Here is a 115,343-nt window from a genome sequence, read left to right on the forward strand (position 1 = left end):
CACTCTCTATAAATAAAGAGAAGAACGAATTGACTGTGCTGAAATAAACTATGTTTATTTCCGTTGGTCACTCAGTTTAATTAAGTCTAAATTTTGTTACGCTTTAAAAGCGTATGTTAGAACTTAATCTGTACGAGTGCCCACACAGATGATTGCTTAAATTTTTAAAGAACAGTGCAAACAACCTTGCGTTTGCCGCGACGCTTTGTCGCTGTTAGGGCTGCGTATGTTACGCTTTCCTATTTTTTTGTCAACACTTAATTTTGATTATTTTCTTTTTATTTTAAGAAAGTTTCAAAACTCAGTTTTACTTGACTCAACCAACTCGTGATTCGCTGCTATGCTGCGTCGTTCCCCGTGTTGGTGGAGGCGCATTATAGAGAGATTTGATTTGAGCGCAACCCCTTTTTTGAGATTTTTGTAAAAAATAGCGATTTAATTCTAAATTTAACATTAAGGCTACAAAACCGAACGTTAAACGTACGATTTTGAGCATTTGAACTCAAAAAGAGGAATTTAAGTATCGATCAATCTTTCAGGATTGCAAATTTATATGTCAGATTTTTAAAACAATATGAAATAAAAAAGGAGCCTTTTGGCTCCTTCTCCTTTATATAGTGTGTATTAGTAAAGAATACTGTATAGCTTGCGACGATATTTCCCTGCTAACTCATCACCATCAGGCAATGTCGCAATCACATCTAAAAACATCTTACGTGCATCGCCAAACGCTAAATCCTTTTGCAGTACACTAAATAAAGTTTCTAGCGCTTCTTCTTTGCGACCAACCTGATCGTATTGCACTGCTAGTTTCACTTTTGCGTCAAAGTTAGTTTCGTCTTTTACAATTTCAGCTTCTAACTGTTTTATCTCTGGCGAGTCCTTAGCTTCTTGCGCTAACTCAACTTTAGCCTTTAAGTTATTAAAGTAGGCATCTTGATCAACCATTGGAATAGTCGACAACAGCGCATCAGCATCATCTACTTTTTGTATGTTTAAGCAAATATCTGCAAGTATAAGCTTAACCTTACTGTTTTGAGCATTTATGTCATAGGCTTGTTTTGCTTTTGTATAGGCTTCAGAGTAATTACCTTGGCTCAGTAATTGTTGTGCTTGAGTAACAAGTAAATCTTCAGCATTAGGTAAGTGCTTTTCAAATGCAGCATCTAACATCTCTTGCGTTTGCGGTCCTGGCAACATATCTACAGGTGCGCCGCCTTTTAAAAGTAAAATGGCTGGAATACCCTGCAGGCCAATTTGTTGTGCAAGTTGAGATGCTAGCGCTTGCTCAACATCGCAATTTAACTTGGCTAACAGTAAGTGCTCAGCGTATTGTGCTGCTTTTGCTTCAAGCAATGGTGTCATAGTTGCGCATTCAGGCGCTTGCTGAGTATGAAAATACAGAGCAATAAGTGTTTCAGGAGCTGTTTCTGAGATAACTTGCTGAAAGCTTTCAGCTGTTAATTCAATAATATTCGACATATAAAATTAATTATTAACTTCAATTAGTTTCAATATGGAGGCAATATAACTAAAAAACAATGCTTAGAAAGAGAATAACAAATGAAATATGCATTCCTATCGGCACTGCTTATAAGTAATAGCGCACTTGCTGCCAGTCAATTTACCCCAAACACACACCAACAAAACGCCTTAAACGAATTGTATAAACACCTCCATCAAAACCCTGAACTGTCGTATCAAGAAAAAGCGACTTCTCAGCAACTTGCTAAAGAGTTAATGCAATTGGGTTTTAGCGTTACTGAAAATGTTGGTGGTTATGGCGTCGTTGGTATTTTCAAAAATGGTAACGGACCAACTGTTATGCTGCGAGCAGATACTGATGGCTTACCTATTATTGAAGAAACAAATAAAGATTACGCTTCAAAAGTAACTGTTATTGATAAAAGCGGGAATAAAGTTGGTGTGATGCATGGTTGTGGTCATGATATTCATATGACGAGTTTTATTGGTACAGCTCAACAGCTAGTAGAACACAAAGGTGATTGGCAAGGTACCTTGATGATGGTTGCGCAACCTGCTGAAGAAGTAGGTGGCGGCGCAAAAGCCATGTTAAAAGAAGGTTTGTATACTAAATTTGCTAAACCGGACTATGTTGTTGGCCTACACGTAAGTGCATCAGCACCTGCAGGTAAAGTCGCTATTGCTCCAGGTTATGCGCTAGCAAATGTTGACTCTGTCGATGTAATTATAAAAGGTCGCGGTGGCCATGGGGCTTATCCACATACGACAATTGACCCCGTGGTACTTGCCTCACGTACTGTACTGGCATTACAAACCATTGCTAGCCGAGAAATCTCACCGTTAGAACCTAGCGTGATTACTGTGGGTTCGATCCATGGTGGCTCAAAACACAATATTATCTCGAACCAAGTGAAACTACAGCTTACTTTACGTTCGTATAACCCCGACGTGCGCAATCAACAAATTGCGGCAATTAAACGTATTACTAAAGGGATTGCACTAAGCGCTGGTCTTTCAGAAAACGAACACCCTGAAGTAATAGTACACGAGTCGGAAAGTATTCCTTCTACTTATAATAACCCAGAGCTTGCGACACGTATTACCGCCAGTATTAAAAAAGCAATTGGTGAAGACAATACATTAAAAGCGGAACCAGTAATGGCCGGTGAAGATTTCGGCCTGTTTGGTCGCACCGATGAAAATGTGCCTATCACCATTTTTTGGCTTGGTGGTGTAAACCCATCAGAGTATGAAAGCGCAATTAAAAATGGCACTAAGCTACCCTCGCTTCATTCAAGTAAGTTTGCGCCAGATTACCCACTGACAATCAAAACAGGCGTAACGGCTATGAGCCAAGCCGCTGTTGATCTATTTAATAAAAACTAAAGGAACCTACTATGAAATACATCGCATTTGTTGCATCACTACTATTTAGTGTTACTTGTTTTGCTAATACGCCAGTTATTACGCAGCAGCAACTTCTTGAAAACCAAATGTCGGCTAATGCTTACACTATAATAGATGTGCGCTCAAAAGAAGAGTTTAACGATGGCCATGTAAAAGGCGCACTTAATATTCCGCATAATCAAATAGAAGAAAACATGTCGGTATTAGAAGAACTGAAAGATCAAACACTAGTTGTGTATTGTCGCTCAGGTCGTCGCGCAGGCTTATTTGAAGAAGCGTTATCAAAGAAAGGCTTTAAATTAAAGCATTTAGAAGGTGACTACCTCGCTTGGAGTGAAAAACAATTACCGTTAATTAAAAAGTAATTGCTCTGGGCTTTTTTAGCTAAGCATTAAAAACAAAAAACCAGCCACATCAGGCTGGTTTTTTATATTCATTTAGCACTTACTCTTCAATTAACAGTGCTTTAATTTCTTCTTTTGCACCAAGAATGTGCTGCTTAAGTAGCTGACAGGCATTGCTCGTGTCACCAGCACGACAATAATCAATTAACTGCTTATGCTCACCACCTGCTTTTTTAATACCACCAGCAAGTAGTAAGTGCATACGAATATAGCGGTCAGAGTTTTTATTTAAAATATTTACCACTTCTAGCGTCTGTGGGCGATCAGCGGCTTGATACAAATAGGTATGAAAACTGGTATTCAAATCTGCCCATAAGTTGGCACTGTCTTCATGGGTAAGCGCTTCATCTAACTTAGATAATAATTCTTCAGCATGATCAAAGTCTGTTGCATTCATATTTGGAATTGAGCGGGCAAGGAGATCTGCTTCTAACATTGCTCTTAATTCAAAAAGCTCATCAACATGTGCGGCATCAAGTTCAGTTACTACCGCGCCTTTATGTGCTTGGAACTTAACTAAGCCTTCAGCTTCAAGTTGTAATAGGGCTTCACGTACAGGAATACGGCTTACATCCAACTCTTCCGCAAGCGCTGCTTGGCGTAACGGTTGACCGGATTTGACTTCGCCTTTTAAGATTTTTTCACGAATTGCATCCACTACAAATTCAGTACGTGTTTTATATGCTAGCCCCATTTTATCTCTTTGTATTTTGTATAAACTTGGCAATAGTTTATACAAATTATAAAAAAAGGCCAGCAAAGCTGGCCTTTTACCTTAGAACGGGAACACACAATTATTTCATGCGAACTCTAAAAGGCATTTTGTATACATAGAGGACGCAAGAATCGTTCTATTGCTTGACTGCCGACAGATGTGCTTCTCACATCGGTTGAACTTGGGAATGGACCGCCGTGCATCATTGCATCACACACTTCCACTCCCGTTGGCATTTGGTTGTATATTAAACGGCCAACAACATAACTTAGCGACTCGGTAATATCAGCATGTTGCTGTACTAATGCTTCGCTACCATGAATTGTTGCTGTTAATTGACCTTCGAGCTCTTCAATCAATGCTACTAATTCATCATTCGATGAATACGTTACCATTAACGCTGCTGGGCCAAATACTTCTTCATGCAAGGCTTTGTTGTTTCTGAACTCAGTTGCTGTAGTGGCAAATACTTGCGTGCTACAACGAAGCTCTTCAGATTGACCACTTGCTACAAGCGTTGCATTACATGCGAAGTTATCACATCCTGATTGATACGCTTTTAAAATAGCAGGCGTTAACATAGCTTGCGGTGCAGACACTTCCACTTCTTTTGCTACAGCTTGTTTGAAGCTTTCAGCTTCTTCTTCAGCAATAAGCCACAAGCCAGGGTTGGTACAGAATTGACCTGCCCCCATATTTAGCGACGCGATAAATGTTGATGCCAGTTTATCTTCTTGACCTTTAACAAAACCTGGAAGCAGTACTTGCGGATTTGTTGAGCCAAGTTCGCCATAAAATGGAATCTGCTGCTTGCGTTGTTTAATGCTGTCTTGCAGTGCCATACCTACACCAAACGAGCCTGTAAAACCAACCGCCTGGATTTTTGGATTTTTAACCAGCTCGTGGCTTACATCATAACTTTTTGAGTGTAATAACTGATAAACACCTTTTGGCATATCGCATTTAGTAATTGCTGCCTCAATCGCGCTAACCACAATTTCGCTGGTACCCGGGTGTGCTGAGTGAGATTTATAAACCACAGGACACCCTGCCGCTAATGCCGAGGCTGTATCACCACCGGCTGCGCTGAACGCAAGTGGAAAGTTACTTGCACCAAATACCGCAACCGGACCAATCGCAATTTTTGCCATTTTTAATGTTGGACGCGGTAAAGGCTGACGCTCAGGTAATGCTGCATCTTCAGCGATAAACTCAACGTCTTTTTCTAAATTTGCTGCAAATAAACGTAGCTGACCAACAGTACGACCTAGCTCACCTTTAATACGCATTTCAGGTAAACCGGTTTCAAGAGGAGTACGTGCAACAAGTTCATCTTCTTTGCTTGCTAGTTCATCTGCAATCGCATTTAAAAACGCAGCACGCTGAGCTTTAGTGGTTTTACGATAAATCTTAAATGCAGCATCTGCCACATCACATGCTTGTGCTAGCTGATCGAGGCTACAGTTTTTAAATGCAGGCTCAAGCGGTGTATGGTCAAATGCGTTAATTGCGTTAAATGAACCTTCACCTTGTGAAGTCCATTCGTTATTAATAAAACTTAATCCTGTAAACATTTACTTTCCCCTTTAAACAAGTTGAAAACCATTAACATAGGGATCATCATCATCCACTAGTATTTGGTTGTATCCGGTAATTTTTGCCCATCCTTGAATCGATGGTTTTATGGCAGTAATGCCGCCAACTTCGGTTACTGACTCAATGGTGCCAACAAACTGACTGCCAATAATGCTTTCATGTACGAACTTTTCGCCTGGTTTTAACAAGCCTTTGGCATGCAGTTGCGCCATACGTGCCGATGTACCTGTACCACACGGGCTGCGGTCAATCGCCTTATCACCATAAAATACCGCGTTTGCGACGGTAGACCCTTCAGTTTTTGGTGCGCCGGTCCATAACACATGCGATAGCCCTGTTACTTTACTATCTTCTGGGTGAATACATTCCACTGCACGCCCTGCGATTTCGCGTACCAATGGACTGAATTTCAAAATATCCCCAGGTGACCATTTATCAATACCAGGGAAATTTTCTTGCGGCTCAACAATGGCGTAAAAGTTACCGCCATAGGCGATATCGAGTTTGATTTTGCCAAGTTCTGGCACGTCAATTTCAATATCACGATGTGCTAAGTAAGCCGCAACATTATAAATTTTGACCCAATCAACTTTGTTGTTAGTCATCTGATATTCAACATTGATCTGCCCTGCTGGCACATCAATCGTCAATTTACCCTGCTCTTTGGGTTGAATAAGACCCGCTTCCAAGCCCGCTGTAATCGTACCGATCGTGCCATGTCCGCACATAGGTAAGCAGCCAGAAGTTTCAATAAACAAAATGGACGCATCGGCATTATCTGAACATGGGGGATACAAAAACGCGCCCGACATCATGTCGTGACCACGAGGCTCAAACATCAAAGACTGGCGGATCCAGTCGAATTCGCGCATAAAGTGCATACGCTTTTCACCCATGGTATTGCCATCAAGCACAGGGTGTCCCGAGGTTACCAGTCGCACTGGATTGCCACAGGTATGGGCATCAATACAAAAATAGGTCCCTTTCTTCACTTGCTGCTCTCCTATCTATTGTTACTTCTTATAATGCGAAATAGGCGTGCACCTTGATGCACACCTTGGCTAAGGGGAAAGCCTAATTGTTATACGTCGTACGCTAAAACCATATCTGGATGTATCGTTGCGTTTTTGCATTGTGTTGTGAAAAACGGCTGCACATATTGCCAATTTAGTTTCATTTGTTTTTACTTCGAAAAGTGATACTGTACATTGTATACCGATTAAGTTAATGTATATTGTATACAATGTAAAGAACTATTTTTATCTAATGGAAAACACCTCTCACTCGGTTAATCAAAATGTCGCTGTAATTGGCGCAGGCGTAATTGGTATTGCAACCGCAATTCAGCTGCAACAATGTGGTTATCAAGTCACATTACTCGATAAACAAGGTATTAGCGAAGGCTGTTCAAAAGGTAATGCGGGGCACTTTGCGACTGAGCAAGTATTCCCACTGGCACAAGCCTCTTTATTGCCGCAACTGCCAAAAATGCTGCTCGACCCAAAAGGCGCACTGCGTATTAGCCCGAGTTATTTATTTAAAGCATTACCGTGGTTTATGCGGTTTTTAGCAAATATGCGTCCGCGTATTTTCAAGCAAAACAAAGAAGCGTTAAAAAAACTAAACTGCGCGGCAATAAACGCATGGCAGCGGCTTACCCAAGCAAGTAATAGCGAAGGACTATGCCATTTAAATGGCAGCTTACTCACCTTTGAGTCAGACTCGCGAAAAAATGCACTCACAACACTAGAACACTATAAAAATGAAGGTGTTAATGTCACCCTACTTGAACGCAATGAGCTTGATGAATTACAACCGGGCTTGCATCAAAATATAACGCATGCTTTATATTTCACTGATGTAGGGCACACTTGTAGCCCATATCAATTAAATCTCGCGCTATTTGAGCATGCAAAATCGTTAGGCGTTAGCTTTAAACAAGTTGAAGTCACATCGCTATTTACTACCGATTCAGCTGTAACAATAAATACTAACCACGATGACCTCGTGTTTGATGCACTCGTAATGTGTACCGGTGCTCACAGTAAATCACTGTGTAAACAACTTGGTTATAACGTGCCACTTGATACAGAGCGCGGTTATCATTACATGGTAAGTAGTGAGAACATGCCAACTATGCCGGTTGTTTCATTTGAGAAAAAGTTCATTTTAACCCCAATGCAAGAAGGGCTTCGCCTGGCAGGTACAGTGGAATTTGCAGGCCTAAGCAAAGCACCAACTTATCGCCGTGCGGATATGTTAAAGCAGCTTGGCGAATCTATTTGGCCAAATATGGTAGACGACCACCCCGAGCAAGATAAAAAGTGGATGGGCTTTCGCCCGACGCTACCAGACTCACTTCCTGTGATAGGTCGTGCACCTAGACACAACAATGTATTTTTTAACTTTGGCCACCAGCACCTAGGTCTAACCCTAGCGGCAATTTGTGCCGAGCTTATCGCTTGTGATGTGCAAGGAGTTAAACCATTAATTGATTTAACCCCTTATTCAATCGCTCGTTTTAATTAACAGGCAGCACCACTTTTGCTACGCAACCACGTTCAGGGTGGTTGCTAAGTGAAATCACTCCGTTATGCGCTGATACAATTTGGCGACAAAGCGCAAGGCCCGTGCCTGTGCCTTGTTTTTTGGTGGTATATAAAGGCACAAAAAGGTTATCAGGATTACTAATGCCTGCGCCTAAATCTCTGATTTCAATCACTACTTGTTGCTCATCTTGTTTAAGTGAAATATCTATCGTGTGATCTGGCGCTGCTTCATGGGCATTTTTTAATAAATTAATTAAACACTGTTCTAATTGAGCCGCATCCACGTCAACAATACAGTTGTCAGCTAACTGTAAATCACAAGGGTAACCAAGTAACTCTGTGCTACTTGAAATGATGTTAACTAAATCATGCTGATTTTTCTGTGGCTCAGGTAAGGTCGCAAGTTGACGATAACCCTGAATAAAGGATTTTAAGCGAGTTGCACGTTCGCCAATAATGGTTAAGCCACCTTGAATATCTTCTTTGTCTTCACCGTCAATCGGCAAGCTCGATGATATTTTATTTATCGTGTCGGTTAAGCTAATGATGGGTGACAGCGAATTATTAATTTCATGACTTAACACACGCACTAAATCTTTCCATGCTTTTTGCTCTTGATGGCTCAGTACTGTTTCTAAATCCGATAAAATAAACAAGCTATGCTGCTTACCTGCTTCTCTAAAATTATCTCGATACAAATGCAAGCGAGATGATGCTTGTTTATTCGCAACCATCACTAACTGATTATTTGGCGCATCAATAAGATCAACCAAATTTAAATCCGCAAGCGTATGGTTAATCAACTTAGATTCAGATTTTTCAAAAAAGCGCTCTGCCGCAGGGTTTGCCAAGGTGATCTTTTGATTTTCATCACAAGCGAAAATAATTACGCCTATTTGTTTAATCAGCTTCGCTAATAACAATTGGCTTTCTTTATATTCAAAGCGTGTGGTTGATAAGTTATCTGCAAGTCGATTAATCTGCTGAACTAAATCGCCAAGCGCCGATGACTCAGCAGCGCCCTTAGCACGCAAGGTGTAATCACCTGCATTTAACGCTTCAACTAAATTTGCTAACGACAAAAACTGCTCGTTTAATTTATCAAACAAGTAATAAAGATTTACCAACACCACTAAAATCAGTAACACACTCACCAGTGCTTGCAAATAGATGCTGAAGTCCGCCTGCCAAATCATCACCAGCGCAATAAAATTGCCCGGCAGCGCTGCCCACAACACCGAACGTTGTAACTGATTGAAAAAGTTTTTCACGATTAGATACCAAACTTATCGAGTCGACGATAAAACGCACTGCGACTTAAGCCAAGTGATTTTGCCGTATCCAATGCGTTGCCTTGGTATTCCATTAAACGCTGTTCAATCACCGCTTTTTCAATGTCATCCATGGTGCCTTGGTACTTAGTGGTTGTTTGCTCAAGAGTCTCTGAGGTTTGAGCTGCACTTGGCGTTAGCATTAAATGCTCTGGGCTGATTTCGATTACTGCAAGTAACGTCGCGCGCTCTAAGGTGTGAGATAGCTCACGCACATTGCCCGGCCAATCATATGTCATTAGTGCATCACATGCCGCAGGCGATAAACTCGGCGCTGGTTTATTAAAACGTTTGGCCGCTTTAGCAATAAAATTATTTGCCATTGGCAATATGTCGTCTTTACGCTCAGCTAAACTTGGTAAACGCACCACAAAGGTGTTTAACCGGTAAAGCAAATCTTGGCGAAACGTAGCATCTTCGACCATCGCGTCTAAATTGGCATTAGTCGCTGAAATTAAACGAATATTGGCTGTTTGGGTTTTACTTGAACCAACTTTTTCAAATTGATGCTCTTCTAATAAGCGTAGCAACTTTGCTTGTTGTGGCAGTGGAATATTACCAATTTCATCCATAAACAAGGTGCCTTTTTCGGCAAGTTCAACGCGGCCAATACGATTCTCCTTGGCATCGGTAAAGGCGCCTTTTACATGGCCAAATAATTCAGACTCAAACAAGCTTTCGCTGATTGCGCCCATATTTACCGAAACAAAACGTTCATTATTTCGGCTACTCAAATTATGAATATGCTGCGCGAGTAAGCTTTTACCGGTGCCATTTGGACCAGTGATCAGTACATTGATATCGGCTTTGGCAATTTGCGCTAGTTGTGAAAGCAGGGCTTTCATCGGTGCAGATTCAACGATCAACTCCCCATCACTTTGTGCTAGTTCGCTCTTTAAGTTTTGGTTTTCTTGGTTAAGCACTTGGTTTTGCAGCTTCTGCTCGCGCAATTTAAGCTGATTGGTGATGACTGTTAATAAGCGTTCGTTTTCCCATGGCTTTTCAACAAAATCGCCCGCGCCTGCTTTCATTACCTCAACGGCAATTTCAACACTTGCCCATCCAGTCATACACACGATTGCTAAGCTTTCATCAAGAGCTGCGAGCTGTTCGGTAAGATTAATACCTTCCTGACCAGAGGTAGTATCAGCGTGATAATTTAAATCGATTAAAGCGAGATCAATGTCGTTTTGTTTAACAAAGAAAACAGCTTCTGCTGGTGAACTTGCTGTAGTGACTTTAAACCCTTCGCTTTTTAAAAATAGGCGAAGTGCGGCAACAATACTTGGATCGTCATCAGCAATTAAAATATGAGACACAATTTATCCTTTACTGCGTTAATTCTTATTTGCTTATAAGCACACGATGGCTACTAGGGTCTGTTGAACTTTGCTGTTCTATTTTTGTTCTCTTTGAGCGTGCTTTTATCGCGGCGCTCGATGTGTGGCCTAGTAATCTAAGCGAATATCGAGCAACAATGATAAAAGTGCGCTCAAAAGAACCATTCGGCAGCGCTTGATTGTCTTTTCTACTGTGTTATCGGCTGACTCACATAGAATAACTATGCCACGCAGCCTCTGCCTTGTATAAAACCCAATCAAACTACTGCAAAAACGAACTTAAAAGGTCAACAGACCTTAGACATAAGCGGGATAGTGGTTTTAGGGTAAAAGTTAACTTTCGTTAAATCAATAAATAAAAGCCAGCGCTAGCACTGGCTTTTAAAGTTTTATCTATTCGTGCCTAAGTGCACTTGATGGTTCCATATTTAGTGCCTTTCGAACAGGTAGCACAACCGCAAGAACAATTACCAAGCTGATTAATACCGGCACACCAATATAAACAAGCAGTGAGCCTTCGGCCATACTGCCTTGCTCTAGCATTTTAACTAACAGCACACCGGCTGGAATACCTAAAATTAAGCCAGCCACTAGCTGTTTTGTCGCTTGCATTAGGTAGTGGTTATACACATTGCTGTTATCTGCACCAAGCGCTCGACGAACACCGATTTCTTGTGTTTTTTGCACAATAGAGTTAGCCATAACACCGTAAATACCACTAAATGCAATGACCATTGATGAAATAGCAAACAAGATAAAAATATTAGCAATAAAGTTCATACCCGATAAACGGCTGTCAATACCCGCTTGAATGTCAGTGATGCTGTAAGGTGCAACATCGGCATCTAACTCAACCGCAGCTTTAGTTAATAAGCTTACAGGGTTATGCATTGCAGTTGCTGTAGGCGCATTTTTAATTACCGCTTTCATATGTAAGCGAGGGAATTGCTCGTAAGCCAAAAACATCGATGCTTTATCACTATTATGATCAAATGGTTGGCCGAATATGACATTGTTAGTAACGCCAACAATAGTCACTACCGCATTATCCATTTCCATTAATTTAATACGCTTGCCAATTGGGTTTTCACCCGCTAAGTGTTTTTCAGCAAAGTTTTTAGTAACAACTGCATTTAGGCTGGTTCCTGCTGAATCTGTGTTATTGAATAAGCGCCCTTCCAACAATGTCATCTCCATTGCTGAAAAGTAGTTATTCATAACAATGTTCACGTTAGAACCTGGGTAACTTGGGTTTTTGCCGTAATCGACACCCTCAACCGAAATATTTTGGAAAATGCCCCATGTGTGCGGTAACGACTGACTAAAAGTAACACTTTCAATTGCTGGGTTTGCAGTTAGCTCTTCTTCAAGTGAACGATAGTACTGTTTTGCTCTTTCAATGTTTTCTTTTCCGTAGCGTTCACTTGGCAGTGCAATACGTGCTGCAACGCGGTTATCAATTGCAACACCATAATCAGCATCATTCATCTTGCTTACTAAATTAAGCATCGCTGCTGAAAGCATAATTAGCGCACACGATAAAGTTACTTCTAAACCAACAATTACCTTGCTAAGTAGACCTGCCGTTTTGCTTTGCGCGCCACGTGTACCATCACGCAGCACTGCGTTGATATCAGTTTTAGTTGCGCGCCATGCAGGTAAGCCACCTGTAATTAGTATGGTGCTTAATACCGTTACCACAGTAATAATTAAGCTTGCTTGCGTAAGCCCTGCTTGCCACCAAAACGGTGGTTCAATTGGCAGCGAATTTAAAAAGTAGTCAAACGTTAAATCTAACCCGTAGCCTGCAATTAATACTGCTAAACAGCCAGACAGCACACTAATAATTAAGCTCTCACACATTAATTGGCGAATAAGTACTGAGCGTGGTGCACCCAGCGCTGTGCGAATTGCACTTTCTTTATTACGCTCAATAGCACGAGATAACAACAAGTTACCAACGTTTACACACGCTAAGATTAAAATAAATAGCACCGCTAACGCCATAGCAAGTACCAGCGCATCACCGCCTTTACCAATTTTTTCCATTTGAAAGGTCCAAACAAAACCAATTTTTGTTGAGTTTAGCTCTGGATACTGGCGAGCAAATTCCGCAAAAATAGTTTCCATTTCGCGATTTGCTTGCTGTTCAGATACTCCTTCTTTTAACAAGCCGTAAACTGCTATGTAATTAGAATCTTCTCGCGCAATACCTTGGCTTTCGACTTTAAACGGCATATACATTTGTGCAAAGTCAGGAAAGCGGTAACCAGGCTCTGTTACCCCTACTACTGTATGGTTTTTGCCATCAATACGTATTTTTTGACCAACAATTGTTGGGTCAGACGCAAACATTTCACGCCATACAAAATCACCTAGCACGACTACACGCTCATTGCTGGTAGAATCTGCTTTTGTTAGTAAACGACCAAGCGCTGGTTTTGCTTCCGACACTTTAAAGAATTCTTCACTCACAAAGTGTGATGAATAACGAACAGCACGATCACTTGTTGAAACAGTTACGGTGTAAGTATCGTAAGCATCTAAAAACTCAAAGCTGGTTTGTTGATTTACAATATCAAGGTACTCTTGGTAACGCACCGACGTACCATCATACGCCACACCATTTACTACCGTCGTAATTTTGCGTAAACGTTCGCCATCTTCAAGTGGGATAGTGCCGCTTAACGTATTGAAAATAAAACTGAACATATAAATGCATAAGCTTAAACCAATCGTCATAACAAAGGTGGTTAGCGCTGCAAAACGTGGATTTTTAAGCATTCCACGCACAGCATATAAAATATCGTCTAACATGGCATTTCTCCTTATGCTACTGCAACTTGCGCTTGCGTATCGCCAACAATACGGCCATCAAATACTTCAACAATGCGCTCAGCACGTTTTGCGCCACGGGGGTCGTGAGTAACCATACAAATAGTGGTGCCCTCTGCATGTAACTTGTCCAGTAACGCCATCACTAACTCAGCATTTTTAGAGTCAAGGTTACCGGTTGGTTCATCCGCTAGAATAATTGAAGGGTTGCCAACAATGGCACGTGCTACAGCAACACGTTGCTGCTGACCACCTGAAAGTTGCGCTGGGTAATGCTTTGCTCTGTGGCTCATATCAACTTTTTCAAGCGCTGCCATTGCCATTTGCTTGCGCTCGGCTTTAGTTAAGTCTGTACGGTAAGTCAGTGGCAAAGTAACGTTTTCTTCTACCGTTAAATCACTAATCAGGTTAAACGATTGAAATACAAAACCGATTTCTTTATTACGAATATATGCGCGCTGTTTGTGATCAAGTCCAGCGACCTGATAGCCATTTAATTCAAAGCTGCCACCCGAGCACGTATCCAATAATCCTAAAATTGATAGCAAGGTTGATTTACCACAACCTGAAGGGCCTGAAATTGATACGTACTCGCCTTGTTTAATATCTAAATTAATCTCGCTTAGCGCGTGAGTTTCAACTTCATCGGTAGCAAATACTTTTTTAAGGTTTGTTAGTTTAATTAGTGTATTCATGTGATTATTCCTTCAAAATTCGTTATTAATGTGGTTTTGGATTAGTTCAGCGCAACACGTGCATGACGTGAAAATTCGCTTTGCTCAGAGATGACCACCTGATCACCCACAGCTAATCCAGTTACAATTTCAATTTCAGTGCTTGATGCTTTACCGTAGGTCACCGCTACTTTTTCAGCGTAACGGCCATTTTCAACCAGTTTAAAAGCACTTAAGGTTCGCTCAGCTTGCGAAAATGCTGGGCGACGTACAAATAAGGTGTTACTTTTTTTAGCAACTATGATGTCGCCATCAACAGAGAGATCGGGGCGTGCTTCTTGCGGTAATGGTGTTTCAAGCTCAACATCCACTTGTACCGTACCTTCAACAACTGCAGGATCGATTCGTTTAACTTTACCCATAATGGTGTTAAAGCGGGTATCAATCGCTACACTCTGGCCAAGCGCGATAGCGGATGCTTTAAGCTCTGGGATTTTTAATTCAGCAATTAAATCATCTTGCTTAGCAAATTTTGCAACATTGCTACCAAGTGATACTCGCTGACCTAATTCAAGCGGCATTGCTTGTAAAATACCTGAAACTGGCGCCACTACTTTCAGTGATGCAAGTTGAAACTCGGCACGTTCAATGGTTTTGTTTAGTTTTTCCAAACGCGCTTGCTGCGCGGTAAGGTTTGCTTTTAAGTTTTCGCCAAGCTGCATTTCACGGCGCTTATCAATCGCAAGGGTTTCTTTTAACTGTGACACAGTCAGTTTTGAGCTTTCGTAATCAAGACGAGAAACCGTTGCGTTGCCTTTTTGAATTAACTGCTCTTCTGCTTGTAAACGCATATTGGCTTTATCGTAGGCCATTTTGGTTTGTAGCAAACTTGCTTGCATATCCAGTAATTTGGTTTGTTGGCTTACTTTTAGTGCAGCTAGCTCAGCTTCAAGCGCTGTGCGTTCCCACTGTAGCTCTTCCACTTTTTGCTTTAATTCAGGGTTAGCAAGCTCCACAATTAAGTCACCTTGATTAACTGCAGCCCCTGGCTTCATAAGAATTTTTTCGACTTTACCTTCAACATTACTGGCTACCCAGCGCACATCACGCGGTGCTAACACACCATGGCCCGATACTTTAATTGTAAATTCGCCTGCTTTAACTTCTGCTGTTAGTAAGTTAGAACGCTTAGCCGTTGCGCTTGCAAAATCCACTTGCGCAAAGCCATAAACGGCGCCTGCGAAAAGCGCAGCTGCCACAGAAAATACTGCTGCTTTCTTTTTGTAAAACGGTGTTTTTTTAGTTTTGATAATGTCCATTTTAAATGCCTAATCTGTTTGCATTGGTAATAGACCTATATCAAAGAGCGTGCCAAACAATAAAAGCAAACAATAACAAGATGTTATGATAAAATCGCGATTTTGAGGTTTATATCACATCCCAATTTTGGGATGACTTTTAAAAAGCCACATCCCAAAATTGGGATGTGGCTTTTTGCTTAACTGGTTGTTTTTGCTTTGCGTTTATAACGGCGCTTAAACGGCTTTTGTTTGGGCGGGGGTAAATTACTAAATCCAGTGACGGGTGTTTTGCTAGCCAACGCAATATGACCTTGTAGCTCATTGAGTAATGGCGTCATAAAGCTGCTGTAACTGCCATGCTTTTCGGCAATTTGCGTTAATTGCGACTCCCAAAGCGCGGTCATATCGGGTTTGGTTAATTTTTCAGGTAGTACATTAATGAGGGCTTTACCGGTTTCGGTGGCTAATATGTGTTTACCTTGGCGCTGTAAAAAGCCGCGTTTAAATAGTAATTCAATAATGCCAGCGCGTGTGGCCTCAGTGCCTAGCCCGTCGTTGTCGCGCAGAATTTTTTTAATTTCAGCATCATCCACGTAACGTGCAATACCCGTCATGGCACTTAACAAAGAGGCATCATTAAAATGTTGTGGCGGCTCAGTTTGCTTTTCAACTAAGCGCCCTTGTTGACAGGTAAATAGTTGTCCTTTTGAAAGCGCAGGCAGAGTGACTTCATCTTTTAATTCGCTTTTTCCCATCAGTACTTTGAAGCCTAGTTGGCTTTCACGCTTTGCCGTCGCTTTAAACTTACCGCCAGCAATTTCAACCAATACGCTTGTATCGTGATAAATATAATCGGGGTAAAACAATGCTAAATATTGGCGGCAAATAAGGCCATAAATTTTTTCTTCTTCAAAGCCTAAACTCGCACTTTTTAGCTTTTTACTGGTGGGAATAATAGCGTGGTGCGCCTCTACTTTTTTATCATTCCAACATTTATGCTTGCGTGACGTATCGGCGTTCGCAATCAGCGCGCTAGTTTGTCCTTTGTTATTTTCCATCGCACTAAGCACTTGTGGTGCTTCAAAAAAGTGCTCATTTGGCAAATAACGATTATCGGAACGTGGATACGTAATCAGCTTGTGCTTTTCATACAAGCTTTGGCAAATATCCAGCACTTTTTTAGCGGGCATTTTAAATAGCTTTGCCGCATCGATCTGTAGTGCCGATAAATTATAAGGTAGCGGCGGTGCTTGCTTTTTGGTTTTTTCCTCAACAGATAACACCTGCCCTTGCTGGCCCGTAATGCGGCTTATAACATTTTCACAGAGGCCCTTGTGCAACACTCGGCCATCTTCATCTTGATATGGCAAGCACGCCTCGCTTGGCAGCCATTTAGCTTGAAATTGCTCACCTTGTTCTGTGATATTCTCAGCGAGTACTTCAAAAAACGGGCGACTGATAAAGTTTTCGATTTCTAAATCGCGACGTACCACTAACCCTAAAATAGGTGTTTGCACCCGACCAACCGAGAGCACTCCCGTATAGCCACCTTGCTTGCCTTTAATGGTATAAGCACGGGTTAAATTCATGCCAATTAACCAATCGGCACGAGATCGCGCGAGCGCTGACACTGACAGCGGTATAAAATCGCGATTTGATTTTAAATTAGCAAGCGCTTTTTTAACGGCGTTTAAGTTAAGATCGCTAATCAGTAAGCGCTCTGTAGTGTCTAACTTTGTTTTTGGTACTTTTGCCTCACTAATTACTTCATCGACTAGCAATTGCCCTTCACGATCAGGGTCACCTGCATGCACAAGTTGGCTGGCTTGTTTTATGAGTTTTTTAAGCAAGGTGAGTTGTTTACGAGTTTTAGCTTTGGCTTTTAATTGCCATGTGTCGGGCGCTATGGGTAAATCGCCTAAGTTCCATTTTTTATAGCGTTCATGGTATTCATCGGGTTCTGCAAGTTCGAGCAAATGACCAATGCACCAGGATACCACATCACCATTGCCCACAATAATATGGCCATCCATTTTTTTATGAGGTTTTGGCAGTGCATCGGCAATAGCACGCCCTAATGATGGTTTTTCTGCGATATAAAGTTTCAAATCAAAACAAACAACTGTATATAATTACAGTTAACTATATCGTATTATGAAGTAAATGCTAATAAAGAATTATGCAGGTTGCGATTTTACAAAGAATTTGTTTTTTAAATAAACAAAAATCGGCATCCAACAAAGTGCAACGATGGCTGTTTCAAACACAGGGTATATAAATTGATAGGGTGCCAATGAGAAGTTAAAGCTATTAAAGCCCATATCCATTGCACGAAATGCATTTAAGCAGATAATTGGAATACAAAAAAGCTGACCAAGCACTGATTGACGCCAGGAGACTTTATCTTTTAAACCTAAATAAGCAATACACCCCATCCATGTTAAATCATGGAGCAACCAAATGAAGTAGCGATAAAGGTTTTCTGAGTCCCATTCAATTAAATACGGAAAGTAAAAATTAGCGAACAAAAAAAAGAATGCTGTGGTGCCAGCAAAAATCGCTCCTTGTTTTTGCTTTAAAGCTACAAGAAGTAAAAAAGAAATAACAACAAGCAAGGTTTGATAGCTGCCTAATACAATAAGCAGCTCTTTAATAGGCATTAGCGAATGCTATTTTTTATTTTCATCATCAGTACCACCACCGTTTCCACCGGTACCTGGCATATAAGAAAATTTATCTACTGTTTTCATAATTATCTCCTTGTAGTTGTTTTGCCTTAAGGCACCTTTCAAATTACTGAAATTACTAAAAAACACAAGTACTTTTTCATGAAAAATTATTTCATGTTATGACAAAGAGGTGTTTGCCTATAAAGCAAACACCTCTTTGTTCAGTCTCTATGCAAGTAACTGTTTACTTTGAGATGCTTGCAGTACCCTCAACGTTTAGTTGCTTAGATTTATCGAGTGACCAAATACTCTCTTTTTCACCAAAGTAAGCGCGTTTTTCAAGGCGTTGATATGCTTTAAAGTAAACAAATGCCGTTATTAATGCGCATACTTCGAGCGCTATTTGCGATAATCCAGTTGCCGGCCATAAACCCAATGTGGGGATCACTAATGCAATAATCGACGTTAGCGGAACCCAAAGGCTCGCAGCATTAATATTAACGATTCAAAATATCAATCCGTAAACAACAGAAAAACAGTGTATATAAGTACAACAGCGAGCCTAAAAACACACTAATATTCTGATTTGCCATAATTCGTCTCAGTTCTTAATTAGCGTAGACCGTTAATTTACTGTAAATCAATTGGTGTCGATTCTTTTGCCTTACCCTGCATAATTGATATTTCAACCCGACGGTTGCGGCGGCGCGACTCTTCATCAACATTCGGCTCTAACGGTCTGGTATCTGCTCGGCCAATTACCACCATGCGACCTTTGTCAAACGACGGTACTTTTTGCATTTCCGTTGCTACCGCAACAGCGCGCTTAGCAGAAAGATCCCAATTATTAGTGTAAAGCTCGTTGCTCACTTGAAAATCATCTGTATGACCCGATACCGTAATTTCGCCAGGTACATCATTTAGTAATGCCGCTATTTCTTGAATAATTGGCTTAAACTGTGGCTGTAAAAATGCACTACCCGACGGAAACGAGCCATTTTCCCGAATACGGATCACAATTTGCTGACCAAGCGATTCTAATTCAATTGCGCCATCAATAATTTGTTGTTCCAGCTGCTGCGCGATTTTTTTAAGTAGCTCGTTGGTTTTTTCTTGCTGCGCTTCACTGGCGGTTTGTTTAGAGGTACTTGCCGATTCGCCACCTCGGCGATTACCGCGTTGCTCTTGTCTGCCGCCCGCACTGTCTTCTTCACCGGCTTGAAATTCAAGCATTTGCTGCGTCATCTCAACGGTTTGCTGCTGAATTGTTTCTATCGGCGTTGGGTCGGGCTTACCTGGACGAAACTCCATAGCAATAACGCTAGTACCTTTTGGAATGTCTTTAACTTCAATCTTATTTTGTACACCAAATGCAAACTTCATCGAACCTGCAATCTGCTTAAACTTCAGTACATCCATTTCTGAGAAAGCTAATAACAATACAAAGAAGCACATTAATAGCGACATTAAATCAGCAAAGGTGCCCATCCACGCCGGTAATCCGGGGGGCGGGCATTTACACTCTTCTGCTTCGTCCGACATTGTCTACCCCTCAGTATCCACTTGGCGTTTAGACTCTGCTAAATAGTTTTTCAAAATACCTTCGATCACTTTTGGATTTTGGCCATCTTGAATACCTAAAATAGCGTCTAAAATTAAGCGCTGATTGAGTTGCTCTTCATCTTTGCGGTTTTCTAATTTAGCTTGAATTGGAATGGCGATTACGTTCGCAAGGAATGCACCATAAAGTGTTGTAAGTAAAGCAACCGCCATCGCAGGGCCAATAGCTTTGGGGTCATCCATGTTCGATAACATGGCTACCAGACCAATCAAGGTACCAATCATGCCCATCGCAGGCGCAACATCACCCAGTGCTTTAAATAATCCAGCACCAGCTTCATGACGTGTTGTTGTTAAACTAATATCTTTTTGCAATGTGGCACGCACTACATCAGCGTCATGGCCATCCACTAGCATATCAATGCCTTTACGCATAAAAGGGTTAGGGATATCAGCTTCTTCTAGTGCTAAAAAGCCGCCTTTACGGGCAGCGTCAGCCAGCTCTACTGATTTTTCGATAAGTTCTTCTGGCGCTTCAATTTTAAACATAAAGGCCTTACCAGCGACTTTACCTATGCCAAAAAATTGCCCCATAGTGTAGTTAGAGAGTACAACAAATAATGAACCACAAAATACAATGAGTACTGAGGGCACATCGACAAACATACCAATATCACCACCCATGACCATTGCCATCACAATGAAACCGATTGCACCGACAATGCCTATAACCGTTGCTAAATCCACTTTGACTCCCAGTTGTAATACTTATAAACCAAGTTTGGGTTTTAAATTTGAGGCTCAATATGCTTGCGTGAAGACAAGATACCGTAACTATTATAATAATTTACTTTTATTTATCGGCAAGCGCTAGCAAAGTATTAGTAATTTATTTTGCATACATCAACTTAGCTTTTAATAAAAACAGTGACATGATAAGCCCCAGGCAGAATCACCTTAATACTGCTAGCAATAAAGTTTAGCTGCATTTATCACAAATTTATGCGCTTTAACCCAACCTTTAACAAATTAATTTAGCTCAAATAGGAGTAAAACAAAGCGTTAAAGCACATTCGTTAGGATATTTAGCAAGTTAAATTGAATTAGCGCGGCAATAACCATAAAATTAGCCAATTCTTTTTTACTTTGCGTGGCAGGTAACTTATGGCGAGCAAAAAGCCTGAAAATTTAAGCTTCGAAGAAGCCATTTCAGAACTTTCAACAATTGTAACTGAAATGGAACATGGTGATTTGCCTCTCGAAACAGCGTTAAAGCAATTTGAGCGTGGTATTGCCCTCGCCTCAGCTTCATCACAAAAGCTTGAGCAAGCACAACAAAAAGTGCAAATCTTGATGGGGCAAAATGATAATGCCCAACTTGTGGATTTTAACCAATAGGCGTTCCATTGAATTCTGTCGACTCTATAATCTCTGCGTATATACCGCGCATTGAAGAAAATTTGAGCGCGCTGACTCCAGCGTCACATCACACGGATGAAAAGCTCGTAGCCGCATGTCGCTACAGTTTATTAAATGGTGGCAAACGTTTACGACCGATTTTGGTTTACCTAACAGGTGAATTATTTAACGCCGACAACGCCGATCTAGACCGAATTGCATGCGCAATTGAGTGCGTTCATAGCTATTCGTTAGTACACGATGACCTGCCAGCGATGGATGATGATGAACTGCGCCGCGGCAGACCAACATGCCATATTGCCTACGATGAAGCGACTGCAATTTTAGTAGGTGATGCACTACAATGTTTAGCATTTGAAACCATTACTGAATCACAATTCAATGGCACTACTGTTAACAACCAGCTAAAAATCGTAAACACATTAGCAAATGCGTCTGGATTATTGGGTATGTGTGGCGGACAAGCACTTGATATTGCCGCAACCGATTCGGTAATTACCCTAACTCAACTTGAGCAAGTACATAAATTAAAAACCGGTGCACTGCTTAAATCGGCAATTAAGATGGGCGCTCTTGCCGGTAATGCCAACGAATTAGAAATTGCGGCACTAGCACGCTATGCTGAAACAATTGGCCTTGCATTCCAAGTTCAAGACGACATTCTTGATGTTGAAGGTGATACACACACCTTAGGTAAACCACAAGGGTCTGACATCGAAGCCAACAAAGCAACCTACCCTGCTTTACTAGGCATTAAAGGCGCGAAAGATAAAGCGCGAAATCTTGTGAACCAAGCAATTAACGCTTTGTCTGAAATAGATGCCGATACAGGTCGACTCAAAGCGATTGCAGAATATATAATTGCTAGAGATCACTGATCCCTAGTACGCCAAATAAGCGATAACAATAAGTTGGCGACTCATTTTTAGGATAGAATTTAAAACATCATGACATTTGATAGTAGCAAGTATCCATTATTAAGCTTAGCGAATACGCCAGAGCAACTGCGCGAAATCCCGCAGCAAAACTTGGCTGAGCTAAGCGATGAACTGAGAGAGTACTTACTTAACTCGGTATCACAAAGTAGTGGGCACCTCGCCTCAGGTCTTGGCACCGTTGAGCTGACTGTGGCGTTGCATTACGTATATAACACACCATTTGACCGATTGATTTGGGATGTTGGCCATCAGGCATATCCACATAAAATTTTAACAGGTCGCCGTGAGCAAATGCATACCATTCGCCAAAAAGATGGTTTGCACCCTTTCCCTTTCCGTGAAGAAAGTGAATACGATACCTTTAGCGTAGGCCATTCAAGTACCTCAATTTCTGCGGCACTTGGTATGGCGCTGGCGTCTGAAAAAGAAGGCCAAGACCGTAAAGTTGTTGCCGTTATTGGTGATGGTGCGATTACTGCGGGTATGGCATTTGAGGCAATGAACCACGCCGGTGACTTAAACCCCGATATGCTGGTTATTCTAAACGACAACGAAATGTCGATTTCAGAAAACGTAGGTGCGCTCAACAACCACTTTGCGCGTATTCTGTCAGGTAGCTTTTATACCAACATTCGTGAAGGCGGTAAAAAACTACTCTCAGGCATGCCACCGGTAAAAGAGCTGGCAAGTCGTATGGAAGAACACCTTAAAGGTATGGTGATCCCAGGTACGTTTTTTGAAGAGTTAGGCTTTAACTACATTGGGCCAATTGATGGCCATGATGTTGGCATGCTAACTGATACCTTACGTAATATGCGTAACTTAAAGGGCCCGCAATTACTTCACGTACGCACACAAAAAGGTAAAGGCTATAAACCAGCAGAAGCTGATCCAATTGGCTATCACGGCGTCCCAAAGTTTGACCCAAGTGAAACCAGCTTACCAAAGTCGAAACCAAGCGCACCTACTTTCTCAAAAGTATTCGGCGATTGGTTATGCGATATGGCCGCAAAAGATCCGAAACTTATGGCAATTACGCCGGCGATGCGTGAAGGTTCAGGCATGGTGCGCTTTTCAAAAGAGTTCCCAAGCCAATATTATGATGCGGCAATTGCCGAACAACACGCGGTAACCTTAGGTGCAGGCTTAGCCTGTGAAGGGCTTACCCCAGTTGTGGCGATTTACTCAAGCTTTTTACAACGTGGTTACGATCAACTTATCCACGATGTAGCTTTGCAAAATTTACCAGTAATGTTTGCCATCGATCGCGCTGGCGTGGTGGGTGCAGACGGTGAAACTCACCAAGGTGCATACGATTTAAGCTATATGCGCTGTGTTCCAAATATGGTGATCATGGCACCAAGTGATTTAGACGAATGTCGTCAAATGCTTTACACCGGCCATCTTCATCAAGGACCAAGTGCGGTACGTTACCCTCGTGGCAGCGCAGGCGACATTATGCCAAATGATGCGATGAGCGCACTTGAGATTGGTAAAGCTAAGGTTATTCGTGAAGGTAAGGACACAGCAATTTTAAGCTTTGGTACCTTGCTTGATGAAGCAAAGCAAGTGGCTGAAGCGCTTAACGCAACGTTACTTGATATGCGTTTTGTTAAGCCACTTGACGAAGCGGCAATTAAACAGCTCGCAGCTTCTCACAGCACCTTAGTTACTCTTGAAGATAACGCGCTTATGGGCGGCGCAGGCTCTGCTGTGAACGAGTTTGTAATGGCAGAAAAGTTAAACATTCCTGTACTTAACTTAGGCTTACCTGATGTGTTTATTAAACACGGTACGCAGCAAGAGATCCATCAAGAGCTTGGCCTTGACGCTGACGGTATTCAAAAGAGTATCGAAGCATACTTAGCCAAATAGCGCATCTCTTAAGAATTCAGGTTTCAGCAACTTTCTGAAATCTGAATTCTAAATCCCCACACTTAACTATTTTATATCTCAGAAATATGCAGTTTAGCTTGCTCAGAATCTAATAACGATTCTAACTGCTGAGCAACACGTTCACTGTCTTCAAATTCAAACGCATCGATATTATCTGAAAAGCTAAAGTAAGCGACACTTCCCGGCTTTTTCGCCTTTGCTTTTTGCAGTGCAATATCGGCAATTTTAATGGATGTTTCCCAGCTAATAATTTGCCCGCCAAGTAACGGTAGTGGGTAAAATGCCCAACCAACCGAGCCTGTTAGTTTTGTTTTACGGCCATCAGGCATAACAAAATTTTGTCCAGCTAGCTGATGACTAATACTGCGCGCAAACTGATGTACGGCGCTCTTTTGCATATCCCTTAGTAAAATCAAAAACTCGTCGCCACTCCAACGTACCACATAGTCGGCACCTTGTACCTGCTCTGTCAGCAAGGACGCAATTTGCTGTAAACAGTTATCGCCAGCAAACGAACCAAACACATCGTTCACGCGGCTAAACTTGTCCAAGTTCAAAATCAGCAGTGCCATACATTTACCCTGAATTTCAAGGCTTTCGCGGTTACTTTGGAAATGCTCGATGTCTTTCGGTAGTTGATCAAATAAGAAGCGACGGCTGCGAAGGCCTGTAAGCTCATCTGAGTGACTTACCAGTTTTAGCCTGTCGTTAGCTTTATTAAGTTGCTCATTCGCTGAAATAAGCGCTTGAGTACGCGTTTCAACTAAACGTTCTAGTTCTTCTTGCTTACGGCGCTCTTGATTGCGATAGAACAGAAACACAATATACAGGGCAAGAATAAACGACATCACAACGATTAAACGAAACACCACTGTTTCATCAAAGGCTTTTGGAATAATCAAGGTTTGTGAAATCGTATCGGCACTACTCCACTCTTGACCGCGTCTTTTTGCTTGTAGTTCAAAAACAAACTTCCCAGCCGGTAAGTTAGCATAGTTTGCTTCACGGCTATTATTTGCTTCACGCCAAACCCCATCAAGACCTACAAGGCGATAGCGAAAATCGATTTCAGAAGCAGTTTGGAAATTAATTGCGGTATAACCCAGTGTTAAATTTCGTTCCTCTGTTTTCAATGTAAGGGTATCGACCTCAGGTACTGAATAGGTATTTTTCTCGCCACCGTTATCGGCCGTGACCGTTTCAATAATCGGACGAATATCACTTTCACTAAACAGCCGAATATTGGTTGGAATTTCAACCAAACCAGATTTACTTGGATACCATAAGCTCGAACCAACACGGGCAATTGCACCAAGCGCATTACCCGAACAACACTGACTGGTTTTGCCATCAAGCTGTTTGTTGTAAGGCGAGATAACCTGTTCAACTTCTAACGAGTGAATACCTTCTTCAAACTGTTTAAGCGGCAAGCGATACACACCTTTGCTCGTGCTCACCCACAAATAATTCAGGACTTGATCAAAATGCAAACTTAAAATAGGTCCGTAAGGCAAGCCGTTAGATACATCTAACTGACGCCAAACGCCTTTTTCACTGCGATAAAACAAGCCATTATTTTGCGTTGCAACAAACAGCCTATTTTCAACGGGAAGAATAAAACTGATATTTGATTCAGCTAATGCGCTGCCCATGGCTAAACGCTCGATACCACGCTCACTGAAAAAATAAGCGCCGCGCGAGGTGCCTAAGTAACCTTTGCCATTTTGCTCATCGATAAAAGTAATGTATTTACTATCAAGAAACGAATTATAAACAAACGAGCGTAAACCGTTAAAGGCCAAACGATATAAACCACGATCTGTGGCTAGCCAAACGCCGCCTTGCTCTGCACTTTCGATAGCAAACACGGCTGTTGCACGCAAGGTTGCGGCATCAAGCTTAAGTAATTCTTTACCATCGTAAACAAAGGCCCCACGGTTGGTTGCGATAAATAAACGCGAGCCCTGAAAATGTAAATCATGAACGGTCAAACCACCGAGTTTTGCAGCCGCAATTTCTACGTTAAATAAACCACTTTCATCTAAATAACCAATACCGTTTTTAGTAGCTAACCATAAACGCTGATCTTCTCCATACTTCAGCGTAGTAACCGATTGATTTAAGCCTTTACTATCGCGATGACGTTTTACTTGGCTAGGACGCGCTTGCCACAATCCTTCGGTTAAACTTGCAAGCCAAATTATGTCGTCTTGCCCTCTGAAAATATCGGAAAACCAAACCGTTTGTTCAAGGTCTGATTGCTCAATCCACTGCCAAATACCACTGCTGTCGCGATACAATAATCGCCCTTTAGTCGAAACCCACAATGAACCATCTGAATCGTACATAAATTTATATACTGTGGCGTTATTGGCATAGGGTAATGAAAAAGGTCTTAACTCTTGGTCAATATCGAGAAAGTAAGCGCCAACTTCAGAGGCAATAAATAAGTCCCCTTCCAGCCACGCTAGGTCGTATAAAACCGATTGTGCTAAGCGCTGTGGCAATGAAATACGTTCGGTAATTTCAAAGCGGATTTTACCGGTAGTTTCATTCGCTAAACTTTGTAAATGCAGTAAAAAACGGTCGTTAATCAGCCAAATGCCGTCAGGCGAGAGTGCCATTTTGCGCACTTCACCAATCAGTTTCACTAAGGCATTTCGTTTATTGCTAAAGTTATTATTGGTGTCACTTACACCAAGCAGCTGAGAAATGGTATTGAGTTTTTGGTTGGAGTAAAGGTAAAGACTGTTCGATGCAATCCAGATACGGCCGTTGTTATCTTGTGCGATATCACGTACTGGGCCGTTTAAACTAAAGCGCTCTGATGTCAGCTCACTTGGGCTAAACTTTACTAGCCCGTTATCAGTGCCAATCCATAAAAAGCCGTCGTTATCGATAAGCAAACTGTTAATTGCATTGCTTGGCAAAAAATCACTGTTATTAACATTAAAATTAGTAAAGCGATTACCGTCGAAACGACTCAAGCCAAACTGGGAGCCAATCCACAAGTAACCTTGTTGGTCTTGTACAATGTTTTTGAGTGATTGTGATGCAAGCCCATGCTGAATATGCCACTGTTTCACCACATAGTCATCAAGCGAAGCGTATGTCGGTTTGAGTGTACTAAGTAATACAACTGTAAATAACAATATTAAGCGAAACAGCACGGTTTATCTCATTATTAAATTAGCCCGTAATAAACAACTAGCTGTAAACATATAAGTGAAAATATCCCTGCCAGAATATCGTCAACCATAATGCCAAAGCCACCTTTTACGTGTTTATCGAGCAGTGTGATCGGCCAAGGTTTAACAATATCGAAAAAGCGGAATAAGATAAAGCCAACCAGTAAGGTTTGCCATGAAATCGCTGCGCCAATCATGGTGATATAAAAACCCGCCACTTCATCCCAAACAATGGCAGGATGATCATGTACGCCAGCATCGCGACTTGCAACGTCACAAAACCAAATACCAATAGCGCAAATTGCAATCGCAACAACCAACTGTAGCCACAGCGGCGCCATCATGGTAAGGAAAATAAACGGTATTGCCGCTAAGGTACCAAAAGTGCCAGGTGCTTTAGGCGCCAGTCCTAAGCCAAAACCCAGCGCACAGAAATGTGTAAATTTTTTTAAGTTAAATTGTGCCACGCACACTCCGATTATTCTGCATTAAAGTGCTCAAAGCCACATTGCGTTAATGTTAACGGTTTACCTTCAAGCGTCAATTCAACCTTGCCAACATTATTGTTGATTTGACCGATACACGACAGAGCAACGCCATACTGTTTGAGCGTCATTTCAACTGTGGTACGACGTTCTTCCGGTAACGTGAATAGCAGCTGATATTCATCACCATAGGTTAAGGCATAATTAAGCGCTGACTCTAATGGCAATACGTCTTTAATTGTTGCTGCTAATGGAATATTTTCAGCAAACAATTTTGCGCCAACGCCCGACATCTGACAAATATGGCCGAGATCGGCAATTAAGCCATCCGAAATATCGATACAACTGGTTGCTTTGCCACGTAACATTTGCCCTGCTGCCACTTGTGGTGTGGGGTAATCAAACGCTTTATTGGCATTGGCAAACTGCTGCTCAGTAAGTGATACTTTGCCATACTTGCTATCAATTGCGAGCCCAGCATCACCTAAAGACCCTGTAACAAACACCCAATCACCATTTTTTGCACCACTGCGTGTTAACGCACTGCCATTTGGCACAAAACCTTTGGCACAAATACTAATGGTTAATGGACCTTGTGTGGTGTCACCACCGACAATTTGCACATTATAGTACTCAGCAATTTCATGCATTCCTTGGGTAAACTGCTCAAGCCATTTTGTCTCGGCGTTTGGCAGCGTAAGCGCCACAGAAATCCACGCAGGCTCTGCGCCCATTGCAGCTAAATCACTTAAGTTTACGGCAAGCGCTCTGTAACCCAGTGCTTTTGGGTCGATATCTTTAAAAAAGTGAACACCTTCAACAAGGGTGTCTGTGGTCACGGCTAATTGACAGTTTTCAGGAACGTTTATCAGTGCTGCATCATCACCAATGCTCAATGAGACATCTTTACGTGCGACACCGCGGCCTTTGAAAAAGTGAGAGATTAATTCAAATTCTTGCATGCACAAAAAAGCCGGCCTAAAGCCGGCTCTCCAATTATTTCTTTCTAAGCTGATTCTGGGTCTTATCTAGCACCCCATTCACAAACTTATGGCTATCGTCAGCAGCAAATAGTTTTGCCAGCTCAATACCTTCATTGATAGCAACTTTATAAGGTACGTCTTCGCGGAACTTAAGTTCATAACAAGACAGACGCAAAATCGCTTTCTCGATTAAATCGATTTCTTCAAAAGGACGATCTAAATGCGGCGTAACAGCTTCATCTAGTGCCTTATGATTGACTGCAACACCACGTGCTAAGTCTTTAAAATAATCCACATCAATTTTGCTTACATCGTTTTCAACAAGCATTTGTTGTTCGATATCTGCAACCGGATTACCGCTTACTTGCCATGAATAAATTGCTTGTAACGCCAGTTTACGGGCTTTACGTCTAGCTGCTGGTTTCATTAAGTACCCTTAAATTTGTTCTAACAGGTTAACCATTTCTAGCGCACCTAAAGCAGCTTCGCCACCTTTGTTGCCCATTTTGGTGCCCGCACGCTCAATTGCTTGCTCGATGTTTTCAGTTGTTAAAACACCAAACGCTACAGGAATATCGTAGTCTAGCGATACGCTTGCTAGGCCTTTGTTTGACTCATTAGCAACTAAGTCAAAGTGCGGCGTACCACCACGAATAATCACACCAAGTGAAATGATTGCATCAAATTCTTTCTTTGCTGCGATGCGCTTAGCTGCTAAAGGAAGCTCTACAGCACCCGGCACATAAACAACGGTAATATCGTCGTCATTTACATCACCAATACGCTTTAAGGTATCAACTGCACCATCAAGTAAGCTTTTACCAATGAAATCGTTAAAGCGAGAAATAACGATAGCAAACTTTTTCCCTTGAGCGTTTAATTTACCTTCAATCACTTTCATTTTATGCCCTTCTCTTTGGCTAATTCATTTATCGCGCAATCGCAAAGGCGCGGATTTTATCATACTAAATTAAATTTTTTTAGGCTTATTTTTAGGCTTATGGTTGAGCCTATTGCGGCTCAACGTATTCAACTACTTCTAAGCCAAAACCTGAAATCGCATGGTACTTCTTCGGCATGCTCATTAAGCGCATTTTATGAATGCCTAAATCAGCCAAAATTTGTGAGCCTACACCTACGGTGCGCGATGTACCTTGGAACTTGCGCACGCTCGGGCTTTCACCTTTGTCTTGTGCTTCAAACGCTTTAAACAAGTGCTCAAGTTCTTCTGGGTTTTCGTGTTTCGCTAAAATAACTAATACACCGTTATTTTCGGCGATGTATTTCATTGCACCTGACAGTGTCCAGCTGCGATCGGATGCGCGATCTGACAATAAAATATCGTTAAACGTACTTTGTAAGTGAACACGTACTAAGGTTGCGTCATCTTCTTTTACGCCACCCTTTTTCATTGCGTAATGAAGTTGACCGTCAATTGTGTCTTTATACGTCACTAGGTCAAACTCACCGTGTTCAGTTGGCAATTTACATTCTGCTACACGCTCAATAGTCGCTTCATTTAAGTTGCGGTATTCAATTAAATCCGCAATGGTACCCATTTTTAAACCGTGCTCTTTAGCAAAAATTTCTAAGTCTGGGCGGCGCGCCATGGTGCCATCTGGATTTAGTATTTCAACGATTACTGAAGATGGTTCGCAGCCTGCTAAGCGCGCTAAATCACAACCGGCTTCTGTGTGTCCTGCACGAGTCAGTACACCACCCGGTTGCGCCATAATTGGAAAAATGTGACCTGGCTGTACGATATCTTCAGGTACTGCACCTTTTGCCACTGCAGCTTGTACTGTGCGTGCACGGTCTGCTGCTGAAATACCCGTTGTTACACCCTTTGCCGCTTCAATCGACATGGTAAAATTAGTAGAAAATTGTGCGCCGTTATTGCTCACCATTAGTGGTAAGTTAAGTTGCTGGCAACGCTCTTGTGTTAGCGTTAAACAAATCAAACCACGGCCATGTGTCGCCATAAAGTTAATTGCATCGGCACTGATGTGCTCAGATGCCATAATTAAGTCGCCTTCATTTTCACGGTCTTCGTCATCCATCAGAATGACCATTTTGCCTAGACGGATATCTTCAATAATTTCTGCTGCAGTGTGTAAGCCCATTTTGTTACCTTTGCTTGCGACTGGTTATCGATTCATAAAGCCAGCTTGCGCTAGAAGCTCATGAGTGAGAGAACTGGTTGGTTTTGCATCTTGCTGTGGCATCATTAAACGCTCTAAATAACGTGCGAGCTGATCCACTTCTAAATTCACTTTGCTACCTACTTTAAAGCCACTAATCGTGGTTTCGCCTGCTGTGTGTGGCACAATAGTTAGCTTAAATTCGTTGTCGTTTATTTCGTTTACGGTAAGGCTAATGCCATCAATGCAAACCGAGCCTTTATACGGAATGTACTTGAGTAATTGCGCTGGTGCACACAGCCAATAATCGGTTGCACGGGCATTGGTTTCAATACGGGTTATGGTTGCAATACCGTCTATATGCCCAGAAACTAAATGACCGCCTAAACGCGATTGTGGCATTAACGCTTTTTCAAGGTTAACGGTTTGCCCAACTTGGTAGTTTTCAAAGTTGGTTAACGATAGGGTTTCTTTTGATACATCGGCTACATAGCCGTGGCCTGTTAAAGCAATAACCGTTAGACATACGCCATTGGTTGCGATGCTGTCGCCTAATTTAACATCAGCCAAATCAAGTTTGCCTGAGTTAATGGTAACGCGCATGTCGCCAGCAATCATTTCAATTGCCGCAACGTTTCCGGTTGCTTCTATAATGCCTGTAAACATATTAATTTCTTTTTACTAATGCATGTAGACAGATATCCTGTCCAACTTGCTTGAGTGTGTTTATTTCAAGTTCAGGGACTTGAGACATGGTTGTAAATGTTGGCAAGTTAATCAAGCTCTTACTACTGTGCCCCATCAATTTAGGCGCCATAAACAGAACAAGTTCATCGACCAGCTGTTGTTCAAACATTTTACCTGCCAAGGTTGCGCCCGCTTCTAACAATACTAAGTTAACGCCGCGCTCGGCTAATAATGACAATAAAGCGTATAAATCTACTTTGCTATTATTTTGCTCAACCACTACTTGTTCAACAAAATGCGGCCAAGTGTGCGATTTATCAAGTGTTGTACGTGCAATAATTATTTTAGATGGTTGCTGAAATAACGCGAGATCCGGCGTTAGTCGGTTTTGCGAATCAATAATCACGCGTATTGGCTGGCGAGTACTGTGTTTTGCATCAGTATCTGTCAATTCATCAGGGCGGACATTTAATTTCGCATTATCGATAATAACGGTATCAGCCCCTGACAGTACTGCACAACTTTCTGCGCGTAAATCTTGCACAGCGCGGCGCGATTCACTGCTGGTAATCCATTTACTTTCACCATTTTCAAGCGCCGTTTTGCCATCAAGGCTTGCCGCTAATTTACAACGCACATAAGGCAAGTTGGTGCGCATGCGTTTTAAAAAGCCCAAATTGAGCGCTTCGGCTTCATCGTTTAATAAGCCAAAATCGGTTTCGACTCCGGCATCTTCGAGCATTTTTAAGCCGCGACCTGCAACTTCTGGATTTGGATCAACCATTGCAGCGACAACACGGCTAACGCCTGCTTTAATAAGACCTTCAGCACATGGCGGCGTGCGGCCATAATGCGAACACGGTTCTAGCGTAACATAAGCAGTTGCGCCTTTGGCGTTATCGCCAGCCATTTTCAGTGCATGCACTTCGGCATGAGGGCCACCCGCTTGAATATGAAAACCCTCACCGATGATTTGATTATCTTTAACTAAAACGCAACCTACGTTGGGGTTAGGCGTGGTGGTAAATCGACCGCGTTTTGCAAGCTCGATGGCGCGCGCCATATATTTGTGATCACATTCAGAAAAGCGATTGTTGTGCATCTAATTACTCACCTAAGCGTGCGATTTCTTCGCCAAATTCTTTAATGTCTTCAAATGAGCGGTAAACAGAAGCAAAACGTACGTAAGCAACTTTATCGAGCTTTTTCAGCGCTTCCATAATAAATTCGCCGACCGTTTTACTATCAACTTCGCGCTCACCTGTTGCACGCAGTTGCGATTTAATTTGGTGTACTACTTCTTCTACTTGTTCTGTACTGACAGGGCGTTTTTCTAGCGCACGATGCAAACCATTGCGAAGTTTGTCTTCATTAAACGGTTCTCGGCTGCCGTCTTGCTTGATTACACGTGGCATAACAAGCTCAGCACCTTCAAAGGTAGTAAAACGTTCGTGACATTCATTACATTCGCGACGACGGCGAACCTGATGACCACCACCTACTAAGCGTGAATCGATAACTTTGGTGTCATTGGCTGTACAAAAAGGACAATGCATAAACAACTCTCGAAAGAAAAAAGGCCGCAAAAAAAGCGGCCTTATCATATCATGTTAACAATGAGAAAACATTATGCGTAAACAGGGTGTTTCGCACAAATTGCTTTTACTTTCTCACGTACTTCATCTTGTACTTTTGTATCTTCGATGTTGTCTAGAACATCACAGATCCAGCCAGTTAACTCTTTTGCTTCTGCTTCTTTAAAACCACGACGCGTGATTGCAGGAGAACCGATACGTAGACCAGACGTTACAAACGGAGAACGTGGGTCGTTTGGTACTGAGTTTTTGTTAACTGTAATGTAAGCATTACCAAGTGCTGCATCAGCATCTTTACCTGTGATATCTTTGTTGATTAAATCAAGTAAGAATAGGTGGTTGTCTGTTTTACCAGAAACAACGTCGTAGCCACGTGCTTTGAATACTTCAACCATAGCTTGTGCATTCTTAACAACTTGTGTTTGGTATGCTTTGAACTCAGGCTCTAGTGCTTCTTTAAATGCAACCGCTTTAGCAGCGATTACATGACATAAAGGACCACCTTGACCACCTGGGAATACCGCAGAGTTTAACTTTTTGTAAATATCTTCGTCACCACAGTTAGACACGATTAAGCCACCACGAGGACCCGCTAGTGTTTTGTGTGTTGTTGTCGTAACCACGTGTGCAAATGGTACTGGGCTTGGGTAAACGCCTGCAGCAACAAGGCCGGCAACGTGTGCCATATCAACTAGCAGGTAAGCACCTACTTTGTCTGCGATTTCACGGAATTTAGCCCAATCAACAATACCTGAGTATGCTGAGAAACCACCGATGATCATTTTAGGCTTGTGCTCTAGTGCTAGCGCTTCAACTTGTGCATAGTCAATTTCGCCAGTTTCTTCGTTTAGCCCGTACTGAACTGCGTTGTACGTTTTACCTGAGAAGTTTACGTGTGAACCGTGAGTTAGGTGACCGCCGTGTGCAAGGCTCATACCTAAAACAGTGTCGCCCGGCTGAAGTAACGCTTGGAATACTGCCGCGTTTGCTTGTGAACCTGCGTGCGGTTGCACGTTTGCGTAATCTGTACCGAATAATTCGTTAGCGCGATCAATTGCTAATTGCTCAACAACATCAACGTGCTCACAACCACCGTAGTAACGCTTGTAAGGGTAACCTTCCGCGTATTTGTTAGTTAACTGAGAACCTTGTGCTTCAAGTACACGCGGGCTACAGTAGTTTTCAGACGCGATAAGTTCGATGTGCTCTTCTTGACGCTGCTTTTCGTTTTCCATTGCGCCAAATAGTTCTGGATCAAAATCCGAGATATTCATGCTACGTTCTAACATGGTTACTCCTAAATAGAAGATGGTTGTGGGATAAAGGGCGTATTGTACGCTTAAAAAGCGCCCTTGCCTACTTTGTATATGTGAAGTTATTTAAACAGGGATTGAAAATTTTTCACAGTGTATTTTTAATGATATTTTCAAATCGAAATATAAATATTTAAAATATAAAACAAACCATTCATTAAATTTAATTATACAACTACCAGTGTTTGCCTAATGAGACAAAAAAGCTGGATTCGCCATCATCGGTTGCACCAAAACCAAATGCAGCTGGGCCAAAGCGTGTATCGGTGCCAACAAACAAGCTGCTAGCAAAAATAAGCTCAGATAAATCGACACTTTGTTGAATATCCCACACATTGCCTACTTCAGCACTCACACCAAGGTAAAGTGGCATGCTGGTCATGTTAAGCATATCGCGACCTAAATCGTATTGATAAATTACTGCGCCAAACGCTTTCTTAGGACCGTTTAACACGTTTTTGCCATAACCCGATAAGTTTAAAAATCCGCCCAAGCGCTCAGTGTTAACGGTAAATGTACCGTCTGATTCATAACTGGTATACGATGCTGTGCCAACTAAGCCGTGGTGGCGAATAGAAAAAGCGCCGCGCCAATCAATTTTGTATTTACTGGCATAGCGACTGTCGATTGGATCAAGGCGATCGTCGTACGCTTCTTTAAAACGCCCATAATAAACACGTAGTCGATTACCTTGGGTTGGAAAGCTAATGCTATCTAAGGTGTCATACATCAAACTGCTGTAAAAACCCGTTTGATCAAAGGGGAATTTATCATTAATCAATGATTTTTGTTCAAGTTCGCCAACATCACGTATTGTGCCAAACTCAAATCGCCAAAAGTTATTAATGTTGTAACCAAGCGCCAAATTACCGCGCAGGTGATTTTTTTCCAAATCGAAGAACGCTTGCGTTACTGTTTGTAGCTTGTATCTATCTTTGATAAACGCAAGGCGAGCACTCGCATAATAGTCACCTTCTGCGTTTAGTGGTTGATAAAATTCGGTCGCGATATACTCTTCAAAACCTAGCGAAATCTCATTGCGCCAAAGCCCCCCATAGCGATTAATATTACTGCGCGTAAACGCCATATCAATTGAGAGCACCGAGTTTACTGTCACGTCACTTTGATAATTAGCGCCAAAATCTAAATAGTTTGGCCCCCACGATTTACCAATTGTTTTTAATACTAACACCCGCCCTTGTTCGGTATCTTTAAACTCGGTTTCAACGCGCTCAAATTCATTGAGCGCATAAACGCGGTTTACCGCCTGCTGCACATCATGCTCAGACGGAGTGTCTCCGGGGTTAATCGAAAAGTGTTTGAGTATCAATTTATTATTAACGTCTGACAAATTATCCAACGAAATCGCAAGTACTGGGTTATAAATTGGCTGAAACCACACTTGGCTACGCTCGCGTTTAGCAACTTGATAAGCCTCAAATGCACTCGGTGAAATAGCTAAGGTTTGTAGTTTTGGTTCCGCGATTTTTGCAGCGGCAAGGCCGCGTACTAACGACTCTTCTAAATCAGCCCAGTCAGTGGTGCTTAAGTCATCAATGTCGGGGCGTATATAGATGTCCTTTTCACTTAGTAAACGTTTTTGCCATTGTGTTGAGGCATTGGTCAAAATGGTAGAAAGCTGGCCAAGTACTTCCATGGTTGATGTGAACTCATTCGACTGAGCAAGTGATGCACCTATATCTACGGCTATAACGATATCTGCGCCCATCTCTTTTACTACATCAACCGGCAAATTATTGGCGATGCCACCATCAACCAGCAAGCGACCATCTATTTCGGTCGGCTGCACAGCCCCGGGGACCGAAGCCGACGCTTGCATTGCTTCAGCAATACTACCAGATGAAATAACCACGGCTTCACTGGTCGATAAATCGGTCGCAATTGCGCGATACGGGATTGCCAGCTGGTCAAAATCATCAAACAAATGCACTGAACGCGTGGAGTTTCGCAATAAACGGCTCATACTTTGGCCGACAAGCAAACCTTTAGATGAACGCAATGCACCGTCACGAATACCAAAATTCAGCTGTAGATTATACTTATCGCGTAGCTCTTTATCGCGATAACGTAATACTTCTCTTGGAATATCATCTGAATAGCCTTGGTTCCAATCTTCATTAAGCATAAATTTTTCAATTTCACTTGCTGAATATCCCAAGGCATACATACCTGCAACATAAGCGCCAATGCTAGTACCGGCGATATAATCAACTTTGACATTATTCGCTTCAAGTACCTTTAACACGCCAATGTGCGCGCCGCCTTTGGCGCCGCCACCACCGAGTACTAAGCCTATTTTTGGCTGATTCGACGCACTCAGTTCAAAACTCATCAATATTGAACAAAATAAAAGATAAAGAGAGGTTTTATTAAGCGCCGGCATAGGTAAGCAATTACTATTATTTTTATGTGACTTTACCTTAACTTAACAGAATGACATTTTAAATCTACTACGACATTGAATGCCCCCATTTATCACACTACAATATGCAGCAATTACATTATTAAAATCACTATAGGATTATTCATGCCTTTACCGGATAAGTTTATCTACACGATGCATCGTGTAAGTAAAGTAGTGCCGCCAAAGCGTACTATTTTAAAAGATATCTCGCTTTCATTTTTCCCTGGCGCAAAAATTGGTGTGCTTGGTTTAAACGGTGCAGGTAAATCTACCTTGCTTCGTATTATGGCGGGTGTTGATACCGAGTTTGAAGGTGAAGCGCGCGCGTTCCCTGATACAAAAATTGGTTACCTACCACAGGAACCTGTACTAGACGAAAACAAAACAGTACGTGAAACAGTTGAAGAAGCCCTTTCTGAAGTAACAAATGCCCTTGCACGTTTAGACGAAGTTTACGCTGAATACGCAATGGACGGCGCGGACTTTGACGCATTGGCAAAAGAGCAAGGTGAACTTGAAGCAATTATTCAGGCGCACGATGGTCACAACCTAGATAATGCACTAGAGCGTGCTGCCGATGCACTTCGTTTACCAGAGTGGGACACGCCAATTAAAGTACTTTCAGGTGGTGAGCGTCGCCGTGTAGCGATTTGTCGTTTATTACTTGAAAAGCCAGACATGCTATTACTCGACGAACCAACTAACCACTTAGATGCTGAATCAGTAGCTTGGTTAGAGCGTTTCTTACACGATTACGAAGGCACTGTTGTGGCGATTACCCACGACCGTTATTTCCTAGATAACGTTGCAGGTTGGATTTTAGAGCTTGACCGTGGTGAAGGTATTCCGTGGGAAGGTAACTACTCGTCATGGCTTGAGCAAAAAGATGCGCGTTTGAAGCAAGAAGAAAAAGCGGAAAAAGCACGTCAGAAATCAATTGCGCAAGAACTTGAGTGGGTACGTTCAAACCCGAAAGGCCGTCAGGCTAAATCGAAAGCACGTATGGCACAATTCTCAGAACTACAACATTCTGATTACCAAAAGCGTAACGAAACTAACGAGCTATTTATTCCACCAGGTCCTCGTCTAGGTGATAAAGTACTAGAAGTAAATAACATCAAAAAAGGCTACGGCGACCGTGTACTAATTGATGATTTAAGCTTCTCAGTACCAAAAGGTGCAATCGTCGGTATTATCGGTGCTAACGGTGCTGGTAAATCAACCTTATTCCGTATGCTAGGCGGTCAAGAAACACCAGATGCAGGTTCATTTGAACTAGGTGAAACCGTTGAACTTGCAACAGTTGACCAGTTCCGTGACGATTTAGATGGTTCAAACACTGTATTCCAAGAGTTATCTGAAGGCCAAGACTTATTGAAAATTGGTAACTTTGAAATTGCTAGCCGTGCTTATGTATCGCGCTTTAACTTCAAAGGTAACGACCAGCAGAAATACGTGAAAGACTTATCAGGTGGTGAGCGTAACCGCCTTCACCTAGCTAAGCTTCTAAAAGCTGGCGGTAACATGATCTTACTCGATGAGCCTACCAATGACCTCGACGTTGAAACACTACGTGCCCTTGAGAATGCGATTTTAGAATTCCCAGGCTGTGTAATGTGTATCTCGCACGACCGTTGGTTCCTTGACCGTATTGCTACGCATATTCTTGATTACCGTGATGAAGGTCAAGTTAACTTCTTCGAAGGTAACTACACAGAATACGAAGCATGGCTTAAGAAAACGCTTGGTGCAGAAGCTGCGCAACCTAAACGTATTAAGTACAAGAAAATCGGTTAATTGGTTTTCACACAATACAAAAAAGCCCGCAATGTGCGGGCTTTTTAATGCATAAGCGTTATTAACGTTTTAGCACAGCTTCTGGCTGATTGAGCAGTTTGATTAATGGGTTTTCAGCAAGCACTTTCTCTTTTAAGAAGTAACCAATCACTAAGCCAACAACAAAACCACCGATGTGCGCGCCATAATCAACACCATCTTGTAATACGATTAAACCGAAAATATTAATTGCTATCCAAATCGCAAAGAACCACACCGCGCTCAGTTTCTTTTGATAAATAACAAACATAAAGGTTAAGCTAGCGTGTCTAAACCACATTAAGTACATGCCAAATAATCCTGCAATTGCACCACTGGCACCAACTGATGGAATATTCGGGTCTTGCGACATAACTAAGCTAAACAGCGATGCACCTATGCCGCATATCAAATAATACATAAGGTATTTTTTATGGCCGAGCGCATCTTCTAAGTTGTCACCAATAATGTATAAGAAATACATGTTTCCAACTAAATGCATCACAGAGCCATGTAAAAAGACGCACGTTAATAAAGTCCAAATCTCTTGCCCGTTGTTAACATCTGCAGGTCTTAGTGCAAAGTTTTCTAATACAAAAGCAAAGCTCTCGATGTTAAAGAAATACGCACAGAAAATCAGAATATTAATCGCAATTAAAGACCAGTTTACCCAAGGTTTTGACTTGGTTTTTAAGTTATATTCCACTGGCATTTGCGTTAAAAATTGGAATAAGTAGGTTTTCCAAGATACTTTTTTATTTAGCTCATCAAGTGCACCGAGTAACTCAGGACTGTTTTCAACTGACGTGAGTTCGTCTTTATCAATCCAGCTACCATCACACTTACGACAAATATCCAGTTCAGTTTGATAATCTTTTAATAAGTGCACAGCTTCTAAATGGCTACCACAATCAGGGCAGTTCAATTCTGTGCTACCTTGAGGCTCACCAAAGTGATGGCTATAACATTCGCCAATCGGGCCGTCATTAATCTCTTCAATCATGCGATTAACTTGGTTTTTCTCAAACCACAAACCGCCGCACTGACGGCAAACATCAATTTCTTCACCGCAATAATGGGTAACTTCAAGTGCTACATTAACGCACTTTGGACAACGTTTGGTCATGGCTCATTACTCTCCTTTTAATACGCCAATTTGAATATCTTCTTTCGCTAACAAGCGTTTTAGCTCGTCAGCACTGTCTTTAAGTTTTAACAGCGGGCCATTTTTAAAATATTCCGTTTGTTCTAACAATAATTTTGATGCATGGCGTGAACCAATGGCCCAGCGACCTACCTGATCGATGGTGCGGTCAGCCTTACCGTAAAAGCGGCGCACTTCAGAAAGAATTTCACTCGGCGTTTCCAAAGTAGTGGGATTGTACTTCATGGTTTGCCAAACGTATTTGTCAAGCATTGGGCGCTGCTCTGTAATCACTACTTTTGGCGGGCTTTTGGCGAGGACTTTTGCGTACGTTTCAAGTTCTTTAACCGCGTCATCTAATTCATCGTATAACGACATGCGCAGATAATAGTTATCTTCCATTTTGCTTAACGTATCGAATTTTAGCGCTTGTTCAAGACCGCTTTGTGCAGCTAAATATACACCAACAATTGTCGATACAATCATAAACGCCTGATTTAACCAAAATCCGGTTTTTTTCAATTCACCGTGATCAATCTTTTGTTTTTCAGCGTGTTCTGGCATTGTTTTTCCCTTTAAAAATATATTCCATAAGTGGCGCCCGCTATTTAAACATATCAGCATGAAAATATTTAATATTTTTTGTTAATCGGCTATGCTTTAAAGATGACGATAAGGAGCGCTCCTAATGCAAGAAAGACGACATTTCACTCGTATTATTTACCGCACGCCTGCAAAATTAACCTTTATGGGCGTAGAGTATAACGCTGAAATCCTTGATTTATCGCTTAAAGGTGCACTTTTAAATAAGCCTGATAACTGGCCTACTGCGTGCGATCTTTCGCATCACGCCAAGTTAGTGTTTCAACTTTCTAACAGTGATATTGCGATTGAGATGCTGGTGTCGCTGGCACATGTTGAAAGTGACCAATTGGGGCTACGCTGTGAGCAAATTGAAATTGACAGTGTGACGCATTTAAAACGCCTTATCGAACTCAACATGGGAGATGAAGAAGAACTTTATCGTGAGCTTGAGCATTTATCGGTGTTAAACGATTAGACGCTTTAAATATCGCAGCAAAAGTTAGCTGCAGCTAATGTGTTTAAAATAGCAACCTCGTTTTGAGGTCAACAGCACGTGCTAAAGCGCGTTTTCTATTTATTGTGATCTTGAAACTCATTCGCGCAAGTCATTTTTAGCATTGTTACTTCCCCCTTTGTTAACCTTTTCGTCATCAAATCTAGCCAAAAAAATTCTTATATTAATTGTGATTATTTAGATTTAACACCTTTCACAGCCAGTACAGCCTCTATCGCCATTGTTACCTGTTAAAAAGCGCAGCCTTATACACGCGTTAACCCTGCAAATATTGAATCATTATTTTCATTAAAAACATGGAGTGCTGAGAGTTTGGGAGCTTTGTAATTACATTCGTTAAGCTATACGCCTTAATAAACAAAAGATTTTATGATTATTGGCGCTTATATATTTACGATTAAATTAATTGATAATCATTATCACTTTTATTGACTTAAAATTCTGCGCAGTATAATCTTACCAACATGTAAACCTAGCAGGGAAAAACCATGGAAGTTATTTTGATTGCTTTTTCATTTATTACGGTAATTATTGCAATGTCGTGCTATTTCAAAAGTAACCAATGCGCTGAAAGTATTCGCTTTGATAGCAATAGCCCGATTGGTCTTTATTGGTTGCTGGCGGTCGTATCGTCTGCACTTGCCCTTTTTACAGCAGTTACAGCGTTAGGCGTATATGAAGGAACCCTTGCTTGGTTATCAATTCACACATTGATTTTAGTGCCTGTCTTATTGTTCTCCCCGTTCAAACTCTCACAAGATAAGCCACAATAAAAAATAGCGCCATTTGGCGCTATTTTTTTATACTCGATTTGTCAATACAACACAGGAGCTTACTCTTGAAAGTAAGTTCCCCAGCCATCGTATTCCACACCAGCTTTTGCAGCAAGATCGATAAGTTTATCTACATCTTCAAGAATAAGTTCTGCGTCAAGTTCACATTCAACTACAACGTCAAAGCCCCAAATTTTGCTGCCATCTTCTAATTCAAGTTCAGCTGGGTCTTCCACGTCAAAACCAAGTTTGAATGCAGCCAGTGCCGCTTCTTCTAGCTTATCAAAATCTTCACATACAAAGTGGTGTTCTACTTCGTACAGTTTGTCTGGGTTTGAGCCGTCTTCTAATAACGACTCAACAATGTCTTCACTTATTTCACGCCAGTTTTCCACAATCGCTCTCTACTTTAGCATCTAGCTGTTCAATTTTACTCTGCATCATAGCATGAATTCGCTTTGCGTGCTCTCTTGCCGACATATCCTTTTCCAACGAAATCGGATCAAGTAATTCAACATAAATGGTTGGGTTAGCCCAACGATTTAATTTAATACGCCCTGTTGTTGTACTCATACAAACCGGCACAACCTCCACACCGGCTTGCATAGCCGTGTGAAACGCGCCTGTTTTAAATGGTAATAAACCACGCCCATAACTGCGTGTACCTTCAGGGAATAACCACACAGAAATCTTATCGTTTTTAATTTTTGATGCGGCCTTATCAATTGTGCCTTTTGCTTTCGATTTATTATTGCGGTCAATTAAAATATTGCCTGACAACCAGTACAGCTGGCCAAAAAATGGAATAAAGCGAATGCTTTTTTTACCAATACTTACGGTATTTTCTGGTACTGCATTGGTAACCGTAAACAAATCATAGTTATTTTGATGGTTAGATACATAGACGTAGGATTTATTTTTATCCAGTTTGTCTAATCCCTTCACTTCAACTTTTGCGCCCAGTAGTACATGCATGCTGCCATACCAAGAAGCAAAACGATGAACATGGTTGCGGTTAAACGGCATCACTAAACATAATAGCAAGCCAAAGATCGCACTAAAAAAGATAAAAATCGCAAGTAGTACTAAGCGAACAGCAAATATCAAAATAACGTCTCCAATAACTAAGCGCGCCATTATACGAATTTTAGCTAACATGTGTAAGCTAAAAAACACGGTTTATAAAAAAACCAGCCCCATATTGAGACTGGTTTTCGTTATTTTAACGCTTTTCGACGCAAAGAAGCACTAATCTTCGCTATTTTCCGCATCAATAGCATCGTCGATCAATTCTTGTGCGGCAGAAAACTCAACTTCCATTAAATCTACACGCTGTAAACCACGCGGTAACTTATTACCACGTCTGCCACGCTCGCCGTAGTAATGTTCTAAATCACTTGGTTTTAAGGTTAGTTTACGCTTACCTGCATGTAACGTAACAGACGCGCCATCTGGCACAATGCCCAGCACTTTAACAAACTCTTCTCGCGATTTAACACGGGCACTTGGAATGGAAATGATCTTATTTCCTTTACCTTTACCTAGTTTTGGCAAATCACGAATTGGGAAGATCAGCATACGACCTTCGTTGGAGATTGCTAAACAGCGATCTGTCGTAATGTCGTGAATTGGCTGTGGTGTCATTAATAATGCAGCTTCAGGAATCGTTACCAGTGCTTTACCGTTTTTATTTTTACTCACTAAGTCGTTAAATTCGGTGATAAAGCCATAACCTGCATCTGATGCCATCAGGAAATTAGCTTTTTCTTCACCCATAACCACGTGTTCAAGGTTAGCTCCAGGTGCAACATTAAAGCGCCCAGTCATTGGTTCACCTTGGCTACGCGCAGAAGGTAAACTATGGGTATCGGTTGCAAATGCACGACCAGAGCTATCTAGGAATACACTCGGCTGATTACTGCGTCCTTTGGCAAGAGACTTAAAGCTGTCACCCGATTTATAACTCAGGCCTTCAGCGTCAATATCATGGCCTTTAGCAAAACGTGCCCAGCCTTTTTCAGAAAGCACAACAGTAACGCTTTCAGATGGCATTAAGTCTTTTTCACTTAAGGCTTTAGCTTCACCGCGTTCAACTACAGGCGAACGACGGTCATCACCATAAAGCTCAGCGGCTTCTTGAATTTCTTTTTTCAGTAACGTCGACATACGACGCTCTGAACCAAGGGTTAATTCAAGCTTATCGCGCTCTTTGGCAAGCTCGTCTTGCTCACCGCGAATTTTCATTTCTTCTAATTTAGCAAGATGGCGAAGTTTAAGTTCTAAAATTGCTTCCGCTTGCGTTTCAGTGATGCCAAACCGCGCCATTAAAACGGGCTTTGGCTCATCTTCACTGCGGATAATTTCAATTACTTCGTCGATATTTAAAAAGGCAATCAATAAGCCTTCTAAAATATGTAAACGTGCCAATACTTTGTCTAAGCGGTATTGTAAACGGCGGCGAACCGTTTCGCGTCTAAACACTAACCACTCAGATAGTATTGTTTTTAAATCTTTTACTTGAGGACGGCCGTTTAGCCCCAGCATGTTTAAGTTAACACGGTAGTTTTTCTCAAGGTCGGTGGTCGCAAATAAGTGCGCCATAAGTGGCTCAGCTTTTACGCGATTTGAACGCGGCACAATTACAATACGCGTTGGATTTTCATGATCAGATTCATCACGTAAATCGGCCACCATAGGTAATTTTTTAGCGCGCATTTGCGTAGCAATTTGCTCTAACACTTTCGCACCAGAGCACTGATGAGGTAACGCCGTAATGACAATATCGCCTTGCTCTTCAGTATACACCGCGCGCATTTTGATAGAGCCTTTACCACTTGAGTAGATTTTACGAATTTCAGCCTTAGGCGTAATAATTTCCGCATCAGTTGGGTAATCCGGTGCTTGTACTAAATCAAGCAGTTCTTCAAGTTCGGTTTTTGGTTTATCCAGTAATGTGCAACACGCATCTGCCACTTCGCGTACGTTGTGCGGCGGAATATCAGTTGCCATACCTACTGCAATACCGGTAATACCATTCAATAAAATATGCGGTAAACGTGCTGGCAGTACTTCCGGCTCCTTCATGGTGCCATCGAAGTTTGGAATCCAATCGACTGTGCCTTGGCCTAGTTCTTTTAATAAAACCTCAGAGAACTTTGATAAACGCGCTTCCGTGTAACGCATTGCCGCGAAAGACTTAGGATCATCTGCCGCACCCCAGTTACCTTGACCATCCACCAGCGGATAACGGTAAGAAAACGGCTGCGCCATAAGTACCATGGCTTCATAACAGGCGCTATCACCGTGTGGGTGATATTTACCCAGTACATCACCCACGGTACGGGCTGATTTTTTGTATTTTGCCGCTGCCGATAGGCCGAGTTCACTCATCGCATAGACAATACGACGTTGTACTGGTTTCAAACCGTCGCCAATGTGTGGCAAGGCACGGTCTTTAATTACATACATTGAGTAATTTAAATAGGCGCTTTGCGTAAACTGCGCCATTGTTTGTTTTTCTATCCCTTGCATCGCGAGGGTATCGAGATCTGACATGCTCGTTTACCTAAATTTTTTAATGCTAGTTATGAGTTCCATGAATCCGCTTGGTCACCACTGGTTTCTAACCACTCACGACGATCGCTTGAACGCTTCTTGGCAAGTAACATATCCATTACCTCTAACGTTTCTTCGTCGCCCTCTAAGCTTAATTGCACTAAGCGGCGAGTATTTGGATCCATTGTCGTCTCGCGCAGTTGCATTGGGTTCATTTCACCCAAGCCTTTAAAGCGTTGCACATTCACTTTGCCACGCTTTTTCTCTGCTTCAATACGGTCTAAAATGCCGGTCTTTTCATCTTCATCCAGGGCATAAAATACTTCTTTACCCACATCGATTCGGTAAAGCGGTGGCATTGCTACATACACGTGCCCTTGCTCTACCAAAACAGGGAAGTGTTTTACAAACAGTGCACACAACAAGGTTGCAATGTGCAATCCATCGGAATCCGCATCCGCTAAAATACAAATTTTGTGATAGCGTAGATTAGTTAAATCTTTTGAATCTGGATCCATACCAATCGCCACAGAGATATCATGCACTTCTTGCGACGCAAGAATTTGGCCTGATTCAACTTCCCACGTATTAAGAATTTTACCGCGCAGTGGCATTACCGCTTGGAACTCACGGTCACGCGCTTGTTTAGCTGAACCACCCGCCGAGTCACCCTCTACTAAAAAGAGTTCACTGCGCTCGCTTTCTTGCGTGCTACAGTCGGTTAATTTACCCGGTAACGCAGGGCCTGAGGTGATTTTTTTACGAACCACTTTTTTCGCCGCACGCATACGTTTTTGCGCGTTGCTAATACAAATTTCGGCAAGTAACTCTGCAATATCTGTGTGCTCATTAAGCCATAAGCTAAACGAATCTTTTACCACACCCGAGACAAATGCTGAGGTTGCACGTGACGATAATTTTTCTTTAGTTTGACCTGCAAATTGTGGGTCCTGCATTTTGACCGAAAGCACATAGCTACAGCGGTCCCAAATATCGTCAGGTGTTAGTTTTACCCCACGCGGTAATAAATTGCGGAATTCACAAAATTCACGCATTGCTTCTAGCAAACCTTGACGCAGACCATTTACATGGGTACCACCTTGCGCTGTTGGAATCAGGTTTACATAACTCTCATAAACCCCTTCGCCGCCTTCAGGCAGCCATAATACCGCCCAATCAACACCTTCAGTAGAACCGGCAAACTCACCGGTAAATGGTTGTTTCGGTAAAACTTCGTATTCTTTTAACGCGTCAGCAAGGTAATCTTTTAAGCCATCTTCAAAAAACCATTCTATGGTTTCTTTAGTTTGCTTATTGATAAAACGGATTTTTAAGCCAGGACACAGAACCGCTTTGGCTTTTAATAAATGCTTGAGCTTTGATAGCGAGAAATTTGCCGAGTCGAAGTAGCTTGGGTCAGGCCAAAAATGTACTGAAGTACCGGTATTGCGTTTGCCCACGGTACCGACCTCGGTTAAGTCTTGTACCTTATCGCCGTTCTCAAACGCAATTTCATACACTTTTGCATCGCGTCGTACAGTAACTAATACACGCGTTGATAAAGCATTTACAACGGAAATACCTACCCCGTGTAAACCACCTGAAAATTGATAGCTTTTGTTTGAAAACTTACCACCGGCGTGCAATTTGGTAAGAATAAGCTCAACGCCCGGAATACCTTCTTCGGGGTGAATATCGATTGGCATACCACGGCCATCATCGACTACTTCCAGCGAGTTGTCTTCGTGCAGGATCACATCAATTTTCGATGCATGCCCAGCTAAGGCTTCATCCACACTGTTATCGATAACTTCTTGGCCAAGGTGGTTTGGACGTGTGGTATCGGTATACATGCCGGGACGGCGCTTTACCGGTTCGAGTCCATTTAAAACCTCAATGGCTTCTGCATTATAATCTTGTGTCGTCATGAAATGCGGTTCTTTTTATATTAATTATCTTTGATACCTAGCTGCCCTTTTCTGGGTATTTTTTTACTAGGTTTTAGCGCGTTTTTATAGGTTATTCCCTTATCACTATTGTTTTACGATATTTTCAGGAAATCTACAATAACAGGAAAATAACGTTCGAACCCTATAAAGCTGTGATCGCCAGCAAATTCAACGTGCTGACGGCAGTTTTTATAATAATCGACCGCCTGTGAAAAATCTAATACTTCATCACCCATCTGTTGTAAAAGTAAAATCAACTCAGGCTGTGACAAGTTGGCAATGTAAAACTGCTTTAACTGGTCAACATGACGTTCAGTCACATCGTAATAGTAATCTTGATACGGGTTGTACTGCGTACCCAGGTAATCATGCATTAGGCCAAATGGTGCAACCGCCGGATTAACAACCACCGCGGGCAGTTGATAGCGCTCGGATAAAATAGTCGCAAAGTATCCGCCCAATGAACTGCCTATTAATTTTGTATTGGCTGTTATTAGCGCTTCGAGCGTCAGCAAAATTTCACGCGGTTCATGGTTTAGTTTTGGTACTAAATACTCAACATCATAATGTTTCGCTAAATACTGACCAAATTGTTGTGCTTTAAATGATTCTGGTGAACTATTAAAACCATGAATATATATTACGCGTTGTTTAGCCATACTACCTGAGTGTTTAAACTGCCATTTTGCTGTAATCGTATCATACGAAAGGCAGGACCTAAGTCGACTTGTTGCCAATCGCTGGTATTTTTTTCAAATTGTATCGAGGTGGCGGGCGTAGCGAATACTGCAAACTCGTTAAACAACCAGCTGTATTCATTGTGAACATGTCCATGGATTAACCCTTTCACCTTTTTAAAATGGGTTAATTGTGAAAGCAGTGCTTCGCCATTTTCCAACATATGTTTATCAAGATAACCCTGAATGGGGATTGGGTGATGATGAGTAAACAGCAAAGCATACTTGGTATTGCCCGTTAACTCATGTTTTATCTCGTTGAGGTGCGTCTCACTTATACACCCTGCAGGCGTTGGACCTTTAGAATTAGCCAATAGCACTTGCCAGTGTTCATTTTCCAACACTTTGCTGTCGCGAATGCCGTACTGACTAAAAATCTCGCGATAAATATCTATTTCATCATGATTGCCCGGTAGCCAAAACAACTTATCAGCGAGGCCTGCTTGTTGTACCAAGTGAGCGAACAAGTGATATGACGCTTCACTGTGGTCTTGTGTTAAATCTCCGCCAAAAATAATGGCATCGCATTCAATTGATTTAATACAGGCTAATGTTTTTGCTAAATTATTTGCAGTATTTACACAAAAATATTCACCATGAGGTTCTGCAAAAACATGACTATCGGTGATATGAACCAGTGTTAATTGCGCTTTATCAAAGTGTTCGCGTTGGCTAAACCATGTCATGATCGGTATCCCAGTGGAAAGTACTACGCCCTTGGTTAATACAGTATTCTAACCAATCTTTTAAAAATGCATTCAATTGATATTTTTCATCTTTTTGATGCATATCAGGGTTTGGGTAACCATAAGCCGGTTTGACCCGTTTGGGATAATATTTACATACTACTTCTGCAACTTTGGCATCGTGATAGACACGTACATTTAAATCAGGTCGCGTAAATCCTATCACTTGGTGGTCTGTTTGTTTAAGCGAAACTAAATTAGTATAAGGAGACGCCTCTAATACGGTAAGTGTAAACTCAAAACCACCAACCAATACCTTATTTACCGCCCCTCTATCATTTTCTTTTGGCATCAGGCGGTTTATGCGTGCATAGTTTTGCTCACATAAACGAATGTACTTAGGTAAATTTTGTCGATAAGCCTGTGCTAACACGTACGGTACTTCTCTCTTATTGCATCAATATTTAATTTAAGCCACTGCAAACAAATTACGGTGGCTGCATTATCCATTTCACCTTCATCAAGTAGTTGAAACGCCTGCTCTACTGGGATTACATGTACCCTAATATCTTCACCCTCTTCAGGTACGCCATAAATGCCACCAGCTTGCGATAAATCCGCTTCACCATAATATAAGTATAAACGCTCTGATGTTCCGCCGGGGCTTGAAAGATACGACAGCATAAACTCAATATTATTAAGTGCTATGCCAGACTCTTCTTTCGCTTCTTTTTTTACCACGGCTTCGTAATCTTTACTGCCATCCGTCATACCTGCAATCACTTCAAGCAACCATGGCGATTTATCATCGTTAAATGCACCAATGCGTATTTGTTCAATAAGCAGCACCGCATCCAATTTTGGATCATAAGGTAAGACTGCTACCGCATCGCCGCGTTCAAATATTTCTCGCACAATCACGTCAGATTGCCCACCGGCAAATAATGCGTGACGAAAGTGATATTCATCAATTTTAAAAAAACCGTTAAAAGTGCGCGTTTTCGCGACGATTTCTACGTCTGATTGCTTGAATTTTGTAATTTTGGCCATATAAAAGGTGATTAATTAGTTTAAAATCTATTCGATAATCTATCGAATTTTCGGTATTTTAGCTGATAAAGTGAATAAAACGAATTTTTCATATTCTGTTACACTTGAATACTTTGTTTTACTGTATTGTTTTTCTAATCAATAAAAAAACACGCTAAGATGCTTTCAAAAATTGTCTGGGGATGACAACCACTATGAAAAAGAAATTACTATCTGCGCTTGTTGCATTAAGCTGTGGCTTTTCAGTTACACACGCTAATGCAGAAGACCTTATGCAAGTATACGAAATTGCACTTGCAAATGATCCTGTTGTACTAAAAGCAAAAGCAACACGTGATGCGCAAGACTACAACACCGACATCGCAATGGCGCGTTTATTACCACAAATTGGCGCATCAATGGGTTATAGCAAAGTTGACGGCGATGCTGGCGATTCTGATACGTTCAGCCGCGGTATTTCACTTAACCAAGACCTATTCAACTTAGGCTCATGGAAGTCACTAAACATTGCAGAAAAGCAAGCGCTGCAAGCTGATGCTAGCTACCGATTAGCACAGCAAAACCTGATTGTACGCGTATCAAATGCCTACTTTAACGTACTAGCACGCCAAGATGATTTAGAGTTTGTGCGTGCAGAAAAGCGTGCGATTGAGCGTCAGTTAGAGCAAACAAAACAGCGTCACGCAGTAGGCTTAACAGCAATTACTGACGTACACGAAGCGCAAGCACAGTACGATAACGCAGTAGCTCGTGAAATTGTGGCACTTAACGATGTTGAAACAGCACGTGAAGAACTAGGTGAAATCACGGGTAAATATCACGAAAAGCTTAACGCACTTAATACAGACAAATTCTCAACGGTAAAACCAGCGCGTAAGAGCACTGAGTTTGTTGAATCTGCAAAAGAAAACAATATTTCATTGCAGGTATCACGCGTTTCTGTAGATATTGCGAAAGAGCAAATTGAACAAGCAAAAGCAGGCCATTATCCAAAGCTTACGTTATCAGCATCTTATGGTGATAAATTAGGCGAAACAGGCCCTCGTGCTGACCAAACAAGTGTTGGTCTAGACTTCACTGTGCCGATTTATCAAGGTGGCGGTACACAAGCTGCTGTAAACCAAGCATCTGAGTACTTTGTTGCTGCAAGCCAAGAGTTTGAAAGCGCATACCGCAATGTAAATAAGCAAGTACGTACTTCTTACAACCAAGTAGTGTCAGATATCGCTACTTACCGCGCTCTTGAGCAAGCAGTTGTTTCAGCAGAAAGTGCATTACAAGCAACTGAAGCGGGTTTTGAAGTAGGTACACGTACCATCGTTGACGTATTGCTAAGCACACGTAACTTATATGACGCGAGCCGTAATTTATCTGCAGTACGTTACCGTTACGTAGTTTCTACACTAGGCTTAAAACTTGCTGAAGGTACACTGTCGCGCAGTGATATCGAAGCAATTAACCGCGGTTTAAACTAATCTCGGTGATGTAATGCCACGTGGGAATAAATCAATTCCCACGTTTTCCTCTCTTTTTGTTATACTCGCGCTAATTTTTACTTTTTCCTTCGAATACTGTGATCACTAAAGCGCCATTTTCATATTCTTTTCTTGCTCCAAAATACTGGCTTACTTGGTTAAGTGTGCTGATTTTGTATCTTCTGTCTTGGTTACCGTATCGACTGCAAATTTGGCTAGGTAAGTTATTAGGTCGCCTAGTTTATCGGTTTGTAAAAAAACGCCGTAAAATCGCCGAAGTCAATATTGCCTTAGCCTTTCCAGAACTCGACAAAGCAGCGCAGGCAAAATTAGTAAAAGAGAACTTAGAAAATACCGGCATTGCGATTTTTGAATCGGGTATGGCGTGGTGGTGGCCCCAGTGGCGTGCAAAAAAGCACTTTGGTGGCATTACTGGTTATCACCATATTGAAAAAGCGATTAGCAATGGCAAAGGCGTATTGTTGCTGGTTCCTCATATGATGCACTTAGAAGTTGCGGGCCGCATGATGGGAATACAAAACAACGGTGTTGGGTTTTATCGCCCTCACAATAACCCGTTAATGGAATACATTATTGTCAATGGTCGCCTACGCTTTAGTGAAGCGCTGGTGACAAAGCGCGATGTAAAAAGCTTATTAAAAGCATTAAGCCAGCAAAAGTTATGCTATTACTTGCCTGATCAAGACTATGGCCGCAAACGCTCTGAATTTGTGCCGTTTTTTGCGGTTAAAGAAACGTGTACTACAACTGGCACGCTTATTTTTGCCAGCAGCAAGAAAAGTGAAACCGTCGCACTATCTACCTACCGTAAGGGTAATAAGTACTATCTTGACGTAAGTCCTGTGTTTGAAAACTTCCCAACCGGGAACGATGTTGACGATGTAACACGTGTCAACCAAGCAATGGAAGAGGCTATTGCCAAAGCACCTGAGCAATATTTGTGGCTTCACCGTCGCTTTAAAACGCAAAAAGATCCAAATGCTCCGTCGTACTATAAAAAATAATACATAGCCGCTTTACGCTTCAAATTGTAAAGCGGCTTGTCATTTAACGCTGTCAAAAACAGATAAAGTGTTATCAGTGTTAACTTATTACCTAAAAATACGAATTAAGTATTATGCAAATTAGTATTAGGTTACAGCTATTATTGACTTGCTTTATATTTAATCATTGTGAGTGTCGTTGTGTGGTTTTGGATTAAACATTTATCTTTGGGTTTTATCTTAATTGCGGCCGCACTGTATCTTCTACTTGGCAAAGGGCCTGTATTAGAAGCTAACAAATCAAATGCAGCAGCAGAAGGCTTATCTAACTTCTATAATAGCTTTCGCAGTACCTTAAGCTCGATGACTGAACGCGAGAAATACGTCATTCAATTAGACGAACCCGACAGCTCGTTAGCTGAGCAACTAAGGCAACGTCGTACCTCAAACAAAATTCCAGCGCATTGGCGCGGTGAGATTAAAGCGCGCCGCTTCGATAAGGGTGATACATTAAAAGAAGTGATGTCAGATTTTGCCAAGCAAGAAGGCATCGAGTTTTTGTGGTATCTCGACAAAGATTACGTCATTAAAGATAACTTTCGCGTAGACGAAACCTTTATAACAACACTGTACCAAGTTTCTAAAGCCATCGACAGTGACTTCGAAAACACGGTGTATGGCTTTTTCTGTTATAAACACAGCACCGCAGTTATCACTGAAAATCCAACTCGCTATGTGCGTGATAACTGCGTGAAAGCGACTCTCTAAGCTAAATACTTTTGCCAAATTGTCGTAACGGCGTTCACATCGTTTTGCACGCTTTCAAGGCTCACTAGCTTCGCTTCTTGGCGTAAGCTCACTTGGTGGTAAAGTTCGCGATAATCGCAATATGCTGATGTTAGCTGTTGCATTTCATTAGGCTCAATAAAACCATGCTCAGCTGCACTGGCAAATATACGTATATTATCGGAATACTGAGTTATTTTTGGCTGAGCATAGGCATTTTTTAAGACAAAATACTGCGCCAAAAACTCAATATCCGCCATCCCCCCCAAGCCTTGTTTAATATCAAACTCTGCACCACTGCCTTTAATTAAATGGTCGCGCATTTTTTGTCGCATCTTTACCACGTCCTCACGTAATTTTTGTTCATCACGCTGACGCGACAGCACTTCATTTCTAATTTCATTAAAACGTGCGAGTAACGATGCTTGACCATAAGTCATGCGCGCTCTCACAAGCGCCTGATGTTCCCATGTCCACGCTTGTTTTAACTGATATTCACGGAAAGTCTCGATATTAATAGCCAATAAACCAGACGCCCCTTCCGGGCGTAAGCGTGTATCAAGTTCATAAAGAATGCCAGAGGCTGTACGAGTATTAAATAAGTGCAATAAACGCTGTGCTAACTTCAAATAAAACTGGCGCGCATCAATTTGTTTATCGCCGTTAGTTTGCCCAACACCATCACAGTTATGCACAAATACCAAATCAAGATCAGAATCGTAGCCTAGTTCTACCCCACCCGCTTTGCCATATGCGATAACTGCAAAGCCTTTTTCATCATCATTGGCCTCCGGTGGATAGCCAAAACGCGTTACCATTTGCTGCCAAGCCAGATTAACACACTGAGCTACTATCGCTTCTGATAGTGCCGTAAGGTGATCGCTAACTTTCATAACATCAAGCACACCGGTGGCATCTGCCGCGGCGATGCGTAATTGATGCGTTTGTTTAAACTGACGCAATGCTTCCATTTGCAGCTCTAGGTCATTTTCATCGATGCGTAAAAAGTACTGACGAATTTCCTGCTCATAGCCACTTAACGGCAAGGTTTTATAAAGTTGGGCTGGGTCGATTAATTCATCCAGCAAAATAGGATAACAAGCTAAATGATCACCTATCCATTTGCTATGCGCGCAGAGTTTAAATAGCTGATTGAGTGCCCCTGGATTTTCTAGCAATAACTCCAAATAGGCTGTACGTGAAATCACTTTCTCTACCACAGCGAGTACGCGCTTAAGAATACTCGGTTCACAACCGCATTTATCTGCTTGCTGGAGTAATAGCGGCATCAATTTATCAAGCACATCGCGCCCTCGCCCGCCCAGTTTTCGCTTGGTCCCCGACACTTTAAAATCATAAACGATATTAAAAAACTCGGTATTTTGCCCAAACAACTGATGCGAACTAATCACCTCGATACTTGGCTTTTCCCACAGCAGTTCATAACGCGAGTCGACATCTTGTTCATCGTCATCTTCCGCGCCTATCATGGCATTAAACTCATCGTGAATAAGTCGCATTTGTTGGTTAATCAATGCTGTTGCATCACCATAATTTGACGTTTCTAACAACGCACTTAACCGCATTTGGCCAACGTCATCTTGTGGCAATGTTTGTGTTTGTTTGTCATCAAACTGCTGTAAATATTGCTCAATATGGCGTAAGAACAAATACCCGTCAGTTAATGTATTGGCAACGTCTTGTGGTACTTCGTTAAGCGTTGCTAATGCGTGCAGCGCTTTACAAAATGATTGCACCTGTAAACTTGGCTCGCGCCCTCCTCGGATCATTTGCAGTGCCTGCACCACAAACTCGGCTTCACGAATGCCACCAGCACCAAGTTTAATGTTTTCAGTAAGTCCTTTACGACGCACATCTTGTGCGATTAGCGCTTTCATTTTTCGAAGCGATTCAATCACCGAAAAATCTATGTATTTACGATAAACAAACGGCCTTAGTAAATCATAAAACTCTTGCCAATAGCGTGATTCAGTACCAAGTAACCGTGCCTTTAACATAGCGTAACGCTCCCAATCACGGCCTTGTTCTTGGTAGTACTCTTCCATTGCATTAAAGCTCATAACTAATGGGCCGCTGTCGCCAAATGGTCGAAGACGCATATCAACGCGGAAAACCTGCCCTTCAGGCGTAACTTGATTCAATGCTGCAATGGTTTTTTGCGCCACTTTCGTGAAAAAAACTTGGGCTTCACACGATTTACGCCCACCTTGGGTTTCAACTTGGTACGGATACGTAAATATCAGGTCGATATCTGACGAGTAATTAAGCTCATAGCCGCCCAGCTTGCCCATGCCTAAAATCAGCATCGGCATTGCATCCCCTTGTTCATCGGTAGGCTTACCCCAAACGCTAGCAACCTGCGCATATGCCCAGCAATAGGCTGAGTCTATTAACTGTTCACTTAATTGAGAGGTGTAACTAATGCTGTCGCGAATATCATTTTTAAGCACAAGATCAAGGTATGCAAGCTTTAACCAATGTAAATTGCGATATTCTCTGAGCGTTTGAAATGCATCGCTTTCTGCAATCTGGGCAAGCGATTGCGTATCAAAAACAGCGCTGGCATCGCGCGACGTAAGCCATTGGTCATTGTGTAAATAGTCGATAAAGTGTGGATGCTGCGCCAATATACGAAAAGCAAAGTCGCTCAACGCTAATAGTGCCATTACATTTGGTTCAGCTTGCTTATCAGCAAAAATATCAATAAATCGCTGCTGCCCCAGTTGTTGTAAACCTTGTGCTAACTCCATAACTTACTTACACTCTTAAACTAAATTCTAAAGCTATCCAGTATCTTAGCAAAAAAGAAAGCTATTTTTATGTCTTATATCAGTCTATCTAACGATCTTTTAGTCGCATTCGCCATCACCGGACTATTGGTTTTGGTTGTTTTAATGGTGGTTAAAAAGCAATTACAAGCCGACAGCAGCGAACATGATTTAATGGATGAATTAGCGAAAAAAGATAACTTTGCTATGGGCATTAGTTATGCGTCTTCTATTTTCAGCATTATTTTAGTTGTTAGTTTTATTGCAAGGGAATTTGACTTGTCGCAATGGCAAGAAAGTTTACCGCACATGGCAATCGCTCTCGCGCTCGCTTTAGTGTTTATTTGGTTTGGTAAATGGATCCATAACCGGCTAATTCTAAGAGATTTTAATGAAGCAAGGGCGATAGAGAAGCGCAATGTATGCGCGGCACTCATCGATACCGGTGTATTGCTAGCAAATTCAATTATTGTGCTTGGCCTTTATAAGTGGTCTAAAGCGACGAATTTTAATACTTTACTTATTGATATTATCGCATTTATTGCTATTCAGTTTATTATTTTGCTACATACTCGCTGGCAAGAGAAACGCTTTGCCGCCACCAATCAAGGCGCTTCAATGCAAACTTATTTTGCTTACGACAACACGTCAATAGGCCTGCGCTTTGCATCACGTATGATTGCGTTATCGCTCGCAATTTTTGCAGCACTTGCCAGTATTCAGTTTATTGCCGGTAACTTTATCGACAATATCATGATGATTTTATTAAACGTGGTTGTGTTTGTTGCACTGCACCAAATTACCGCATTATTGGTATTAAAACTGGCGCTACCAAAAGTACAAAACAACATTGAAGTGGAACAACAAGACAACATCGGCATCGCCAGTATTGAGCTTGCTGTTCATATTGCGATAGGCATTTTACTACTGCGTTTGTTCTCGCTTTAATATTTGGTTTAGTTGGAATTAGAGCAAGCGCGGTTTATCGCGTTTGCCCTTTCCAGCTAAAGAATAGAGCGCCAAGCAATAAAAACACCACACTTTGCCCGATGAGAATAAACAGCTGTGGTGCAATTTCAACAAACCCTGCCCCCTCTAACATCACGGCTCGCGCGCCAATCAGCATTTGCGTAAGCGGAAATATCTGAGAAATTGCCTGTACAAATTCTGGGCTGCCTTCAAGCGAAAACCACACACCTGACAACATCATCATCGGCCATGACACTAAATTGAGAATGCCACCGGTAAATTCTTCCGACTCAGAACGACACGCGATCAGTAACGATAGCGAAATTAGTGAAAACGCACCAAGTACGCACAGTACTAATAACCACCACATGCTGCCGATTAAATAAAAATCAAAGATAAGATGACAGGCTACAAATATGGCGGATGTTAACGCCACAACAATCAATAAACGCGAAACGATTTGCGCTGCCAGGAATTCTACCGGCTTTAATGGCGTGGCACTTAAACGCTTTAGCACCGCGTTTTTACGATAACGCACAATCACATAACCCACGCCGTACAAACAAGAAAACATCATGTTCATCGCTAAAATGCCGGGCACAACCCAATCAAGATAGCGAATTTCTTGGCCTTCTATTGCCTCTTTTACAAACTGCGCGGTTGCTTGTGTTGTTTCAGCAAGTAGCAATTTTTCTGCAATATAACCATTTGCCGAACTTGAATTTACCCAATACTGTTTTGCATCAAAGCTCACCAGTAAATCCAGTTTATGTTGGCGCAGTTTTTCGATTGCCACACTTTTATCTTGATACTCAATAAACTCTAAATGCTTATACTGGCTAATACTGTGTTGCTGTAAATCACCTACGTAGCCAATTTTAAACAGTGTCGGGTTATCATTTTTAAAGATAAAGGCAAACCCAACCACTAACAAAATAGGAAATGCTAAATTCCAACCGAGCGCCGAGCGGTCGCGGAAAAACTCTAAATTACGCGCCACTAAAACAGCAAAAAATCGTTTAAACATCTGGTTTTTCCTCGTTAGTGTGTAATGCGTGACCTGTTAACTTTAGGAATAAATCATCTAAATTAGCCGACTTAACTTGCAGCCCCTGCAATGAAATTTGCTCCGTTAACAACTTAGCTAATGTGGCCTCGGTATTATCACTATGAATAAGCACACTATCTTGGCTGTAATGAGCATTCGTAAACGAAATTTGTGACGATACATTTTGCTTTGGTAACGATATTAATGAACCTTTAAAATGCTCTCTCAATAGGTTTTCAGGGCTATTCATCGCGATAATCTGCCCCTTATCCATAATTGCGATTTGGTCGCATAAGTACTCGGCTTCATCCATGTAGTGAGTAGTCAATAAAATGGTTTTGCCACCCGCTTTAATATCATTTACTAAATCCCAAAATAGGCGCCTGCTATGGGGGTCGAGTCCGGTGGTTGGCTCATCTAAAAAAATAAGTTCTGGGTCGTTAATTAATGCCAGCGCCAATAGCAAACGCTGCTTTTGCCCGCCCGACAACTTTCGGTGATCAACATTAATAAAGTCAGTTAACTGACATTGCGTAATGAGGTCGTCGATTGGCACTGTCTTTTTATAAAACGACGAGAACAAATTGAGCGTTTCTCGTACCGTTAAATAATCTTGCAACGCGGTATGCTGAAACTGAATACCCAGCTTTTGGAAATCCTCTCGTGTAATGCCCTTTCCGTTAAATAAAATATCGCCGGATGTTGGCGTTAAAATCCCTTCAAGCATTTCAATGGTGGTGGTTTTGCCCGCACCATTTGGTCCTAACAAACCAAAACACGAACCTTTAGTCACTTTGAAATCAATTTTATCGACTGCACAAAAGTCTGAGAAATGCTTACTAAGCTGCTTAACCTCAAGAATTGTTGTCATAACTGCCTTTATTACTTGCCTTTGTTATTGCGCTTTTCATACCATATAAGCATATTAATCGCTGAGAGTCATTATGCGCACTCCCCATATCTACCAAGCCGGCACTATTGAAGTCGGCACAGAATTACAACTCGGCGATGATGCCGCAGGACACATAGGTCGCGTTCTAAGAATGCAACCAGGTCAACAGGTTAGCTTATTTAACGGTGAAGGTGGCGAATACTTGTGCACCATTTCACAAGCCAATAAAAAAAATGTGTATGTTAGCGTTGATGAATTTCACGATGTGACCAGTGAATCACCACTAAAAGTCCACTTAGGGCAAGGAATTTCGCGCGGCGAAAAAATGGAGTTCACCATTCAAAAATCAGTAGAGCTTGGTATTACTGAAATCACCCCATTATTTAGCGAGCGCTGCGGTGTTAAATTACAAGGTGAGCGCCTTGAAAAGAAACACCAACAATGGCAAAAAATCGCTATTGCGGCTGCGGAGCAATCAGGTCGTAATTTTGTACCCGTTGTTCACCCGCCAATAAAATTAGAGCAATGGCTAACCCAGCCAAGCGACGAAACTAAGCTAACCTTGCACCCGCGAGCTGAGCAAAGCATTAAAACCATCGATAAACTTGCAAACTTTAATGCAACAGCGATGCGCTTTGTGGTTGGCCCAGAAGGCGGATTTACCGATGCAGAAATTGCTGCAACCAAAGCCGCAGACTTTGTTGATATAAAGTTGGGACCACGTGTACTGCGTACTGAAACCGCAGCGCTTACTGTTCTCTCTGCGCTGCAGCTTGTCTACGGTGATTTAGCTTGATTTAAGCTGCAAGCATCCCCATAACATAGAGAGTTGAAAATAAAGGAAACTAACATGACGATTAAGCTTGGCATCATTTCTGATCCTATTGCTGGATTTAATATCAAAAAAGACACCGGCTTCGCCATGATGCTCGAAGCGCAAAAACGCGGCTATGAAATTCATTACATGGAAATGAATGACTTGTTTTTACGTGGTGGGCAAAGTTTCGCAACGTCATCTGTTGCTACCGTGTTTGATAACACCGAAAAATGGTATGAACTTGAAGACAAGCAAACCATTGCTCTAGCTGATTTAGACGTGATTTTAATGCGTAAAGATCCACCATTCGATACCGAATATATTTACGCAACTTACCTGTTAGAGCGCGCCGAGCAAGCGGGCACTCTCGTAATTAATAAACCGCAAAGTTTACGTGACGCTAACGAAAAATTATTTACTGCGTGGTTTAGTGAACATACACCAGATACACTGGTAACACGTGAGCAGTCACATCTTCGCGCGTTTTTAGAAGAGCACAAAGACATTATTCTGAAACCACTTGACGGTATGGGTGGCGCGTCAATTTTTCGCGTTAAACAAGATGACCCAAATATTGGCGTTATTTGCGAAACATTAACAGCACACGGCAGCCAATATGCAATGGCACAGAATTACATTCCAGCGATCAAAGATGGCGATAAGCGCGTATTGGTAGTTAATGGTGAAGTGATTCCCTATTGCTTAGCGCGTATTCCACAAGGTGGCGAAACCCGCGGTAATTTAGCAGCCGGCGGCCGAGGCGAAGCGCGCCCGATTACCGACGTAGAACGCAAAATTGCCGAAGCAGTGGCGCCAACATTAGTTGAAAAAGGCTTAATTTTTGTCGGTCTTGATATTATTGGCAATAGGCTTACTGAGATTAATGTTACTGCACCAACGTGCGTAAAAGAAATTGAAGCGGCATTTGATATTTCTATTACCGGTAAGTTATTCGACGCAATTGAGCAAAAAGTGGCGCATACTTAAAGCTGAAGATAATACAAAAGGTGCAATCAATGAGTAATCAAACCCAGTCATTACAAAATACCTTTTTAGTTGCAATGCCAAACATGCCCGACCCGCGCTTTAAACATAGCGTGACTTACATTTGTGAGCACAATGAATCAGGCGCAATGGGGCTTGTTATTAATCAACCTACTAATCTTACGGTAGGCGAATTACTCGACCAAATCGATATAGAGAATAACAAAATGGCTAGTAACAGCAGTGTTGCGGTAATGTCGGGCGGTCCAGTTCACACTGACCGCGGGTTTGTATTGCACAGTACTAAGCCGGGTTATAGTTCAAGCTCGAATATTAGCTCTGATATTATGATCACCACCTCGAAAGATGTGCTTCACGAGCTAACAAGCCATGAAGCACCAGATCAATTTCTGATTACCTTAGGCTATGCAGGTTGGGATCCCGGTCAGCTTGAAAAAGAGCTGATTGAAAATACTTGGCTTACCGTACCTGCCGACCCTGAGATTATTTTTAATACACCAGCGCACTTGCGTTGGCAAAAAGCAATAGAGAGTTTAGGTATTGATATCGATAAACTTTCTCTCTATTCAGGAAATGCGTAAATGAGTAAAAATCCTATCGGGCAACGTACACTAATTGGTTTTGATTTTGGTACCAAAAGCATTGGCATTGCCGTAGGTCAGGAAATATCAGGTACAGCAACCGCACTTAGTGCTGTCGCTGCAAAAGACGGTATTCCAAACTGGGACAACGTAAAAAAAATTCTCGATGAATGGCAACCTGATTTACTAATAGTCGGCTTACCGCTCAATATGGATGGCACCAACCAAGAAGTAACCTTTAAAGCCAAAAAATTTGCAAAACGCTTGCATGGCATGTTCGGTTACCAAGTTGAAGTGCAAGATGAGCGCCTTACCACAACGGATGCAAAAGCACGCTTGTTTGATCACGGTGGCTACCGAAATTTAGCGAAAGATAAAGTAGATAGTATGTCGGCACAAATTATCTTAGAAAGCTATTTTGAAAGCCTTTATGGGGACTAAGCGCCTCGCTTAGTCTTTACTAATTAACTCACTATTTAGCACTTTCACACTGCCCTTTTCAGGAATAAAGCCCGCTTCAATATAGGCTGATTTAATGCGTTTTTGCTCTGCGAGTATTACTAACCCTTTTTGTAACGCCTCAAACGCCGCCTTACCATCAGGGTGGGTTTTGCTCACCACATAATGACGACTATCATCAAATGTAAGTGCGATGCCCGACACAGCAAGTAACTCTAACGAATGCAATTTGTAGTGATTATTAACAGCAGGCATAAACGGCAACAAAGCAAAATCCGCCCACTTTTTATCAACCGCACGAATTTGTTGTAACCATTCATCATCTTTGTACAGCTTTTTTAACTTCAAGCTTTTGAGAGTTTGCCAGTCGGCGTGCCAACGGGGCGTTGAAATCGATGTGAAATGAGAAAAATCATCTAGGCTGTCAATTGCAAAGACTTTTCGGTTTTCAGGATGAGCAAATACGCCTGCTAGGTACTCTCCTTTGTTAAACACAGGTGCAGAAATATAAGCGTGCTCTGCTATTTTTTCTGCATCTGCGTACCAGTATGTGTCGAAGCTAAGTAATTGCTTACCACGCTCTAAAATATTGGTGTTGCGCAGCGTTACTTTGCCCACTTGGTAGTTAAATGTTTTATCAAAACCACCGAGTTTTAATGCTTGCAATGCAAGCACCATATCCACTACGTCGCGACGCATGCGATAACCGCTAAACGAGGTAATCTGATGTACATCACGTCCAGCTAGAAAAGCCTGAAAATCCACATACACATCATCGCGAATATACATATCAACGGTGTTACTTGAATTCGCAGCGTTCGCAGCAAAACCAAATAACATACTCGCTAATACACAAAAACAAAGTTTCAAACGACTTAACTTCAACATAAGCGTATAACTTACTACTAGTTTTTATCTCCATCAAGGCCATCAACCGTAACACCTTGTAAAAAGCCTGCTCCTTGTTGTTCATTATTGCGTAATTTAATCATTAAGCGCAGATCGTTCGGTGAGTCAGCATGGTGCAGCGCATCGGCATAATTAATGCGATGCTGCTGGTAAAGGTCAAATAACGCTTGGTCAAAGGTTTGCATACCCATTTCGCGCGATTTAGACATGGTTTCTTTAATTGCCCCTACTTCACCGCGTTTTATTAGTTCTGCCACCATTGGCGAGTTAAGCAATATTTCAATTGCTGCTGCACGACCATGACCATCACTGGTCGGCACAAGCTGCTGTGCAACAATAGCACGTAAGTTAAGTGCTAAATCGTACTTTAACTTATCGTGCTTTTCTTTTGGTACTAAATGCATAATACGGTCGATTGCTTGGTTCGCGTTGTTTGCGTGCAGTGTAGCCACACACAAGTGACCTGTTTCAGCAAATGAAAGCGCATATTCCATAGTTTCTTGCGAGCGGATCTCACCAATCAAAATTACATCAGGGGCCTGACGTAGAGAGCTCTTTAGCGCCGATTCGAAACTTTCAGTATCCAGTCCCACTTCACGTTGCGTTACAATACTCTTTTGGTGTTCGTGAACAAATTCAATCGGGTCCTCAATAGTTAAGATATGACCACGCTGGTTGCGGTTACGATACCCTAACAGTGCCGCAAGTGAAGTTGATTTACCGGTACCGGTACCACCCACAAACAGGACTAAACCACGTTTTGACATAATCACGTCGGTTAAAACCGGTGGTAAGCCAAGGTCGTGTACTTCCGGAATGGTGGTTACGATACGACGAACAACCATGCCCGCTTTGTCGCGCTGCCAAAAAGCCGAAACACGGAAACGGCCCGAATCACGTGCGATCGCAAAGTTGCATTCTTTGGTTTCATGAAATTCGGTTTTCTGCTTGTCGGTCATTGCCGATTCAACGAGCTCTAACGCTTCTTCTTCAGTTAAATCTGAATGACCAATCGGACGAAGTTCGCCATTAACTTTTACACTTACAGGCAAGAATGTAGACACGAATAAATCCGATGCTTCACTCTCTACCATTTGTTTTAAAAAATGATCTAAGCCGTGCATAATTTACCCCTAGTAAGATCGTGCGCCTGCTGCGCCAAAGTTGCTCTTATCGTGGGCTTTTGCATATGCATCTTGCTGTGTAATTAAGCCGCGATTTAGCAAGTTACCTAAACACTGATCCATCGTCTGCATGCCGTGCGATGCACCGGTTTGTAGCGATGAATACATTTGCGCAATTTTATCTTCACGAATAAGGTTACGAATTGCTGGTGTACCTATCATAATTTCGTGTGCTGCGATTCGTCCGCCACCTACTTTTTTCACGAGTGTTTGTGAAATTACAGCACGTAATGATTCAGATAGCATTGAACGTACCATGTCTTTTTCTTCACCTGGGAATACGTCGATAATACGGTCAATGGTTTTTGGTGCTGAGGTGGTGTGCAAGGTGCCAAATACTAAGTGACCGGTTTCTGCCGCGGTCATTGCAAGGCGAATGGTCTCTAAATCACGTAATTCACCGACCAGAATAACATCTGGATCTTCACGAAGTGCCGAGCGAAGTGCGTTATTAAAGCTGTGTGTATCACGGTGTACTTCACGTTGGTTTATTAAGCTTTGCTTATTGTCGTGTACGAATTCGATAGGATCTTCAATAGTCAGAACGTGGTGATGCTTATGCGAATTAATATAATCAATCATCGCGGCAAGCGTTGTTGATTTACCCGAACCTGTCGGTCCCGTTACCAACACTAAGCCACGCGGGTTATTGGAAATATCTTTGAATATTTCAGGACAGCCTAAGTCATCAAGGGTTAAAACGGTGCTTGGGATGGTACGAAATACCGCGGCTGGACCACGGTTAGAATTAAAGGCATTAACACGGAAACGCGCTAGGTTTGGCACTTCGAAAGAAAAGTCACATTCTAAGTTTTCTTCGTATTCTTTTCGCTGCTTATCATTCATAATATCATACACTAAGCCGTTTACGTCTTTTGGTCCAAGTGCGGGGATATTGATTCTTCGAACGTCGCCATCAACGCGGATCATAGGTGAAACACCTGATGATAAGTGTAAATCTGATGCATTATGTTGCACACTGAATGCCAGTAATTCAGTAATGTCCATTGGATTGCTCCACTAAGTTACTTATTTGAATAATTATATGATTACAATAGCAGAACGACTTAAAATAGCCTATGACAGAATCGCAAAAGCGATAAAAAATTCTCACATTTTAGGGCAAAAAGTGGCTTTATTGGCGGTCAGTAAGACAAAGTCTAGCACTTTAATACGAGAGGCCTACCAAGCTGGCCAACGTCAATTTGGCGAGTCATACGTGCAAGAAGCGGTCGATAAAATCGCTGAATTATCCGATTTAAGCGACATTGAATGGCACTTTATCGGCCCTATTCAATCGAATAAAAGCGCACAAGTAGCAGCTCATTTTGACTGGGTGCAAAGTGTCGACCGCATTAAAATAGCCAGACGCCTAAATGATCAACGCCCCTCTGAACGCGCTAAATTAAATGTGCTTATACAAGTTAATATTGATGATGAGCAGAGCAAGTCTGGCTGTTCGCTGTCAGAAGTGGATGCCTTAGCTCAGTACATTGCAACATCTGACAACTTGCTATTGCGTGGTGTTATGGCCATTCCTAAAAAAAGCGATTCACTAAACGAGCAACAACACAGCTTTGCCAAACTGCAAACTTGTTTTAATCAATTGAAATCCCAATATGATAGTATAGATACGCTTTCAATGGGCATGAGTAACGATGTTGAAGCAGCAATAAGTCAAGGCAGCACTATGGTGCGTATTGGCACCGATATCTTTGGCCCAAGAAACTAACGATTAACCAAAAAGAGAGTTCCTATGTCACAAAACACCATTGCATTTATTGGTACCGGTAATATGAGTTACGCCATTATTGGCGGATTAATCAATGGCGGCTTTGCCCCAAACAATATTATCGCAACCAACCGCAATGCAGAAAAACTTGCCAAAGTTGGCAATGACTTTGGTATTCAAGTAACTAACGACAACATAAAAGCAATCGATCAAGCCGATTACGTTGTACTCTCGGTTAAACCGCAAATGATGGCAGACCTATGCCAAACCATTAAAGATTCAGGTATCGCCTACCAAGACAAAGTGTTTATTTCCGTTGCGGCAGGCATTAAAGTGGCGCGTTTACAAGAAATGCTAGACCACCCGGTTAAGATGATCCGCTGCATGCCAAATACCCCTAGCTTACAAAGCAAAGGCGTAAGTGGCTTATTCAGCAATAATACCAGTGAGCAAGAAAAACAATTTGCTACCGAGGTATTTAGCGCAACAGGTATTGTTACTTGGCTTTCAGAAGAAGACCAAATTAACGATATTATTGCGGTAACGGGTTCATCTCCTGCGTATGTATTTTTGTTCTTAGAAGCGATTGAACAAAAAGCAAAAGAGCTCGGTTTTAACGCTGAACAAGCAAGAGAACTGGTACAGCAAGTGGCTGTAGGTGCCAGCGATATGGTGGCAAAATCGCCTGACTTATCAATCAGTCAGTTACGTGCTAATGTTACTTCAAAAGGCGGTACAACTGCCGCGGCAATCGCGCATTTAGAGCAGCAGAACTTAACGCAAACTGTCGCCGATGCGATGGATGCGTGTATCGCACGCGCACAACAAATGGAGCAAGAATTTTAATGAATGACGCGTTTCGATTTTTAGTTGAAGTCGTTTTTGACTTGTACTTGATGGTTGTATTACTGCGCTTTTGGCTACAATCCGCGCGCGCTGATTTCTATAATCCGCTCAGCCAGTTTGTAGTAAAAGCCACCAGCCCTTTACTCAACCCAATTCGCAAGGTAATTCCTGGACTTGGCGGTTTTGATCTTGCCTCATTAGTGCTTGCGCTGATTGTCGCCGCGCTCAAAATAGTGACCATTTCACTGCTGTTCTTTGGTGGAATTGAACCTGTTACCGTATTGGTTGGCAGTTTAATTACTGTGATCAAAGAAGGTTTAAACTTAGCCTTTTGGGTACTAGTTATCCGAGCAATTTTAAGCTGGGTAAGCCAAGGACATAACCCAATCGAAGCGATTTTCCATCAACTCACTGAGCCAATGCTACGCCCGATTAGAAAAATCATTCCACCAATTGGCGGGTTAGATTTATCAATCTTGGTGCTGATTATTGGATTACAGTTTCTGCAAATCTTATTCCTTGATTTATTTAGATAAAAACGAATAAATTCAGGTAGAATAAAAAAGCCGCAGAATGCGGCTTTTTTGTCATCTATACTAATATTAATACTTAATTTAAGGGGCGGATTATGAAAACCCTAATTTCACTTTGTTTAGCATTTTGTGCATTTATGGCTACAAGCGTTTTAGCAAATACCGAGCAAGGTGGGCAATACAAAGAGCTTGGTAACTGGCAAGTGCATTACATTGCTTTTCCATCAACTGTATTGCAACCAAAAATAGCGCAACACTATGGTATTGAACGCAGTAATTACAATGCGGTTATCAATATTTCGGTATTGGATAAAGCAACGAAAAAAGCACAAAAAATAGCTATTTCAGGCACTGCCAAAAACTTACTTGGTCACAATGAAGCGCTAGCATTTAAAGAGATCATCGATGGTGATGCAATTTACTATATTGCAGAGCTTGGCTACAGCAATGAAGAACTGTATCGCTTTAAGCTTGATATTAAAGGGCAAAATAAAAGCGAAGTACTCAGCTTTCAACAAAAATTTTATGTTGATTAAAGTTTTTTCTTAAACAAATTAGTCTACATATTAAAAAAGCGCCTTACGGCGCTTTTTTGTTACTAGGGTCTGTTGATCTTTGCTGTTCTATTTTTGTTCTCTTTGAGCGTGCTTTTATCGCGGCGCTCGATGTGTGGCCTAGCAATCTAAGCGAATATCGAACAACAATGAGAAAAGTGCGCTCAAAAGAACCGTTCGGCAGCGCTTGATTGGCTTTTCTACTGTGTTATCGGCTGACTCACATAGAATAACTATGCCACGCAGCCTCTGCCTTGTATAAAACCCAATCAAACTGCTGCAAAAACGAACTTGAAAGGTCAACAGACCCTAGTGTTACTCGATAAGCGAGTTTACAAGCCAAGCGCTGTCATCATTTTCTGACCAATATCAACATGGTGTTGCATGGTTGAGAACTGCTTAGTTACACCTTCAGGACCAAACGCATAAACTGGAACAGGTGCTGCTGTATGTGTACCTGTACCCCAAACAACATTTTGGTGACGAGCAAGTGCACGACCAATTTTTGCAGTGTGGTCTTCGTCTGCATATACATAAAACTCGTTAAAGTCGTCAAACTTTGGCGTTACATCAGCACTTTGATAAGAGTGATCTGGGTCATAGTAAGGGTTATTTTCACGCTCACCTACTTTCTCAGCTTCCTCTAGTGTCACTTTATACGCGCTGTAGTTATTAATTGCAGTCATCCAGTCGTTTGCTGTTGCAGCGTCAAAGTTCCAATCTGCGTTTGCCATATCAAGCATGTTGTAGAAAGTTCCCGACTGCTTATACAACATTTCTAAGTGGCTTAAATCACCAAAGTTGAAGTTAGGCTTGTAGTCGCGACCTTGCATGCCATCGCCAGGAAGTGTTGTTGCTTCAGGCATATTGTAACGTGAGTAACTAAAACCAAAACTGCCCGTTTCATGGTCAGCTGTTACAACAACTAGCGTATCGTTACGGTCTTTTACCCATTCGTAAACCGCTTCTACCGCTTCGTCAAACTTTAATAGTTCATGTAGCATCCAACCCGCATCGTTCGCGTGTCCTGCCCAGTCAATTTGACCACCTTCAATCATTAGGAAGAAGCCATCTTCATCTTTAGAAAGCACATCAAGTGCCTTTTTAGTCATTTCTTTAAGCGATGGCTGAGAACAGTTATTTGCTTCTTTACATGCTGAGTAGGCAATACCGTCAGCCATACCCGAGTTTGCGAACAAACCAAGTAGTTTAGTTGATTCTGTAGCAGCTAGCTGCGCTTTATCAAACGCTAGTTCATAACCAAACTGCTCTTTCGCTTCAACGACTAAGTTACGGTTGTCGCTACGCTTTGATTTTTTATATACCGATTCAGACGCGCCAAGTGCACTCATAACATCACGATCGGCCGCATCTGTTTTAATATCAGACGGTAAGAATACGCGAGCACCACCTGAAAGTAATACATCAACATTGCCACTTTCAATTAGCTCTTCAGCAATCGCAGGTTCAAGTGAACGATGTGGTTGGTGCGCGGCAAATGCCGCTGGTGTTGCATGGGTAATGCGAGTATCTGATACCAAGCCTGTTGCTTTGCCTGCTTTTTTCGCCTTTTCTAAAATGGTTTCAACGATATTACCTTGGTCATCAAGGCCAATCATTTCAGAACCTGCCGCTAAGCCTGTTGCTAATTGTGTTGCAGAACACGCTGAGTCAACAACCAGCTTACCATTATCACCATGCGGTGCATTAAGAGACAAGCCCATTACACCTTGATTGGCAAAGTTAGATAACGCAGTCACACCATTTTTAGCACTGTACGTTGAATTAGGTGCGCGGCGCGCATACTCTTCAAGTAAGCCAACTTGCTGAGGGCCCATACCGTCACCAATCATTAAAATCACGTTTTTAACTTCAGTAACCGCTACTGGTGGTACTTCCACCTCTTTAATTACTTCAACTTCTTTAATTACTTCTACGATTTCTTTATCGTCAGAACCGCAACCCGTCATAAGTAAGCTAGCAACTGCTAGGGCGACACATGTTTTTTTCATTATTTTGTACCCGTATGATTTAAAATTTGCGATAGCCTACTTATCTATTGTTAAACTAAGATTTCATATTTATGGCATTTAGAATAATCACTCGGGCTCTAACTCATTGAAAAGTAACAATATAACATTTCATGAAATCCACGAAGCAATACGCTTGCGCTCTTGATATAATACCTAACATCATTCCTTTAGAAATTTCGTTTTATGTCATTTGAAAAAATCGTTTTGGCAACGGGTAACCAAGGCAAAGTTGCTGAGCTTGCGCATAAACTTGCTAGTTTGAATATTGAAGTAGTCGCACAGTCAGAGTTTGATGTGCCAGAAGTTGCAGAAACCGGCACCACATTTATTGAAAATGCCATAATCAAAGCAAGGCATGCAGCAAAGATTACTGGCTTACCGGCAATCGCCGACGATTCAGGTCTGGAAGTTGAAGCGCTAGGCGGTGCTCCGGGCATTTACTCAGCACGATTTGCAGGTGTTAATGCGAATGACTCTGATAACATTGATAAGCTATTAAGTGAACTGGGCGATAATCCGAATCGTACAGCCCGTTTTTGGTGTGTATTAGTATTAATGCGCCATGCAGACGACCCTACCCCATTGATTTGCCAAGGTGTATGGCAAGGTGAAATTTTACCTGAGCGTCAAGGTGAACAAGGCTTTGGTTACGACCCAGTATTCTTTAGTCACGAGAAAAATTGCAGCGCGGCAATGCTGGATAAGGCAACTAAAAATAGCCTAAGCCACCGCGGAAAGGCGCTTAATCAACTGCTCGACTTGCTCAAGGCTAATTAATGAAACTGCCACCATTAAGTCTATACATACATATACCTTGGTGTGTGCAAAAGTGCCCCTACTGTGACTTTAATAGTCATGGCGTAAAGTCAGATATTCCTGAATCTGCTTACGTACAGCACTTGCTAGATGATTTAAAAACCGACCTTGCATATGTACAAGGCCGTAAACTCACTAGTATATTTATCGGTGGTGGTACACCGAGCCTGTTTAGTGAAAAAGCTATAGCTTCCTTATTGCAAGGTGTTGAGCGCCTTATACCGTTCGCAAAGGATATAGAAGTTACCCTTGAAGCTAACCCGGGTACTGTCGAAGCTGAGCGCTTTATTGGCTACCGCGCAGCTGGCGTCAATCGTATTTCTATTGGTGTTCAATCGCTGCAACAAGACAAACTAAAAAGCCTTGGCCGTATTCACAATGCCGATGAAGCAATTAATGCGGCAAAATTAGCAAAGACCATAGGTTTAAACAGTTTTAATATGGACTTAATGCATGGATTGCCAGATCAGTCCATCGATGATGCACTGAGTGATCTTAAACAAGTTATCGCGCTCAATCCGCCCCATATTTCGTGGTATCAACTCACTATTGAACCTAATACCCAATTTGCGTCAAAACCGCCTATACTGCCTGAAGATGAAACCTTGTGGCAAATTCAAGAACAAGGCCACCAGCTGTTAACGGATGCAGGTTACGAGCAATATGAAATATCAGGCTACGCCAAACCGGGTTATCAGTGTCAGCATAATTTAAATTACTGGCGCTTTGGTGACTACTTGGGTATTGGCTGTGGCGCCCATGGCAAAATCACCGATTTAACAACACAAAAACTGTTACGCACAGTTAAGGTAAAGCACCCTAAAGGCTATATGGACTTAACCAGACCATACCTATTTGATAGCTGGCACGTCGCAAATGATGAACTGCCTTTTGAATATTTCATGAACCGCTTGCGCCTACATGAATCATTCAACATCAACGAGTTTGTTGAGTTTACTGGGCTGCCACTTGAACACGTTGAAGCTAATTTAAATCACGCGGTTACTTCAGGATTAATGCAAAAAAACGACAATATCTGGCAAGTTACCGCAAAAGGACACCGCTTTTTAAATGACTTGTTACAATTATTTGTGTAACGTCGTTTGTAGCGACCCCTGTAAAACAGTAACGTTGAGTAAATACTTCGTTATAAAGTCATAACTATAAAGGTAAAACAAAATGCTTAAGCGCTCATTAATTGCAGCAGCAATCAGCTCTGTTTTTTTAGTTGGTTGTCAAAGACCAGCAACAACACAAGATACAACTGCTGAAGTAGTTAAACAACAATCAGAAAGCGAACGTGCAAACGCGTTCTTTGAAGAAGTTTTTATGCGCGGCGTAATGCGCAGCCCTGTTTACCAAACCTACATGGGCATCAAAAAAGACTATGACAAATGGGACGACGGTTCTGAAGCACGTGCGTTAGAAGATTTAGCGCTTGCGAAAAAAGACCTTGAAACGCTGCGCGCTTTTGATCGCAGCAAGCTAGATAGCACGACACAAGTTAGCTATGACTTAATGGAACAGCGTTTAGTACAAAGCATTGATGACTTTAAATGGCGCTACCACACGTATCCAGTAAATCAAATGTATGGCACACACTCAATGATCCCTGCATTTTTGATTAACCAACATCAAATTGCCGATTTAAGTGATGCAAAAGCGTATATTTCTCGTTTAAATGGTGTACCAACGGTATTTGAACAACTTGAAAAAGATCTAGAAACTCGTGCTGCAAAAGGCATTATCGCGCCTAAATTCGTGTTCCCACATGTAATTGATTCAAGCAAAAACATTTTGAAAGGTGCGCCTTTCACAACTGGTGAAGATTCAACCCTGCTTGCTGACTTTAAACGCAAAGTGGCAAAGTTAGAAATCGCACAAGATGAAAAAGACGCTCTTATCACTGATGCAACAAATGCTCTTAAAACAGCGGTTGGCCCTGCCTATGAATCGCTTATCAGCTACTTAATTGGTTTAGAATCTCGCGCTGATAACCGCGATGGTGCTTGGAAGTTCCCGCAAGGTGAAGCTTACTACAACAATGCGTTAGCACGCACGACGACAACCGATCTTACGGCGAAAGAAATTCACGCGATTGGTTTAGCTGAAGTTGCACGTATTCATGATGAAATGCGTGAAATCAAAGATAAAGTTGGTTTTAAAGGCGACTTAAAAGCATTCATGGAATTCATGAAAACCGACAAGCAGTTCTACTTGCCAAACACGGAAGAAGGTAAAGCAAAGTACCTTGCTGATGCGACGGCAATGATCGATAACATGAAGTCGCGCCTTGATGAGTTATTTATCGTTAAGCCAAAAGCCGACATGATTGTAAAACGTGTTGAAGCATTCCGTGAAAAAGCAGCAGGTAAAGCGTTCTACCAGCAACCAGCGCCAGATGGCTCACGCCCTGGTATTTACTATGCCAACCTGTACGATATGGAAGCGATGCCAACTTACCAAATGGAAGCGCTTGCTTACCATGAAGGTATTCCAGGCCACCACATGCAAATTGCTATCGCGCAAGAGCTTGAAGGCGTTCCTAAGTTCCGTAAGTTTGGCGGTTACACAGCATACGTTGAAGGCTGGGGTTTATACTCTGAAATGGTGCCAAAAGAAATGGGCTTATATGAAGACCCATACTCAGACTTCGGTCGTTTAGCGATGGAGTTATGGCGTGCATGTCGCTTAGTAGTAGATACAGGTATTCACGCAATGAAGTGGACGCGCCAACAAGGTATCGACTACTACGTAAATAACACGCCAAATGCAACGTCAGACGGCGTTAAGATGGTAGAGCGTCACATTGTAATGCCATCACAAGCAACGGCGTACAAAATCGGTATGATCAAGATTGTAGAATTACGTGAAAGCGCGAAGAAGCAACTTGGTGAAAAGTTCGATATTCGTGAATTCCACGATGTAGTGCTTAAGAGCGGTCCAGTGCCACTTAATACTCTTGAAGGCTTTGTAAACGATTGGGTTGCAAGCAAACAAGGTTAATTAAGTATTAAAAAATAAAAGGCGCATAAAGCGCCTTTTATTTGTTATCAATTAAGATACAAAAAAGGCCGCAATTGCGGCCTTTTATAATCTTTTCTCAACGCGATTAACCGTTGATGAAGTCGATACCTTCCTGAATGTCTTTGTTAAGCGTTTCAAGCATGTCGTTCTTTGCTTTCTCTTCGAATGCGCTAAGCTCACCGTAAGAAAGAATTTCTTCTACACCGTTTTTGCCTAAACGTACTGGGTGTGCGAAGTATGCTGCGTCACCACCGTCGATTGCAACGTATGCGTAGTCGATAACACCTTCTTCACCTTGTAAGCCTTTAACTAAAGACTGAGTGAAACGTGCAGCTGCTGCGCCCATTGAAAGTGTCGCTGAACCGCCGCCCGCTTTTGCGTTAACAACTTCAGTACCTGCGTTTTGAATACGTGGAGTAAGTGCTTCAACTTCTTCTGCAGTGAACTCAACACCTTCAACTTGTGAAAGAAGAGGAAGAATAGTTGTACCTGAGTGACCACCGATTACTGGTACTTTAACAGAAGCAACGTCTACGCCTTTAAGTTCAGCGATAAACGCTTCTGAACGGATAACGTCTAGTGTCGTTACACCGAATACACGGTTAGCTTCGTAAGTACCTGCCTTTTTGAATACTTCAGCAACGATTGGTACAGTGCCGTTTACAGGGTTAGTGATAACACCTACAAGCGCCTTAGGACAGTTTTTAACAATGCCTTCAGCAAGTGTTTTAACAATGCTTGCATTAACATTGAATAAGTCTGCACGGTCCATACCTGGCTTACGCGGCATACCTGCTGGAATAATTACGATATCTGCGCCAGCAAGTGCTGCATCTAAATCGTCTTTACCAAAACCTTCAACTTTAACTGCAGTTGGGATATGTGATAGGTCAACAGCAACACCTGGAACAACTGGCGCTACATCGTATAACGATAGCTCAGAACCAGCTGGTAATTGTGTTTTAAGTAATAAAGAAAGGGCCTGGCCGATACCACCAGCTGCGCCTAAAACTGCAACTTTCATGTGAATTCTCCGTGATTAGAGGTAGGTATTTAAAAAAGTGCCATAAAGATAATGAAAAGTGCGCATAAAAACAAATAAAACAGGTATTTTTTATATAAATCTCGACCATAGTTGTAAACTTTATCCGACTAGATTAGTTGACAACGCTATCAATTAAAAAAATCGCATTTTCATTGAGATTAATTCAACTCTAATTGAATTAAGATGACGATTTTATTAATGCAATTACCCCTAACTTGTGTAAAATTTAAGGTAACGTCCATCAATTGGTTAAACAGCCCGTTCACATGCAAATACAAGATAAACAAGAAGCGCTGGTTAAAGCGTTCAAAGCCCTTTTAAAAGAAGAAAACTTTGGTTCACAAGGCGAGATTGTTGATGCCTTAAAAGACATGGGTTTTGACAATATTAGTCAGAGCAAAGTGTCTCGCATGTTAAGTAAATTTGGCGCTGTACGTACACGTAATGCAAAACAAGAAATGGTGTATTGTTTACCTGCAGAAATGGGTGTACCGACAGCGAAAAGCCCGCTGCGCCAACTGGTAATTGATATTATGCATAACGAAATGATGATCATCATTCGTACCAGTCCAGGTGCTGCACAACTAATTGCACGTTTGCTTGATTCACTTGGCAAAGCAGACGGAGTGTTAGGCACCATTGCTGGTGATGATACAATTTTTATCGCCCCTGAAAAAGTCTCTGAAATTGACGTTACACTTGAGCGCGTTAAAAAGTTATTCGAAAACGTTTAAAACTAATTAAGAGAGTTTTGTATTGCATAACTCTCTTAAACTCTAGCTTGTTAAATCTAACTAGCTAATTCCCTTAGTATATTCACTGACGGCGCAAAAAACGCCGCACCAAAATCACTTTTCGCAAACTCTAGCCACATATCTGGGCCATTATCATCAATGTAGCCTAAACGGTGTTTGAGAAGCGTTTGAAACGCATAGCCGTTATTTGCACAGCTAATAAATAAAAAGCCCTGCTGGTTAATATCAGCAAATGGCATGCCTTGATTTAAAAATAATGCATTGCCATGGTCATCGTAAAGCTCTGTGCGTGCACTATGACTGTTTTCCGGAGCGCAACTAACCGCTTGATTAGAATTAGCCATTCGGCCCATTACAATTTCTTGTTCAGCTTTTGAGATTTCTTGCCACGCCTTTAAATCATAACGATAACGCTGCACATGAATATAGCTGCCCGCAGAAAATGCAACGTCTTCATCCCCGACTAAAGCGACAAGCTGCTTTTTGCGACCATGAGGATTAGCAACACCATAAATAAAGCCATTTAGGTCACGACCGTCTAAATAATGAAAACACTTTACTTGGTCAATCAGCTCAATATCACCATTCAGTAATTCAATTACTTCCATCACAAACAAATGAACTACATCAAGGCGATCTGCCCTAATTTGAATCATTAAATCTATCGGACGTGATGGCGTAGCATGCTCAATATGTTCAAATTGCGGAAAGCCTGCCAAGGTTTTTGGCATTTTACTGGGGTAAATATGTGGCCAGAATTGCGAACCAATCGCCACAACACAAGACACAAGCGCTTCTGAAAATTCGTGGTCAAACCGCTCTTGCATATCAATAATACTTGCCAATTTTTTCGACAAGCTGAGTTCTTGGCCATCTAATACATTTAAAAATAAATGCACACCATGTAAATTGGCTTCAGCACAAACTCCTGATTGCGCTTGTGGCATAGCGGATTTCCTACTTAATTGTTATTAGTATAAGCGAAATAATTAACCAAATGCGGACGAACATCAATAGCTAATCGCTGACCATAAGCATAGCGCTGATGTTGCGTGCATGGAATTTCAAGTTCTTGTTGCCCTAGTTTTACACGACATAAATAGCGGTTACCAACAAAACGGCTCGCGACAAACTCACCTACTCCCTGTTCGCTTTCGCTCAAAGTTAAATACTGGGGCTTTAAATATATACAGCCTTTTCCTGACACTTCATTTTGGTCATTGGTAACAGGTTCAAGTGAAGTAATGGTGCCAAACTCAGTTTTAAATTCAGTGCTGGATGTCGCTTCGGCATCAATAAAAATACCAGCACTTAAAAATGCCGCAACGCCTTTTGTCGCAGGTTTGCGATAAAGTGCTTCTGCCGTGCCTAATTGTGCAATTTTGCCCTCTTCCATAATTGCCAATTTATCGGCGAAAGCAAAAGCTTCCTCTTTGGAGTGGGTTACAAAAATAGCGGAAACTTGCTGATCTTTAATAATACGGCGAATATCATCAATTAATTGGAAGCGTACTTGGTGATCGATATTGGAAAATGGTTCATCAAGTAACAATAAACTCGGTTTATATGCGAGTGCGCGAGCAATTGCCACCCGCTGTTGCTGACCACCTGATAATTGATGCGGGTAACGCTCAGCAAATGCCTCAAGCTTAATCAGTGACAGCATTTCTTTAACACGCTCATTGCGTACACTCGAGGATTCTTTATGTAAGCCAAACGCAATGTTTTGCTCAACGGTTAAATGAGGAAACAACGCATAGTCTTGAAACATCATACCGATATTGCGCTCTTGTGGCGGAACATAAAGGGAGTCACCGTTAACCGCAACTTGCGCAATCGAGATATCGCCTTTGCTAGGTTTCAACAAGCCAGCGATTGCTTTTAATGTGGTGGTTTTGCCACAGCCACTTGCACCGAGTAAACACACAATTTCATTGTCTTTTACCTGCAATGACAAATCTTTTAAGATCGGTTTGCCATTGTAGCTATATTCTAAATTGTTAATCGACAAATTACTCATGAGATGCTTTAGCTTCCATAGTGTTATTAACTAAATATAAAGGGATTAAACCGACAAGTACGATAAATAACGCCGACACTGAGGCAAGCTCTAGTTGCTCATCACTGACGTATTGAAAAACATAGGTTGCCAGCGTTTCAAAGTCAAAAGGGCGTAATAACAGTGCCGCAGGTAACTCTTTCATACATTCAATAAATACAATTAAACCAGCAGTAAGCATGCCGCGCTTAAGCAGTGGCATATGCACTCGGCGCAAAGTATTGCCTGCACTTACACCCATTGAATGACTTGCCATATCAAGCGATGGCGAAATACGTGCATAGCTAGATTCTATTGCACCTTGTGAAATCGCATAAAAGCGCACAACGTAAGCAAACATTAAGGCAAAAATAGAACCACTAAACAACAATCCTGGCTCGGCAAACCACTGTGTTGATTCGGCAAAAATATTGACCTGTTGATCAAGTGCCGTAAGCGGCAGTAGCACTGCTATCGCTAATACGGTACCAGGTAATGCATAACCAGTACTGGCAACTTTGCCTGGCATTCCTGCCCAGCGCGACAAGCTTGAACGTTGATAGAAATTCACCAACACACTTAACGCAACACAAACAAAACTCACTATTAGCGCTATTTTCAAGCTCTGCCAAGCGTATAAAAACGCATCGCTATTCCATGCCTCGCTAAAATAGCTCACCGCGTAGCTCAACAAAATAAGAATTGGCAGCACAAACCCTGCAAAAAGTATTAATGCACAATATCCTGTTGCTAACCACGCTGACTTTCCCGATAGGTAATAAAGTGGTCCGTTATTCTCACTTGCACCGCGCTCAAATACCGCTTGGTTGCGTCGGCTAAATTTTTCTACACCTATCACGACAAACAAAAACAGCAACATAATGCCGGAGATTTTCGCTGCCGCAGTAAGTGAATAGTAACCAAGCCAAGTATCGTATACTGCGGTTGTCAAAGTACTTACAGCAAAATAGTTTACAGTTGCAAAATCTGCCATTGATTCCATGCTGATCAGCGCTAGTGCCGCAGCAATTGCGCCACGCCCTAACGGAATAGATACTTTAAAAAAGCTTTTAACGGGCGAGTAACCCATTACTTGGCTGGCCTGAACTAATTTATAAGATTGCTCTTTAAGTGCCGTTTTAAAAATCAAAAATAAATATGGGTAAAGCACTAACGCAATCATTACGATTGCACCGCCTAGCGTGCGAATATCAAAGAACCAATAATCATTCGGTGACTGCCAGCCAAAAACCGCGCGAAGCCATGACTGAATAGGGCCCGCATAATCAAATAAGTCGGTGTAAATATAGGCGATAATATAAGTTGGCATTGCAAGTGGTAGCATTAATGCCCACTCAAAATGTTTTTTACCGGGAAAGTCGCTGTAGGCACAAAGCCATGCTAGCGGCAACGCAATCACACAACTAAGCAAGCAGACGCCAAAAATCAACACTATGGTATTAAAAGTGTAATCCCACAATACTGTTTGTTTTAAGTGTTCAAAGACTTCCTTATCAGGCTGGAAGGATTCAAAAATCAGGAACAATAACGGAAGCGACAGGCAAAAGCCTGTCGCGAAAGCAATAAACTGCCATTTAGACAGTGAAAAATTAAGGCGCATTAAAGATCAAATTTTACCTCGTCGATTAGCTTCAATGCCAATGGACGGTATTCACTTACCTTTGTTAATGGCAGTGCATCTTCCTTAAATTTGCCCCAAGACGCCACTAACTCAGACACTTCAACATCCGTCTTTACCGGATATTCCATATTCACTGAAGCATACATATTCTGAGCTTTGTTGTCAGTCATAAATTCGATTAATTTTAATGCGTTAGTCGTATTTTTTCCGTACTTGGTTAAAACCGCACCAGATACATTAATATGTGAGCCACGATCTTGCTGATTTGGGAAATTAATGTATACAGACTCAGCCCAAGGCACTTGCTTTGGATCGTTCAGCATTTTACCAAAATAATAACTGTTACCAAGCGCTACATCACACAAGCCTTCTTTTACAGCTTTTACTTGTGCACGGTCGTTACCTTGTGGCTTACGTGCTAAGTTTGCTTTTAATCCCTTTAACCATTCACGCGCTTCTGCCTCGCCATGATGCGCAATCATAGAAGCAACTAAGCCCAAATTATAAGGGTGCTTACCTGAGCGCATACAAATTTTGCCTTTGTATTCAGGTTTTGCGAGATCTTCATAGGTTAACGTGTCTAACTTACCAACACGCTCTTTTGACGAGTAAACATTACGTACACGTTTAGTCAGTGCAACCCAATTTCCTTCGTCATCACGAAATTGCTTTGGTACATTTTTTTCGATTACGTTACTTTTAATCGGTTGCACTAAGCCTTCATCTTCAAGTTGTAACAGCGCACTAAAATTAGACGTAAGTACCATATCGGCTTTGGTGTATTTGCCTTCTTTTTTAAGTTTTTCAATTAAACCTTTTTTGGCAAAAACAACTTTTGTTTCAATACCTGTCTCTTTTGTGAACTCTTGCAGAATAGGTTCAATTAAAAAGCCCTGACGATAAGAGTAAATATTAACAACATCTTTTGCTGCAACTTCACCAGCTGCTAGCAGTGCGAGTAATGCGATTGCTTTTTTCATATTCTAGAACCATTAATAAGAAGTATTATCACTTGAATTGTATCTATCTGATATTGAATGTACAGCGTTAAATGCACTCAATTTAATTAAATGAAAACAATTTTCAGTTAGAAGAGCAAAAGACATTAGCGAATTTAGCTGTAGGAAATATCTCACAGAACACTCCTACTTATCTCAAAAAACCAAGTGCACACACGCACCCAAAATAGTTAACACCTTGTTTTATAAAAACATAACCACGTTAAACACTATATTTCAGCAATAAAACAAATTCACCAAGCCATTTTATATAGTTTTATTCAACAACCACTGCTCTAGAATTAGCAGTGTCAAAAGGAAATGGACTGAATTGACCTTACTTAGGATTAGTAAGCGGCAGGAGCTGGTAGGATTTACTAGATGGATTTTGGGCTAGGATGCCAAGGGAATTGATGGTTTACAGGATGTGGACCTTAAACGGATTTTCTTACAGGATTGTAAATAGGATAGATGGATTGAGCACGGACTTAGCTCATTGACGAGTCATGTCAAAATAGGGATATCAAGGATTGCACTAATCAAACAACGATATGTGCATAGCAGGACGCTAATAAGATTCCGTTAAGGCGCAGCTTTAAGCTGCGCTTTTTATTTGCCTAAAATTCACTTATCACGTTTTGAATAGGCGCTTTGCGCCACTAGCTTACTGCAATTCCCCTTCAAGAAATGACTCATTTCTAAAATCGGCAATGCCATACTTCAAATTTGAATCCCGTTATTACGGCACTAATTTACTGCGCTTACCTTTTAAATACGCATTTCTAAAATCGACAAAATGGCGCTCTAGCTTTTGCGAAGCATCAAGCTCCCCTGCTAACTCTAGTACCATTATTGCGACCTCAGCGGTTCCGAGTTGATGTTCAAATGCAGCCACTCGTAAATGATATTCTGAAAGTTTTTCCGGGCTAATTGATAAAATAGGGAAGCCGTCTAGATAAGGGCTTTTACGAATCATTTTCTTCGCTTCACGCCAGGTGCCATCTAAAAAAACAAATAACGGCTTTTTACCTGCAATACTATTGACCTGTTTAACAACCCGTTCTACTGGCATATTATCTTCAGGGAACACGATAAAGGGCTGATATTTATCACTTTGCAATAAATCTAATAGCGCTTTATCTGGCTCTGTTCTGTCCCAACGAAACGCATAATTGTCTGGCACAATATCAGCAATTAAACGCCCCGTATTTGATGGCTTAAAACTTTCATTGTGATACATCAGCAAACAAACAGCCGCATTACAGCTTGCCTCTTCGATACCATCACAAATACATAAGGTTTCAGATAACAAACAATGCTCACAGCGCGATAATTTTGAACCTCGCGCCTTGTATTCGCGCTTTGCTGCAGCGATTTGTTGTTGTCTAAGTGCTAATACTGAATTTTTCAATCGACCCCTCCCAAACAAGCGGCGTATTTTAGCGTTTTTTATCTCTTTGAGCTAATCCCAAAAAATACAGGTAATAAAAAACCCAGCGCAGTGGCTGGGTTTTCTAAAGAAGAATTAGATTACTTCTTTTTAACTGCTTTTTTGTTTGGTAGGTCAGTAATTGAACCTTCAAAAATTTCTGCAGCAAGACCGATTGACTCGTTCAGTGTTGGGTGAGCGTGAATTGTTAACGCTAGGTCTTCACCGTCTGCGCCCATTTCAACCGCTAGGCCGATTTCACCAAGCATTTCACCTGCGTTGATACCAACCATTGCACCACCGATAACGCGACCTGAGTCTTTATCGAAGATAAGCTTAGTTGAACCTTCAGTACGTGCTGAAGCAATTGCACGGCCAGATGCTGCCCACGGGAATACCGCAGTTTCAATGTTAAGGCCTTGCTCTTTTGCTTCTTTCTCAGTTACACCTACCCATGCGATTTCTGGATCTGTGTATGCGATTGAAGGAATACATTTAGGATCAAAGTAATGTTTCTTACCAGAGATAACTTCAGCAGCAACGTGTGCTTCGTGAACCGCTTTGTGTGCAAGCATTGGCTGACCAACGATATCACCAATCGCGAAGATGTGGTTTACGTTTGTCTTCATTTGCTTGTCAGTGTTGATAAAGCCACGTTCATCTACTGCTACGCCCGCTTTTTCAGCGTCAAGTAGTTTACCGTTTGGTGTACGGCCAACAGCAACAAGTACTTTGTCGTAACGAACAGCTTCAGCTGGTGCGTTTTTACCTTCAAATGAAACGTATAGACCGTCTTCTTTCGCTTCAACTGCAACCACTTTAGTAGAAAGCATTACGTTGAACTTGTTCTTAACGTACTTTTGGTAAATCTTGATAACGTCTTTATCTGCAGCTGGTACTAGTTGATCAGCAAATTCAACCACGTCGATTTGTGAACCTAGTGCACGGTAAACAGTACCCATCTCTAAACCGATGATACCACCACCAAGTACTAACAACTTTTCAGGAACGTCTTTAAGTTCAAGTGCGCCTGTTGAGTCAATTACACGATCATCTTCAGGGATGAAAGGTAAGTTAACTGGCTGAGAACCTGCAGCGATAATTGCGTTATCGAAAGTAACAGTAGTTGTACCGTTTTCGCCTTCAACAGCAATAGTGTTAGAGCCTGTGAATTTTCCGTAACCGTTAACTACGTTAACTTTACGCATTTTAGCCATGCCGTCTAGGCCACCAGTAAGTTGACCAATTACAGACTCTTTCCATGAACGGATTTTGTCTAGGTCGATTTGAGGAGCACCGAAAGTAACACCGTGAGACGCCATTTCAGCTGCGTCATCAATTACTTTAGCTACGTGTAAAAGTGCTTTTGAAGGAATACAACCTACGTTTAAGCACACACCACCTAAAGTATTGCGTGATTCGATTAATGTTACATCTAAACCTAAATCAGCAGCACGGAATGCTGCAGAGTAACCACCAGGACCACCGCCTAGTACAACAACTTGAGTTTTGATTTCGTTGCTCATGTTATTACCTTAACTGTTATTCGAACGGGATAATACGAGAATTGTATCACCCAAACTCCTGCCTATTTATCTCAATTAACAAGACTTTGGGCAGATAAATTAATATTGCGCGAAATTCTAGCATTGCCGTTTACATATGTCGTGCAATTTTCAAGAGATTTCGTTCAATTAATACTATTTGCTATACGCAAAACGCATAACCGAAGTTATGCGTTAAGCTCTTTTCTTACATTACTAACTGGCGAATGTCGCTCAAGTAAGCTGCAAGTGTTGCAGTAAAGCGTGCTGCTAACGCACCGTCAATTACACGGTGGTCGTATGAACAGCTTAGCGGCACCATTAGGCGCGGCTCAAACTCTTTACCATTCCACTTCGGCTTCATGTCAGACTTAGACACACCTAAGATAGCAACTTCTGGTGCGTTTACGATTGGTGTAAACGCAGTACCACCGATACCACCTAGGCTAGAAATCGTGAAACAACCGCCCTGCATATCAGATGCAGTTAGTTTGCCTTCACGTGCTTTGCCAGAGATTTCCATTAACTCGCGAGATAACTCAATGATGCCTTTTTTGTTCACGTCGCGAACAACAGGAACAACTAGACCATTTGGCGTATCTACTGCGATACCAATGTTTACATACTTCTTAAGAATTAAGCTTTCGCCATCTTCAGACAGTGATGAATTAAACGTTGGGAACTCTTCAAGTGCTTTAGCTGCTGCTTTCATTACGAATACTAGTGGAGTGATCTTCACGCCCATTTTCTTCTTCTCAGCCAGGACATTCTGCTCTTTACGAAATGCTTCCAGCGTTGTGATGTCTGCTTCGTCAAATTGCGTAACATGTGGGATCTGTACCCAGTTACGGTGAAGGTTTGCACCAGAAAGCTTTTGAATACGAGAAAGTTTCTTCTCTTCAACTTCACCAAACTTGCTGAAGTCTACTTTTGGCCAAGGAATTAGGTTTAGCTCGCCACCGCCAGTGTTGCCACCTTTAGATAGCTGACCTGATTCAACTTGCTTAACTAACTCTTTCACGTAGTTTTGTACGTCTTCTTTAAGTACACGGCTCTTGCGACCCGTGCCCTTAACACGTGCTAGGTTTACACCAAACTCACGTGCTAAACGACGAACTACAGGTGATGCATGTGCGTATTGGTCGTTCGCTACAAATTCATCTTTTTGTGCTGAAGCTGCAGGTGCCGCTGCTGGCGCTGGTTTTGCCGCAGGTGCTGCCGGAGCCGCTTTTGCAGGTGCTGGCGCCGCTACAGGAGCAGGTGCAGAGCCTTGCGTTTCAAATACAAAAACAAGAGAACCAGTCGACACTTTACCGCCTACTTCAACTTTCACTTCTTTAACAGTACCTGCAAATGGTGCAGGAACTTCCATAGAAGCCTTATCACCTTCTACGTTTAAGATTGATTGGTCAGCTTCAACCACATCGCCTACCGCAACCATGACTTCAGTTACTTCAACTTCGTCACCGCCGATGTCTGGTACGTGAACATCGATCAGTTCTGCCGCCGCTGCTAGAGCAGGCGCTGCCGCAGGAGCCGCTTCAACAGCTCCCGGCGCAGATGCACCCGTTTCAAATACGAATACTAACGAGCCCGTTGATACTTTGCCGCCAACTTCAACTTTGATATCGACAACTGTACCGCCAAATGGTGCTGGTACTTCCATAGAAGCCTTGTCGCCTTCTACGTTTAAGATTGATTGGTCAGCTTCAACCACGTCGCCTACGGCAACCATGATTTCAGTAACTTCAACTTCGTCACCACCGATGTCTGGTACGTGAACCTCAACTAATTCAGACGCCGCTGCTGGAGCAGGTGCAGCCGCAGGGGCTGCTGGTGCTTCAGGCTCGGCTGCTGCAGGTGCATCACCCGCAGCATCAAAAATCATAATTAAAGAACCAGTTGCAACAGTGTCGCCTTCAGCTACTTTAATTTCTTTCACTGTACCCGCTTGTGCAGCTGGCACTTCCATTGAAGCTTTATCACCTTCAACTGAAATAAGAGATTGATCAACTTCAACTGTATCACCTACGTTAACTAGGATTTCAGTTACTTCAACCTCATCTGCACCAATATCTGGAACATGAATTTCGATTGCCATTCTATCTGCCTCTTATGCGTATAGTGGGTTAGTTTTCGTTGTGTCGATATCAAATTTCTTGATAGCGTCTGCCACAACTGATGCGTCAATTTTACCTTGCTTAACAAGCTCTGTAAGTGCAGCGACTACTACGTAACCTGCATTTACTTCGAAGTGACGACGTAAGTTTTCACGGCTGTCTGAACGACCGTAACCGTCAGTACCAAGTACTTTGAAAGAAGCGCTTGGCATATAAGCACGTACTTGCTCTGCATAGTTCTTCATGTAGTCAGTTGCAGCGATTGCTGGAGACTCACCTAATACAGATGTGATGTAAGGTACTTTTTGATCTGCTGCAGGATTAAGCATGTTGAAACGCTCAACACCTTGACCGTCACGTGCAAGCTCATTGAATGACGTTACAGAGAATACATCTGAACCGATGCCATATTCTTCGCTTAGGATCTGACCAGCTTTACGTACTTCGTTTAAGATAGTACCTGAGCCCATTAGTTGAACGTGTGCTTTGTCGCCTGCATTGTCTTCAAGCTTATAGATACCCTTACGAATGCCTTCTTCCGCACCTTCTGGCATTGCAGGTTGTGCGTAGTTTTCATTCATTAGTGTTAAGTAGTAGAACACGTTTTCTTGTTCAGGACCGTACATGCGACGAATACCGTCTTGTAGGATTACCGCTACTTCAAATACGAATGTTGGGTCGTAAGAAATACAGTTAGGAATAGTACCCGCTTGAATGTGCGAGTGACCGTCTTCGTGCTGTAAACCTTCACCATTAAGGGTTGTACGACCAGCCGTTGCACCTAATAAGAAACCACGTGCTTGTTGGTCACCCGCCATCCACGCCATGTCGCCAACACGTTGGAAACCGAACATAGAGTAGTAGATGTAGAATGGGATCATCGGCAGGTCATTTGTCGAGTATGATGTTGCAGCCGCAACCCATGAAGACATTGCACCTAGTTCATTGATACCTTCTTGAAGTACCTGACCTGATGTTGCTTCTTTGTAGTAAGAAACGATGTCACGGTCTTGAGGTGTGTAGTTCTGGCCATGCGGGTTATAAATACCAATTTGACGGAATAGACCTTCCATACCAAATGTACGTGCTTCATCAGCAATGATAGGAACAATGTTTTTACCTACGCCTTTATCTTTTAATAAGATATTTAGCGCACGTACGTAACCCATAGTTGTAGAGATATCTCGCTTTTGTTCTTCAAGTAGCGGCTTGAACTGCTCTAAAGTTGGTAGTTCAAGAGCTTGCGTGAAATTAGGTAAACGCTGAGGTGTATAACCGTGAAGCGCTTTACGACGTGAGTGAAGATACTCATACTCAGCAGAGCCTTCTTCAAGCTTCAAGTATGGTAAGTCTTTGATTTGCTCATCAGATACCAAGTCTTCAAGGCCAAGACGTGAACGAAGGTGTTCAACGTGTGTCATGTCCATTTTCTTAACTTGGTGCGCAATATTCTTACCTTCAGCTGCTTCACCCATACCATAACCTTTAACCGTTTTAGCTAGGATTACAGTTGGACGACCTTTTGTCTCTTGCGCTGCTTTGTAAGCTGCGAAAAGCTTAGATGTATCGTGACCACCACGCTTAAGTGCGAAGATTTCATCATCAGTCATATCAGCAACAAGTGCTGCAGTTTCTGGGTAACGACCGAAGAAATGCTCACGAACGTATGCACCATCTTTCGCTTTATATGTTTGGTAGTCACCGTCGATTGTCTCGTTCATAAGCTGTAATAGCTTACCAGTTGTGTCTTTCGCTAGTAATGCATCCCAACCAGCACCCCAAACAACTTTAATTACGTTCCAGCCAGCACCTTTGAATAGACCTTCAAGTTCTTGAATGATCTTACCGTTACCCATTACTGGGCCGTCTAGACGCTGAAGGTTACAGTTAATTAGGTAACAAAGGTTATCTAATTTCTCACGCGCAGCGAAAGAAATTGCACCACGTGATTCTGGCTCATCCATCTCACCGTCACCTAAGAACGCATAAACGCGCTGCTCGTTAGTCTCTTTCAGACCGCGACCTTCTAGGTATTTAAGGAAACGCGCTTGGTAGATTGATGCAATTGGACCTAAACCCATAGAAACTGTTGGGAACTGCCAGAATTCAGGCATTAACTTAGGGTGTGGGTATGAAGAGATACCTTTACCATCTACTTCTTGACGAAAGTTATCTAGTTGCTCTTCAGTTAAACGGCCTTCAAGGAAAGCACGTGCGTAGATACCTGGTGAAATGTGACCTTGGTAATATACTAAATCACCACCGTCTTTTTCGTTTGGTGCACGGAAGAAGTGGTTGAAACACATCTCATAGAATGCAGCCGAAGACTGGTAAGACGCCATGTGGCCGCCTAGCTCTAAGTCTTTCTTAGACGCACGTAAAACGATCATGATCGCATTCCAACGAACGATTGAACGAATACGACGCTCAATTGTTGTGTCACCTGGGTATGCAGGCTCTTGATCTGCTGGGATAGTATTCACATAGTTAGTTGTGATACCAGTTGGCATATCTACGCCGTCAAGACGTGCTTGCTCTAGTACTTGTTCAAGTAAAAACTGTGCGCGTTCAACGCCTTCTTCTTTTACTACTGACTCAAGCGCTTGCAACCACTCTTGGGTTTCTAACGCGTCAACGTCAATTTTATTGACTTCAGACATATGGAGTGTTCCTTATGTTTAAATTCAAATTTATCCCTAACAGATAAATCGAGTTATGTTTCAAATCGTTTAATTTTTTTGCGAACGGCGTAAACTGCGCTCAATACGAGAGTGCTCTTTACCCGCTTGCAATAAAGCTTCTTCAATAAAGGCTAAGTGCGCATTACTTGCGTCACGTGCTTTATCTGGTTGTCCTGTAATTACTGCATCAAACAGGAATTTTCTGTGTTCAGCCAGTTGCGTTTTAACATCTGCTTTTTGCACTAATACCATTAAATTCTGCTGAATATTTTGCTCAAGTAATGATTTCATACCGCGAATTAAGTGCAGCAACACTACGTTATGCGATGCTTCTGCTACGGCAAAATGAAAGGCATTGATCATTTGGGCTTGGGTTTCTATGTCATTTGCAGTTGCAATGGCATCAAAACATTTAGAAATATATTCGAAATCCGTATCGGTACCACGAAGTGCTGCATAATAGGCTGCAATGCCTTCTAACGCGTGACGGAATTCAAGTAGGTCAAATTGTGATTCAGGGTGTTTGGAAATCAAATCAAACAGTGGATCTGTCATGCCACCTTCAAGCTGGTTTTTAACATAAGTACCGCCACCTTGGCGACGTGTTACCAGCCCTCTGGCTTCCAATTTTTGAATCGCTTCACGTAATGAAGGACGTGACACTTCAAATTGTTTCGCCAGCTCGCGCTCCGGCGGTAATTTTTCGCCAGGCGCCAACGAACCCTCAAGAATCATATTCTCAAGTTGTTCTAAAATCACATCCGACAGCTTAGCGGCTTTTATCTTAAATGACATAGGCTTTTGAAGTAACCTTCTGTTTTCCGTTCCTAATCAAGCAAATAGTGTGTCAAATTCGCAAAGGTAAATTGGTCATACCAAAAATTAGCGCTTAAATTATCAGAAATACGGTGAATAGTCAAAATTATCAAGATTAATGGCATAACTATTCAATGCAGTGTTTTTGCCTAAAAATAGTTTGGCAACGATGCACTAAACCTCAGGTTACGTACGAGATAAGAAATCAAACACCATTAAAGGTAGACAAAAAATAACAGAATAATTATTTAATTGGTGAAAAAGTAAAATGGTCAGACCAGATAGGGTTCAGGGTTCAGGGTTCAGGGTTCAGGGTTCAGGGTTCAGGGTTCAGGGTTCAGGGTTCAGCAAAAATTCTGAAACCTGAACTCTGAAATCTCAACTCTTTTTTAACTAACCGACCCCAGTAAAGTAAGAATAGCTATTGCCGCTAGCATTAGCAGCATGTTTCGTTTTACCAAACGCACCATACATTTGGCTTCAAAACTGCAGCCGATAAACTCTTGTTCTACACGTTCAGCAGCATGGGCAATGTCACCGATGACTCGTCGATTTGGTACTGAAAAGTTAAATACATATTTTAAATAAGTTGCTGTGCCTTGGCTAAAGTTACCAATAATTAAATAACCAAAGCTGACAATGCGTGCCGGTAACCAATCAAGCCAATAAAGTGTTTTATGAAGCATCTTTTTGTGTTTACGAAAGGCTGATGCAGGATCATTACGGGTCAAGTCTGCAAAATTTCGAATCAACGCATAACCAAGTGCGCCGCACACACCAAAGATAACAAACCAAAAAATAACCGCGCCATAATAACGGAAGTTAATCCATGCGATTGTTTGGCCGAGTGTTTCACCACCATCCTGCTCAGTACGTTTTTGACCTAATTGAAGCGCATACAGTGTTGCAGCTTCTGCATCGTCTCGCTGCAACGCGTTTAAATACCCTTTGTATTTCTCACGCAAGTAAGCACAACCAAAACACACGAGTAACACAACCACGTTAATCGCTAGTTCAAGCAAAACAAAATCAAACGTTTCACTTACAGCAAAGAGCAACAGTACAGGAAGTAATAGCCAAATAAAGAAATCCACTCGACGCGAGTAAATCTTACTAAATAAGCCGTTTGACTCACTTATACTAATAAAATGCTTAACATAGGTATTAAGCTGCCATGCATCTTCTTTTGCGGCTAGTCTTTCAATAATAAGTGCTAAGATTACTGAAATTAAAATCATCTTGTTCTCTGCTACGTTAATGAGGCATGAAAGCGGGCCCAATCAAAGTGTGGACCAGGATCTGTTTTCCGGCCTGGTGCGATATCACTATGACCCGTGATCGCTTCTAAATTTAACTTAGGATAATGTTTTAAAAGCATTTTGACCAGTTCTTCAAGACTAGCATACTGCTCATTTGTGAAAGGAACATGATCACTCCCCTCTAATTCAATACCAATACTAATGTCATTACATCCCTGCCTACCTTTATACTCAGACACACCAGCATGCCACGCCCGTTTGTTAAATGGTACGTACTGAATAATCTCACCATCGCGGCGAATTAAGCAATGCGCTGATACTTCAAGCCCTTCTAAATCTGAAAAACTCGGGTCAGCCTTGCAATCCAAACAGCCTAAAAATAAATCAGAAATATACGGTAAACCAAACTGACCCGCTGGCAACGAAATATTGTGAAGTACAATCAGAGAAATATCTTGCTCATCTGGTCGTTCATTAAAATGAGGAGAAGGTAAAAAGCAAATACCTTGTAATACGTGTTGTTCTATTTGCATGTTTCGAAGTAGCCTGCAGAAATTAGATTTAGATTAACACTTGCCGAAAGAAATCTGAAATCTCATATCCAAAATCCAATAAAATCATAGCCAACTTATAATCAACACGATAAAATTATTGCAACGTTCACTTTCTGTAAATTCACTATGGCTCTCTCTCAACAATTAATTTCTCAACTTGTTAAATCTGCACTCAACGAAGACTTAAACTACCAAAGTGCTAATGGCGATATTACCGCACAGCTTATTCCGGCAACACAGCAAGCAAACGCAAAAGTAATCACGCGCGAAGCGGGTATTTTTTGTGGCAAGCAACTTATTTTAGAAGTGTTTGAACAGGTAGATCCAAGTGTAATAGTGAATGTATTAGTTAATGATGGAGAAGTCATTGAAGAAAACCAAATGTTATTTACCGCGGTTGGTAATGCACGCGCTATTTTAACTGCTGAGCGCACCGCGCTTAACTTTTTACAAACACTTTCAGGCACGGCAACTACTACCGCCAGCTATGTAAAAGAGTTAACTGGTACAGGAACACAACTGCTCGATACTCGTAAAACCATTCCGGGATTACGCTTATTACAAAAATACGCAGTGAAATGCGGTGGTGGCGAAAATCATCGCATCGGATTGTTTGACGCCTTTCTAATTAAAGAAAACCACATTGCTGCCTGTGGTGGCATTGAGAATGCGGTAGCACAAGCAAAAGCAAATCACCCAGATAAAAAAGTAGAAGTAGAAGTAGAAAACTTAGCAGAACTGCAGTTGGCTCTTGATGCTGGTGCTGACATCATAATGCTTGATAATTTCACGGTTGAGATGATTAACAAGGCGGTAACAATCACCAACAAACGCGCCAAACTGGAAGTGTCAGGTAATATGACATTAGAGACTTTACGCACCTATTCACAGGCGGGTGTCGACTTTATTTCGTCAGGTGCATTAACAAAACATGTAAAAGCGCTTGATTTATCAATGCGTTTTGAAAATAATGGCGACTAATTAGTGAACTTTAACTTTTTTCATACAGAAAGAGTAATCCTTTTGTATTAATTTAGGAACATGTAAGCTAATTGTAAAAAAAGATGCTACACAAGTCTTAAATGTCGTGCTAGCATCTCATTAGAAATAGCGAGTACAGGAAGTACAGGCTAGTAATAAGGAATTAGTTTTGTTCCTAGTAAGCCAACTTAGTAGTACCTTTAGGTGGTTTTTAGAGACAAATTAATAATTTTTTATGGTTTGGTATTAATCGCTTAGGGAAAAGTTACTAATACTTACTTTCTCATTAGAGAAGTTTAACTATACTAATTGATGGAATGAGTATGTTCTGTTTAACAGACATCTCTTTTTAATAACTTAGCCCCATAAACACTCGTTAGAGGTACATTATGAAAAACATGAAACAAACAGCCCAAAAGGGTTTCACACTAATCGAATTAATGATCGTTGTTGCAATCATCGGTATTCTTGCAGCAGTAGCGATTCCACAGTATCAATCTTACACAGCAGGCGCTCAAGCTGGTTCTTGTTATAAAGAGATTGTTCCTGCGAAAACTCTTTTTGAAGTAAAAGCGTCTAATGGCGACACCATTGCAGCGGCGTCAGACTTAACTGAAATGGGTGTACCTGAAGCTGTAGCTTGTAGTGCACATGCTCAAACTGCAACTACTATTCAAGGCACAATGCAAGGTGCTGCAGGTATCGACGGTGAAACTTTAACTTTCACTCGTGCTTCTGACGGTACCTGGGCTTGTGCAACAAGTGCTGCTGACAAGTCTCTAGTTCCTAAAGAGTGTCAATAATATATTATCTAAAAATAAAGCAGCCTTGTGCTGCTTTATTTTTGTTACTGAGGATAATACAATGAAAAAAACCAAAGGCTTTACACTCATTGAGTTAATGATTACTGTTGCCATAATTGGAATTTTAGCTGCGGTTGCGCTTCCTCAATATCAAAACTATGTATCAACGACTGACGTTAGCAGCTGTTATAAAGAAATTCGTGCTGGTAGAGTACTATTTGAAATAATGGTTAACGAAGGTGAAACCCCTCCAACAGCCTCTGATCTTACAGCAATAAACGTAAATCAAAATATTTCTTGTTCTTCTCACGCTATGACACCGACAAGCATTACTGGTGTAGTTTCTGGTTCACCGTTAGTTAACGGAGCTAATATTTTACTTATAAGAGATATCGCTGGTGGTACCTGGTCGTGCGAGGTGTCGAACCGACCTGCCGGCTGGAAAACAGATTTTTTACCAGATGGGTGTACAGAAACATAATTAGATGCCTGTTTAATTAACGCTTTCTCATCTGAAGTTAACTGGCGTAAGTCTTAACGATATTTAGTTAAGGTACACAGGTATGGATTTTACTTAAGCTATGCAAATTACATCTCCATTAATTAGAAAACTAATAACTTTTGGTTATATAAACGAAACTAATCTCACAGACTACTCTAACCAAACTTCTTTGCCCGAGTTTATTTGTTCGGTAAGCCAACTTTCATCAACTGATTTAGCTAAAAGTGCTGCTAATTTATTTCAAAGTTCCTATTTGTCGCTTGATTGTGTTGACTTAGAGGTAATCCCTGACGGCAAAGAGCGCAATGAAAAGTTAATAAAAAAACATAAAGTGCTACCTATTGCGTTAAAAGGAAAAACACTTTTTTTAGCAACCGCTGATCCAACCAATTTTGATGCTTTTGAAGATTATGAGTTTAACACGGGGCTGCAGACCGAAGTCGTTGTAGTGGCTTATGACGCTCTAGAAAAAGCGATTGATGCTTTGTTTGAAAAAAGCGATGGTATAGAGCTAAGTGATGACCAACTAAGCGAATTAAATGGTATTTCCGCCGATGTAGATATCAAAGAAGAAGAAAATGATGTAAACAAAAAAGAAGACGACGCTCCGATTATTGTTTATATCAATAAAATCTTAATGGATGCTATTAAGCGTGGCGCGTCAGATTTACATTTTGAACCCTATGAGCATGTTTACCGTATTCGATTTCGTGTGGATGGTGTATTGCATGAAGTAGCAAGTCCTCCAATCGGTTTAGAAAGCAGAATATCTGCTCGTATCAAAGTAATGTCTCAACTCGACTTAGCAGAAAAACGAAAACCCCAAGACGGACGTATCAAATTAAAAATTACCGCAAAGAAAAGCATTGACTTTCGTGTTTCTACCCTTCCAACTTTGTGGGGTGAAAAAATTGTAATGCGTATTCTAGACTCATCAAGTGCGATGTTAGGTATTGATGTATTAGGATATGAACCTGAACAAAAAGAACTTTATTTAAATGCACTTGCACAACCGCAAGGCATGATTCTGGTAACTGGTCCTACGGGTTCAGGTAAAACCGTATCGCTTTACACAGGGTTAAATATTCTTAATAAGCCTGAGCGCAATATATCAACAGCTGAAGACCCTGTAGAAATAAACTTAGTTGGGGTAAACCAAGTACAAATTAACCCCAAAGCTGAAATGACTTTTGCTAATGCGTTACGTGCATTTTTGCGTCAAGATCCAGATATTGTCATGGTAGGTGAGATACGTGATTTGGAAACCGCCGAAATATCAATAAAAGCAGCACAAACCGGCCACTTAGTGCTAAGTACGCTGCATACGAATTCTGCGCCTGAAACATTGACCCGTTTAATTAATATGGGTGTTCCCTCGTATAATATTGCAAGCTCAGTAAGTTTGATTATCGCACAACGACTTGCTCGACGTTTGTGTCCTGTATGTAAAGAACCTGAAACCCTACCTGAGCAAGAACTTTTAAATTTAGGGTTCAGTAAAGAGCAAATTCCATCTTTACAGCTATTTAAAGCAATAGGGTGTGAAAAATGTACTGAAGGCTATAAAGGTCGTGTTGGTATTTATGAAGTAATGCCAATAACACCTAAGATTGCAGATGTGATAATGCAAGGTGGTAACTCATTAGAAATTGCAGCAATTGCAGAACAAGAAGGTATTAACAACTTACGTAAATCAGGTTTATTAAAAGCTGCGCAAGGCGTAACAAGCATTACTGAAATAAATCGAGTCACTAATTATTAAACTAGATACTCATCTGAGAGATCGATAAAATACCATATATAATTACTCACGTTCGAGTGCTTTTAAGGATAAAGTATGGCAAAAAAAACTAAGAACGATGGCCTTACGACATTTTCATGGGTTGGCGTAAACGCGCGTGGCAAAAAAATGGAAGGTGAACTTAATGGTCCCAACATTGCTATTGTAAAAGCTCAACTCAGAAAACAAGGTATTACCCCATCAAAAGTAAAGAAAAAAGCGCAGCCTCTTTTTGGCATGAATGGTGAAAAGAAAATAACGCCGAAGGATATCGCTGTATTTACTAGGCAAATAGCTACAATGTTGATTGCAGGCGTATCACTCATTCAAGCTCTTGATATGATTGCATCGGGTTCAGAGAATAAATCTTTACAAAAATTAATTACAAAAATTGCTGATGAAGTAAAGGCCGGTGATCCATTAAGTAAAGCGCTTAGAGCTCACCCTAAATACTTTGATGAGCTTTATTGTGACTTAGTGGAATCGGGCGAGCAATCTGGTGCGTTAGATAGGATTTTTGACCGTGTTGCACTTTATAAAGAAAAATCAGAAGCGCTCAAGTCAAAGATTAAGAAAGCACTATTTTACCCTATTGCAGTACTAACAGTTGCATTTATAGTTACAGCAATTTTGCTTATATTTGTAGTTCCTCAATTCCAAGATGTATTCAGCAGCTTTGGAGCTGAACTTCCAGCGTTTACTCTATTTGTAATTGGCATTTCTGAATTTATGCAATCTTATTGGTGGATCGTTTTTGGTACAATTGCTATTGGTGGATATGCATTTAAAAAAGCACACTTTGCCAGTAAAAATGTTAGAGATAATACTGACAAAGCAATATTAAAGTCACCTATTATAGGTAGTATTCTAAATAAAGCAGCTGTGGCACGCTATGCGCGTACTTTATCAACAACCTTTGCAGCAGGTGTACCGCTTGTTGATGCACTGCAATCTGCAGCAGGAGCTTCCGGTAATGCAGTTTATAGAGATGCAATTCTTGATATTAAAAATGAAGTTAGCTCTGGTAACCAAATGAATTTTGCAATGAAAAACTCGGGCGTTTTTCCAGATATGGTTATCCAAATGGTTGCGATAGGTGAAGAATCAGGCGCGCTTGATGATATGTTAGGAAAAGTTGCTAACATTTACGAGCAAGAGGTTGATGATGCAGTTGATGGACTGTCTAGTCTGTTAGAACCATTAATAATGGCTATATTAGGAGTGCTCGTAGGTGGCTTAATCGTTGCAATGTACTTACCTATATTCCAATTAGGTAGCGTAGTATCTGGATGATTGATTTACTTATACAATTAGATTCTGAACCTATTTTGTTTTACAGTGCTGTTTTTCTTATTAGCATTTGCATCGGCAGTTTTCTTAATGTTGTTATCTATCGTTTACCAAAAATGATGGAAAATGAGTGGAAGGCTGAATGCAGTTTGCTACTTGCTGACAATCTCAAAACACCTTACGAGGCAAGCACAAAGGCATTTAATTTAATTACGCCAAGTTCAACCTGCCCGCACTGTAATACACAAATTAAACCTTGGTTTAATTTGCCGGTATTTGGTTGGTTATTTTTACGTGGTAAAGCGGCTTGCTGTGGTAACAAAATTTCTGTTCGTTACCCCAGCATTGAACTTTTAACTGGTCTTGCTGGCCTTGTGATAGCGTATTATTTTGGCGTAACTGAGCAAGCCGCTTTGTACTTAATACTAACATACGCACTAATATCACTTATTTTCATTGATATTGATCATATGTTATTGCCAGACCAAATTACTTTGCCATTACTATGGTTGGTATTAATAGCGTCAGTTATGGGGCTTACTATTGAACCATCACAAGCTATTATTGGTGCAGCTGCAGGTTACCTCGTTTTTTGGTCGGTATATTGGGTATTTAAATTACTTACCGGCAAAGAGGGTATGGGCTATGGTGACTTTAAGCTAATGGCTGTTTTTGGTGCTCTTTTAGGATGGCAGTATTTACCAATGATAGTGTTAATGTCGAGCTTAGTAGGTGCAGTAATTGGGGTTACACTTCTTTCAATACAAGGGAAAGATAAAGCAACACCAATTCCATTTGGGCCTTACATTGCAATAGCCGGCTGGATTTCCCTGATTTGGGGTGAACAAATCCAAACAGCTTATTTTAATTTTTTAACCTTATAATATGCCAGCTCCAGTTATCGGATTAACCGGTGGTATTGCCACCGGAAAATCCACTGTATCAAACTATTTCAAAAAACTCGGTATCACTATTGTTGATGCGGATGCTATAGCAAAGCAAGTTGTTGCGCCTAACTCTCCCAGCCTTAAAAAAATTAAAGCACATTTTGGCTCTCAGATCGTTTGGGATAATGGCGAACTCAATCGAGCTGAACTCAGAAAGCTTATCTTCTCAAACGAATCCGAGAAACTGTGGCTTAATAACTTACTGCACCCTATTATTCGCCAAGAAATTTTAGAGCAATTAAATGCAGCAAGTGGACTCTACGTTATTTTGGACGCGCCTCTATTATTCGAAAATAACCTTGATAAGTTATGTGAAAAAACACTATTAGTGGATATTCCCGAGGAACTGCAAATTATGCGAGGTAGCGAGCGTGACGGTGTCAATCAAGAACAAATAAAACAGATTATTACAGCTCAAATGCCTAGGAGTATTAAATTAAAAAAAGCAGATTACGTTATTGATAACGCATTATCATTAGATAACACATATGCTCAAGTAATGGCAATTCATCAAAAGCTATCAAACCGATAAAATCTCTGTATTCATATCGTAAACAATCAGTAGCAACACTATAGTTTGCTCGCTAAGTAAAACTTCACACCCTAAAACATAATAATTCCCTGATTTTTCATAAAACTTGCAATCCAAGCAATCTCAACAACACTTAAAGTAGATTGAATTGGAGGCAAGTGATGAATGTAAACTCTCCGCTTATTCGTAAATGTGTAGCAATGGGGTTTATCGCGCATGAACAAGTAATCTCAGCCGCGAGTTCAACCGCGCATATTAGCGAATTTATCTTAAACAACAGTAAAATTTCATCAAAGCAATTAGCAGGATATTGTTCTTCTTGGTTTAACCTTCCCGTACTAGATATTGCTACGGTAGAGCCAAGCAGCATACCACTTGATGATATCAGCGAAGAGCTAGTTAAAAAACATCATTTGTTACCCTTATCAAAGCGTGGAAGAACTTTATTCTTAGCCACATCTGACCCAACTAATTTTGATGCCTTCGAAGATTTCGAATTCAACACAGGCCTTCAAACTGAAGCTATAGTTGTTGACTTCAATGGGCTCGAGCAATTTATTGAAACAATATTTAATAAAACTGATGACTTGGCAATATCAGATGAAGAGTTTGAGCAATTTGGCGATATTGAAGTAACTGATACCGAAGCTAACTTATCTGAAGACAGCGCACCAGAGAAAGATGATGCCCCTATCATTGTCTATATCAATAAAATTTTGATGGACGCGATACGTAAAGGCGCATCAGATTTACATTTTGAACCTTATGAAAAATCCTATCGTATCCGTTTTCGCATTGATGGTATTTTGCATGAGGTAGCATCGCCACCACAAATGCTGTCATCACGCATTTCAGCCCGTGTAAAAGTAATGTCTCGTTTAGATATTGCAGAAAAACGTAAACCACAAGATGGGCGTATCAAATTAAAAATTACAGCAAAGAAAAGTATCGATTTTCGTGTCTCCACCCTACCCACCTTGTGGGGAGAGAAAATTGTAATGCGTATTTTGGATTCGAGTAGTGCTATGCTCGGTATTGATGTGCTTGGTTATGAGCCAGCGCAAAAAGCCATGTATTTAGAAGCACTGTCACAACCCCAGGGCATGATTTTAGTTACTGGTCCGACAGGCTCAGGTAAAACAGTATCGCTCTACACTGGCTTAAATATTTTAAACAAAGCTGAGGTTAATATTTCCACAGCCGAAGATCCTGTCGAAATAAACCTTGTCGGTGTTAACCAAGTGCAAATAAACCCTAAAGCAGACATGACATTCGCAAACGCACTGCGCGCTTTCCTTCGCCAAGATCCCGACATTGTTATGGTTGGTGAGATACGTGATTTGGAGACCGCTGAAATCGCAATAAAAGCAGCGCAAACAGGTCACTTGGTGTTAAGTACGCTACACACCAACTCAGCACCCGAAACTCTTACTCGCTTACTCAATATGGGCGTACCCGCTTACAACGTTGCAAGTTCTATTAGCTTAATCATTGCACAACGCCTTGCTCGACGCCTTTGCAATAATTGTAAAACACCTGAAAGCTTGCCTATCGAAGAACTCAAGTCGCAAGGCTTCACTGACGAGCAAATTGGCAATATAACATTATTTAAAGCCGTTGGATGCGAACATTGTACAGAAGGTTATAAAGGTCGAGTCGGTATCTATGAAGTAATGCGAATTACCTCTGAAATATCACAAATCATTATGTCGGGCGGAAATTCTTTGGATATCGCCAAAGCATCGTTAGCTAGTGGATTTAATAGTTTACGACTTTCAGGTTTAGAAAAGGCGGCGTCAGGGATAACTAGTCTTGCCGAGATAAACCGTGTTACCAGTTACTAAATGCGTGAATTTAGAGCTTAAGTTACGTTATAAATTTTGGGTTGACGAACGATGAACAAGATCTGCATTGTCTAAGCGGTATTGAACGGCTGATTTAAGCCAAGCGCTTTACTCAAACACAGTTATTCTCTAACATTTGCGCTATCAACATAATTGAAGTTATTTTTATGCCAACAACAGTAAAGTGCCCTACTTGCCAAAAAGAGGTTATCTGGCAAGAAGGCGCTAAATTTCGCCCTTTTTGTTCTAAACGCTGTCAACTTATTGATTTAGGCGAATGGTCAGAAGAAAATCATACGATTTCCACACCTCTGACGCCCGAGCAAGCATTTACTCCTGAGTCTATCGAAGACATCGAAGCAATGCTTGCTGCAAACCAAGAAGGCTTTTTTAAAGATTAGTTAACCTGAATTCGGGTTAATCAGTAAAGGCCACTGAAATATGTGAAATAAATAATTCAGATGGCCCTTCAAAACCCGAATCGCTGCCAACCATAATCCATACATCGCCATTATCATTAGCCATTACAGGAATACTTACCTCGGAACTCATCTCTTTCGCAATATAACGATTCTCAGCCATACAATCGATACCATTGCTAATATCTCCTACTACCTGACTATGCTCTCCTCGTTCGCCTTGTGTGCCTACATCCCAATTAAGGCGATACATTCCATCTCTAAGGCTATTTTTAGGCAACTCTGAGTGAGTGGCGACTTTGATATAAACGGACTCACCTGGTGGCCCGCCGATGCCCGCACAATTTGATTGAATATTAGTAACTATGGTGGTTTTAAATGAAAGGTTATAGCGCTTTGCTGGCTTTAAATTATCAATTTTGCCATAAAGACCCATAAATAAATCATCTGAACGGTTACTACCATATAAGCGATAGGCATGCTTATCTTCATAAGGTGTTGGTAACTGTTGGTAAGAAGATGCCAGTTCGAAAAAACCTTCTTGCCCTTGCGGGTAGTCTGAGAATAGCGCTGAAAAATCATGATGGTCATCATTAAAGTCGATGACGACCGGTTGAGATGTATCTCGATATTGATGCGAGTCACTATCACACGCAACAGACAGCACACAGAATGCCGGCACAACAAATGCCGTTCCTATTTTGTTCTTTATACTATTCATAATGTAATTTCCTTATTGACCTGAAATTACATTAGCGCCTTGGGCTAGAAAAAAGTGTTTAACTTTGTGATTAAATGAATAAAATTCGTACACCTTGCACAATAAAAACTGTACAAAAATTCACAAACGTAAATTAATACAATAAAAAGATGCACTAACCAAATACAAACAATATATTTGGTTAGTTACACTATCTGTTAACTACTTTTCTGCATGTTGCTTTGAACGCTTTTGCTTATTTTTACGTTTCATTACTTTTTTAAGCTTTTCCTGCTGTTCCGTCGTTAACATATTCCAAACTGCATTTTTATTTTTCGCTTTCATAACAGCAAGCTCGGTGCGTTCACTTTGCTGTTTAGCAAGCATTTGCCTAAATGCCACTTCGTCAAATACTTCAGCATGCACAAGTTCTTTAACATCAGCACGTGTATTCGGATTGCGCTCTTTAAATGCTCTTAGCGCCGCTTTTTCTGCATCAGCAATACTTTTTATTTTATCTTGTTGCACCTTGGTTAAATCTAAACGTGAAATACCGCGCTCTGAAAGTAACATTCGGTACATGTTAAAGCCCTCTTTATGAGGTTTCGCCATTACTACGCTGCTTGAAAGTGCTGCAATTGATAATACTGCCGCCGAAACTAACATTTTAAATTTCATAACATTCTCCAGTTGGGTCTTATTTGGTGTTATGGTTATTTTAGCAAGCCCAATGAAAAGCAACGCAAAGCAATGTAAAGGTTGTGTAAATTGTTTTTTGGCTGCGTAAATTCCCCTTAAAATAAGCGTATCTGTTGTATTGCAAGGCAAAGAAATGAACGTACTTCTAATTGATGATGACATAGAACTTAGCGAGTTACTTACCGAGTACCTTTCTTCACATGAGTTTAATATCACAGCGTGTCACCGCGGGGATACGGGCTTAGAGCAAGCGCTTGCACAAAACTATGATGTTATTTTACTTGATGTGATGTTACCCGGCCTTGACGGGTTCGAAGTATTAAAACAGCTACGCCAAAGCAAACTTACTCCTGTTATTATGCTAACCGCAAAAGGTGAAGATTTTGACCGTATATTTGGCTTAGAACTTGGCGCTGATGATTATTTAGCAAAGCCATTTAATCACCGCGAATTATTGGCTCGGGTAAAAGCAATCACACGCCGAATCGAAAATATTCAGCAAATGCACAGCAACGCAATTATTGAAGAAAATGGCATTAGGCTAACGCCGCATACCCGCGAAGCATTTGCTGCAGAACAAAAAATTGAGCTTACTGGTACTGAGTTTGAAATTTTATTTTTACTGTTAAACAACCAAGGTGAAATCGTGAGCAAAGAGACAATTAGCGAGCAGGTGCTTGGCCGAAAACTCGCGGCCTTTGATCGCTCTATCGACATGCATGTCAGTAATATTCGTAAAAAAATAGCAGAGCACATCGAGCAAGAAAAAATTAAAACCGTGCGTGGTGCAGGCTATATTTTGCTTGGAAATTAACTAATGCTAAACAAATTTAACCCAAGAAATTACCTGTTTTTTAAAGTGTTTAGTTGGTTTTGGCTAACTATTTTATTTACCTTAGCTGTACTGTTTGTTTTTAGTCAACTTACTGAATCTAATGTTGATAGTCATAAACTTCATGGCCCCAAGCTTATCAATCTAAAACGTTTGGCAAGTGGTTTAGAGCGCGCACAGCATAAAAAACCCGATAAAACTCTAGAACAACTAGCATCACACCCGCGCATTGCCCGTCATCGTTTGTTGTATTTTACGCAAATCGATTCCAACCTGTCGTTTTTTAACCAGCAAACTACACAACAGCCTGATGTAAGTTTACTCGCATTTACCCAACAGCTAGAGCCACAAATCATCACCACAGATAAGTACCGCGCGTTAGGTCCAGTTAAAGTATCGTATCAGCAACAAACATTTCTAATGTATGAGATTGAACCTTGGCGCTCACCGCCACTTGGTTTGCGTATCATTTTAATGCCCGCATGGCTAAAAACACTGGTCGTTATCGGTGCAACCCTACTTTTAAGCTTGTTATTTAGTCGAACACTAATAAAGCCAATAAATAAAATTAAACGCGCAACAACACAACTTGCCAATGGACAACTTGATACCCGTATTGAAATGAATCGTAAATCAGGCGATGAGCTCACAATGCTAGCAAGCGACTTTAATGTTATGGCGCAGCGCCTAGAATCTTTAGTCACCAGCCAAAAGCGCCTAATGGCCGACGTATCACACGAATTACGCTCCCCCTTAACACGCTTACAAATGGCCACGGGGCTTGCACAACTTAAACAATCAAGCGAGCAAGAAAGTTATTTATCACGCATCGAAAAAGAGGCAAACAATCTTGATCAGATGATCTCAGATGTATTAAAGCTATCCAGGTTAGAAGCGAATAATCAATATATTCAAAAAGACCTTCAGCCATTGCAATCAATTCTACAGCAAGTGCTCAAAGATGCGGAATTTGAATCGGAGCAACAGCATAAACAGCTCAAAGTAACAGGCTCTACCAGCAAACAACTCGAGTTAGATGCTGCACTTATCGCCAGCGCATTTGAAAATATTTTGCGTAACGCCATTAGATATGCAAAAACAACGATTAGCTGCGATATTAAAGATTACGACAAAGCCGTAATTGTAACAATTAGCGATGATGGTGAAGGTGTTGAAGCGTCAGAATTACCTATGCTACTTGAACCTTTTTACCGCATTTCACAATCGCGAGAGCGTAATAGCGGCGGCACTGGATTGGGTCTAGCAATAACTAAACATGCTGTAGAAATACACAAAGGTACCATTACACTCGAAAATCAACACAATTCAGGCTTAAAAGTAACCATTATCCTAAATCATGACTAAACAACATAACATCGAACAATTTTGGTCAACCGTCACTCACGCTAAGTTAGCGTTTCATGGCAATCAACTTGGCTACGCGTTTATAATACCGAATAACGCCAAGGCAGCCGTAACCATAGTAAATGGTCGCTGTGAAAGCTATTTTAAATACCAAGAGCTCGCCTATGATTTTTATAGCAAAGGGTTTGCCGTCTTCATGTGCGACCATCTTGGGCAAGGTGTGTCGAGCCGTTTATTACCCGTTGCAGATAAGGGCTACATTCATAGCTTCGAAGACTATATACAAGGGCTTTCACTCTTTGTTGAACAAGTCGTAAAGCAAAACTGGCAAGGTAAACACTATTTACTGGCACACTCAATGGGCGCTGCAATTAGCTATTTGTACTTAGCAAATCATACTCACCCATTTGATAAAGCTGTGCTCAGTGCCCCTATGTTTGGCATTCCAACGCCTGGTTTTCCATACCCTGTAGCAAAATTAATCGTAAATATACTCAGTTTACTTGGCTTAAATACACATTACTTTTTTGGCCAAGCTGGATATCTAGAAAAGCCATTTCACGACAATCCACTGATGCAATGTGAAACGCGCTACAATGCATTTCGCACTCTGTATAAAGAAAATCCGACATTGCGGCTCGGCGGGGTAACTGTAGGTTGGCTCAAACAGGCATTTCAGGCAATTGACCAGATCCAATCCACCTCCTCAGAATTACCTATTTTATTGATGCAGGCTGAGCGCGATACGATAGTTGCCAACACATGGCAAGATAAGGTTGTAGCACGCAATAAAACAATGCAAAAGAAATGTTATTACGGCAGTTTGCATGAGATTTTATTTGAGCAAGATGCTATTCGCGATCTTGCTCTAAACGATATTTTTCAATTTTTTAAAACGGATCTTTGTGAATAAGCACATCCACTTCGCCATCCATGATACTGTGAATGGCCTCTTCCACCTCAACCGAAATACGGTGAGCATTTGCTAGAGTAAGGTTACTATCAAGCTCTAAATGCAATTGAATAAATTTGGTAGGCCCGCTTTGACGAGTGCGTAACTCATGAAAACCAAGCACCTCAGAGTGAGATAACACCGCCTGTTCAATTTGCAACTTAATGTCATCAGCTAACTCTTTGTCCATTAAATAATCAGTTGATTCTTTTGCAACATCATAAGCGTTGTAAAATAAATAACCCGCAATCAGTAAGGTAAATACACCATCACTGTACACCCAACCAATATTGGCCAGTATAAGGGCAACAATAACGCTTAAATTTAGCAATAAATCGCCTTTGTAATGCACTGAATCTGCTTTTATTGCCACAGACTTAGTTTGCTTTAATGCCCAATGCTGAATTGCGATAATTAATAAGGTACACACTACGGCATAAATACTAACAACAACGCCGGTAAATACGGCTTCGCTTTTTACCGGGTTAAATAATCGCTCTACACCATAAAACGCCAGCAAGCATGCGCTACCAGCAATAAATGCTGCTTGTCCAAGCCCTACTAATGATTCAGCTTTACCATGACCAAAGCGGTGGTCATCATCTGCTGGTACAAGTGCAATTCGAAGCACCCAAAAGTTAATGGCAGATGCCGTAATATCTAGCAAAGAATCAGTTAACGAACCCAACATAGTAGTTGAGCCAGTACTCATCCAGGCCCAAAATTTTGCTGCAACCATGGTGCTTGCTAAAACAAGGGTTAAACTGCTCGAAAGCTTAACCCAATATGCATAATCTTTTTCTTTCATTTTTAAAATGACAAACCTTACCTGCATCACGCTCAAAACATATAGTATCTAACCTGAAAGCTTTGTTAAACTAAGAGAAACTATAAATTTGAGACTTCCCATGTTAGACATTGTACTCTATCAACCAGAAATCCCACCCAACACTGGAAATATTATTCGCCTGTGTGCTAACTCCGGTTTTAACCTTCACCTTATTGAGCCATTAGGCTTTGAATGGGACGACAAAAGAGTGCGTAGAGCTGGACTAGATTACCATGAGTTTAGCCACGTTGAACGTCACACAAATTTAGATGCCTTTTTTACTAAAGTACAACCACAACGCGTTTTTGCCTGTACCACAAAAGGTTCAGGCCATTACCATAAAGCTAAATTCGAACGCGGCGACTGTTTAATGTTTGGCCCTGAGACTCGCGGCTTACCAAGTGAAGTGATTGAATCACTGCCAACAGAGCAAAGGCTGCGTATCCCAATGATGCCAGATAGCCGTAGCATGAATTTATCCAATGCCGTTGCCGTATTTATTTACGAAGCGTGGCGTCAGTTTGATTTTGAAGGCGCTGTGTAAACCAATTGAACAGAGCTACTTTATCAAAAGATATTCAAGGCTAATAAAAACAAAGGCTTTACCACACTTAAGCGGTAAAGCCTTTTTAAACGGATATAGCTATTTTTGAAACTAGAACTAAGCTTCCGCTTTTTTCTGCCTGCCAAGTAAGTTCATTGCAGCAAGCTTTACGTCTTGCCCTTTATAAAGCACATTGTAAATTTGCTCACAAATTGGCATTTCAATACCACTGCGCTCAGCAAGTAAAAACACTTCTTTGGTATTGCGATAACCTTCAACCACTTGACCAATTTCTTGTTGTGCTTGCTCAACTGACTGACCTTTACCAAGCGCTAAACCAAAACGGCGATTACGCGATTGATTGTCGGTACAGGTTAAGATTAAGTCACCTAAACCTGCCATGCCCATGAAAGTCTCAGGTTTAGCACCAAGAGCAACACCTAAGCGCGACATTTCGGCCAATCCACGGGTGATTAACGCAGTACGCGCATTCGCACCAAAACCAAAGCCGTCAGAAATACCTGCTCCAATTGCGATCACATTTTTAATCGCACCACCAAGCTGCACACCAACCAAATCATCGTTCGAGTAAACACGGAATGAACGGCCGCAATGAAGCATCTCAGATACATCATCAACTAATTTTGTATCCGTTGATGACAGTGAAATAGCGGTCGGCAAACCAATGGCCATTTCTTTTGCAAATGTAGGTCCCGATAACACACCTAGGCTCACATCATCACCCAACACTTCCGCAGCAAGTTGCTGTAGCAAGCGACCAGTATTGGGCTCTAGCCCTTTGGTTGCCCATAGCACTCTTGCTCCCGCTGTTAAGTACGGTTTAATTGCTTTAAGCGTTTCGGAAAATGCGTGACTTGGGACAACCACCAGCACTACATCAGACGATGCCACTGTCGCAGCTAAATCATCATTTAATGACAGTGATTCAGGAAACTGTGCACCAGGCAAGTATTGCTGGTTTTCACGTGCTGTTGCTAATGCTTCAATATGATCTTTATTGCGGCCCCACAGGACGACATTGTGACCATTTCGTGCAAAACAAATAGCAAGGGCGGTCCCGTAAGAGCCCGCCCCTAGTACTGCAACAGCATTATCTGCTGAAGTAGTCATAATTAATTATGCGTCAGCAGCTTGAGCGGCTTGCTGTTGCACGTATTGTGCAAATAGCGCATCAAAGTTAACTGGTGCTAGGTTTAACTGTGGGAAAGTACCACGGTTAACCATATTTGACACGGTTTCACGTGCATATGGGAATAATACGTTCGGGCAGAAAGCACCTAGCATATGCGCTAGTTGACCTTCGTTTGCAACACCAATTGCAAAAATACCAGCTTGTTGAACTTCACATAAGAACGCAGTTTCTTCACCAAGTGTCGCATGAACTGTTACTGAAAGTACTACTTCAAATACGCCGTCTTCTAACTTGTTAGAACGTGTATCTAAGTCAAGTTTAACTTCTGGTGTCCATTCCTTTTGGAAAATAGTTGGTGAGTTTGGTGTTTCGAAAGAAACGTCTTTCACGTAAATACGTTGAACTGCAAACTGAGGACCTTCTGCTTGTTGTTCTGCGCCTAAGTTTTGATTCTCTTCTGTCATTTTATTTTCCTAAATTTTGTTTTAAACAAGCAAACTGTCTAAACGACCAGACTGTTCTAGTGCAAACATATCATCACAACCACCAATGTGTTGGTCGTTAATAAAAATTTGCGGCACTGTGTATCCACCGTTTGCTTTAGCAATCATTTCATCGCGAAGTTCAGGCTGAGCGGCAATATCAATTTCCGTGTACTCAACACCTTTTTGCGTTAACAGCATTTTTGCTCGCACACAAAAAGGACATGTTGGTTTCGTATAAATAACAATATTTGCCATGATTATTTTCCTGTAGTCAGCGGTAAGTTAGCGTTTTGCCACGCAGTAATACCACCCGATAGTACATTAACCTGTTCATAGCCTGCTTTAACCAGCCCATTTGCAATAGACTGCGCAGTCATACCTGAAACACATACCAAGATAATTGGGTCGTTCTTTGACTTTTCAAGGCCTACAAATTCACCTTGCTTGGCTTTTTCAGCAGCTAAGTGAACGCTGCCTGCAATATGACTTTGATTAAAGTCTTTTAAGGCACGAATATCAACAACTAAACCGTTCTCACGGTTGACTAAATGTGTCAATTGTTGAGGATTAACCTGTTTTACCGCTGAAAAGCGAGATTTAAACCACCCAAGTACAATGGCGCCTAATAAGCCAACCCAAATTAAACATAAAATCAGGTTGTTAGTTACAAATTCGACAAATTGTGCCATCACTTTCTCAATTTTTCTTTACATTAAAAGTGGCCAAGTATACACGGATGATATGAATAAATTCTAGCTCTGCTAGAGTTTCAGTTGAAAATTTTAAATGTGAATACCTTAACTGCTGAATCTGTGGTTAAAAAATGGTATAAATGTCGCGCTATTTTGTGCGCCGTGCTGATACGCGCAATTCTATTTGGATGAGGAATGAGAATGTCGTTACAGAAAAAACCTTTGGTACTGATTATCTTAGATGGTTGGGGATACAGTGAAAAAACAGAAAGCAATGCTATTTTAGCGGCTAACACACCGGTTATGGACCGTTTGTGGCGAGAATACCCAAGTACCCTTATTTCAGGCTCAGGTTTAGATGTTGGCTTACCTCATGGCCAAATGGGTAACTCCGAAGTAGGTCACGTTAATTTAGGCGCTGGCCGCATCGTATACCAAGATTTCACACGCATTACTAAAGCAATTGATGACGGTGAATTTTCTGAAAACCCAGCAATTGTAAATGCAATAGATAAAGCGATTGCCAACGATAAAGCCGTTCACTTAATGGGTCTTTTGAGTCCAGGCGGCGTACATTCTCACCATGAACATATTATCGCTGCCATTGAAGTAGCCGCAAAACGTGGCGCGAAGAAAATCTATGTACACGGCTTTTTAGATGGTCGTGATACCGCACCAAGAAGCGCAGAACAACCAATTAAAGATGTTTTACAAAAATGCGAAGAGCTCGGTGTAGGCCGCATTGCAAGCCTAGTTGGCCGTTACTTTGCAATGGACCGCGATAACCGCTGGGAACGCGTAGAAAGCGCATATAACCTAATGACATTAGGTACCTCACAACATTCTTATACTTGTCCGTTAGAGGCGCTAAATGCAGCCTACGCGCGTGACGAAAATGATGAATTTATTTCAGCATCCGCAATTCTTGATAACGACAGCCCCGCTACCATTAATGATGGCGATGCTGTGTTATTTATGAACTTCCGTGCTGACCGCGCGCGTCAAATGACACGTGCATTTGTGGATGCCGATTTCGCTGGGTTTGCTAAACAAAAATCACCACAACTTGCTGATTTTGTGATGTTAACTGAGTACGCTGCAGACATCAAAACGACCGTGGCTTTCCCACCAGAGAAGCTAGCAAACGTGTTTGGTGAATGGTTAGAAAAACACAACAAAACCCAACTTCGTATTTCAGAAACAGAGAAATATGCGCACGTAACTTTCTTCTTTAGTGGCGGCCGTGAAGCGGAGTTTGAAGGCGAAGAGCGCGTACTTATTCCATCACCGCAAGTGGCAACGTACGACCTTCAACCAGAAATGAATTCAGCAATGCTAACCGAAAAATTAGTTAAAGCCATTGAATCCGGTAAATACGATGCAATTATTTGTAACTACCCGAACGGCGATATGGTTGGCCACTCTGGGGTATTTGATGCCGCGGTAAAAGCGTGCGAAGCGGTTGATAGCTGCATCGGCCGTGTTGTCGAAGCGTTAGAAAAAACAGGGGCTGAAGCACTTATTACAGCCGACCACGGTAACGCCGAGCAAATGGTTAACCCAACAACGGGTCAAGCACACACGGCACACACCAGTGAGCCAGTGCCATTTATTTATGTTGGCCGCAATGCAACACCGTTACAGGGTAAAAAGTTAAGCGATGTAGCACCAACAATGCTTCACTTAATGGGCATGGAGCAGCCAAGCGAAATGACTGGCGAAACAATTATGAAGTTAAACTAAGCCATGCGTCGCTGTTATTTATTCGTTGTTTTATTGGTATTAGCTTGCGCTTCGCAAGCTAATACCGAGCGTACTAAAGATGATCTTAACCAAGTTCAAGAGCAACTTAAGAACACTAATAAAACCTTTAAAGAGCAGCAAGCACTGCTAGATAAAACTGAAAAAGACCTTAAAAAAGCCGATCTCGCCATTGCCGAAAGCTCTAAAAAACTAAAACAACTAAAGTTTGATGTTGAGTTAAATCTAACGGAGCAGGCAACGCTTAAAGATAAAATAAAATCGCTCGAAATCGACAAGAAAAATCAGCAGTCAGCACTTGCCGCTCAACTGCGCAGTGCTTTTATGACCGGCAACCATGATTATGGCAAGTTGCTCTTAAGCCAAGATCAGGTGCAGAATGTTGAGCGCACATTAAATTACTATCAATATTTAAATAACGCGCGCATAAAAGAACTCGAAAAATTAAAAACAACACTGATTGAATTAGAAAATAGCCGACAATTACTGGCACAAAATCAAACCCAACTTGAAGAACTGCTAAATACGCAACAGCAGCAGCAAGAAAAACTACTGGTTGCCAAAAAAGAGCAAAAAGCGAATTACCAATCGCTGAAAAGCACCTTACAAAAAACCCAATCTCAACTTGTGTATTTAAAGCAAAATGAGCAAGTACTAAAACAAACCCTTGAACAACTTAATCAAGAAATCAAAGAAAGCGAAGTTAAGTTAGTTGGCCTACAAAAACAAAAAGGCAAACTCGATTGGCCGTCACACGGAAAATTAGCTCACAGATTCGGCCAGAAAAAACACGGTAGCCTGCGCTGGAAAGGCGTTTTAATGAACGGTAAAGAAGGGGCACCGGTAAAAACAATTGCCGACGGACAAGTATTATTTGCCGATTGGTTAAAAGGATTTGGCTGGGTAATTGTAATTGATCATGGTAAAGGATTTATGAGCCTGTACGGCCACAGCCAAGCGCTTTTGAAGGAAGTTGGCGATAAAGTAAGAGCCGGAGAACAAATTGCTTTAATTGGACAAAGCGGTGGACAATCAAATCCTAGTCTATACTTTGAAATACGGCATAAGGGAAGAGCGGTAAACCCTATTAAATGGTGTAGACGAATTTAGGATTCATAATTGGCTACACCTCATTTGAGGAGTGAGCCAATGACTTTTTTTCTTAATAGTTTAAAAATCTGTGCTTTAGCATGTTTATACTGGGTGTCGGCTGTATCAGCTGACGCGAAGACTACATCTCATATTTCGATGGCTGAAGTGCTCGCCAATATCGAGCATTTTTACGTTGATGATATCGACGCAAACAAACTTAACCAACATGCTATCGAATCCATTTTCAAACAACTCGATCCCCATTCTGAGTTTCTTGACCAAACTGAACTTGAAGCCTTGTTTAATGTTGCCAATGGCCGCTACACCGGATTAGGTATAGAGGTAGAGCAACGTGAGAAGCACATTGTAATTGTGGCTGCGATTGAAAACTCACCTGCCCAAACCGCTGGCTTAACAAAAGGTGATATTCTACTGAAAGTAAACGATATTTCAGTTATCAACCAACCAATCAAGCAAGTCTCTAAATTAATTAACCAGCAGCAAAAACCACACGTTAAACTTACCATTGCACGAAATGGCCATGAACAACCATTACTTTTCGAGGTGGAACGTAAAAAAATCGACCTCAAAAGCGTAAAAGGTAATATTAACAGCCAAGGTATCGCCTACTTACGCATTATCAATTTCAACAATCATACTTTGTATGATGTTGCCAAAGAGCTTGCCCATCTTTCGCAAATTGTCGCCGGTGAAATTAACGGACTAATTATCGATTTACGTGACAACCCTGGTGGCATTCTTGATAGTGCAATAGAAGTCTCTGATTTATTTTTAGAAAGCGGCGTCATAGTCAGCACCAAGGGGCGCTTTGCTGAAGCAAATCAAGAATATTATGCACAAGAGGGGGACGTATTAGGCGGCGCGCCGATTATTGTGTTAATTAACGAAGGGTCTGCATCTGCTGCTGAAATTCTTGCCGGTGCGCTGCAAGACAACCAACGAGCACAATTAGTGGGTACACGTTCATATGGTAAAGGCTCTGTGCAATCGCTTATTCCACTGGGTGATGGACAAACTGCTTTAAAACTTACGACAGCTAAATATTACACCCCTAGCGGCCGCTCAATCGAAGGTTCTGGCATACTACCTGACCACCCTGTTTTACAGCATAACTTTGCCCATAATGGCGATTTTACAGAGCCGCAAACAGAGACATTCATTAATGCCAAAGTCCATGATCTACAACTTGAAAAAGCGTGGCAATTACTAGAAAAATAGGTCATTATTAGTAGAGTTTCAAAAAAGGCTCAGGATGAGCCTTGAATTAATACCCGTTTGTTAAGCGACTGAGTTTCGAAGGTATCCACTAAGATATTTAGGCACTTAGGTGAATTGGTATAATAATTAAAAAGAATAATAAGAATACCTGTGCGTTCAATTACTTGTTTGTTTCTACTAGCAGTAACCCTTTTCAGCAGCAATTGTTTTGCTGCTCGTGTGGCGATTTTAATTGATGATATTGGTAACCACGCTAACGACTTAACGGCATTAGATATCTCGGGTGAATTGTCATACGCAATTTTGCCTTATACCCCTTACGCTAAACCTTTTTCAACCAGAGCATCGCAATTATCGCGCGATGTAATTCTGCATGTGCCAATGGAAGCAATTAGTGGTAAAGCGCTAGGACCTGGCGCGCTTACGTCAGATATGGACAAACAGGCACTGCAAACCCAATTGGTTGAAGCATTGAATGATTACCCTGATGTAATCGGCATCAATAATCATATGGGCTCGTTTTTAACGCAAAAGGTAGTACCTATGGCGTGGACCATGGAGATCCTACGTGAACGCTCACTGTTTTTTATTGATAGTAAAACTACCAAAGACAGTCAAGCGCAGAATATGGCTAAGCTGTTTGGCGTTGCTAGTGCATCTCGTCAGGTATTTTTAGATAATATTCCAAATGAAAAACAGATGATGTTTCGCTTAAAGCAATTAATTCATATTGCTAAAAAGTCAGGAAGCGGTATCGCCATTGCTCACCCCTACCCAGAAACCATTAAATTCCTGCCCCATGCTATTACGGCATTAAAAGAGCAAGGTATTGAACTGGTGCCTGTATCGGAGTTAATCGGCGATAAGCCGATGCAACTCGCGAGTCAAACTGCGGCGGAATAGCAACATCACATAACATGCTATGTGATGTTGTTAGTTGATAGTTGATAGTTGTTAGGCAAACATTGATTTTACATCATTGAGTAGTTCTGAGTATTCCTCACTCTCTAAAACACTTACATCACTGAGCACATCTTTATCTACATAGGCTTGCCACGACTTTTCTTTATCTGCAACATTAAGCAGGCCTTCACTAATTGCCGCCATGCGAATAAAATCAACATAGCATGGGTTTTCAGGCTTATATTCTGGGTTTGCCCAAAGCTCTGCCACTTCCACAAACTCGTCAGTAAAATCCCACGCACGCATAATATGACCACCGATACGGCCACCGAGTTTTTGAATCGCTTGCGCTAAAAATTGTGGGTTGGCAAACACCTCTTGGTGGCGCTCTGCTTCGGTTAAAATTGGTAAAATACCAATGTTATAAACTAGCGATGCCAAGGTAATGGTGTCGATGTTTAGCGAGCTGTGCTTATTATCTTTTAAATGCAGGCTTAACAGCGTAATTGCCGATGACGCGACATCAACTGTTTTTTGCCAACTTTTGGATAAATACTCTTTTACCACTTTGTTTTTTGAAACAAATAGTTGTTCCATTGCCATTGCTGTAGCAATGTTTTTAATTTGACTTAAACCAATTCGTGTTACCGCTTGATTAAGTGTTGATACTTTAACGGCACGTCCTAAAAATGCACTATTGGCTACTTTAATCATACGCGCAGAAAGTGCCGGATCATGAGCAATAACATCTCCCATATCCATTAAATTAATCTCAGGGTTGTCAGCAGCTTCTCTTACCTTTACTGCAACTTCCGGAAGGGTTGGTAATACCAGAGTATCATTGTTAATTTTTTCAACCAAAATGGTAAGTAATGCGTTTTCTGTCGACATATAAAGATCGTCCTTTTTATAATTTTCTGTTTGCTCAAGCGAACTCGTTGCACCGATTAACCAACAGGTCTTTACCAGCATATTTAAGTAGTTTTATGTTATATTTCAAAGCGTTTTAAGAGCGTGTTGATCTTTACGGTCTAAATTCTGTTCAAATCCAAACCGTTTTGATTGCGGCGTCGCTTTGTAGACCTAGTGGACTAAGTCAAAAAGCGACAACAAAAAGCACAACGGTTTGGGTTGAACCCTATTGGCAGCGCTTGTTTGGCATTTATACTGCGTTATCGCTCATTTATGTAAAATAACTACACCACAATCGCTCTGCCTCGTCTAAATGCCAAACAAACGGCTGCAGAAACAGACAGAAAAGGTCAACACGCTCTAAGCTTAGCCTATAAATTTTGCTGCGCTAAACAATTTATTCAGTTAAGTTAAATTGCTCAATTAATTGTAGTAATTGTTCGTTACTATATGGTTTCACTGGGAAAGCTCCCCATACAGGTTGTGGCCATGCAATATCGTTTTGGTAACGCGCAATGTGATGAATATGTAATTGCTCCACTACATTACCAAGCGCTGCCACATTTAATTTATAAGGCGAGAATACCTCACGAATTAAATGCTGTAATTGACGTGACTCAAGTTGTAATTGATTCTGCTGCGGCTCTGTTAAATCAATAATATCCCGCGCCCCCTCTACCTTGGGTACCAAAATAAACCAGGGATATTGGCTATCATTCATCAACAGCACTTTACAAAGTGACCAATCGGCAATCTCTATACAATCGCGTTTTAGCTCTTTTGCTAATTCAAACATCACATTACCTTATAATTTGTTTACGTCGTTTATAGCAATTTGTTGCCATTAATTCTATATCTTCATACCATCTGGTTATCACACATAACAGCAACTAAGAGTAAATAATGAATAAAAGATTGATTGCTTTGGCAAGTGCAAGCTTGATCAGCACGAGTGCACTGGCTCAGCCACTGTCTCTTGAGCGCATTTTTTCTGATCCAAGTTTGGCAGGAAAAGCACCGGTAAAGTTAAAATTTTCACCTGATGGTAGCCGTGTAACCTATCTGCAAGGCAAAAAAGAAGACTACAACCGTTACGACTTATGGGAATACAACCTAAAAGATAAAACCAATCGAGTATTAGTTGATTCAAACAGTATTTTTTCAGGTCCAGAAACTTTATCAGATGAAGAAAAAGCGCGTCGTGAACGTATGCGCGTATTCGGTAAAGGCATTATGGAGTACATTTGGTCTAAAGACGGCAAAGCGCTTTTATTCCCACTAAATGGTGATATTTATTATTACGATCTAGATAAACAGCAATCACGCAAACTTACCGATACACCAGAGTTCGAAACCGATGCCAAGATTTCACCAAAAGGTAATTTTGTATCTTATATTCGTGCGCAGAACTTATATGTACAAAACCTAACAACGGGTAAAGAAGTTCAGCTAACAACCGACGGTGCAGATACCATTAAAAACGGTATGGCCGAGTTTGTTGCGCAAGAAGAAATGAGCCGAATGACAGGTTATTGGTGGAGCGGCGATGAAGCAAAAATCGCGTTCACTCGTATTGATGAGTCACCTGTTGCTGAAGCTATTCGCAACGAAATTTACGCTGACGAAGTGAAACTCTTTAATCAGCGCTACCCGTTCACCGGCACCAATAATGTTGATATTCAACTAGGTGTAGTTAACCTTAACTCGCAGCAGATTGACTGGGTTGATATGGGCGAAGATAAAGACATCTATCTTGCACGTGCTAAATGGTTAAACGACGACAAAACTCTCTCATACCAATGGCAAAACCGTTCTCAACAACGTTTAGAGTTACGTTTTTATAACAGTGAAAGCAAAAAGCAAAAAGTTGCACTCTCTGAAACCAACGACACTTGGATTAACTTGCATTTTGATTTGCGTTTTTTAAATGATAAAAAGCATTTTGTCTGGGCATCTGAGCGCGATGGTTTTAAACATCTATACCTTTATAAAGTAGATGGCAC

106 protein-coding genes (1 of these 106 running past the window's edge) are annotated in these 115,343 nt (G+C 41.5%); 43 read left to right on the forward strand and 63 right to left on the reverse strand.

What is annotated here, in order from left to right; translation table 11 throughout:
• Positions 1 to 624: 624 nt before the first annotated feature.
• The gene (locus L1068_RS07960) at positions 625 to 1,482 is read right to left on the reverse strand and encodes a tetratricopeptide repeat protein (RefSeq protein ID WP_237129813.1); all 858 of its coding nucleotides are present in this window, start codon (positions 1,480 to 1,482) and stop codon (positions 625 to 627) included.
• Positions 1,483 to 1,563: 81 nt separating this feature from the next.
• Between L1068_RS07960 and L1068_RS07965 the strand changes: the two genes are divergently transcribed.
• Positions 1,564 to 2,871 carry an amidohydrolase gene (locus L1068_RS07965; protein WP_237129814.1) on the forward strand — a complete coding sequence of 436 codons (1,308 nt, stop codon included), beginning with the start codon at positions 1,564 to 1,566 and terminating at the stop codon, positions 2,869 to 2,871.
• An 11-nt stretch (positions 2,872 to 2,882) separates the two neighbouring features.
• The gene (locus L1068_RS07970) at positions 2,883 to 3,257 is read left to right on the forward strand and encodes a rhodanese-like domain-containing protein (RefSeq protein WP_237129815.1); all 375 of its coding nucleotides are present in this window, start codon (positions 2,883 to 2,885) and stop codon (positions 3,255 to 3,257) included.
• Positions 3,258 to 3,336: 79 nt separating this feature from the next.
• Here L1068_RS07970 and L1068_RS07975 read toward each other — a convergent pair whose 3' ends face one another.
• The 3 genes from L1068_RS07975 to L1068_RS07985 form a co-directional block, all read right to left on the reverse strand.
• On the reverse strand, positions 3,337 to 3,990 hold the full coding sequence (locus L1068_RS07975; protein WP_237129816.1) for a GntR family transcriptional regulator: 654 nt from the start codon (positions 3,988 to 3,990) through the stop codon (positions 3,337 to 3,339).
• A 116-nt stretch (positions 3,991 to 4,106) separates the two neighbouring features.
• Positions 4,107 to 5,585 carry an aldehyde dehydrogenase (NADP(+)) gene (locus L1068_RS07980; protein ID WP_237129817.1) on the reverse strand — a complete coding sequence of 493 codons (1,479 nt, stop codon included), beginning with the start codon at positions 5,583 to 5,585 and terminating at the stop codon, positions 4,107 to 4,109.
• Positions 5,586 to 5,597: 12 nt separating this feature from the next.
• On the reverse strand, positions 5,598 to 6,599 hold the full coding sequence (locus tag L1068_RS07985) for a 4-hydroxyproline epimerase (protein ID WP_237129818.1): 1,002 nt from the start codon (positions 6,597 to 6,599) through the stop codon (positions 5,598 to 5,600).
• Between the two features lie 274 nt (positions 6,600 to 6,873).
• Between L1068_RS07985 and L1068_RS07990 the strand changes: the two genes are divergently transcribed.
• Positions 6,874 to 8,136, forward strand: coding sequence for an FAD-dependent oxidoreductase (locus L1068_RS07990; RefSeq protein ID WP_237129820.1), 1,263 nt, complete (start codon positions 6,874 to 6,876; stop codon positions 8,134 to 8,136).
• Here L1068_RS07990 and L1068_RS07995 read toward each other — a convergent pair.
• From L1068_RS07995 to pomA, 10 genes are all read right to left on the reverse strand, one after another.
• Positions 8,129 to 9,427, reverse strand: coding sequence for an ATP-binding protein (locus L1068_RS07995; RefSeq protein WP_237129822.1), 1,299 nt, complete (start codon positions 9,425 to 9,427; stop codon positions 8,129 to 8,131). The genes L1068_RS07990 and L1068_RS07995 overlap by 8 nt on opposite strands.
• Before the next feature lie 2 nt (positions 9,428 to 9,429).
• Positions 9,430 to 10,806 (reverse strand): sigma 54-interacting transcriptional regulator, encoded by a 1,377-nt coding sequence (locus tag L1068_RS08000; protein WP_237129824.1) that lies wholly within the window; start codon positions 10,804 to 10,806, stop codon positions 9,430 to 9,432.
• A gap of 414 nt (positions 10,807 to 11,220) precedes the next feature.
• Complete coding sequence (locus L1068_RS08005) at positions 11,221 to 13,644, reverse strand: ABC transporter permease (RefSeq protein WP_237129825.1); 2,424 nt, start codon at positions 13,642 to 13,644, stop codon at positions 11,221 to 11,223.
• Between the two features lie 11 nt (positions 13,645 to 13,655).
• Positions 13,656 to 14,357 (reverse strand): ABC transporter ATP-binding protein, encoded by a 702-nt coding sequence (locus tag L1068_RS08010; RefSeq protein WP_237129827.1) that lies wholly within the window; start codon positions 14,355 to 14,357, stop codon positions 13,656 to 13,658.
• Between the two features lie 41 nt (positions 14,358 to 14,398).
• On the reverse strand, positions 14,399 to 15,655 hold the full coding sequence (locus L1068_RS08015) for an efflux RND transporter periplasmic adaptor subunit (protein WP_237129828.1): 1,257 nt from the start codon (positions 15,653 to 15,655) through the stop codon (positions 14,399 to 14,401).
• A gap of 179 nt (positions 15,656 to 15,834) precedes the next feature.
• Positions 15,835 to 17,745: a DNA topoisomerase III gene (locus tag L1068_RS08020; protein WP_237129829.1), complete on the reverse strand. Its 1,911-nt coding sequence runs from the start codon at positions 17,743 to 17,745 to the stop codon at positions 15,835 to 15,837.
• 69 nt (positions 17,746 to 17,814) lie between these two features.
• Entirely contained in the window at positions 17,815 to 18,297 is a 483-nt protein-coding gene (locus tag L1068_RS08025; protein WP_237129830.1) for a hypothetical protein, read from the reverse strand.
• A 253-nt stretch (positions 18,298 to 18,550) separates the two neighbouring features.
• The gene (locus tag L1068_RS08030; RefSeq protein ID WP_237129831.1) at positions 18,551 to 18,754 is read right to left on the reverse strand and encodes a hypothetical protein; all 204 of its coding nucleotides are present in this window, start codon (positions 18,752 to 18,754) and stop codon (positions 18,551 to 18,553) included.
• 182 nt (positions 18,755 to 18,936) lie between these two features.
• A complete protein-coding gene (locus L1068_RS08035; RefSeq protein ID WP_237129832.1) occupies positions 18,937 to 19,848 on the reverse strand; it encodes a flagellar motor protein MotB in 912 nt (303 codons plus the stop codon).
• A gap of 3 nt (positions 19,849 to 19,851) precedes the next feature.
• On the reverse strand, positions 19,852 to 20,613 hold the full coding sequence (gene pomA, locus L1068_RS08040) for a flagellar motor protein PomA (protein WP_010561679.1): 762 nt from the start codon (positions 20,611 to 20,613) through the stop codon (positions 19,852 to 19,854).
• A gap of 417 nt (positions 20,614 to 21,030) precedes the next feature.
• On the opposite strand from pomA, the gene xseB reads away from it, so the two are divergent.
• The 3 genes from xseB to dxs all read left to right on the forward strand — a co-directional run bounded on the left by xseB (position 21,031) and on the right by dxs (position 24,098).
• The gene (gene xseB / locus L1068_RS08045) at positions 21,031 to 21,264 is read left to right on the forward strand and encodes an exodeoxyribonuclease VII small subunit (RefSeq protein ID WP_010561680.1); all 234 of its coding nucleotides are present in this window, start codon (positions 21,031 to 21,033) and stop codon (positions 21,262 to 21,264) included.
• Between the two features lie 41 nt (positions 21,265 to 21,305).
• Complete coding sequence (gene ispA, locus L1068_RS08050) at positions 21,306 to 22,163, forward strand: (2E,6E)-farnesyl diphosphate synthase (RefSeq protein ID WP_343221898.1); 858 nt, start codon at positions 21,306 to 21,308, stop codon at positions 22,161 to 22,163.
• A 69-nt stretch (positions 22,164 to 22,232) separates the two neighbouring features.
• On the forward strand, positions 22,233 to 24,098 hold the full coding sequence (gene dxs, locus L1068_RS08055) for a 1-deoxy-D-xylulose-5-phosphate synthase (protein ID WP_237129833.1): 1,866 nt from the start codon (positions 22,233 to 22,235) through the stop codon (positions 24,096 to 24,098).
• A gap of 71 nt (positions 24,099 to 24,169) precedes the next feature.
• Here dxs and L1068_RS08060 read toward each other — a convergent pair whose 3' ends face one another.
• The 11 genes from L1068_RS08060 to L1068_RS08110 form a co-directional block, all read right to left on the reverse strand.
• Entirely contained in the window at positions 24,170 to 27,289 is a 3,120-nt protein-coding gene (locus L1068_RS08060) for a diguanylate cyclase (RefSeq protein WP_237129834.1), read from the reverse strand.
• 14 nt (positions 27,290 to 27,303) lie between these two features.
• Complete coding sequence (locus L1068_RS08065; protein WP_010561684.1) at positions 27,304 to 27,774, reverse strand: phosphatidylglycerophosphatase A; 471 nt, start codon at positions 27,772 to 27,774, stop codon at positions 27,304 to 27,306.
• Between the two features lie 11 nt (positions 27,775 to 27,785).
• Positions 27,786 to 28,754: a thiamine-phosphate kinase gene (gene thiL, locus L1068_RS08070; RefSeq protein ID WP_054980019.1), complete on the reverse strand. Its 969-nt coding sequence runs from the start codon at positions 28,752 to 28,754 to the stop codon at positions 27,786 to 27,788.
• Between the two features lie 34 nt (positions 28,755 to 28,788).
• The gene (gene nusB, locus L1068_RS08075) at positions 28,789 to 29,202 is read right to left on the reverse strand and encodes a transcription antitermination factor NusB (protein ID WP_237129835.1); all 414 of its coding nucleotides are present in this window, start codon (positions 29,200 to 29,202) and stop codon (positions 28,789 to 28,791) included.
• A 9-nt stretch (positions 29,203 to 29,211) separates the two neighbouring features.
• Entirely contained in the window at positions 29,212 to 29,676 is a 465-nt protein-coding gene (gene ribE / locus L1068_RS08080) for a 6,7-dimethyl-8-ribityllumazine synthase (protein WP_010561687.1), read from the reverse strand.
• 109 nt (positions 29,677 to 29,785) lie between these two features.
• The gene (gene ribBA, locus L1068_RS08085) at positions 29,786 to 30,898 is read right to left on the reverse strand and encodes a bifunctional 3,4-dihydroxy-2-butanone-4-phosphate synthase/GTP cyclohydrolase II (RefSeq protein ID WP_237129836.1); all 1,113 of its coding nucleotides are present in this window, start codon (positions 30,896 to 30,898) and stop codon (positions 29,786 to 29,788) included.
• A gap of 24 nt (positions 30,899 to 30,922) precedes the next feature.
• Positions 30,923 to 31,582 (reverse strand): riboflavin synthase, encoded by a 660-nt coding sequence (locus L1068_RS08090; protein ID WP_237129837.1) that lies wholly within the window; start codon positions 31,580 to 31,582, stop codon positions 30,923 to 30,925.
• 1 nt (position 31,583) lies between these two features.
• A complete protein-coding gene (ribD, locus tag L1068_RS08095) occupies positions 31,584 to 32,705 on the reverse strand; it encodes a bifunctional diaminohydroxyphosphoribosylaminopyrimidine deaminase/5-amino-6-(5-phosphoribosylamino)uracil reductase RibD (protein ID WP_237129838.1) in 1,122 nt (373 codons plus the stop codon).
• A 4-nt stretch (positions 32,706 to 32,709) separates the two neighbouring features.
• Entirely contained in the window at positions 32,710 to 33,159 is a 450-nt protein-coding gene (gene nrdR / locus L1068_RS08100) for a transcriptional regulator NrdR (RefSeq protein ID WP_010561691.1), read from the reverse strand.
• Positions 33,160 to 33,230: 71 nt separating this feature from the next.
• Positions 33,231 to 34,487 (reverse strand): serine hydroxymethyltransferase, encoded by a 1,257-nt coding sequence (glyA, locus tag L1068_RS08105; RefSeq protein ID WP_237129839.1) that lies wholly within the window; start codon positions 34,485 to 34,487, stop codon positions 33,231 to 33,233.
• Between the two features lie 199 nt (positions 34,488 to 34,686).
• Positions 34,687 to 36,864, reverse strand: a complete 2,178-nt coding sequence (locus L1068_RS08110) for a patatin-like phospholipase family protein (protein ID WP_237129840.1) — start codon at positions 36,862 to 36,864, stop codon at positions 34,687 to 34,689.
• Between the two features lie 195 nt (positions 36,865 to 37,059).
• Here L1068_RS08110 and ettA point away from each other — a divergent pair, with 195 nt between their 5' ends.
• Positions 37,060 to 38,733: an energy-dependent translational throttle protein EttA gene (gene ettA, locus L1068_RS08115; protein ID WP_237129841.1), complete on the forward strand. Its 1,674-nt coding sequence runs from the start codon at positions 37,060 to 37,062 to the stop codon at positions 38,731 to 38,733.
• Positions 38,734 to 38,794: 61 nt separating this feature from the next.
• Here ettA and L1068_RS08120 read toward each other — a convergent pair whose 3' ends face one another.
• Together L1068_RS08120 and L1068_RS08125 are read right to left on the reverse strand one after the other, a co-directional pair.
• Positions 38,795 to 39,877 carry a rhomboid family intramembrane serine protease gene (locus L1068_RS08120; protein ID WP_237129842.1) on the reverse strand — a complete coding sequence of 361 codons (1,083 nt, stop codon included), beginning with the start codon at positions 39,875 to 39,877 and terminating at the stop codon, positions 38,795 to 38,797.
• A 6-nt stretch (positions 39,878 to 39,883) separates the two neighbouring features.
• On the reverse strand, positions 39,884 to 40,459 hold the full coding sequence (locus L1068_RS08125; protein ID WP_237129843.1) for a hypothetical protein: 576 nt from the start codon (positions 40,457 to 40,459) through the stop codon (positions 39,884 to 39,886).
• 124 nt (positions 40,460 to 40,583) lie between these two features.
• Between L1068_RS08125 and L1068_RS08130 the strand changes: the two genes are divergently transcribed.
• Both L1068_RS08130 and L1068_RS08135 read left to right on the forward strand, forming a co-directional pair.
• Positions 40,584 to 40,955: a PilZ domain-containing protein gene (locus tag L1068_RS08130; RefSeq protein ID WP_010561696.1), complete on the forward strand. Its 372-nt coding sequence runs from the start codon at positions 40,584 to 40,586 to the stop codon at positions 40,953 to 40,955.
• A gap of 527 nt (positions 40,956 to 41,482) precedes the next feature.
• Positions 41,483 to 41,767, forward strand: a complete 285-nt coding sequence (locus tag L1068_RS08135) for a hypothetical protein (protein WP_010561697.1) — start codon at positions 41,483 to 41,485, stop codon at positions 41,765 to 41,767.
• A 59-nt stretch (positions 41,768 to 41,826) separates the two neighbouring features.
• Here the strand turns inward: L1068_RS08135 and rraB are convergent, their stop codons facing one another.
• From rraB to nudF, 8 genes are all read right to left on the reverse strand, one after another.
• Positions 41,827 to 42,162, reverse strand: a complete 336-nt coding sequence (gene rraB / locus L1068_RS08140; protein WP_010561698.1) for a ribonuclease E inhibitor RraB — start codon at positions 42,160 to 42,162, stop codon at positions 41,827 to 41,829.
• Positions 42,146 to 42,874: a 1-acylglycerol-3-phosphate O-acyltransferase gene (locus L1068_RS08145; protein WP_237129986.1), complete on the reverse strand. Its 729-nt coding sequence runs from the start codon at positions 42,872 to 42,874 to the stop codon at positions 42,146 to 42,148. The genes rraB and L1068_RS08145 overlap by 17 nt, the downstream gene beginning before the upstream one ends.
• A 141-nt stretch (positions 42,875 to 43,015) precedes the next feature.
• Positions 43,016 to 45,322 carry a DNA topoisomerase IV subunit A gene (gene parC, locus L1068_RS08150; RefSeq protein WP_237129844.1) on the reverse strand — a complete coding sequence of 769 codons (2,307 nt, stop codon included), beginning with the start codon at positions 45,320 to 45,322 and terminating at the stop codon, positions 43,016 to 43,018.
• A 29-nt stretch (positions 45,323 to 45,351) separates the two neighbouring features.
• The gene (gene parE / locus L1068_RS08155; RefSeq protein WP_237129845.1) at positions 45,352 to 47,250 is read right to left on the reverse strand and encodes a DNA topoisomerase IV subunit B; all 1,899 of its coding nucleotides are present in this window, start codon (positions 47,248 to 47,250) and stop codon (positions 45,352 to 45,354) included.
• Positions 47,251 to 47,363: 113 nt separating this feature from the next.
• Positions 47,364 to 47,930, reverse strand: a complete 567-nt coding sequence (locus tag L1068_RS08160) for a YqiA/YcfP family alpha/beta fold hydrolase (protein WP_237129846.1) — start codon at positions 47,928 to 47,930, stop codon at positions 47,364 to 47,366.
• Positions 47,912 to 48,694, reverse strand: coding sequence for a metallophosphoesterase (locus L1068_RS08165; RefSeq protein ID WP_237129848.1), 783 nt, complete (start codon positions 48,692 to 48,694; stop codon positions 47,912 to 47,914). The genes L1068_RS08160 and L1068_RS08165 overlap by 19 nt, the downstream gene beginning before the upstream one ends.
• On the reverse strand, positions 48,681 to 49,127 hold the full coding sequence (locus L1068_RS08170) for a DUF1249 domain-containing protein (protein ID WP_010561704.1): 447 nt from the start codon (positions 49,125 to 49,127) through the stop codon (positions 48,681 to 48,683). Before L1068_RS08170 ends, L1068_RS08165 begins: the two co-directional genes overlap by 14 nt.
• On the reverse strand, positions 49,121 to 49,744 hold the full coding sequence (nudF, locus tag L1068_RS08175; RefSeq protein ID WP_237129849.1) for an ADP-ribose diphosphatase: 624 nt from the start codon (positions 49,742 to 49,744) through the stop codon (positions 49,121 to 49,123). Before nudF ends, L1068_RS08170 begins: the two co-directional genes overlap by 7 nt.
• Positions 49,745 to 49,938: 194 nt before the next feature.
• Between nudF and tolC the strand changes: the two genes are divergently transcribed.
• The 3 genes from tolC (at position 49,939) to L1068_RS08190 (ending at position 52,991) form a co-directional block, all read left to right on the forward strand.
• On the forward strand, positions 49,939 to 51,219 hold the full coding sequence (gene tolC, locus L1068_RS08180; protein ID WP_237129851.1) for an outer membrane channel protein TolC: 1,281 nt from the start codon (positions 49,939 to 49,941) through the stop codon (positions 51,217 to 51,219).
• Between the two features lie 98 nt (positions 51,220 to 51,317).
• Entirely contained in the window at positions 51,318 to 52,244 is a 927-nt protein-coding gene (gene lpxL, locus L1068_RS08185; protein ID WP_237129852.1) for an LpxL/LpxP family Kdo(2)-lipid IV(A) lauroyl/palmitoleoyl acyltransferase, read from the forward strand.
• A gap of 180 nt (positions 52,245 to 52,424) precedes the next feature.
• Complete coding sequence (locus L1068_RS08190) at positions 52,425 to 52,991, forward strand: TcpQ domain-containing protein (protein ID WP_237129853.1); 567 nt, start codon at positions 52,425 to 52,427, stop codon at positions 52,989 to 52,991.
• Here the strand turns inward: L1068_RS08190 and glnE are convergent.
• Complete coding sequence (gene glnE, locus L1068_RS08195) at positions 52,988 to 55,780, reverse strand: bifunctional [glutamate--ammonia ligase]-adenylyl-L-tyrosine phosphorylase/[glutamate--ammonia-ligase] adenylyltransferase (protein ID WP_237129854.1); 2,793 nt, start codon at positions 55,778 to 55,780, stop codon at positions 52,988 to 52,990. The two genes, L1068_RS08190 and glnE, sit on opposite strands and share 4 nt — an antisense overlap.
• Before the next feature lie 69 nt (positions 55,781 to 55,849).
• On the opposite strand from glnE, the gene L1068_RS08200 reads away from it, so the two are divergent.
• Positions 55,850 to 56,746 (forward strand): DUF350 domain-containing protein, encoded by an 897-nt coding sequence (locus L1068_RS08200; RefSeq protein ID WP_237129855.1) that lies wholly within the window; start codon positions 55,850 to 55,852, stop codon positions 56,744 to 56,746.
• A gap of 34 nt (positions 56,747 to 56,780) precedes the next feature.
• On the opposite strand, the gene L1068_RS08205 is transcribed toward L1068_RS08200, so the two are convergent.
• Positions 56,781 to 57,794, reverse strand: a complete 1,014-nt coding sequence (locus tag L1068_RS08205; RefSeq protein WP_237129856.1) for an ABC transporter permease — start codon at positions 57,792 to 57,794, stop codon at positions 56,781 to 56,783.
• On the reverse strand, positions 57,787 to 58,686 hold the full coding sequence (locus L1068_RS08210; RefSeq protein ID WP_237129857.1) for an ABC transporter ATP-binding protein: 900 nt from the start codon (positions 58,684 to 58,686) through the stop codon (positions 57,787 to 57,789). Before L1068_RS08210 ends, L1068_RS08205 begins: the two co-directional genes overlap by 8 nt.
• Before the next feature lie 73 nt (positions 58,687 to 58,759).
• On the opposite strand from L1068_RS08210, the gene rsmE reads away from it, so the two are divergent.
• The 4 genes from rsmE to ruvX are packed head-to-tail and all read left to right on the forward strand — an operon-like array spanning position 58,760 to position 61,551.
• Positions 58,760 to 59,503 carry a 16S rRNA (uracil(1498)-N(3))-methyltransferase gene (rsmE, locus tag L1068_RS08215; RefSeq protein WP_237129859.1) on the forward strand — a complete coding sequence of 248 codons (744 nt, stop codon included), beginning with the start codon at positions 58,760 to 58,762 and terminating at the stop codon, positions 59,501 to 59,503.
• 54 nt (positions 59,504 to 59,557) lie between these two features.
• Positions 59,558 to 60,511 (forward strand): glutathione synthase, encoded by a 954-nt coding sequence (gene gshB / locus L1068_RS08220; RefSeq protein WP_237129860.1) that lies wholly within the window; start codon positions 59,558 to 59,560, stop codon positions 60,509 to 60,511.
• 29 nt (positions 60,512 to 60,540) lie between these two features.
• The gene (locus L1068_RS08225) at positions 60,541 to 61,110 is read left to right on the forward strand and encodes a YqgE/AlgH family protein (protein ID WP_010561715.1); all 570 of its coding nucleotides are present in this window, start codon (positions 60,541 to 60,543) and stop codon (positions 61,108 to 61,110) included.
• Positions 61,111 to 61,551: a Holliday junction resolvase RuvX gene (gene ruvX / locus L1068_RS08230; RefSeq protein ID WP_010561716.1), complete on the forward strand. Its 441-nt coding sequence runs from the start codon at positions 61,111 to 61,113 to the stop codon at positions 61,549 to 61,551. It begins immediately after the preceding gene.
• Positions 61,552 to 61,560: 9 nt separating this feature from the next.
• On the opposite strand, the gene L1068_RS08235 is transcribed toward ruvX, so the two are convergent.
• Genes L1068_RS08235 through L1068_RS08245 form a run of 3 tightly spaced genes read right to left on the reverse strand, consistent with a single transcriptional unit; the run spans position 61,561 to position 64,670 of the window.
• Positions 61,561 to 62,439, reverse strand: a complete 879-nt coding sequence (locus L1068_RS08235; RefSeq protein ID WP_237129861.1) for a hypothetical protein — start codon at positions 62,437 to 62,439, stop codon at positions 61,561 to 61,563.
• A gap of 35 nt (positions 62,440 to 62,474) precedes the next feature.
• Positions 62,475 to 63,605 (reverse strand): PilT/PilU family type 4a pilus ATPase, encoded by a 1,131-nt coding sequence (locus L1068_RS08240; protein WP_343221899.1) that lies wholly within the window; start codon positions 63,603 to 63,605, stop codon positions 62,475 to 62,477.
• A 6-nt stretch (positions 63,606 to 63,611) separates the two neighbouring features.
• Complete coding sequence (locus L1068_RS08245; protein WP_010561719.1) at positions 63,612 to 64,670, reverse strand: type IV pilus twitching motility protein PilT; 1,059 nt, start codon at positions 64,668 to 64,670, stop codon at positions 63,612 to 63,614.
• Positions 64,671 to 64,707: 37 nt separating this feature from the next.
• Between L1068_RS08245 and L1068_RS08250 the strand changes: the two genes are divergently transcribed.
• From L1068_RS08250 to L1068_RS08265, 4 genes are all read left to right on the forward strand, one after another.
• Positions 64,708 to 65,394, forward strand: coding sequence for a YggS family pyridoxal phosphate-dependent enzyme (locus L1068_RS08250; RefSeq protein ID WP_237129863.1), 687 nt, complete (start codon positions 64,708 to 64,710; stop codon positions 65,392 to 65,394).
• Positions 65,395 to 65,418: 24 nt separating this feature from the next.
• Positions 65,419 to 66,240, forward strand: coding sequence for a pyrroline-5-carboxylate reductase (gene proC / locus L1068_RS08255; RefSeq protein ID WP_100913880.1), 822 nt, complete (start codon positions 65,419 to 65,421; stop codon positions 66,238 to 66,240).
• Entirely contained in the window at positions 66,240 to 66,776 is a 537-nt protein-coding gene (locus L1068_RS08260; protein ID WP_237129864.1) for a YggT family protein, read from the forward strand. The genes proC and L1068_RS08260 overlap by 1 nt, the downstream gene beginning before the upstream one ends.
• 92 nt (positions 66,777 to 66,868) lie before the next feature.
• A complete protein-coding gene (locus tag L1068_RS08265; RefSeq protein WP_237129865.1) occupies positions 66,869 to 67,309 on the forward strand; it encodes a DUF4426 domain-containing protein in 441 nt (146 codons plus the stop codon).
• Between the two features lie 350 nt (positions 67,310 to 67,659).
• Here L1068_RS08265 and L1068_RS08270 read toward each other — a convergent pair whose 3' ends face one another.
• Positions 67,660 to 69,339, reverse strand: coding sequence for an alkaline phosphatase (locus L1068_RS08270; protein WP_237129866.1), 1,680 nt, complete (start codon positions 69,337 to 69,339; stop codon positions 67,660 to 67,662).
• A gap of 204 nt (positions 69,340 to 69,543) precedes the next feature.
• Here L1068_RS08270 and rdgB point away from each other — a divergent pair, with 204 nt between their 5' ends.
• The 3 genes from rdgB (at position 69,544) to L1068_RS08285 (ending at position 73,182) form a co-directional block, all read left to right on the forward strand.
• Positions 69,544 to 70,137 carry an RdgB/HAM1 family non-canonical purine NTP pyrophosphatase gene (rdgB, locus tag L1068_RS08275; protein ID WP_237129867.1) on the forward strand — a complete coding sequence of 198 codons (594 nt, stop codon included), beginning with the start codon at positions 69,544 to 69,546 and terminating at the stop codon, positions 70,135 to 70,137.
• Positions 70,137 to 71,273 carry a radical SAM family heme chaperone HemW gene (gene hemW / locus L1068_RS08280; RefSeq protein WP_237129868.1) on the forward strand — a complete coding sequence of 379 codons (1,137 nt, stop codon included), beginning with the start codon at positions 70,137 to 70,139 and terminating at the stop codon, positions 71,271 to 71,273. The genes rdgB and hemW overlap by 1 nt, the downstream gene beginning before the upstream one ends.
• Before the next feature lie 82 nt (positions 71,274 to 71,355).
• Positions 71,356 to 73,182 carry a DUF885 domain-containing protein gene (locus L1068_RS08285; protein WP_237129869.1) on the forward strand — a complete coding sequence of 609 codons (1,827 nt, stop codon included), beginning with the start codon at positions 71,356 to 71,358 and terminating at the stop codon, positions 73,180 to 73,182.
• A 106-nt stretch (positions 73,183 to 73,288) separates the two neighbouring features.
• Here the strand turns inward: L1068_RS08285 and mdh are convergent, their stop codons facing one another.
• Positions 73,289 to 74,227: a malate dehydrogenase gene (gene mdh / locus L1068_RS08290; protein WP_010561728.1), complete on the reverse strand. Its 939-nt coding sequence runs from the start codon at positions 74,225 to 74,227 to the stop codon at positions 73,289 to 73,291.
• Positions 74,228 to 74,514: 287 nt separating this feature from the next.
• On the opposite strand from mdh, the gene argR reads away from it, so the two are divergent.
• Positions 74,515 to 74,982: a transcriptional regulator ArgR gene (argR, locus tag L1068_RS08295; RefSeq protein WP_054979988.1), complete on the forward strand. Its 468-nt coding sequence runs from the start codon at positions 74,515 to 74,517 to the stop codon at positions 74,980 to 74,982.
• Between the two features lie 56 nt (positions 74,983 to 75,038).
• On the opposite strand, the gene L1068_RS08300 is transcribed toward argR, so the two are convergent.
• The 11 genes from L1068_RS08300 to ampD form a co-directional block, all read right to left on the reverse strand.
• On the reverse strand, positions 75,039 to 75,950 hold the full coding sequence (locus L1068_RS08300) for a Dyp-type peroxidase (RefSeq protein ID WP_237129870.1): 912 nt from the start codon (positions 75,948 to 75,950) through the stop codon (positions 75,039 to 75,041).
• Between the two features lie 14 nt (positions 75,951 to 75,964).
• Positions 75,965 to 77,023, reverse strand: a complete 1,059-nt coding sequence (locus tag L1068_RS08305) for an ABC transporter ATP-binding protein (RefSeq protein ID WP_237129871.1) — start codon at positions 77,021 to 77,023, stop codon at positions 75,965 to 75,967.
• Complete coding sequence (locus tag L1068_RS08310; RefSeq protein WP_237129872.1) at positions 77,016 to 78,662, reverse strand: iron ABC transporter permease; 1,647 nt, start codon at positions 78,660 to 78,662, stop codon at positions 77,016 to 77,018. Before L1068_RS08310 ends, L1068_RS08305 begins: the two co-directional genes overlap by 8 nt.
• Positions 78,662 to 79,663, reverse strand: coding sequence for a Fe(3+) ABC transporter substrate-binding protein (locus L1068_RS08315; RefSeq protein ID WP_054979984.1), 1,002 nt, complete (start codon positions 79,661 to 79,663; stop codon positions 78,662 to 78,664). Before L1068_RS08315 ends, L1068_RS08310 begins: the two co-directional genes overlap by 1 nt.
• Before the next feature lie 757 nt (positions 79,664 to 80,420).
• Positions 80,421 to 81,092: a DTW domain-containing protein gene (locus L1068_RS08320; protein WP_237129873.1), complete on the reverse strand. Its 672-nt coding sequence runs from the start codon at positions 81,090 to 81,092 to the stop codon at positions 80,421 to 80,423.
• Positions 81,093 to 81,211: 119 nt separating this feature from the next.
• On the reverse strand, positions 81,212 to 82,636 hold the full coding sequence (gene lpdA / locus L1068_RS08325; RefSeq protein ID WP_237129875.1) for a dihydrolipoyl dehydrogenase: 1,425 nt from the start codon (positions 82,634 to 82,636) through the stop codon (positions 81,212 to 81,214).
• A 226-nt stretch (positions 82,637 to 82,862) separates the two neighbouring features.
• Positions 82,863 to 84,755 carry a pyruvate dehydrogenase complex dihydrolipoyllysine-residue acetyltransferase gene (gene aceF / locus L1068_RS08330; RefSeq protein ID WP_237129876.1) on the reverse strand — a complete coding sequence of 631 codons (1,893 nt, stop codon included), beginning with the start codon at positions 84,753 to 84,755 and terminating at the stop codon, positions 82,863 to 82,865.
• Positions 84,756 to 84,767: 12 nt separating this feature from the next.
• Positions 84,768 to 87,434: a pyruvate dehydrogenase (acetyl-transferring), homodimeric type gene (gene aceE, locus L1068_RS08335; RefSeq protein WP_237129877.1), complete on the reverse strand. Its 2,667-nt coding sequence runs from the start codon at positions 87,432 to 87,434 to the stop codon at positions 84,768 to 84,770.
• A 69-nt stretch (positions 87,435 to 87,503) separates the two neighbouring features.
• Entirely contained in the window at positions 87,504 to 88,250 is a 747-nt protein-coding gene (gene pdhR, locus L1068_RS08340; protein ID WP_237129878.1) for a pyruvate dehydrogenase complex transcriptional repressor PdhR, read from the reverse strand.
• Positions 88,251 to 88,660: 410 nt separating this feature from the next.
• Entirely contained in the window at positions 88,661 to 89,509 is an 849-nt protein-coding gene (ampE, locus tag L1068_RS08345) for a beta-lactamase regulator AmpE (protein ID WP_237129879.1), read from the reverse strand.
• A gap of 11 nt (positions 89,510 to 89,520) precedes the next feature.
• On the reverse strand, positions 89,521 to 90,063 hold the full coding sequence (ampD, locus tag L1068_RS08350) for a 1,6-anhydro-N-acetylmuramyl-L-alanine amidase AmpD (RefSeq protein ID WP_237129880.1): 543 nt from the start codon (positions 90,061 to 90,063) through the stop codon (positions 89,521 to 89,523).
• Positions 90,064 to 90,210: 147 nt separating this feature from the next.
• Here ampD and nadC point away from each other — a divergent pair, with 147 nt between their 5' ends.
• The 9 genes from nadC (at position 90,211) to yacG (ending at position 99,164) form a co-directional block, all read left to right on the forward strand.
• Complete coding sequence (gene nadC, locus L1068_RS08355; protein WP_237129881.1) at positions 90,211 to 91,065, forward strand: carboxylating nicotinate-nucleotide diphosphorylase; 855 nt, start codon at positions 90,211 to 90,213, stop codon at positions 91,063 to 91,065.
• 398 nt (positions 91,066 to 91,463) lie between these two features.
• Positions 91,464 to 91,868 carry a pilin gene (locus L1068_RS22045; protein ID WP_275419469.1) on the forward strand — a complete coding sequence of 135 codons (405 nt, stop codon included), beginning with the start codon at positions 91,464 to 91,466 and terminating at the stop codon, positions 91,866 to 91,868.
• A 61-nt stretch (positions 91,869 to 91,929) separates the two neighbouring features.
• Complete coding sequence (locus L1068_RS22050; protein ID WP_275419470.1) at positions 91,930 to 92,349, forward strand: pilin; 420 nt, start codon at positions 91,930 to 91,932, stop codon at positions 92,347 to 92,349.
• A gap of 100 nt (positions 92,350 to 92,449) precedes the next feature.
• Positions 92,450 to 94,132: a type IV-A pilus assembly ATPase PilB gene (gene pilB / locus L1068_RS08380; RefSeq protein ID WP_237129882.1), complete on the forward strand. Its 1,683-nt coding sequence runs from the start codon at positions 92,450 to 92,452 to the stop codon at positions 94,130 to 94,132.
• A 75-nt stretch (positions 94,133 to 94,207) separates the two neighbouring features.
• Positions 94,208 to 95,443: a type II secretion system F family protein gene (locus L1068_RS08385; RefSeq protein ID WP_237129883.1), complete on the forward strand. Its 1,236-nt coding sequence runs from the start codon at positions 94,208 to 94,210 to the stop codon at positions 95,441 to 95,443.
• Positions 95,440 to 96,324, forward strand: coding sequence for an A24 family peptidase (locus L1068_RS08390; RefSeq protein WP_239031200.1), 885 nt, complete (start codon positions 95,440 to 95,442; stop codon positions 96,322 to 96,324). Before L1068_RS08385 ends, L1068_RS08390 begins: the two co-directional genes overlap by 4 nt.
• 1 nt (position 96,325) lies before the next feature.
• The gene (gene coaE / locus L1068_RS08395; RefSeq protein ID WP_237129884.1) at positions 96,326 to 96,919 is read left to right on the forward strand and encodes a dephospho-CoA kinase; all 594 of its coding nucleotides are present in this window, start codon (positions 96,326 to 96,328) and stop codon (positions 96,917 to 96,919) included.
• Positions 96,920 to 97,080: 161 nt separating this feature from the next.
• Positions 97,081 to 98,763 carry a type IV-A pilus assembly ATPase PilB gene (gene pilB / locus L1068_RS08400; RefSeq protein ID WP_237129885.1) on the forward strand — a complete coding sequence of 561 codons (1,683 nt, stop codon included), beginning with the start codon at positions 97,081 to 97,083 and terminating at the stop codon, positions 98,761 to 98,763.
• A gap of 167 nt (positions 98,764 to 98,930) precedes the next feature.
• Positions 98,931 to 99,164: a DNA gyrase inhibitor YacG gene (yacG, locus tag L1068_RS08405; RefSeq protein ID WP_237129886.1), complete on the forward strand. Its 234-nt coding sequence runs from the start codon at positions 98,931 to 98,933 to the stop codon at positions 99,162 to 99,164.
• A gap of 16 nt (positions 99,165 to 99,180) precedes the next feature.
• Here the strand turns inward: yacG and L1068_RS08410 are convergent, their stop codons facing one another.
• The gene (locus L1068_RS08410) at positions 99,181 to 99,903 is read right to left on the reverse strand and encodes a hypothetical protein (RefSeq protein ID WP_237129887.1); all 723 of its coding nucleotides are present in this window, start codon (positions 99,901 to 99,903) and stop codon (positions 99,181 to 99,183) included.
• A 201-nt stretch (positions 99,904 to 100,104) separates the two neighbouring features.
• The gene (locus L1068_RS08415) at positions 100,105 to 100,560 is read right to left on the reverse strand and encodes a Spy/CpxP family protein refolding chaperone (protein ID WP_237129888.1); all 456 of its coding nucleotides are present in this window, start codon (positions 100,558 to 100,560) and stop codon (positions 100,105 to 100,107) included.
• A 154-nt stretch (positions 100,561 to 100,714) separates the two neighbouring features.
• Here L1068_RS08415 and L1068_RS08420 point away from each other — a divergent pair, with 154 nt between their 5' ends.
• The 3 genes from L1068_RS08420 to L1068_RS08430 are packed head-to-tail and all read left to right on the forward strand — an operon-like array spanning position 100,715 to position 103,691.
• Positions 100,715 to 101,395, forward strand: a complete 681-nt coding sequence (locus tag L1068_RS08420) for a response regulator transcription factor (protein ID WP_010561753.1) — start codon at positions 100,715 to 100,717, stop codon at positions 101,393 to 101,395.
• Between the two features lie 3 nt (positions 101,396 to 101,398).
• Positions 101,399 to 102,778 carry an ATP-binding protein gene (locus L1068_RS08425; RefSeq protein WP_237129889.1) on the forward strand — a complete coding sequence of 460 codons (1,380 nt, stop codon included), beginning with the start codon at positions 101,399 to 101,401 and terminating at the stop codon, positions 102,776 to 102,778.
• Positions 102,771 to 103,691, forward strand: a complete 921-nt coding sequence (locus L1068_RS08430) for an alpha/beta fold hydrolase (RefSeq protein ID WP_237129891.1) — start codon at positions 102,771 to 102,773, stop codon at positions 103,689 to 103,691. Before L1068_RS08425 ends, L1068_RS08430 begins: the two co-directional genes overlap by 8 nt.
• On the opposite strand, the gene L1068_RS08435 is transcribed toward L1068_RS08430, so the two are convergent.
• Positions 103,669 to 104,538, reverse strand: a complete 870-nt coding sequence (locus L1068_RS08435; protein ID WP_138630436.1) for a cation diffusion facilitator family transporter — start codon at positions 104,536 to 104,538, stop codon at positions 103,669 to 103,671. The two genes, L1068_RS08430 and L1068_RS08435, sit on opposite strands and share 23 nt — an antisense overlap.
• Positions 104,539 to 104,638: 100 nt before the next feature.
• On the opposite strand from L1068_RS08435, the gene trmL reads away from it, so the two are divergent.
• Positions 104,639 to 105,103 (forward strand): tRNA (uridine(34)/cytosine(34)/5-carboxymethylaminomethyluridine(34)-2'-O)-methyltransferase TrmL, encoded by a 465-nt coding sequence (gene trmL / locus L1068_RS08440; RefSeq protein ID WP_237129892.1) that lies wholly within the window; start codon positions 104,639 to 104,641, stop codon positions 105,101 to 105,103.
• Between the two features lie 117 nt (positions 105,104 to 105,220).
• Here trmL and gpsA read toward each other — a convergent pair whose 3' ends face one another.
• From gpsA to L1068_RS08460, 4 genes are read right to left on the reverse strand one after another with little or no spacing between them, the layout of a single operon-like run.
• Positions 105,221 to 106,234: an NAD(P)H-dependent glycerol-3-phosphate dehydrogenase gene (gene gpsA / locus L1068_RS08445; RefSeq protein WP_237129893.1), complete on the reverse strand. Its 1,014-nt coding sequence runs from the start codon at positions 106,232 to 106,234 to the stop codon at positions 105,221 to 105,223.
• Between the two features lie 6 nt (positions 106,235 to 106,240).
• Complete coding sequence (gene secB / locus L1068_RS08450; protein WP_010561759.1) at positions 106,241 to 106,720, reverse strand: protein-export chaperone SecB; 480 nt, start codon at positions 106,718 to 106,720, stop codon at positions 106,241 to 106,243.
• A gap of 21 nt (positions 106,721 to 106,741) precedes the next feature.
• Positions 106,742 to 106,996 carry a glutaredoxin 3 gene (gene grxC, locus L1068_RS08455; protein WP_237129894.1) on the reverse strand — a complete coding sequence of 85 codons (255 nt, stop codon included), beginning with the start codon at positions 106,994 to 106,996 and terminating at the stop codon, positions 106,742 to 106,744.
• Positions 106,997 to 106,998: 2 nt separating this feature from the next.
• Entirely contained in the window at positions 106,999 to 107,430 is a 432-nt protein-coding gene (locus tag L1068_RS08460; protein WP_237129895.1) for a rhodanese-like domain-containing protein, read from the reverse strand.
• A gap of 204 nt (positions 107,431 to 107,634) precedes the next feature.
• Here L1068_RS08460 and gpmM point away from each other — a divergent pair, with 204 nt between their 5' ends.
• The 4 genes from gpmM (at position 107,635) to L1068_RS08480 (ending at position 112,428) form a co-directional block, all read left to right on the forward strand.
• Positions 107,635 to 109,176 (forward strand): 2,3-bisphosphoglycerate-independent phosphoglycerate mutase, encoded by a 1,542-nt coding sequence (gene gpmM / locus L1068_RS08465; RefSeq protein WP_237129896.1) that lies wholly within the window; start codon positions 107,635 to 107,637, stop codon positions 109,174 to 109,176.
• A gap of 3 nt (positions 109,177 to 109,179) precedes the next feature.
• A complete protein-coding gene (locus L1068_RS08470) occupies positions 109,180 to 110,304 on the forward strand; it encodes a peptidoglycan DD-metalloendopeptidase family protein (RefSeq protein WP_237129897.1) in 1,125 nt (374 codons plus the stop codon).
• Positions 110,305 to 110,343: 39 nt separating this feature from the next.
• Positions 110,344 to 111,525 (forward strand): S41 family peptidase, encoded by a 1,182-nt coding sequence (locus L1068_RS08475; RefSeq protein WP_237129899.1) that lies wholly within the window; start codon positions 110,344 to 110,346, stop codon positions 111,523 to 111,525.
• Between the two features lie 150 nt (positions 111,526 to 111,675).
• Positions 111,676 to 112,428, forward strand: a complete 753-nt coding sequence (locus L1068_RS08480; RefSeq protein WP_237129900.1) for a divergent polysaccharide deacetylase family protein — start codon at positions 111,676 to 111,678, stop codon at positions 112,426 to 112,428.
• 51 nt (positions 112,429 to 112,479) lie between these two features.
• On the opposite strand, the gene L1068_RS08485 is transcribed toward L1068_RS08480, so the two are convergent.
• Both L1068_RS08485 and L1068_RS08490 read right to left on the reverse strand, forming a co-directional pair.
• Positions 112,480 to 113,319 (reverse strand): HDOD domain-containing protein, encoded by an 840-nt coding sequence (locus tag L1068_RS08485; protein WP_237129901.1) that lies wholly within the window; start codon positions 113,317 to 113,319, stop codon positions 112,480 to 112,482.
• A gap of 418 nt (positions 113,320 to 113,737) precedes the next feature.
• Positions 113,738 to 114,136 carry an HIT family protein gene (locus L1068_RS08490; protein WP_237129902.1) on the reverse strand — a complete coding sequence of 133 codons (399 nt, stop codon included), beginning with the start codon at positions 114,134 to 114,136 and terminating at the stop codon, positions 113,738 to 113,740.
• 107 nt (positions 114,137 to 114,243) lie between these two features.
• Here L1068_RS08490 and L1068_RS08495 point away from each other — a divergent pair, with 107 nt between their 5' ends.
• Positions 114,244 to 115,343: the 5' end (the start) of a DPP IV N-terminal domain-containing protein gene (locus L1068_RS08495; protein ID WP_237129903.1), read on the forward strand. 1,114 nt of this gene lie beyond the right edge of the window; only the first 1,100 of its 2,214 coding nucleotides appear in the window; it begins with the start codon at positions 114,244 to 114,246; its stop codon lies off the right edge, out of view.

This window comes from Pseudoalteromonas sp. MMG024 (genome assembly GCF_021654175.1).
Taxonomy (GTDB): Bacteria; Pseudomonadota; Gammaproteobacteria; order Enterobacterales; family Alteromonadaceae; genus Pseudoalteromonas.

What these genes read in the sequence shown, in the direction of transcription:
- L1068_RS07960 (WP_237129813.1), bottom strand. Translation starts at nt 1,482, where the DNA reads ATGTCGAATATTATTGAATTAACAGCTGAAAGCTTTCAGCAAGTTATC.
- L1068_RS07965 (WP_237129814.1), top strand. Translation starts at nt 1,564, where the DNA reads ATGAAATATGCATTCCTATCGGCACTGCTTATAAGTAATAGCGCACTT.
- L1068_RS07970 (WP_237129815.1), top strand. Translation starts at nt 2,883, where the DNA reads ATGAAATACATCGCATTTGTTGCATCACTACTATTTAGTGTTACTTGT.
- L1068_RS07975 (WP_237129816.1), bottom strand. Translation starts at nt 3,990, where the DNA reads ATGGGGCTAGCATATAAAACACGTACTGAATTTGTAGTGGATGCAATT.
- L1068_RS07980 (WP_237129817.1), bottom strand. Translation starts at nt 5,585, where the DNA reads ATGTTTACAGGATTAAGTTTTATTAATAACGAATGGACTTCACAAGGT.
- L1068_RS07990 (WP_237129820.1), top strand. Translation starts at nt 6,874, where the DNA reads ATGGAAAACACCTCTCACTCGGTTAATCAAAATGTCGCTGTAATTGGC.
- L1068_RS08005 (WP_237129825.1), bottom strand. Translation starts at nt 13,644, where the DNA reads ATGTTAGACGATATTTTATATGCTGTGCGTGGAATGCTTAAAAATCCA.
- L1068_RS08010 (WP_237129827.1), bottom strand. Translation starts at nt 14,357, where the DNA reads ATGAATACACTAATTAAACTAACAAACCTTAAAAAAGTATTTGCTACC.
- L1068_RS08015 (WP_237129828.1), bottom strand. Translation starts at nt 15,655, where the DNA reads ATGGACATTATCAAAACTAAAAAAACACCGTTTTACAAAAAGAAAGCA.
- L1068_RS08025 (WP_237129830.1), bottom strand. Translation starts at nt 18,297, where the DNA reads ATGCCTATTAAAGAGCTGCTTATTGTATTAGGCAGCTATCAAACCTTG.
- L1068_RS08035 (WP_237129832.1), bottom strand. Translation starts at nt 19,848, where the DNA reads ATGTCGGACGAAGCAGAAGAGTGTAAATGCCCGCCCCCCGGATTACCG.
- xseB (WP_010561680.1), top strand. Translation starts at nt 21,031, where the DNA reads ATGGCGAGCAAAAAGCCTGAAAATTTAAGCTTCGAAGAAGCCATTTCA.
- dxs (WP_237129833.1), top strand. Translation starts at nt 22,233, where the DNA reads ATGACATTTGATAGTAGCAAGTATCCATTATTAAGCTTAGCGAATACG.
- thiL (WP_054980019.1), bottom strand. Translation starts at nt 28,754, where the DNA reads ATGCAAGAATTTGAATTAATCTCTCACTTTTTCAAAGGCCGCGGTGTC.
- nusB (WP_237129835.1), bottom strand. Translation starts at nt 29,202, where the DNA reads ATGAAACCAGCAGCTAGACGTAAAGCCCGTAAACTGGCGTTACAAGCA.
- ribE (WP_010561687.1), bottom strand. Translation starts at nt 29,676, where the DNA reads ATGAAAGTGATTGAAGGTAAATTAAACGCTCAAGGGAAAAAGTTTGCT.
- ribBA (WP_237129836.1), bottom strand. Translation starts at nt 30,898, where the DNA reads ATGGGCTTACACACTGCAGCAGAAATTATTGAAGATATCCGTCTAGGC.
- L1068_RS08090 (WP_237129837.1), bottom strand. Translation starts at nt 31,582, where the DNA reads ATGTTTACAGGCATTATAGAAGCAACCGGAAACGTTGCGGCAATTGAA.
- ribD (WP_237129838.1), bottom strand. Translation starts at nt 32,705, where the DNA reads ATGCACAACAATCGCTTTTCTGAATGTGATCACAAATATATGGCGCGC.
- nrdR (WP_010561691.1), bottom strand. Translation starts at nt 33,159, where the DNA reads ATGCATTGTCCTTTTTGTACAGCCAATGACACCAAAGTTATCGATTCA.
- glyA (WP_237129839.1), bottom strand. Translation starts at nt 34,487, where the DNA reads ATGTTAGAACGTAGCATGAATATCTCGGATTTTGATCCAGAACTATTT.
- L1068_RS08110 (WP_237129840.1), bottom strand. Translation starts at nt 36,864, where the DNA reads ATGAGTTTTGAACTGAGTGCGTCGAATCAGCCAAAAATAGGCTTAGTA.
- ettA (WP_237129841.1), top strand. Translation starts at nt 37,060, where the DNA reads ATGCCTTTACCGGATAAGTTTATCTACACGATGCATCGTGTAAGTAAA.
- L1068_RS08120 (WP_237129842.1), bottom strand. Translation starts at nt 39,877, where the DNA reads ATGACCAAACGTTGTCCAAAGTGCGTTAATGTAGCACTTGAAGTTACC.
- L1068_RS08125 (WP_237129843.1), bottom strand. Translation starts at nt 40,459, where the DNA reads ATGCCAGAACACGCTGAAAAACAAAAGATTGATCACGGTGAATTGAAA.
- L1068_RS08130 (WP_010561696.1), top strand. Translation starts at nt 40,584, where the DNA reads ATGCAAGAAAGACGACATTTCACTCGTATTATTTACCGCACGCCTGCA.
- L1068_RS08135 (WP_010561697.1), top strand. Translation starts at nt 41,483, where the DNA reads ATGGAAGTTATTTTGATTGCTTTTTCATTTATTACGGTAATTATTGCA.
- parC (WP_237129844.1), bottom strand. Translation starts at nt 45,322, where the DNA reads ATGTCAGATCTCGATACCCTCGCGATGCAAGGGATAGAAAAACAAACA.
- parE (WP_237129845.1), bottom strand. Translation starts at nt 47,250, where the DNA reads ATGACGACACAAGATTATAATGCAGAAGCCATTGAGGTTTTAAATGGA.
- L1068_RS08160 (WP_237129846.1), bottom strand. Translation starts at nt 47,930, where the DNA reads ATGGCTAAACAACGCGTAATATATATTCATGGTTTTAATAGTTCACCA.
- L1068_RS08165 (WP_237129848.1), bottom strand. Translation starts at nt 48,694, where the DNA reads ATGACATGGTTTAGCCAACGCGAACACTTTGATAAAGCGCAATTAACA.
- nudF (WP_237129849.1), bottom strand. Translation starts at nt 49,744, where the DNA reads ATGGCCAAAATTACAAAATTCAAGCAATCAGACGTAGAAATCGTCGCG.
- tolC (WP_237129851.1), top strand. Translation starts at nt 49,939, where the DNA reads ATGAAAAAGAAATTACTATCTGCGCTTGTTGCATTAAGCTGTGGCTTT.
- glnE (WP_237129854.1), bottom strand. Translation starts at nt 55,780, where the DNA reads ATGGAGTTAGCACAAGGTTTACAACAACTGGGGCAGCAGCGATTTATT.
- L1068_RS08200 (WP_237129855.1), top strand. Translation starts at nt 55,850, where the DNA reads ATGTCTTATATCAGTCTATCTAACGATCTTTTAGTCGCATTCGCCATC.
- L1068_RS08205 (WP_237129856.1), bottom strand. Translation starts at nt 57,794, where the DNA reads ATGTTTAAACGATTTTTTGCTGTTTTAGTGGCGCGTAATTTAGAGTTT.
- L1068_RS08210 (WP_237129857.1), bottom strand. Translation starts at nt 58,686, where the DNA reads ATGACAACAATTCTTGAGGTTAAGCAGCTTAGTAAGCATTTCTCAGAC.
- rsmE (WP_237129859.1), top strand. Translation starts at nt 58,760, where the DNA reads ATGCGCACTCCCCATATCTACCAAGCCGGCACTATTGAAGTCGGCACA.
- gshB (WP_237129860.1), top strand. Translation starts at nt 59,558, where the DNA reads ATGACGATTAAGCTTGGCATCATTTCTGATCCTATTGCTGGATTTAAT.
- L1068_RS08225 (WP_010561715.1), top strand. Translation starts at nt 60,541, where the DNA reads ATGAGTAATCAAACCCAGTCATTACAAAATACCTTTTTAGTTGCAATG.
- ruvX (WP_010561716.1), top strand. Translation starts at nt 61,111, where the DNA reads ATGAGTAAAAATCCTATCGGGCAACGTACACTAATTGGTTTTGATTTT.
- L1068_RS08245 (WP_010561719.1), bottom strand. Translation starts at nt 64,670, where the DNA reads ATGGACATTACTGAATTACTGGCATTCAGTGTGCAACATAATGCATCA.
- L1068_RS08250 (WP_237129863.1), top strand. Translation starts at nt 64,708, where the DNA reads ATGATTACAATAGCAGAACGACTTAAAATAGCCTATGACAGAATCGCA.
- proC (WP_100913880.1), top strand. Translation starts at nt 65,419, where the DNA reads ATGTCACAAAACACCATTGCATTTATTGGTACCGGTAATATGAGTTAC.
- L1068_RS08260 (WP_237129864.1), top strand. Translation starts at nt 66,240, where the DNA reads ATGAATGACGCGTTTCGATTTTTAGTTGAAGTCGTTTTTGACTTGTAC.
- L1068_RS08265 (WP_237129865.1), top strand. Translation starts at nt 66,869, where the DNA reads ATGAAAACCCTAATTTCACTTTGTTTAGCATTTTGTGCATTTATGGCT.
- L1068_RS08270 (WP_237129866.1), bottom strand. Translation starts at nt 69,339, where the DNA reads ATGAAAAAAACATGTGTCGCCCTAGCAGTTGCTAGCTTACTTATGACG.
- rdgB (WP_237129867.1), top strand. Translation starts at nt 69,544, where the DNA reads ATGTCATTTGAAAAAATCGTTTTGGCAACGGGTAACCAAGGCAAAGTT.
- hemW (WP_237129868.1), top strand. Translation starts at nt 70,137, where the DNA reads ATGAAACTGCCACCATTAAGTCTATACATACATATACCTTGGTGTGTG.
- L1068_RS08285 (WP_237129869.1), top strand. Translation starts at nt 71,356, where the DNA reads ATGCTTAAGCGCTCATTAATTGCAGCAGCAATCAGCTCTGTTTTTTTA.
- mdh (WP_010561728.1), bottom strand. Translation starts at nt 74,227, where the DNA reads ATGAAAGTTGCAGTTTTAGGCGCAGCTGGTGGTATCGGCCAGGCCCTT.
- argR (WP_054979988.1), top strand. Translation starts at nt 74,515, where the DNA reads ATGCAAATACAAGATAAACAAGAAGCGCTGGTTAAAGCGTTCAAAGCC.
- L1068_RS08300 (WP_237129870.1), bottom strand. Translation starts at nt 75,950, where the DNA reads ATGCCACAAGCGCAATCAGGAGTTTGTGCTGAAGCCAATTTACATGGT.
- L1068_RS08305 (WP_237129871.1), bottom strand. Translation starts at nt 77,023, where the DNA reads ATGAGTAATTTGTCGATTAACAATTTAGAATATAGCTACAATGGCAAA.
- L1068_RS08310 (WP_237129872.1), bottom strand. Translation starts at nt 78,662, where the DNA reads ATGCGCCTTAATTTTTCACTGTCTAAATGGCAGTTTATTGCTTTCGCG.
- L1068_RS08315 (WP_054979984.1), bottom strand. Translation starts at nt 79,663, where the DNA reads ATGAAAAAAGCAATCGCATTACTCGCACTGCTAGCAGCTGGTGAAGTT.
- lpdA (WP_237129875.1), bottom strand. Translation starts at nt 82,636, where the DNA reads ATGAGCAACGAAATCAAAACTCAAGTTGTTGTACTAGGCGGTGGTCCT.
- aceF (WP_237129876.1), bottom strand. Translation starts at nt 84,755, where the DNA reads ATGGCAATCGAAATTCATGTTCCAGATATTGGTGCAGATGAGGTTGAA.
- aceE (WP_237129877.1), bottom strand. Translation starts at nt 87,434, where the DNA reads ATGTCTGAAGTCAATAAAATTGACGTTGACGCGTTAGAAACCCAAGAG.
- pdhR (WP_237129878.1), bottom strand. Translation starts at nt 88,250, where the DNA reads ATGTCATTTAAGATAAAAGCCGCTAAGCTGTCGGATGTGATTTTAGAA.
- ampE (WP_237129879.1), bottom strand. Translation starts at nt 89,509, where the DNA reads ATGATTTTAATTTCAGTAATCTTAGCACTTATTATTGAAAGACTAGCC.
- ampD (WP_237129880.1), bottom strand. Translation starts at nt 90,063, where the DNA reads ATGCAAATAGAACAACACGTATTACAAGGTATTTGCTTTTTACCTTCT.
- nadC (WP_237129881.1), top strand. Translation starts at nt 90,211, where the DNA reads ATGGCTCTCTCTCAACAATTAATTTCTCAACTTGTTAAATCTGCACTC.
- L1068_RS22045 (WP_275419469.1), top strand. Translation starts at nt 91,464, where the DNA reads ATGAAACAAACAGCCCAAAAGGGTTTCACACTAATCGAATTAATGATC.
- L1068_RS22050 (WP_275419470.1), top strand. Translation starts at nt 91,930, where the DNA reads ATGAAAAAAACCAAAGGCTTTACACTCATTGAGTTAATGATTACTGTT.
- pilB (WP_237129882.1), top strand. Translation starts at nt 92,450, where the DNA reads ATGCAAATTACATCTCCATTAATTAGAAAACTAATAACTTTTGGTTAT.
- L1068_RS08385 (WP_237129883.1), top strand. Translation starts at nt 94,208, where the DNA reads ATGGCAAAAAAAACTAAGAACGATGGCCTTACGACATTTTCATGGGTT.
- L1068_RS08390 (WP_239031200.1), top strand. Translation starts at nt 95,440, where the DNA reads ATGATTGATTTACTTATACAATTAGATTCTGAACCTATTTTGTTTTAC.
- coaE (WP_237129884.1), top strand. Translation starts at nt 96,326, where the DNA reads ATGCCAGCTCCAGTTATCGGATTAACCGGTGGTATTGCCACCGGAAAA.
- pilB (WP_237129885.1), top strand. Translation starts at nt 97,081, where the DNA reads ATGAATGTAAACTCTCCGCTTATTCGTAAATGTGTAGCAATGGGGTTT.
- yacG (WP_237129886.1), top strand. Translation starts at nt 98,931, where the DNA reads ATGCCAACAACAGTAAAGTGCCCTACTTGCCAAAAAGAGGTTATCTGG.
- L1068_RS08410 (WP_237129887.1), bottom strand. Translation starts at nt 99,903, where the DNA reads ATGAATAGTATAAAGAACAAAATAGGAACGGCATTTGTTGTGCCGGCA.
- L1068_RS08415 (WP_237129888.1), bottom strand. Translation starts at nt 100,560, where the DNA reads ATGAAATTTAAAATGTTAGTTTCGGCGGCAGTATTATCAATTGCAGCA.
- L1068_RS08420 (WP_010561753.1), top strand. Translation starts at nt 100,715, where the DNA reads ATGAACGTACTTCTAATTGATGATGACATAGAACTTAGCGAGTTACTT.
- L1068_RS08425 (WP_237129889.1), top strand. Translation starts at nt 101,399, where the DNA reads ATGCTAAACAAATTTAACCCAAGAAATTACCTGTTTTTTAAAGTGTTT.
- L1068_RS08430 (WP_237129891.1), top strand. Translation starts at nt 102,771, where the DNA reads ATGACTAAACAACATAACATCGAACAATTTTGGTCAACCGTCACTCAC.
- L1068_RS08435 (WP_138630436.1), bottom strand. Translation starts at nt 104,538, where the DNA reads ATGAAAGAAAAAGATTATGCATATTGGGTTAAGCTTTCGAGCAGTTTA.
- trmL (WP_237129892.1), top strand. Translation starts at nt 104,639, where the DNA reads ATGTTAGACATTGTACTCTATCAACCAGAAATCCCACCCAACACTGGA.
- gpsA (WP_237129893.1), bottom strand. Translation starts at nt 106,234, where the DNA reads ATGACTACTTCAGCAGATAATGCTGTTGCAGTACTAGGGGCGGGCTCT.
- secB (WP_010561759.1), bottom strand. Translation starts at nt 106,720, where the DNA reads ATGACAGAAGAGAATCAAAACTTAGGCGCAGAACAACAAGCAGAAGGT.
- grxC (WP_237129894.1), bottom strand. Translation starts at nt 106,996, where the DNA reads ATGGCAAATATTGTTATTTATACGAAACCAACATGTCCTTTTTGTGTG.
- L1068_RS08460 (WP_237129895.1), bottom strand. Translation starts at nt 107,430, where the DNA reads ATGGCACAATTTGTCGAATTTGTAACTAACAACCTGATTTTATGTTTA.
- gpmM (WP_237129896.1), top strand. Translation starts at nt 107,635, where the DNA reads ATGTCGTTACAGAAAAAACCTTTGGTACTGATTATCTTAGATGGTTGG.
- L1068_RS08470 (WP_237129897.1), top strand. Translation starts at nt 109,180, where the DNA reads ATGCGTCGCTGTTATTTATTCGTTGTTTTATTGGTATTAGCTTGCGCT.
- L1068_RS08475 (WP_237129899.1), top strand. Translation starts at nt 110,344, where the DNA reads ATGACTTTTTTTCTTAATAGTTTAAAAATCTGTGCTTTAGCATGTTTA.
- L1068_RS08485 (WP_237129901.1), bottom strand. Translation starts at nt 113,319, where the DNA reads ATGTCGACAGAAAACGCATTACTTACCATTTTGGTTGAAAAAATTAAC.
- L1068_RS08490 (WP_237129902.1), bottom strand. Translation starts at nt 114,136, where the DNA reads ATGTTTGAATTAGCAAAAGAGCTAAAACGCGATTGTATAGAGATTGCC.